Origin of the sequence: Rhizobium sp. 862_C5_N1_2, assembly GCF_051811205.1 — a bacterium.
Taxonomy (GTDB): domain Bacteria; phylum Pseudomonadota; class Alphaproteobacteria; order Rhizobiales; family Rhizobiaceae; genus Rhizobium; species Rhizobium leguminosarum.
The window spans coordinates 1-115,343 of sequence record NZ_JBPWPT010000003.1; the positions used below are offsets into that span (position 1 = coordinate 1).

Annotated in this window: 96 protein-coding genes and 3 pseudogenes (1 of these 99 running past the window's edge); 50 read left to right on the forward strand and 49 right to left on the reverse strand. The window is 61.0% G+C overall.

What is annotated here, in order from left to right; all coding sequences use genetic code 11:
- From repA to ACD590_RS30010, 4 genes are all read left to right on the forward strand, one after another.
- Window positions 1-1,167: plasmid partitioning protein RepA (repA, locus tag ACD590_RS29995; RefSeq protein WP_439004072.1), on the forward strand; the 1,167-nt coding region annotated here is incomplete at its 5' end.
- Window positions 1,164-2,159, forward strand: a complete 996-nt coding sequence (gene repB / locus ACD590_RS30000) for a plasmid partitioning protein RepB (RefSeq protein WP_439004073.1) — start codon at window positions 1,164-1,166, stop codon at window positions 2,157-2,159. The genes repA and repB, both read left to right, overlap by 4 nt.
- Before the next feature lie 154 nt (window positions 2,160-2,313).
- A complete protein-coding gene (gene repC, locus ACD590_RS30005; RefSeq protein WP_439004074.1) occupies window positions 2,314-3,528 on the forward strand; it encodes a plasmid replication protein RepC in 1,215 nt (404 codons plus the stop codon).
- A gap of 180 nt (window positions 3,529-3,708) precedes the next feature.
- Complete coding sequence (locus ACD590_RS30010) at window positions 3,709-4,842, forward strand: RHE_PE00001 family protein (protein WP_439004075.1); 1,134 nt, start codon at window positions 3,709-3,711, stop codon at window positions 4,840-4,842.
- Window positions 4,843-5,064: 222 nt separating this feature from the next.
- On the opposite strand, the gene ACD590_RS30015 is transcribed toward ACD590_RS30010, so the two are convergent.
- The 3 genes from ACD590_RS30015 to ACD590_RS30025 are packed head-to-tail and all read right to left on the reverse strand — an operon-like array spanning window position 5,065 to window position 7,089.
- Window positions 5,065-5,775 carry a Bax inhibitor-1/YccA family protein gene (locus ACD590_RS30015; protein WP_018246224.1) on the reverse strand — a complete coding sequence of 237 codons (711 nt, stop codon included), beginning with the start codon at window positions 5,773-5,775 and terminating at the stop codon, window positions 5,065-5,067.
- A 20-nt stretch (window positions 5,776-5,795) separates the two neighbouring features.
- Window positions 5,796-6,563 carry an anti-sigma factor family protein gene (locus ACD590_RS30020; RefSeq protein ID WP_018246225.1) on the reverse strand — a complete coding sequence of 256 codons (768 nt, stop codon included), beginning with the start codon at window positions 6,561-6,563 and terminating at the stop codon, window positions 5,796-5,798.
- Window positions 6,550-7,089 (reverse strand): sigma-70 family RNA polymerase sigma factor, encoded by a 540-nt coding sequence (locus ACD590_RS30025; protein WP_018246226.1) that lies wholly within the window; start codon window positions 7,087-7,089, stop codon window positions 6,550-6,552. Before ACD590_RS30025 ends, ACD590_RS30020 begins: the two co-directional genes overlap by 14 nt.
- A 182-nt stretch (window positions 7,090-7,271) precedes the next feature.
- On the opposite strand from ACD590_RS30025, the gene ACD590_RS30030 reads away from it, so the two are divergent.
- Entirely contained in the window at window positions 7,272-7,580 is a 309-nt protein-coding gene (locus tag ACD590_RS30030; protein ID WP_065276211.1) for a hypothetical protein, read from the forward strand.
- Between the two features lie 19 nt (window positions 7,581-7,599).
- Here ACD590_RS30030 and cueR read toward each other — a convergent pair whose 3' ends face one another.
- The 5 genes from cueR to ACD590_RS30055 form a co-directional block, all read right to left on the reverse strand.
- Entirely contained in the window at window positions 7,600-7,989 is a 390-nt protein-coding gene (cueR, locus tag ACD590_RS30035) for a Cu(I)-responsive transcriptional regulator (protein ID WP_065276210.1), read from the reverse strand.
- A gap of 9 nt (window positions 7,990-7,998) precedes the next feature.
- On the reverse strand, window positions 7,999-10,524 hold the full coding sequence (locus ACD590_RS30040) for a heavy metal translocating P-type ATPase (RefSeq protein WP_113541701.1): 2,526 nt from the start codon (window positions 10,522-10,524) through the stop codon (window positions 7,999-8,001).
- A gap of 107 nt (window positions 10,525-10,631) precedes the next feature.
- Window positions 10,632-13,241: a malto-oligosyltrehalose synthase gene (treY, locus tag ACD590_RS30045; RefSeq protein WP_018246230.1), complete on the reverse strand. Its 2,610-nt coding sequence runs from the start codon at window positions 13,239-13,241 to the stop codon at window positions 10,632-10,634.
- Window positions 13,242-13,377: 136 nt separating this feature from the next.
- Complete coding sequence (gene pbpC / locus ACD590_RS30050; protein WP_018246231.1) at window positions 13,378-15,456, reverse strand: penicillin-binding protein 1C; 2,079 nt, start codon at window positions 15,454-15,456, stop codon at window positions 13,378-13,380.
- A complete protein-coding gene (locus ACD590_RS30055) occupies window positions 15,456-20,921 on the reverse strand; it encodes an MG2 domain-containing protein (RefSeq protein WP_439004076.1) in 5,466 nt (1,821 codons plus the stop codon). Before ACD590_RS30055 ends, pbpC begins: the two co-directional genes overlap by 1 nt.
- A gap of 199 nt (window positions 20,922-21,120) precedes the next feature.
- Here ACD590_RS30055 and msrA point away from each other — a divergent pair, with 199 nt between their 5' ends.
- From msrA to ACD590_RS30075, 4 genes are all read left to right on the forward strand, one after another.
- Window positions 21,121-21,822 carry a peptide-methionine (S)-S-oxide reductase MsrA gene (msrA, locus tag ACD590_RS30060; RefSeq protein WP_439004077.1) on the forward strand — a complete coding sequence of 234 codons (702 nt, stop codon included), beginning with the start codon at window positions 21,121-21,123 and terminating at the stop codon, window positions 21,820-21,822.
- Window positions 21,823-22,465: 643 nt separating this feature from the next.
- Window positions 22,466-22,912, forward strand: coding sequence for a hypothetical protein (locus ACD590_RS30065; protein WP_065276205.1), 447 nt, complete (start codon window positions 22,466-22,468; stop codon window positions 22,910-22,912).
- Window positions 22,913-24,139: an HlyD family secretion protein gene (locus ACD590_RS30070; RefSeq protein ID WP_018246236.1), complete on the forward strand. Its 1,227-nt coding sequence runs from the start codon at window positions 22,913-22,915 to the stop codon at window positions 24,137-24,139.
- Between the two features lie 706 nt (window positions 24,140-24,845).
- Entirely contained in the window at window positions 24,846-25,286 is a 441-nt protein-coding gene (locus ACD590_RS30075) for a response regulator (RefSeq protein WP_026188739.1), read from the forward strand.
- A 27-nt stretch (window positions 25,287-25,313) separates the two neighbouring features.
- Here ACD590_RS30075 and ACD590_RS30080 read toward each other — a convergent pair whose 3' ends face one another.
- The gene (locus tag ACD590_RS30080; protein WP_439004078.1) at window positions 25,314-26,054 is read right to left on the reverse strand and encodes a TetR/AcrR family transcriptional regulator; all 741 of its coding nucleotides are present in this window, start codon (window positions 26,052-26,054) and stop codon (window positions 25,314-25,316) included.
- Between the two features lie 271 nt (window positions 26,055-26,325).
- Between ACD590_RS30080 and ACD590_RS30085 the strand changes: the two genes are divergently transcribed.
- Window positions 26,326-27,525, forward strand: a complete 1,200-nt coding sequence (locus ACD590_RS30085) for a multidrug effflux MFS transporter (RefSeq protein WP_065276203.1) — start codon at window positions 26,326-26,328, stop codon at window positions 27,523-27,525.
- Between the two features lie 141 nt (window positions 27,526-27,666).
- Window positions 27,667-28,956, forward strand: a complete 1,290-nt coding sequence (locus ACD590_RS30090; RefSeq protein WP_065276202.1) for an MFS transporter — start codon at window positions 27,667-27,669, stop codon at window positions 28,954-28,956.
- A gap of 33 nt (window positions 28,957-28,989) precedes the next feature.
- On the opposite strand, the gene ACD590_RS30095 is transcribed toward ACD590_RS30090, so the two are convergent.
- From ACD590_RS30095 to ACD590_RS30115, 5 genes are all read right to left on the reverse strand, one after another.
- Complete coding sequence (locus ACD590_RS30095) at window positions 28,990-30,027, reverse strand: LacI family DNA-binding transcriptional regulator (protein WP_065276201.1); 1,038 nt, start codon at window positions 30,025-30,027, stop codon at window positions 28,990-28,992.
- A 135-nt stretch (window positions 30,028-30,162) separates the two neighbouring features.
- Window positions 30,163-31,203 (reverse strand): LacI family DNA-binding transcriptional regulator, encoded by a 1,041-nt coding sequence (locus ACD590_RS30100; protein ID WP_065276200.1) that lies wholly within the window; start codon window positions 31,201-31,203, stop codon window positions 30,163-30,165.
- 212 nt (window positions 31,204-31,415) lie between these two features.
- Window positions 31,416-31,736 carry a hypothetical protein gene (locus ACD590_RS30105; protein WP_018246243.1) on the reverse strand — a complete coding sequence of 107 codons (321 nt, stop codon included), beginning with the start codon at window positions 31,734-31,736 and terminating at the stop codon, window positions 31,416-31,418.
- Between the two features lie 207 nt (window positions 31,737-31,943).
- Window positions 31,944-33,842, reverse strand: coding sequence for an ABC transporter ATP-binding protein (locus tag ACD590_RS30110; protein WP_026188740.1), 1,899 nt, complete (start codon window positions 33,840-33,842; stop codon window positions 31,944-31,946).
- Window positions 33,843-33,933: 91 nt separating this feature from the next.
- On the reverse strand, window positions 33,934-35,895 hold the full coding sequence (locus ACD590_RS30115; protein WP_439004079.1) for an ABC transporter ATP-binding protein: 1,962 nt from the start codon (window positions 35,893-35,895) through the stop codon (window positions 33,934-33,936).
- Window positions 35,896-36,016: 121 nt separating this feature from the next.
- Between ACD590_RS30115 and ACD590_RS30120 the strand changes: the two genes are divergently transcribed.
- The 3 genes from ACD590_RS30120 to ACD590_RS30130 all read left to right on the forward strand — a co-directional run bounded on the left by ACD590_RS30120 (window position 36,017) and on the right by ACD590_RS30130 (window position 40,400).
- On the forward strand, window positions 36,017-36,634 hold the full coding sequence (locus tag ACD590_RS30120) for a flavodoxin family protein (protein WP_018246246.1): 618 nt from the start codon (window positions 36,017-36,019) through the stop codon (window positions 36,632-36,634).
- 362 nt (window positions 36,635-36,996) lie between these two features.
- Window positions 36,997-38,403 carry an FAD/NAD(P)-binding protein gene (locus tag ACD590_RS30125; protein WP_210068318.1) on the forward strand — a complete coding sequence of 469 codons (1,407 nt, stop codon included), beginning with the start codon at window positions 36,997-36,999 and terminating at the stop codon, window positions 38,401-38,403.
- A gap of 68 nt (window positions 38,404-38,471) precedes the next feature.
- Entirely contained in the window at window positions 38,472-40,400 is a 1,929-nt protein-coding gene (locus tag ACD590_RS30130; RefSeq protein ID WP_439004080.1) for a PAS domain S-box protein, read from the forward strand.
- A gap of 17 nt (window positions 40,401-40,417) precedes the next feature.
- On the opposite strand, the gene ACD590_RS30135 is transcribed toward ACD590_RS30130, so the two are convergent.
- The 5 genes from ACD590_RS30135 to cyoA are packed head-to-tail and all read right to left on the reverse strand — an operon-like array spanning window position 40,418 to window position 45,448.
- Window positions 40,418-41,197, reverse strand: coding sequence for an SURF1 family protein (locus ACD590_RS30135; RefSeq protein WP_439004081.1), 780 nt, complete (start codon window positions 41,195-41,197; stop codon window positions 40,418-40,420).
- On the reverse strand, window positions 41,194-41,595 hold the full coding sequence (gene cyoD, locus ACD590_RS30140; protein ID WP_210068126.1) for a cytochrome o ubiquinol oxidase subunit IV: 402 nt from the start codon (window positions 41,593-41,595) through the stop codon (window positions 41,194-41,196). The genes ACD590_RS30135 and cyoD overlap by 4 nt, the downstream gene beginning before the upstream one ends.
- Window positions 41,592-42,212: a cytochrome o ubiquinol oxidase subunit III gene (gene cyoC / locus ACD590_RS30145; protein ID WP_222313713.1), complete on the reverse strand. Its 621-nt coding sequence runs from the start codon at window positions 42,210-42,212 to the stop codon at window positions 41,592-41,594. Before cyoC ends, cyoD begins: the two co-directional genes overlap by 4 nt.
- A 5-nt stretch (window positions 42,213-42,217) precedes the next feature.
- Complete coding sequence (cyoB, locus tag ACD590_RS30150; protein WP_018448777.1) at window positions 42,218-44,221, reverse strand: cytochrome o ubiquinol oxidase subunit I; 2,004 nt, start codon at window positions 44,219-44,221, stop codon at window positions 42,218-42,220.
- Between the two features lie 42 nt (window positions 44,222-44,263).
- Window positions 44,264-45,448, reverse strand: a complete 1,185-nt coding sequence (gene cyoA, locus ACD590_RS30155) for a ubiquinol oxidase subunit II (RefSeq protein WP_026231044.1) — start codon at window positions 45,446-45,448, stop codon at window positions 44,264-44,266.
- 378 nt (window positions 45,449-45,826) lie between these two features.
- Here cyoA and ACD590_RS30160 point away from each other — a divergent pair, with 378 nt between their 5' ends.
- Entirely contained in the window at window positions 45,827-47,158 is a 1,332-nt protein-coding gene (locus tag ACD590_RS30160) for an MFS transporter (RefSeq protein WP_210068128.1), read from the forward strand.
- 127 nt (window positions 47,159-47,285) lie between these two features.
- Window positions 47,286-47,489, forward strand: coding sequence for a type II toxin-antitoxin system RelE/ParE family toxin (locus tag ACD590_RS30165; protein ID WP_439004237.1), 204 nt, complete (start codon window positions 47,286-47,288; stop codon window positions 47,487-47,489).
- A 9-nt stretch (window positions 47,490-47,498) separates the two neighbouring features.
- On the opposite strand, the gene ACD590_RS30170 is transcribed toward ACD590_RS30165, so the two are convergent.
- The 10 genes from ACD590_RS30170 to ACD590_RS30215 all read right to left on the reverse strand — a co-directional run bounded on the left by ACD590_RS30170 (window position 47,499) and on the right by ACD590_RS30215 (window position 62,139).
- Window positions 47,499-47,966: a cyclic nucleotide-binding domain-containing protein gene (locus ACD590_RS30170; RefSeq protein WP_018246255.1), complete on the reverse strand. Its 468-nt coding sequence runs from the start codon at window positions 47,964-47,966 to the stop codon at window positions 47,499-47,501.
- A 102-nt stretch (window positions 47,967-48,068) separates the two neighbouring features.
- The gene (locus ACD590_RS30175) at window positions 48,069-50,783 is read right to left on the reverse strand and encodes an ABC transporter ATP-binding protein (protein ID WP_113541688.1); all 2,715 of its coding nucleotides are present in this window, start codon (window positions 50,781-50,783) and stop codon (window positions 48,069-48,071) included.
- A gap of 182 nt (window positions 50,784-50,965) precedes the next feature.
- Entirely contained in the window at window positions 50,966-52,126 is a 1,161-nt protein-coding gene (locus ACD590_RS30180; RefSeq protein ID WP_182565729.1) for a glycosyltransferase family protein, read from the reverse strand.
- Complete coding sequence (locus ACD590_RS30185) at window positions 52,108-53,355, reverse strand: glycosyltransferase (protein WP_439004082.1); 1,248 nt, start codon at window positions 53,353-53,355, stop codon at window positions 52,108-52,110. Before ACD590_RS30185 ends, ACD590_RS30180 begins: the two co-directional genes overlap by 19 nt.
- Window positions 53,356-53,364: 9 nt before the next feature.
- Entirely contained in the window at window positions 53,365-54,573 is a 1,209-nt protein-coding gene (locus tag ACD590_RS30190) for a glycosyltransferase family protein (RefSeq protein WP_018246259.1), read from the reverse strand.
- Between the two features lie 96 nt (window positions 54,574-54,669).
- A complete protein-coding gene (locus tag ACD590_RS30195; RefSeq protein WP_018246260.1) occupies window positions 54,670-55,842 on the reverse strand; it encodes an ABC transporter permease in 1,173 nt (390 codons plus the stop codon).
- Complete coding sequence (locus ACD590_RS30200; RefSeq protein ID WP_018246261.1) at window positions 55,842-56,840, reverse strand: ABC transporter permease; 999 nt, start codon at window positions 56,838-56,840, stop codon at window positions 55,842-55,844. The genes ACD590_RS30195 and ACD590_RS30200 overlap by 1 nt, the downstream gene beginning before the upstream one ends.
- 4 nt (window positions 56,841-56,844) lie before the next feature.
- Window positions 56,845-58,752, reverse strand: coding sequence for an ABC transporter substrate-binding protein (locus tag ACD590_RS30205; RefSeq protein ID WP_018246262.1), 1,908 nt, complete (start codon window positions 58,750-58,752; stop codon window positions 56,845-56,847).
- Complete coding sequence (locus ACD590_RS30210; RefSeq protein WP_439004083.1) at window positions 58,746-60,641, reverse strand: ABC transporter ATP-binding protein; 1,896 nt, start codon at window positions 60,639-60,641, stop codon at window positions 58,746-58,748. The genes ACD590_RS30205 and ACD590_RS30210 overlap by 7 nt, the downstream gene beginning before the upstream one ends.
- 154 nt (window positions 60,642-60,795) lie before the next feature.
- Entirely contained in the window at window positions 60,796-62,139 is a 1,344-nt protein-coding gene (locus ACD590_RS30215) for an adenylate/guanylate cyclase domain-containing protein (protein ID WP_439004084.1), read from the reverse strand.
- A 450-nt stretch (window positions 62,140-62,589) separates the two neighbouring features.
- Here ACD590_RS30215 and ACD590_RS30220 point away from each other — a divergent pair, with 450 nt between their 5' ends.
- A complete protein-coding gene (locus tag ACD590_RS30220) occupies window positions 62,590-63,927 on the forward strand; it encodes a nucleotide sugar dehydrogenase (protein ID WP_439004085.1) in 1,338 nt (445 codons plus the stop codon).
- On the opposite strand, the gene ACD590_RS30225 is transcribed toward ACD590_RS30220, so the two are convergent.
- Window positions 63,917-65,143: a DUF3095 domain-containing protein gene (locus ACD590_RS30225; RefSeq protein ID WP_439004086.1), complete on the reverse strand. Its 1,227-nt coding sequence runs from the start codon at window positions 65,141-65,143 to the stop codon at window positions 63,917-63,919. The two genes, ACD590_RS30220 and ACD590_RS30225, sit on opposite strands and share 11 nt — an antisense overlap.
- Window positions 65,144-65,320: 177 nt before the next feature.
- Here ACD590_RS30225 and ACD590_RS30230 point away from each other — a divergent pair, with 177 nt between their 5' ends.
- Window positions 65,321-65,800: a class I SAM-dependent methyltransferase gene (locus ACD590_RS30230; protein ID WP_065276185.1), complete on the forward strand. Its 480-nt coding sequence runs from the start codon at window positions 65,321-65,323 to the stop codon at window positions 65,798-65,800.
- A 127-nt stretch (window positions 65,801-65,927) separates the two neighbouring features.
- On the opposite strand, the gene ACD590_RS30235 is transcribed toward ACD590_RS30230, so the two are convergent.
- Window positions 65,928-67,718: an ABC transporter ATP-binding protein gene (locus ACD590_RS30235; RefSeq protein ID WP_439004087.1), complete on the reverse strand. Its 1,791-nt coding sequence runs from the start codon at window positions 67,716-67,718 to the stop codon at window positions 65,928-65,930.
- A 442-nt stretch (window positions 67,719-68,160) separates the two neighbouring features.
- Complete coding sequence (locus ACD590_RS30240; protein WP_439004088.1) at window positions 68,161-68,616, reverse strand: Rrf2 family transcriptional regulator; 456 nt, start codon at window positions 68,614-68,616, stop codon at window positions 68,161-68,163.
- 131 nt (window positions 68,617-68,747) lie between these two features.
- Here ACD590_RS30240 and ACD590_RS30245 point away from each other — a divergent pair, with 131 nt between their 5' ends.
- From ACD590_RS30245 to ACD590_RS30280, 8 genes are all read left to right on the forward strand, one after another.
- Window positions 68,748-69,653, forward strand: a complete 906-nt coding sequence (locus ACD590_RS30245) for an NAD(P)/FAD-dependent oxidoreductase (protein ID WP_439004089.1) — start codon at window positions 68,748-68,750, stop codon at window positions 69,651-69,653.
- 251 nt (window positions 69,654-69,904) lie between these two features.
- The gene (locus ACD590_RS30250; RefSeq protein WP_439004090.1) at window positions 69,905-70,351 is read left to right on the forward strand and encodes a DUF805 domain-containing protein; all 447 of its coding nucleotides are present in this window, start codon (window positions 69,905-69,907) and stop codon (window positions 70,349-70,351) included.
- A 3-nt stretch (window positions 70,352-70,354) separates the two neighbouring features.
- Window positions 70,355-71,110, forward strand: coding sequence for a hypothetical protein (locus ACD590_RS30255; protein WP_439004091.1), 756 nt, complete (start codon window positions 70,355-70,357; stop codon window positions 71,108-71,110).
- Complete coding sequence (locus ACD590_RS30260; protein ID WP_439004092.1) at window positions 71,103-72,377, forward strand: hypothetical protein; 1,275 nt, start codon at window positions 71,103-71,105, stop codon at window positions 72,375-72,377. Before ACD590_RS30255 ends, ACD590_RS30260 begins: the two co-directional genes overlap by 8 nt.
- On the forward strand, window positions 72,364-73,320 hold the full coding sequence (locus ACD590_RS30265) for an AAA family ATPase (RefSeq protein ID WP_439004093.1): 957 nt from the start codon (window positions 72,364-72,366) through the stop codon (window positions 73,318-73,320). Before ACD590_RS30260 ends, ACD590_RS30265 begins: the two co-directional genes overlap by 14 nt.
- A complete protein-coding gene (locus ACD590_RS30270) occupies window positions 73,321-74,640 on the forward strand; it encodes a DUF58 domain-containing protein (RefSeq protein WP_439004094.1) in 1,320 nt (439 codons plus the stop codon).
- Window positions 74,640-75,716 (forward strand): stage II sporulation protein M, encoded by a 1,077-nt coding sequence (locus tag ACD590_RS30275; RefSeq protein WP_439004095.1) that lies wholly within the window; start codon window positions 74,640-74,642, stop codon window positions 75,714-75,716. Before ACD590_RS30270 ends, ACD590_RS30275 begins: the two co-directional genes overlap by 1 nt.
- Window positions 75,713-76,612, forward strand: coding sequence for an RDD family protein (locus ACD590_RS30280; RefSeq protein WP_439004096.1), 900 nt, complete (start codon window positions 75,713-75,715; stop codon window positions 76,610-76,612). Before ACD590_RS30275 ends, ACD590_RS30280 begins: the two co-directional genes overlap by 4 nt.
- A 30-nt stretch (window positions 76,613-76,642) precedes the next feature.
- On the opposite strand, the gene ACD590_RS30285 is transcribed toward ACD590_RS30280, so the two are convergent.
- Both ACD590_RS30285 and ACD590_RS30290 read right to left on the reverse strand, forming a co-directional pair.
- Window positions 76,643-77,521 carry an FkbM family methyltransferase gene (locus tag ACD590_RS30285; protein ID WP_439004097.1) on the reverse strand — a complete coding sequence of 293 codons (879 nt, stop codon included), beginning with the start codon at window positions 77,519-77,521 and terminating at the stop codon, window positions 76,643-76,645.
- Window positions 77,521-79,239 carry an adenylate/guanylate cyclase domain-containing protein gene (locus ACD590_RS30290; protein ID WP_439004098.1) on the reverse strand — a complete coding sequence of 573 codons (1,719 nt, stop codon included), beginning with the start codon at window positions 79,237-79,239 and terminating at the stop codon, window positions 77,521-77,523. The genes ACD590_RS30285 and ACD590_RS30290 overlap by 1 nt, the downstream gene beginning before the upstream one ends.
- A 179-nt stretch (window positions 79,240-79,418) precedes the next feature.
- On the opposite strand from ACD590_RS30290, the gene ACD590_RS30295 reads away from it, so the two are divergent.
- On the forward strand, window positions 79,419-80,507 hold the full coding sequence (locus ACD590_RS30295) for a glycosyltransferase family 4 protein (RefSeq protein WP_439004099.1): 1,089 nt from the start codon (window positions 79,419-79,421) through the stop codon (window positions 80,505-80,507).
- Entirely contained in the window at window positions 80,507-81,259 is a 753-nt protein-coding gene (locus ACD590_RS30300) for a polysaccharide deacetylase family protein (RefSeq protein WP_439004100.1), read from the forward strand. The genes ACD590_RS30295 and ACD590_RS30300 overlap by 1 nt, the downstream gene beginning before the upstream one ends.
- Before the next feature lie 21 nt (window positions 81,260-81,280).
- Here ACD590_RS30300 and ACD590_RS30305 read toward each other — a convergent pair whose 3' ends face one another.
- The 3 genes from ACD590_RS30305 to ACD590_RS30315 all read right to left on the reverse strand — a co-directional run bounded on the left by ACD590_RS30305 (window position 81,281) and on the right by ACD590_RS30315 (window position 83,540).
- Window positions 81,281-82,147 carry an alpha/beta fold hydrolase gene (locus ACD590_RS30305; protein ID WP_168300132.1) on the reverse strand — a complete coding sequence of 289 codons (867 nt, stop codon included), beginning with the start codon at window positions 82,145-82,147 and terminating at the stop codon, window positions 81,281-81,283.
- 35 nt (window positions 82,148-82,182) lie between these two features.
- Complete coding sequence (locus ACD590_RS30310; RefSeq protein WP_131605630.1) at window positions 82,183-82,557, reverse strand: GFA family protein; 375 nt, start codon at window positions 82,555-82,557, stop codon at window positions 82,183-82,185.
- A gap of 152 nt (window positions 82,558-82,709) precedes the next feature.
- Window positions 82,710-83,540, reverse strand: coding sequence for an MBL fold metallo-hydrolase (locus tag ACD590_RS30315; protein WP_131605631.1), 831 nt, complete (start codon window positions 83,538-83,540; stop codon window positions 82,710-82,712).
- Between the two features lie 510 nt (window positions 83,541-84,050).
- On the opposite strand from ACD590_RS30315, the gene ACD590_RS30320 reads away from it, so the two are divergent.
- Together ACD590_RS30320 and ACD590_RS30325 are read left to right on the forward strand one after the other, a co-directional pair.
- On the forward strand, window positions 84,051-84,719 hold the full coding sequence (locus tag ACD590_RS30320) for a GntR family transcriptional regulator (protein WP_065276485.1): 669 nt from the start codon (window positions 84,051-84,053) through the stop codon (window positions 84,717-84,719).
- A gap of 72 nt (window positions 84,720-84,791) precedes the next feature.
- Complete coding sequence (locus ACD590_RS30325; RefSeq protein WP_028732680.1) at window positions 84,792-85,466, forward strand: GntR family transcriptional regulator; 675 nt, start codon at window positions 84,792-84,794, stop codon at window positions 85,464-85,466.
- A gap of 8 nt (window positions 85,467-85,474) precedes the next feature.
- On the opposite strand, the gene ACD590_RS30330 is transcribed toward ACD590_RS30325, so the two are convergent.
- Window positions 85,475-87,370, reverse strand: a complete 1,896-nt coding sequence (locus ACD590_RS30330; RefSeq protein WP_439004101.1) for a bifunctional sugar phosphate isomerase/epimerase/4-hydroxyphenylpyruvate dioxygenase family protein — start codon at window positions 87,368-87,370, stop codon at window positions 85,475-85,477.
- A gap of 247 nt (window positions 87,371-87,617) precedes the next feature.
- Between ACD590_RS30330 and ACD590_RS30335 the strand changes: the two genes are divergently transcribed.
- The 7 genes from ACD590_RS30335 to ACD590_RS30365 all read left to right on the forward strand — a co-directional run bounded on the left by ACD590_RS30335 (window position 87,618) and on the right by ACD590_RS30365 (window position 93,139).
- Window positions 87,618-88,448, forward strand: coding sequence for a transporter substrate-binding domain-containing protein (locus tag ACD590_RS30335; protein ID WP_113541669.1), 831 nt, complete (start codon window positions 87,618-87,620; stop codon window positions 88,446-88,448).
- A 111-nt stretch (window positions 88,449-88,559) separates the two neighbouring features.
- Window positions 88,560-89,003 (forward strand): type II 3-dehydroquinate dehydratase, encoded by a 444-nt coding sequence (locus ACD590_RS30340; protein ID WP_065276489.1) that lies wholly within the window; start codon window positions 88,560-88,562, stop codon window positions 89,001-89,003.
- Window positions 89,004-89,033: 30 nt separating this feature from the next.
- On the forward strand, window positions 89,034-89,702 hold the full coding sequence (locus tag ACD590_RS30345) for an amino acid ABC transporter permease (RefSeq protein WP_018246292.1): 669 nt from the start codon (window positions 89,034-89,036) through the stop codon (window positions 89,700-89,702).
- 10 nt (window positions 89,703-89,712) lie between these two features.
- Window positions 89,713-90,354, forward strand: a complete 642-nt coding sequence (locus tag ACD590_RS30350) for an amino acid ABC transporter permease (RefSeq protein WP_065276490.1) — start codon at window positions 89,713-89,715, stop codon at window positions 90,352-90,354.
- Window positions 90,355-90,406: 52 nt separating this feature from the next.
- Complete coding sequence (locus tag ACD590_RS30355) at window positions 90,407-91,171, forward strand: amino acid ABC transporter ATP-binding protein (protein ID WP_025397739.1); 765 nt, start codon at window positions 90,407-90,409, stop codon at window positions 91,169-91,171.
- A gap of 59 nt (window positions 91,172-91,230) precedes the next feature.
- Window positions 91,231-92,304 (forward strand): Gfo/Idh/MocA family protein, encoded by a 1,074-nt coding sequence (locus ACD590_RS30360; protein WP_439004102.1) that lies wholly within the window; start codon window positions 91,231-91,233, stop codon window positions 92,302-92,304.
- Window positions 92,305-92,308: 4 nt separating this feature from the next.
- Window positions 92,309-93,139 (forward strand): shikimate dehydrogenase family protein, encoded by an 831-nt coding sequence (locus ACD590_RS30365; RefSeq protein ID WP_113541667.1) that lies wholly within the window; start codon window positions 92,309-92,311, stop codon window positions 93,137-93,139.
- Window positions 93,140-93,146: 7 nt separating this feature from the next.
- Here the strand turns inward: ACD590_RS30365 and ACD590_RS30370 are convergent, their stop codons facing one another.
- On the reverse strand, window positions 93,147-93,914 hold the full coding sequence (locus ACD590_RS30370; protein ID WP_439004103.1) for an SDR family oxidoreductase: 768 nt from the start codon (window positions 93,912-93,914) through the stop codon (window positions 93,147-93,149).
- Window positions 93,915-93,976: 62 nt separating this feature from the next.
- Here ACD590_RS30370 and ACD590_RS30375 point away from each other — a divergent pair, with 62 nt between their 5' ends.
- A complete protein-coding gene (locus ACD590_RS30375; protein WP_439004104.1) occupies window positions 93,977-94,441 on the forward strand; it encodes a type II toxin-antitoxin system RelE/ParE family toxin in 465 nt (154 codons plus the stop codon).
- On the opposite strand, the gene ACD590_RS30380 is transcribed toward ACD590_RS30375, so the two are convergent.
- The 5 genes from ACD590_RS30380 to pcaD form a co-directional block, all read right to left on the reverse strand.
- A complete protein-coding gene (locus ACD590_RS30380) occupies window positions 94,438-95,484 on the reverse strand; it encodes a 3-carboxy-cis,cis-muconate cycloisomerase (RefSeq protein ID WP_439004105.1) in 1,047 nt (348 codons plus the stop codon). The two genes, ACD590_RS30375 and ACD590_RS30380, sit on opposite strands and share 4 nt — an antisense overlap.
- A gap of 129 nt (window positions 95,485-95,613) precedes the next feature.
- Window positions 95,614-96,225, reverse strand: coding sequence for a protocatechuate 3,4-dioxygenase subunit alpha (gene pcaG / locus ACD590_RS30385; RefSeq protein ID WP_439004106.1), 612 nt, complete (start codon window positions 96,223-96,225; stop codon window positions 95,614-95,616).
- A 2-nt stretch (window positions 96,226-96,227) separates the two neighbouring features.
- The gene (gene pcaH / locus ACD590_RS30390; RefSeq protein ID WP_439004107.1) at window positions 96,228-96,977 is read right to left on the reverse strand and encodes a protocatechuate 3,4-dioxygenase subunit beta; all 750 of its coding nucleotides are present in this window, start codon (window positions 96,975-96,977) and stop codon (window positions 96,228-96,230) included.
- 9 nt (window positions 96,978-96,986) lie between these two features.
- On the reverse strand, window positions 96,987-97,391 hold the full coding sequence (pcaC, locus tag ACD590_RS30395) for a 4-carboxymuconolactone decarboxylase (RefSeq protein ID WP_113541661.1): 405 nt from the start codon (window positions 97,389-97,391) through the stop codon (window positions 96,987-96,989).
- Window positions 97,388-98,197 (reverse strand): 3-oxoadipate enol-lactonase, encoded by an 810-nt coding sequence (gene pcaD, locus ACD590_RS30400; RefSeq protein WP_131605640.1) that lies wholly within the window; start codon window positions 98,195-98,197, stop codon window positions 97,388-97,390. The genes pcaC and pcaD overlap by 4 nt, the downstream gene beginning before the upstream one ends.
- Before the next feature lie 95 nt (window positions 98,198-98,292).
- Between pcaD and pcaQ the strand changes: the two genes are divergently transcribed.
- The 4 genes from pcaQ to ACD590_RS30420 all read left to right on the forward strand — a co-directional run bounded on the left by pcaQ (window position 98,293) and on the right by ACD590_RS30420 (window position 100,694).
- Window positions 98,293-99,210, forward strand: a complete 918-nt coding sequence (gene pcaQ / locus ACD590_RS30405; RefSeq protein ID WP_439004108.1) for a pca operon transcription factor PcaQ — start codon at window positions 98,293-98,295, stop codon at window positions 99,208-99,210.
- A 65-nt stretch (window positions 99,211-99,275) separates the two neighbouring features.
- Complete coding sequence (locus ACD590_RS30410; protein WP_315859426.1) at window positions 99,276-99,410, forward strand: hypothetical protein; 135 nt, start codon at window positions 99,276-99,278, stop codon at window positions 99,408-99,410.
- Window positions 99,411-99,504: 94 nt separating this feature from the next.
- Window positions 99,505-100,026, forward strand: coding sequence for an MbcA/ParS/Xre antitoxin family protein (locus tag ACD590_RS30415; protein ID WP_113541658.1), 522 nt, complete (start codon window positions 99,505-99,507; stop codon window positions 100,024-100,026).
- Window positions 100,023-100,694: an RES family NAD+ phosphorylase gene (locus ACD590_RS30420; RefSeq protein ID WP_131605642.1), complete on the forward strand. Its 672-nt coding sequence runs from the start codon at window positions 100,023-100,025 to the stop codon at window positions 100,692-100,694. Before ACD590_RS30415 ends, ACD590_RS30420 begins: the two co-directional genes overlap by 4 nt.
- A gap of 42 nt (window positions 100,695-100,736) precedes the next feature.
- Here the strand turns inward: ACD590_RS30420 and ACD590_RS30425 are convergent, their stop codons facing one another.
- Window positions 100,737-101,378, reverse strand: a complete 642-nt coding sequence (locus ACD590_RS30425) for an alpha/beta hydrolase family protein (RefSeq protein WP_113541656.1) — start codon at window positions 101,376-101,378, stop codon at window positions 100,737-100,739.
- Window positions 101,379-101,448: 70 nt separating this feature from the next.
- On the opposite strand from ACD590_RS30425, the gene ACD590_RS30430 reads away from it, so the two are divergent.
- Window positions 101,449-101,631 (forward strand): hypothetical protein, encoded by a 183-nt coding sequence (locus ACD590_RS30430; RefSeq protein ID WP_131605643.1) that lies wholly within the window; start codon window positions 101,449-101,451, stop codon window positions 101,629-101,631.
- Between the two features lie 567 nt (window positions 101,632-102,198).
- On the opposite strand, the gene ACD590_RS30435 is transcribed toward ACD590_RS30430, so the two are convergent.
- Window positions 102,199-102,801, reverse strand: a complete 603-nt coding sequence (locus tag ACD590_RS30435; protein ID WP_018246309.1) for a hypothetical protein — start codon at window positions 102,799-102,801, stop codon at window positions 102,199-102,201.
- Between the two features lie 386 nt (window positions 102,802-103,187).
- Here ACD590_RS30435 and ACD590_RS30440 point away from each other — a divergent pair, with 386 nt between their 5' ends.
- The 3 genes from ACD590_RS30440 (at window position 103,188) to ACD590_RS30450 (ending at window position 108,298) form a co-directional block, all read left to right on the forward strand.
- The gene (locus ACD590_RS30440; RefSeq protein ID WP_439004109.1) at window positions 103,188-103,565 is read left to right on the forward strand and encodes a sunset domain-containing protein; all 378 of its coding nucleotides are present in this window, start codon (window positions 103,188-103,190) and stop codon (window positions 103,563-103,565) included.
- Window positions 103,566-104,468: 903 nt separating this feature from the next.
- Window positions 104,469-107,996, forward strand: a complete 3,528-nt coding sequence (locus ACD590_RS30445; protein WP_439004110.1) for an ATP-binding protein — start codon at window positions 104,469-104,471, stop codon at window positions 107,994-107,996.
- A gap of 41 nt (window positions 107,997-108,037) precedes the next feature.
- Complete coding sequence (locus ACD590_RS30450; protein ID WP_018246314.1) at window positions 108,038-108,298, forward strand: DUF4242 domain-containing protein; 261 nt, start codon at window positions 108,038-108,040, stop codon at window positions 108,296-108,298.
- 212 nt (window positions 108,299-108,510) lie between these two features.
- Here the strand turns inward: ACD590_RS30450 and ACD590_RS30455 are convergent, their stop codons facing one another.
- The gene (locus ACD590_RS30455) at window positions 108,511-108,816 is read right to left on the reverse strand and encodes a DUF982 domain-containing protein (RefSeq protein ID WP_439004111.1); all 306 of its coding nucleotides are present in this window, start codon (window positions 108,814-108,816) and stop codon (window positions 108,511-108,513) included.
- A 1,848-nt stretch (window positions 108,817-110,664) separates the two neighbouring features.
- Between ACD590_RS30455 and ACD590_RS30460 the strand changes: the two are divergent.
- Window positions 110,665-110,967 (forward strand): annotated as a pseudogene (locus ACD590_RS30460) (glycosyltransferase family 2 protein); the annotation flags it as partial.
- Between the two features lie 40 nt (window positions 110,968-111,007).
- Here the strand turns inward: ACD590_RS30460 and ACD590_RS30465 are convergent.
- A pseudogene (locus ACD590_RS30465) lies at window positions 111,008-112,076 on the reverse strand (cyclic nucleotide-gated ion channel).
- A gap of 113 nt (window positions 112,077-112,189) precedes the next feature.
- Here ACD590_RS30465 and ACD590_RS30470 point away from each other — a divergent pair.
- Window positions 112,190-112,418, forward strand: a pseudogene (locus tag ACD590_RS30470) (ATP-binding cassette domain-containing protein); the annotation flags it as partial.
- Window positions 112,419-112,438: 20 nt separating this feature from the next.
- On the opposite strand, the gene ACD590_RS30475 reads toward ACD590_RS30470, so the two are convergent.
- Window positions 112,439-112,939, reverse strand: a complete 501-nt coding sequence (locus ACD590_RS30475; protein ID WP_439004112.1) for a hypothetical protein — start codon at window positions 112,937-112,939, stop codon at window positions 112,439-112,441.
- 296 nt (window positions 112,940-113,235) lie between these two features.
- Between ACD590_RS30475 and ACD590_RS30480 the strand changes: the two genes are divergently transcribed.
- Complete coding sequence (locus ACD590_RS30480; protein ID WP_439004113.1) at window positions 113,236-113,895, forward strand: ABC transporter ATP-binding protein; 660 nt, start codon at window positions 113,236-113,238, stop codon at window positions 113,893-113,895.
- A protein-coding gene (locus ACD590_RS30485) for an ABC transporter permease (protein ID WP_439004114.1) crosses the window boundary here: on the forward strand, window positions 113,892-115,343 show its 5' portion. It continues 957 nt past the right edge of the window; 1,452 of the gene's 2,409 nt are visible here — the first part of the coding sequence; it begins with the start codon at window positions 113,892-113,894; its stop codon lies off the right edge, out of view. Before ACD590_RS30480 ends, ACD590_RS30485 begins: the two co-directional genes overlap by 4 nt.

Here is a 115,343-nt window from a genome sequence, read left to right on the forward strand (position 1 = left end):
GTACGGATCGAGCGGCATGCGAACCAGCTTTCGCGGCAACTGAAGCTCCTCCGCGACAAGCTGTTTCCGCCGCTCTCGCAAAAGACGCTACGAACATTCTCCTCCGGCGAGGCTGCCCAGATGATCGGCGTCTCCGACGGCTATCTTCGCCAGCTTTCACTGGATGGCAAGGGACCGCAGCCGGATCTTGCCCAGAATGGCCGGCGTTCCTACACGCTCGGCCAGATCAACGAATTGCGCCAGTATATGGCGAAGCTCAAGCCGAAAGACGCGCTTTCCTATCAGCCGTGGCGCCGTCCTGGCGAAAAGCTGCAGACGGTTGCCGTGACCAATTTCAAGGGCGGCTCGGCCAAAACAACAACGACGCTCTATCTGGCGCAGTATCTGGCGCTGGCGGGTTACCGGGTGCTTGCGATCGATCTCGATCCGCAGGCTTCGCTTTCCTCAATGCTCGGAGTTCAGCCCGAATTCGATCTTTCCGAGGGCGATACGCTCTATGGCGCAATTCGTTACGATGAGGGCCGCAAGCCGCTGAAGGAGATCGTCCGCAAGACCTATTTCGACGGACTGGATCTGGTGCCGGGCAATCTCGAGCTGATGGAGTTCGAGCACGAGACGCCACGGGCACTGAACGATCGGCAGCGGCCGGGCGAGCTGTTCTTCCGTCGCGTTGGCGTTGCCATTGCCGAGGTAGAGGCCGATTACGATATCGTGGTGATCGACTGCCCGCCGCAGCTCGGCTACCTCACGCTTGGCGCCGTTTGCGCAGCAACATCGCTGCTCATCACCATCCATCCGCAGATGGTCGACGTCGCTTCCATGTCGCAGTTCCTGCTGATGACTTCGGATCTGCTTTCCGTCGTACGCAAGGCCGGCGGCGACCTGCAGCATGATTTCATCAAATATGTCGTCACTCGTCACGAACCCTTCGATGCGCCGCAGTCGCAGATCGTTGCGCTGCTGCGCAGTCTCTTCAGCGATGACGTGTTGACGGCGACCATTCTCAAATCGACGGCAATCGCCGATGTCGGTCTGACCAAGCAGACGCTCTACGAGATCGAGAAAGGGCAGGTGCGCCGCTCGACCTATGACCGGGCGTTGGAATCGGTCAATGCCGCCAACAGCGAGGTTCTCGCCGGTATTCACAAAGCCTGGGGCCGTACATGAGCAGACGCGATCGCCTGAAAGGTCTTTTTGACGATACGGCGCAGGAGTTGGCCGCGGCCAACTACGAGGAGCCATCTTCGCGCGGATCGGCCGGGCCGGTTCGGACAATGGCGCTGACCCTTGGCCGCATGGAGGAAGAGAGCAGGGCGATGCAGGAGGCCTTGCTCTCCGGTGAACGCATCGTCGAACTCGATCCTGATCTGATCGATTCCTCCTTCGTCCGCGACCGCCTTGCCGACCAGCCGCTCGATTTAGAGGACGAGCTTGTGCGCTCGATTGCTGAGAGCGGCCAGGAAGTGCCGATCCTCGTTCGCCGCAATCCCCATGATGAGGACCGCTTCCAGATCGCCTACGGCCATCGCCGCCTGCAGGCGGTCAAGCTGCTCGGGCTCAAGGTGCAAGCGATCGTCCGCAAGCTTGACGATACCGATGTCGTCATCGCGCAGGGCATTGAGAATTCGGCGCGTCGGAACCTTTCTTATATCGAGCGCGCGGTCTTTGCTCTCAATCTCGAGCTCAAGGGTTTTGAGCGTCCCGTCATCATGAAAGCGCTGTCGACGGATAAGACGGAGCTTTCGAAGCTGATATCCGTCGCAAAGGCTATTCCTGCCGAAATCGTCAGGTCTGTCGGGGCCGCGCCTGGCATTGGGCGACGCAGATGGATGGCGCTTGCCCAGGACTGGAACGGGATGACGGCCGCGCGGCTTGCCAAGCTCATTGCTTCGGAAGGGTTCTCGGCGGAAGAGAGCGACCGCCGTTTCGAGCTTTTGGTTGCCGAGCTTGCCAAGAAAGAAGCGAAGCCCGAAACCACGGAATTTGACTGGAAGCCGAAGAGCGGCGGCAAGATTGCCGGCCGAATCAAGAGCGCCGGCAATTCCTTCACGATCGCGTTGAAGACCGGCGATGCGCCGGATTTCGGCGCTTACATTTCACGCCGTCTCGATGAGCTTTACGAAGCCTATCGGGCCGGCAGGTTGCAAGCAGGAGAATAGGCCGCAAAAGAAAAAAGCCTCCGAACGTTGCCGTCGCGGAAGCCTTTCTCATATCTGGACAATCTGAGAATCGCACTTCCTCGAATCACTGTCAAGCATCTTCGGCATCCTTTTGGGTGGTAGCTTTCTTTTGCCTTGAGAAAAGGTGAGGGACATGGAGCCTCAATATGTGTCGACGCCCTTTGGGCGGCGATCGATGACGCTTGGCATGCTGGCAAGCCAGGAAAGCGCCAGCAAGGTCGATCCGGACGCATCGGTCGACAAGTGGAAGATCTTTCGTGCGCTCTGCGAAGCAAAGGACATGGTCGGCGTATCGGACCGTGCCCTGGCTGTACTCAACGCGTTGTTGACCTTTTATCCGAAGAACGAGATTGCCGAGGCCAACGGCTTCGTCGTCTTTCCGTCGAACGAGCAGCTGTCGCTGCGCACGCACGGCATGGCTGGCACGACGTTGCGACGGAATCTGGCGATGCTGGTCGAAGCGGGCCTGATCATCCGGCGGGATAGTCCGAACGGGAAACGTTTTGCCCGCCGCAACGGCGAAGGCGGGCTTGGTGAGGCCTTTGGCTTCAGCCTGGCGCCACTCCTGGTGCGCGCTCGCGAGATCGAGGCGCAGGCGGCTCAGGTGATGGCCGCCAAACTCGAATGGAAGCGTCTGAGGGAGCGCCTGACACTTTGCCGGCGTGACATCACCAAGCTCATCGAAATCGCGCTGGAAGAGGAAATTGCCGGCGAATGGATCGAAATGCAGAAGCATTTCAATCTGCTTTCCGCAAGCCTGCCGCGCCGCCCTTCGGCTGCCGAGATGGAAAGCCTGCTGGCGGATCTCGAAGCTTTCCGGGAATTGATCGTCAAGACGCTGGAATCGAAGTCGAAAACAGAAAAAACAGACGCCAATGATAACCAAAACGGTCGGCACATACATAATTCAAACCCACACGCTATATCTGAATTTGAACCAAGCTTCGAACCGAAGCAGGGCGCAAAGTCGGAGGAAGAACCGCAGGCGTGGCGGGAGCCGCCGAAATCCTTCCCCCTTGCCATGGTGCTGCAGGCTTGCCCGGAGATCATCGCTTACGGACCGGGCGGCGGCATTGGCAGCTGGCGCGATCTGATGGCCGCGGCCGTCATCGTCCGTTCCACTCTTGGCGTCAGCCCCAGCGCCTATCAGCTGGCCTGCGATGTCATGGGGCCGGAAAACGCCGCCACGGTGATCGCCTGCATTCTGGAAAGGGGCGGACATATCAACTCGGCCGGCGGCTACCTGCGTGACCTGACGCGGCGGGCGGAGCGTGGCGAATTTTCGCTCGGACCTATGCTGATGGCGCTGATGCGGGCAAATGGTCCGACGGCGAGGAAAACCGGATGAACGGCTATAAAAAAGCTTCGCGCCAGCTGCGACGGCTAGAAGGATGTGCCGCCGGTCGATCTGCCATCTCAACGGCCTCCTTCCCCCGACTTTTGTTGAAATACACCATTAACCATGTCATACATGGCGGAAGGAAACACCCATTTGGCTTCCATTTGTGAAAAACCGTAAAGCTTAACAATGCGCTACGATCTCAACGGTGCAATGCTTCAAACCCTGCTTCCCTCCATTGCCGCGGCGGAGGATGCGGTGGCGCGGCTGGACGAGCGGGTGTTGCGCTCGGTGGTCGGCGAGGGATTTGCCGAACGCAGCCATTTCTTCGACGCCGCCGGCGCGCTCTGGGTGGCCGGCGAACTCGTGCATGTCGAGGATCTCGTTTTACATGATGCCCATATGGATAGCCGCGCTCCCACCCACGAACTGACGATCGCTCATTCCGTGCTGCGGGCACGTCGGCGCATCTGGACCGGCGACCCCTCCTGGGCACTCGGCGTCTCGGGCCTTGCGACGCTGACTGCGACTGGCGGGGAAGGGGAGGGGAAAGCACAGGAAGCAAAAAGCCTGGGAGTTCCACTCGAGACCGACGGAGAGGGCGAGGATGAGGACGGGCCGCTCGCTGCCGAGATGGCGGAGATCGATGCGCTTCTTGCCCGCTCGCAGAAGCTGCTCGATGTCCATGCTGGGAAAACGCCGGCAAGCGAGACGGTGGCCCTTGCTCCAGCAAAACGCAACGAAGATCCTCTCGGCTTGCTCGGTGACGACGAGTGGGACGAGGAACAGCGGCTTACCGAATGGCGAATCGTCCAGCCATTGGCCGATAGCTTGCCGCCGGTTCTCGGCGCCATCATCCTCTTCGAAGCCTGGGAAAGGATCGAGCCGCTGCGGCGTCAGCACTGGCTCGGCGGGCTTCTGGTCGCAAGCCATCTACGCGCCCGCGGCAAGGTCGCCTCGCATCTGTTTTCTTTTTACGGCGGCCTGAAGCTGGTGCGCCATGAGCGTCGTCGGGCGCGCGATCGGGCCACGCGGTTGCAAGCCTTTCTGGAGGCGGTGCATCTGGGTGCCGTGGCCGGCCTCAAGGAAATCGATCGCCTGTCGCTGGCGCGCACGCAGATGGAGCTGCGCTTTCGCGGCCGCCGTTCAAACAGCAGCCTGCCGGAACTTGCCGATTTCATCCTGTCGCGGCCAATGGTCTCGGCGGCGATGATCGCCCGTCATCTGCGCATCACGCCGCGCGGGGCGCTGAACCTAGTCAACGAGATCGGCATTCGTGAAATTACAGGCCGAGGCCGCTATCGCGCCTGGGGTATCATCTAATGCATGTCGCCCCAAAGTGTGCATGCGGCTTTGGGACAGCGACATGCATAAAGCAAAGACCTAAAGCGCGTCCCATGATTCCGATTTGACGCGATGCGCTTTAAACGAAAACGGCCGGGGGTTGGCCCGGCCGTTTCGTTTAGGCGAGCACCCAGTCCGCCATCCTGTCACAGACTGCAGACCAGGCGCTCTTGCGCTTCCTTTGCCCCCAGAAGCGCAGTCCTATTCCCGCTCGCCGGTGAAGTTGAGCAGAAGCTGGAAGATGTTGACGAAGTTCAGGTAGAGCGAGAGCGCACCGAAGACGGCGAGCTTCTGGTTCGATTCCTGATCAAAGTTTTCCGAATACTGTTCCTTGATGTTCTGCGTGTCGTAAGCGGTGAGACCGACGAAGACGACGATGCCGATCACCGAGATCGCAAACTGCAGCGCGCTCGAACCCAGGAAGATGTTGACGACCGAGGCGATGATGACGCCGAAGAGGCCCATCATCAGGAACGAGCCCATGCGCGAGAGATCGCGCTTCGTCGCATAGCCGTAGAGGCTGGTGGCGCCGAACATCGTGGCGGTGATGAAGAAGGTCCGCGCGATGCTCATCCCGGTGAAGACTAGGAAGACGGAAGCGAGCGACAGGCCCATCACGGCGCAGAACGCCCAGAAGGTGATCTGAGCGGTGCTGGCCGACATCGTCTGGATCTTGAACGAGAAGAAGAAGACGAAGGCGAGCGGGGCAAGCATCACCACCCACTTCAGCGGCGAGCCGAAGATCGGGACGTAGAGTGCCGGCGTCGAGCCGACGACAAAGGCGACGAGGCCTGTTATGACGAGGCCGAGAGCCATATAGTTGTAGACGCGCAGCATATGCTGGCGCAGGCCTTCGTCGAAGAGGGCCTGGGAGCCGGCGACGGCGCCGTAGCGGGGATTGATCGGGTTCATGCTGATCTCCTCGGTTTGAATTAATAGAGCGAGCGGGCGAGCCGTTCGGCCGCCTGGTCGAGATTGAGACCGCTATCGTCGGCGATCAGCGCATAAGCGACCTCGCCGATCTGCCAATAGGCGGCTTCCGCTTTTTCCAGCGTGAGATGACTGACCGGCTTGACCTCGAAGGCGCCCGGACGGACGGCAAAAAGCGACAGTCGCTTTCCATCTGCTTGTTCGATCGCCATCTCGACGCTGGGGCCGAATTCGGACGGGAAGATCTGCACGTCGGCGACCTTCCAATCCCTAGGCAGTTCGGGCATCACGATCGCGGTGGCGGCGCGAATATCGTCAGCGCTATAGCTGGCCGGCGTCTGCGGAGGCATCGATTGGCGCAGAGCCGCGGTCTGATAGGCGCGGACGGCATCCTCGACATAGGCGGGTGCCGGAACCGATGCCACCACCTCAGTCGCCGAGAAGGCGCCGAAGGAATTGTGCGCCACCCAGCCGGCGGCGATCAGAATGCCGACGGCGGCAACGCGCTGCATGGAATGGAAGATGCGGCCATAGGAAAGGCCACGTTCCAGCCGCCGGGCGGCATCGCGGGTCTCGGGGCGGCCAAAGGCACTTTCGCCGGCCAGCGCCAGACGCAGTTCGCCCCTCACGCTGAGGTCGGCCATGACCTTGGCGGCAATCGCCGGATTCTCGGAAAGATAGGATTCCACCTGGATGCGACGGGCGACATCGAGCTCGCCATCCACATAGGCGTTAAGATCGGCATCGAGGATCGGATCAATTGCTTTCATTGCCGTTCCCTCCGATTATTCTCAGATGCGAAACCCGCGGCGTCTTCTCCTCGAATTCGCGAAGCTGAGCGCGCGCGCGGGAGATGCGCGACATCAGCGTCCCCACGGGAATGCCGAGCGCCTGGGCGGCTTCCTGGTAGGAAAGGTCTTCGATCGCGACGAGATGCAGCGCCTCGCGCTGTTCCTCCGGGAGGTCGAAGAAGGCGTCGCGCACCTGCTGCAGGCGCACGGCGTGTTCCTGGCCGGCCGGAAGCGACTGCTCGGCTTCGACAGCCGCCTCATCGTGGCGGCGCGTCAGCGATCGGTTCCGGCGAAGACGATCGATATGGGCATTGTGCAGGATGGAGAGCAGCCAGGTGCGCAGGTTGCCGCCGCTGCGGAAGCTCTTTCGCTTCTCGAAGGCGCGCACCAGCGCATCATGCACCAGATCCTCCGCCTCGTCCGAATTGCGCACCAGCGAGCGAGCGTAGCGCCTCAGCGCTGCAAGCTGTCCGATGACGTCGAAGGGGCGTTCTTTGCGTTCCATGATTGAGTATACGCAAGTGCGGCGGGTTTTATTCCCGCGGCCGTAAAAAAATCAAGCGGACCGAGACCGTCGCTGGATTCATCAAATATCCTTCCCCAGCGGAGGGCGCCTCAAATCCGCGATTGTTTATGACAATTACATGACAGATCATGACGCCGCCGATTTGCGGGGGAAAATAAAGAATGAAGGAAAAGAAGCGGGTCTACGAAGCTCTCGTGGACGGCGCCATGGAAGGGCTGACGGATGAGGCGCTCTATGATTTCGTCAAGGCGCGTTGTCCGAAGGCCACCAGCAAGAAGATCGTCCGGGCCTCGCTTCTCGCCCTGATGGATCCTCATCTCAGAGACCGCAATATTCTCGACGTGATTTATGCACTGGCGATCAAGCATCGGCTGGATGACGGCGTGCTGGACGACGGCGAAGACGAGGAGCCCGACGAGCGGGCTCAACCCTCGCCGGCAGCCAACCAGAACATGCCGCAGCTTTCCTGATGCAGGTCGCCTGAAATGGTCAGCCGCCGTCCGAAAGCTCTTCGAGGATCGGACAGTCCGGCCTGTCGTTGCCGTGGCAGGCATGCACGAGGTGCTCAAGCGTCCGGCGCAGCTCCGTCAGCTCGCGGATCTTGCGATCGATCTCGGCAAGCTTTGTCTGAGCGATATCCTTGACGTCGGCACTCGCCCGGTCCTTGTCCTCATAGAGTGCCAGCAATTGCCGGCATTCTTCGACGGAAAAGCCGAGGCCGCGCGAGCGCTGCAGGAAGCGCAGCTTGTGAACGTCGGTTGCGGCATAGTCGCGATAGCCGTTTCCGCCCCTTTCGGGGCGGATGAGGCCAATATCCTCGTAGTAGCGGATCGTCTTCGAAGGCAGGCCGGACCGTTCCGATGCTTCGCCGATATTCATCGCCATCTCCTATAATTTTGCAAAGCGCAGTCTCAGCGCATTTGATATGACCGAAACGGACGAGAGGCTCATTGCTGCTGCGGCGATCATCGGCGAAAGCAGCAGCCCGAAGATCGGATAGAGCAGGCCGGCCGCGATCGGCACGCCGAGCGCATTATAGCCGAAGGCGAAGCCGAGATTCTGGCGGATGTTTTGCATCGTCGCCTCCGCCAGCCGCCGTGCCCTGACGATGCCGTTCAGGTCGCCCTTCACCAATGTGATGCCGGCGCTTTCCATCGCGACGTCGGCGCCGGTCCCCATGGCGATGCCAACATCGGCGGCGGCGAGCGCCGGGGCGTCGTTGACGCCGTCGCCGGCCATGGCGATGATGGCGCCCTTGCTACGCAATTCGTCGATCAGCGCCTTCTTGCCTTCCGGAAGCACATCGGCGCGAACCTCGTCGATGCCGAGGCTTTTTGCCACCGCACGCGCCGTGCGCTCGTTGTCGCCGGTCGCCATGATGATCTTCAACCCGCTGTCGTGCAGTGCCTTGATGGCGGCTGTTGTCGTCGGCTTGATGCGGTCGGCAACGGCGACGAGACCGGCAAGCGCGCCATCGAACACCACGAACATCACCGTCTTGCCGTCGCCGCGCAGGGCCTCGGTCTTCTCGGCAAGTACCGCCGGATCAATGCCGAGATCGGTAAGCATCGCGGCATTGCCGAGCGCCACCGTCGTGCCGCCGGCACGGCCCTGAACGCCCTTGCCGGTCTTTGCCTCGAAACCGGTGACCTCCACGAAGGGGACGCCGCGCTCCTCGGCGCCGGAAACGATCGCTTCGGCCAGCGGATGTTCGGAGCCGCGCTCCAGGCTTGCCGCCAGCGACAGCAGCCGGTCTTCGCCGACCCCACCGAAGGCGATGACATCGGTAAGCTTCGGCTTGCCTTCAGTCAGCGTGCCGGTCTTGTCGACGATCAGCGTGTCGACCTTGGAAAAGCGCTCAAGCGCTTCGGCATCCTTGATCAGCACGCCTTCCTGCGCGCCGCGCCCGGTGGCGATCATGATCGACATTGGCGTTGCCAGGCCGAGCGCACAAGGGCAGGCGATGATCAGAACGGCGACGGCGGCTAGCAGTGCATTCGCCATGCGCGGCTCGGGCCCGATCGCGGCCCAGACAAGGAAGGCTAGGATGGCAGCAGCGACCACCGCCGGCACGAAGACGGCCGACACCCGGTCGACGGCGCCCTGGATCGGCGCCCGCGAGCGTTGCGCCTTGGCGACCATGTCGACGATGCGCGACAGCACCATATCTGCGCCGACCTTTTCGGCGGCCATGACGAAGGTGCCGTTCTTGTTGATCGTGCCACCGGTCAGCGGGTCGCCTTTCGACTTCTCCAGAGGCAGGGGCTCGCCTGATATCATCGATTCGTCGACGGTCGACTGGCCTTCGAGGACGGAGCCATCCACCGGCACCCGCTCGCCAGGGCGAACGCGCAGCTGGTCACCGGTCTGGATATCGCCAACAGGCACGTCGCGCTCGCTGCCGTCGGCATCGATGCGCCGCGCCGTCTTCGGCGCAAGGTCGAGCAAAGCGCGGATTGCCGAGCCGGTACGTTCGCGCGCTTTCAATTCCAGCACCTGGCCGACGAAGACGAGCGCGACGATGACGGCTGCTGCCTCGAAATAGACGGGCACGGCCGCGCCGTGGCCATGGAAGCTCATCGGGAAGATGCCGGGTACAAGCGTGGCGACGACGCTGTAGACATAGGCGGTGCCGACGCCGAGACCGATTAGCGTCCACATATTCGGGCTGCGGTTGACGAGAGACGCCCATGCGCGGCGGAAGAAGGGCAGGGCTGCCCAGAGCACCACCGGCGTTGCTAGCAGCAGTTCGATGTAGGTGGCCTGCGGCTCGCCGATCGTTTCGCGAAGCGGCAGGCCGAACATCGGCCCCATGCTCAGCGCCAGCAGCGGCACGGCAAGGATGGCGCTGACCCAGAGCCGCCTGACGAAATCGACGAGTTCCGGGTTCGGACCTTCGTCAGCAGGCGGAATGCCCATCGGCTCCAGCGCCATGCCGCATTTCGGGCAGTCGCCGGGACGGTCGCTGATGACTTCGGGATGCATCGGGCAAGTGTAGAGCGTGCCCGTCGGCGCCGGCTTTGCCGGCGGGTGCTTGCCGTCGCGATAGGCTGAGGGGTCGGCTTCGAATTTCGCATGGCAGGCGGCCGAGCAGAAATAGAACTTTTCACCGTCGACTTTCAGAAAGTGTTTCGCCGTCGAGCGATCGACGGTCATGCCGCAGACGGCGTCCTTCGCGGCCAGATAATCCGCAGGTGCCGCCGCAAACTTCGTCCGGCAGCCCTCGGAGCAGAAATGATAGGTGCGGCCGTCATGCTCAAGCGATGGCTTGCCGGCTTGCGGATCGACGGTCATGCCGCAGACAGGATCACGGATCACGGCATCGGCAGCCTTCTCCTGATCATGGCCGCAATGGCAATGATCATCGCCATCGTCGTGGCTGTGGTGGTGGTCGTGCTGGTGCTTGATATCCATGACTATCTCCTGTGCCCCGGAGGGCCGTTGGATAGGCTTATCCACCTTCCAGCGACTGGAAGGTCAAGCACTATTTTCATGGACTCGATTTTAGCGACGGCTGGTCCTCAGATCGGGGTGATCAGCCCGACCGGCTGGCTCCCGAGCAGGGCGGCGACCGAGATGCTGCCCCCGGGCTCGATCGTCTTTCCGGTCAGCAGGTCCGCCTTTAGACCGTGAAGCGGGGAGGGGACGGCGATCGCCGTATCCTCCCAGAATTCCGGGCCGGCAAAGAGCACGCCGGGGTCGAGCCAGCCGAACATCAGCCGTGGCGCTGCGATGATGGCGAAATCATCCTTGTGCACCCGGGCATAAGCGAGGATGTGGTCTCGCCGGGCGCCCGTCACCTTCAGCGGCAGATAGTCGCCTCTGGAAAAGAGGTCCGCGTGCCGCTGGCGCAGCTGCAGGCCGATCCCGACAATGCGCTGCTTCAACGCCGCCGCCTGCAGCTTGGCGATCGGCCCGGCTTCATCAAGCCATGCTTTCAGCCGCTCATGATCGACTGGTCGGCGGTTGTCTGGATCGACGAGGCTGAAGTCGAAGCTTTCGGCACCCTGGTAGATATCGGGAATGCCGGGGGCCGTCAGCTTGAGCAGTGTCTGCGACAGGCTGTTGAGGTAACCCGCCGCGATGAAGGGCTGCAGCACCCTTTCGAAATCCTCGAGAAAGACGCCATTATCAGGCGAAACCAGGGCCGCGGCATAGGTCGTGGCCGTTTCCTCGTAAGCGGCATCCTGTTCCGTCCAGTCGCTGCGCAGTTTCGCCTCGCGCACGGCCTTGACGGCGTAATCGGTGAAGCGTTCGCGGAGTTCTTCCGTCTGTCCTCTATCGAAATCTTCCGGCCAGATGCCGGCCAGAGCCTGATAGAGCATCCATTCGACATTTGGCTCCGGCGCTGCGCCATCCGGCAGATCCTTCAGCCACGGCCGGTTCATGTCTCGCCACCGCTCGACCGCCTGTGCAAAAACATCCGCGCCCTCGCTCAGCGCATAAAGCCTTGCACGCGCATCCTCGCCGCGTTTGGTGTCGTGGGTCGCGCTTGTCGAAAGCCCATGCGGCTGCAGCCGCGCCCGCTCTGCCATGCGGCGGTGGAATTCCTCCGGGCCGCCAGGCGCTTTGCCCGGTTCACCGCCCACTTCGTTTGCGGCAAGCAGCCTGTTATAGCGGTAAAAAAGCGTATCCTCGGTCGCCTTCGCCATCACCGGCCCGCTCAATTGCTGGAAGCGGATGCGGAACTCGTGGGCCGCGTCACCCTCGACCTTGCCTTCGAGAAGCTTCAGAACCTGGTCGAGGGCACGTTGATCGTCGAGCAGCGCCATCGCTTGCGAAGCGGTCGCCGCCAGCACCGCTGAATCCTGCCAGGAAAGCGGGCCACCGTCGCCATAGGTGCGGTAGACGGGAAAGGTGATCAGCAGTTCGCTAAGCGCGGTGGCGATCTCGTCTCTTTTTGCCTCGGGAAAGATGCCTGCCGCGATCGACACCAGCCTATTGGTCTCGCCGGCGAAATTACGTTCGACCATCAGTCGCTTGGCAATTCGCCGGCCCGCCTCGAGATCACCCGTGTCGGCGGCGATCCTGCGATAGGCATCATCCAATATGCGCAGACCTCCGGCGTCGATGAACAGCTCGCTCAGCGCGGCGATGAATTCATATCCCGTGGTTCCGGCAACCCGCCAGCTCTCCGGCAGGACCTCGCTAGCCCCGAGGATCTTTTCGACGACGATATAGGTGTCCGGTCCCACCGCCTCCCGCAACCTGTCGAGATAGGCCTTGGGCTCGGCGAGCCCGTCGACATGGTCGATGCGCAGGCCCTGCACTTTGCCATGGCGCACCAGCTCGATCACCAGCCGGTGCATGTCCTCGAACACCGGGGGATCTTCGACGCGGGTGCCGACCAGTCCGGTCACCTCGAAAAAACGGCGATAACTCAGATGTCGCGCCGCCGTCTTCCAGTGCGTCAGCCGCCAATGCTGTCCCTCATGCAGGCTTCTCATGAAATCGCGATCGGCCGAGACGTCATTGAGCTTCTGCTGGAGGGCGGCTCGATCGCCGCCTTCGAAGAGGATATCGCGCATCGCGCGGTTGAAGTTCTCGCCGGAGGTGACGGCCGCAGCCTCCGCCATTCTGGTGGCAATCGGATCGTCGAGCCGATCTGCGATCGCTCCGTAACTCGCCGGGTTCAGCGGCAACAGCGTCTCAAAATAACCGAACGCGAAGTTACCGTGCGTTTCGTCGAGCGCGATGCGAAGCTCGCCACCGGCGAGTGCTCCCTCGAAGTCCTGACCGAGCTGCGGCAGGGTCAGCGGCTCGCTCCAGTCGATGTCGAAGTGGCTGAAATAGGCGCTCTGTCGCCCAAATATCAGCACGTCGCGCCACCAGCCGTTTTCCGGCGAGGCCGCCATGTGGTTCGGCACGATGTCGAGGATCAGTCCCATGCCTGCGGATGCAAGGCTTTCCGCCAGCCGCTCGAATGCGGCCCGGCCGCCGAGCACCGGGTCGATTTCGTTGGCGTCTGTCACGTCATAGCCGTGGGTCGAACCGCTGACGGCGGTGAAGATCGGCGAGGCGTAGAGGTGGCTGATGCCGAGCGTCTTGAGATAGGGGACGAGGTCGCAGGCGCGATCGAAGGTCATGCCGTTGCGGAATTGTATCCGGTAGGTCGCTCTCGGGAGTGTCATGAGGCCGCTGATGTTGGAAAGAGACCCTCCGGAACGGTTGCAGCCGGGTTTTTGTTCCTTGCAGCACCGCGCGTCTTTTGACACGCCTAAGGGACGCTGCAACTTTTTTAATCGGTGGATCGTGCGTTCGGATGTTCTAGTCGATGAAAACGCCGACGCTTGCGGCGCGTCCGGCCGAGTCGATGACGGTTAGTTTCGAGTAGCCGCCGCCATCAGGCAGCCATTGCTGGATACGCCGGCGGGACAGATCAGGCAGCGGCTTGCCATTGGCAAGCCAGCGGAAGGGGGCTCGGCCACCCTGGAGCTTCAGCATCAGCGGTGACAAGTTCCCTTGACCAGCGCCGAGATCGACATGCGCGCCCTCGGGCGGATAGATGATCTCAGGCGGGGCCTCGCGGCCGGAGGCGAGCAGGCCGCTGGCATTGAGGGCGAAGCGCCGCTGGCTGATGGGCAGCTCCGACTGGGCGATGCGCACGGCGCCCGCAGGCGGGCGGGGAAGCGGCGTCGTCGCGATGCCTGACTTGGCGAACCCTTCGAAGAGGACGGGCGCGGCGGTGCCATAACCGGTCAATCCCGGCACGGCGCTGTTGTCAGGCCGTCCGACCCAGACGCCTAGCACATAACGCCCATCATAGCCGACCGACCAGGCATCACGGTAGCCGTAGCTCGTGCCGGTCTTGTAGGCGATGCCGCGCTGCGGTGCGCCTGAGGGAGGAATGACGCCGGAGAGAATATCGGCGACGTTCCAGACCGCGACCGGTTCCAGCAACGGTTCGCCGTCGAGCTTGCCCGGTGCGCCGCTGACGCCGTCGCCGAGCCTTGCCGGCTGGCCGCGATTGGCGAGGGCCGTATAGAGTTGCACCAGATCCTTCAAAGTGATGCCGACGCCGCCGAGACCGATCGCCAGTCCCGGCGTCTCATTCGGCGGCAGGACCGGGCGTACCTCGGCGCGGCGGAAGCGCACCATCAGCCGCGACGGCCCGACGGCATCGAGCAGCTTGACGGCCGGCACGTTCAGCGAAAGCTGCAGCGCCTCGCGCACGGTGACGTCGCCCTGGTAGCTCATGTCGAAATTGCGCGGCCGGTAGCCGAAGAAGTCAGCGGGCCGGTCCTCGATGATCGTTTCCTGGGACACCAGGCCCTGTTCGAAAGCCAGCCCATAAATGAAGGGCTTCAGCGTTGAGCCCGGCGAGCGGTTGACGCGCGTCATGTCGATCCAGCCAGAGCGGCTGGCATCGAAATAATCGGCTGAGCCAACCTCGCCGACAATCGCACCGGTTTGCGCATCCGCCATCACCATGGCAAGCGAAAGCTTCGGCCCGAGCTTGAACGCCGCTGCCCGCGCAACCGCTTCCAGCCCCTGCTGCACCTGTTTCTTCAAAGTCGTCTGATGCTTGAGGACATCAGGCTCCTTGCGCAGTGCGGCTTCGGCGACATGGGCGGCAAGTGCCGGCAATTGCATGCGCCGCGACGGGACCGCGACGCCTTCAGCCCGCTCCGCTTCGCCGTCACCAACGGCTCTAGCGACCGCTACGCGGTCAAGCACACGCTTGCGCGCGGCCTCGGCTGCCTTGAGATTGCGGTCAGGCCGGCGCCGTTCCGGCAATTGCGGCAGGGCGACGAGCAAAGCCGCCTCGGCGACCGTCAGGCGTCGCGGTTCCTTGCCGAAATAGGCAAGGCTTGCGGCGCGCACGCCTTCCAGATTGCCGCCATAGGGCGCGTGCGTCAGATAGAGGTCGAGAATCTCTTCCTTCGACAGCCGCCGCTCGATCTGCACGGCGCGCACCAACTGCAGCAGTTTTGCCGAAAGCGAGCGTCCTTCGCGCGGCTCGATCAGCCTGGCCACCTGCATCGAAAGCGTCGAGGCGCCGGAGACGATGCGGCCATTGCTGACCAGTTGCACGGCAGCGCGCCCGAGCGCCCAGGGATCGACGCCGCCGTGGTCGTAGAAACGCTGGTCCTCATAGGCGATCAGCATGCGCAAGAATTGCGGATCGACGTCGGAGACCGCCGTCTTCAGCCGCCAGCGGCCTTGCGACGTCGCAAACGCACGCAACAATTGCCCATCGGCATCCAGCACCTCGGCAGACACGGCATTTGCCCTGTCCAGCGGCGGCGGAAAGGCCTTGTCGGCGGCATCGAGCGCAAAGAGAGCCGCGCCGGCAAGAATGATGCCGGCTGCGGACCCGATCGCAAACTTGTGCCACCGCCTCATTATTGCGCCGTCACGACCTCCATCTTGCCGGTTGCCGTGCGGGCCGAAAGCTCCGGCCGGTACATGTCCTCGACGTTTGCGGCCGGATGGTCGTAGGTGCCGGGGGTGACGGCACGAACGACATAGGCGACGTTGAATTCGCGCTCATCGCCTGCTGCGCGGTTGAAGGCGGCGACGAAGCGGTCGTAGCGGAATTCGGTATGGGCAGCGGAGATCTCGCCGATCCAGTCGAAATTCGCCATCTGGGCGCTGTCGACGAGATTCGGATTGTCGATCTCGAAGCCGGCCGGCAGAAGGTCGGTGATGACGATGCGCGACGGCCAGTCGTTGGTTTCGCGCACATGGATGACGACGACGTAGCGTTCGTTCTGCTTCGCCTCGCTGACATTCGCTTCTTCGCCGTCGAGCGTGTAATAGGTCCGCTCGATGACGAAGCCGTCGCCGCCGGCCGGCAGCGGCACTGTGGGAGCGGCAACGGTGGTGACCACAGCCGAAACCGTGTCGTTTGTCTGGTTGGTCAGCGTCAGCGGATGGTCAGCCAGGGCATCGCCGGTCATGCGTGCCATGTAGGCACCGGTGTGCGCGGCCCCATTGACATCGACCTTCAGGCCGTCGTCACCGCCTTGGATGGCGCGCGCGGCAAGCAGCATCCAGGTTTCTTCCTGCGTGCTCTTATATTTGCTGCGCTCCCATTCCTTGCCGACCGCCTTGGCGAGTTCCGGGATGACCGGCGGTACCGGCCGGCTTTCGGCGGCGAGCGCCAGGATCGCCGCGCCGTCGCGCAGGATCGTGCCATAGTCGGTACGCGACAGGTTCACGCGTGACACCATCGACTGCTCCGACATCTGCAGCGCGTCGAGGAAGATATTCTTCGAGCGCTGCGCATCACCGTAGAGCGCCAATGCGGCGGCGATATGCGCCTTGGCGAGCGGCGTCGGGAAGTCATTGATCATCGTATCGGCATAATAGCGCAGATCGCTGATCGCAGCCTTCTTGTTGCGAGCAAGGACGTAGATGGCATAGGCGATCTGATCGCCCTGGCCCTTGATGTCGGTGGTGTAGGACAAGGTGTTCTGCAGGTTTTCGAGCGCCTGCACGAAAGCCCTTTCCGGCACGTCGTATTTCATTTCGCGGGCCCGCGTCAGGAAATCGGTGACATAAGAATCGAGCCAGACATCGCCCGAATCCGGTCCCCAGAGGCCGAAACTGCCGGCAGAGGCCTGATAGGAAAGCACGCGGTAGATCGCGTCCTGTACGCGCTTATGCACGTCGTCGTCGTTTTCCATACCCGCCTGCTTTGCGACTTCGGCGAGATAGAGCAGCGGCAGCGCTCGGCTGGTGGTCTGCTCGGCGCAGCCAAAGGGATAGCGGTCGAGCGTCATCAGCAGGGCGGGAATATCGAAGGCGGCCGAACGGGTGACATTGACGCTGATCGAGGCACCCGGCAGCACGCTGTCGGCCAGCAGGTTCTTGTCGACGGTGAGCTTTGCCCCCGGCTTCAGCGCCAGCACCCTGCGTTCGGTGATCGGCAAGGAAGCCGGGCGCACCGGCACATCGACCGTCTGGTCGAGTGAAAGGCCGGAAGCGTCGGAGAGGTTGATCGAGACGCTGCCGGCGCCCGGCTGTTTGCCGATGAGCGAAAGCGTCAGTTCGGATTTCGCGCCGGCCTCGAGGCGGATCGTCTGCGAGGCAGAAGCTTCCTCGATGCCGACCGCATCATTACCGGTCAGTTGCAGCTTGTAGTCGCCGGCCGGCGCATCGGTATTGGCAATGTCGAGGCGCAGATTGGCCTTGTCGCCGGGGGAGAGGAACTTCGGCAGACTTGCGGTCACCACGACGGGATCGCGGATGATGACATCCTTGACGCCGTGGCCGACGCCCGATTTCGACCAGGCGACGGCCATGACACGCGCCGTGCCGTTGAATTGCGGAATGTCGAAGGAGACATTGGCCTTGCCTTCGGCGTCGAGCTTCACCGGCCCGGAGAAGAAGGCGACGAGCTTCTGCGTCGGCGGGCTTGCCTGCAGCGCAATGGCGCCGCCATCACCGCCGGTCCTGAGCTTGCCGGTCGCACCCAGCGAGCCGTCGATCAGGCGGCCATAGAGGTCGCGGATTTCAAGACCGAGCTGGCGCTGGCCGAAATACCAGTCCTCCGGGTTCGGCGGTTCGTAGCGCGTCAGGTTGAGAATGCCGACATCGACGGCAGCAACCGTCACGTAGGCGTCCTCGTTGGCGCCGGCGCCAGCCACCTGCAGGCCGATATTCAACGGTCCGCGCGGCAGCATCTTCTCGGGCGTGTCGAGCGTCACCTGCAGCGCGCGCTGTTCAGGATCGACTTTCAGCCATTTGATGCCGATCGAGCGCATCGGCATATGGCTGTCCTGCGCGTCGCCGGGGCGGAAGAGCGTTGCGGTCACATAAGCACCGGCACCCCAGTCTGATGTAACCGGGATATCGACCTCGCCGCCGGTCTCGCCGATCGTGGCGTTCTGTACGGCAACCAGCTTTTCGGTTCCGGCCGTCACCATCAGCTCGCCGCCATAGCGCGAGGTGACTTTCAGCTTGGCGGTGTCGCCGATCTTGTAGCTGTCCTTGTCGAGGGCGATCTCAAGCCCGTCGGGCGTTTCCGTCGAGGTCGATGTCACGAACCAGCCGGCGTCGAATTCGACGCTGGAGGTCGGGCCGTCGGCATCGGGGCTTTCCACTTCGAGGCGATAGCGGCCCCAGGTCACCGGAACGGAGATCTTGCCGCCGTCCATCGTCGCGTCGACGCTGCCGTTGGAGACCTGCTCGGCGGTGTAGACCGGCTCGTATTTCCAGGCGGTTCCCTCGCGATACCACTGATATTCGCGGTTGAGGCTATAGAATTTCCAGCGCAGGCCCTTCGTCTCCTGCTTTTGTCCATCGGCCTTGACGCTGATCACCGTAAAGTTGGCGATCGAATTCTCCGGCAGATCGTCGGAAAATTCCGGCTTAACGCCGATCGAAGCGCCCTGGTTCTTCACCGGAATGGTCAAGGAGCGCTCGATGGCGCGGCCGCCCGCCTCCTGCATGCGCATATAGACAGTCGCGTTGAGCAACTGCGTCGTGGCCGGCAGGTCGCTGATGGTCAGGTCGGTCGAGGCTTCGCCGTTCTCGTCGAGTTCCGGCAGGCCGTCGATCGGCAGGCGCGAATCCTCGCTCGCCTCTTCGTCGGCGAGGCCGAAGAGGAAGCCCTTGTAGGCCGCGCTCTCGCGCGTCGGCTTGACGACGACGTCGCCTTCGAGCGTCAGGCCGGCGGCTGGGGCGCCGTAGAGATATTTGCCCGAAACGGTGATCGTCGCCGGCGTGTCCGGACCGACTTCCTTGGCCTCGGTCTTGATCTCCATGTCGGTGCGATCGGGGACGAAATCGTCGACGAGGAAACTCTTGGTGGCGATCGCGCTGCCCTTGGGATCGGTATAGATGTTCATCGTCCAGGTGCCGCGCATGGCGTTTTCCTGGGTCGGGAAATCGATGGAGTAGCCGCCGAGATTGCTGGTCTGGCTGACGATCCGCCGGTCTTCGACACCGTCGGGGCGGCTGAAGATGAAAGTGAGCGGAAGGTTCTCGATGGCGTTGCCATCGGTGTCGCGGGCGAGCGCCTGCGCATGCACCGTCTCGCCGGCGCGGTAGATGCCGCGTTCGGTGAAGGTCAGCACGTCGATCGCGCCGGGTGCTGCGCGGCCCGTCACGCCACGGTCGGAGAGGTCGAAGCCGGCGCGCGTCATGTCGAGGAAGACGTAGTCCGACGTGCCGTTTTTGGCGGTAATGACGGCTGGCGTCAGCGCCGCCGTGCCGCGGATCAGGCCGGCAGTGAAGGTGGCGCGGCCGTTTTCGTCGGTCGTGGCAGTGCCGAGCACTTCATTGTTCTTGGCGAGCAGCTGCAGCTCTACGCCTGCGATCGGCTTGGCCGAGGCGAGCGAGCGGGCGAAGACGTTGAGCCCGTCCGTACCGGCATAGGTGGTGACGCCGATATCGGAGACCAGGAACCATTGCGTCGCCTGCGAATCCCACTCCTGCGCGGGGCCGTTTGCCGCCGTTGCGGTCATCACATATATGCCGGGCTTGCGCTCGGGCAGCGCCTCGTCGACCGGGAAGCTGGTGACGATGTCCTTGTTGAGTTCGTTGGCGATGTCGATCGAGCCCTGCCAGACGAGTTCGCCGCTCTGGTCCTGGATGTTCTGGGCGCTGTAGCCGTCGAGTTGGGACAGGAACTGCGAATTGGTCAGCAGCGGCGCGATGGCGCGATCGCCGATGCGGTAGAGTTTCAAGTTGGCCGAGGTCATATTGACCGAGACGATCGGGATGCCGCGGCGCGCCGTCGAGGGCAGCACGAAGCTGTCGCCGGTGAAACGCACGATCTGGCTACGGTCCTTGATGTAGACGTCGACGCTGACAGGTGCTTCCAGCACCTCGTCGACGGCCGACGGCAGGCCGGTGCGGAAGGCGATCTTGTAGGTCTGACCATGCGTCAGCCCCTCGACGCAGATCTGCTTGTCCTTGGTTTCCAAGGCCTTCGGCGCTTTGCCGTTCAGCGTCACGAAGGGGGTGTAGTCGGTGGTCTTGACGAGTGCCTCGGAGAAGGTGACGCAGGCCCGCGGCGTGGCGCTGTCGGCATCGACCGTGTGTTCCGTGACGCGGAAGCCCTGCGTTGATTTCAGCTGCAGGTAGGCCGCCTGCACATCTTTGGCGCCGACAAGCGCCAGGCTCGCCTTGTAGGCGTCGAGCGCCGGGCGGTAGTTGGCATTCCGCTCCAGTGCAGTGGCAAGCACGGCCAGCGCCTCGGCGCGTTTGGCGGTGGTGCGCGTCAGCTCGTAGCCGTTCAGCGCGTCGAGCACGGCTTGGCCGGTCGTGTTGCTCTCGGCGCCGCCGAGCGAGGCTGCGGCGCGGGCGGTTTCGAGCCAGAGATCGGCGTCGTCAGGTGTGATCGACAGCGCGCCATGGAAGGACTTCAGCGCGTCGGCCAGATTGTTGGCAGTGAGGTCAATGCGGGCATTGGCCGTCAGGCTGTCGGCGCCCTGGCCCTGCTGGTCGTCGGCCAGGGTCAGATTATCCTTGAAGTCGTGGGCCTGCTGGATGAGATCGTTGGTCAGGAAGGTCAGCCGCGGCGCGGCGCCAATATCCCGCTCCTGCTGGCCGGCCGTTTCGACGATCTTGCCGGCGATGGCGCCGGGGAAGGCGTTCATCGTTTTGAAATCGGATTTCAGGAAGCACCATTTCACCTTGGGATTGTAGGTGAAGGCCTCGCAGCTCTTGTCGCCGATGCAGGATGTCTTGCACTGATCGAGCGAGACGTTCTGCTCGGTGCGAAGATCGAAGCCGAAGAAATCGGCGTCCTTAATCGTCTGGATGTCGCGCTTGGTGTCCGCAGCGGCGGCGGAAAAGCTGATAGCGATCGTGGAAAATGCGATTGTCGCGAAAGCGAAGAACGAGCGCACGGACATAGGTTCCCCCCGGAAATGCTGGCTCCGACCGGCGGGCACTCTCCTCACTCCTCGCGAGATTGTCAACTGAAGTTGAGCGCTGTTTCATCTTCGCACAGGCGCTTTCGTCCAGCTGTCACATCGGCGTGAGTGACCGCCTTGTGATTTGCGGCTTTTGCTAGGATGAGCAAGGATTTGGGCGATCGCAGGAGGTAGCGCCATGTCCACGTCTTCCCACCGCAGGAGCATTACCGCGCTCCTTGCTGCCACTCTATTCTCGTTCGGCGTGTGTGCTGCGGGTGCGGCCGAGGATGCCGCCGTCATCCCGCCGCCGGCCATTGACGAGGTGGCCGGGTCAGGCACCGAGACCGCCATTTTCGCCGGAGGTTGTTTCTGGGGCGTCCAGGGCGTCTTCCAGCACGTGAAGGGCGTTGAGAGCGCCGTCTCCGGTTATGCCGGAGGCAACGCCAAAACGGCGCAGTATGAAACCGTCAGCACCGGCTCGACGGGTCACGCCGAATCCGTCCAGGTGAAGTTCGATCCGAAACAGGTGAGCTACGGCAAGTTGCTACAGATCTTCTTCTCTGTGGCGCACAACCCGACGCAGCTGAATTTCCAGGGTCCGGACCAGGGAACGCAATATCGTTCGGCGCTGTTCGTTTCCGATCCGCAACAGCGCAAGGTCGCCCTGAGCTATATCAGCCAGCTCGACAAGGCGCATGTCTTTCCGCAGCCGATCGTCACCAAGGTGTCCGACGCCGCCGGCTTCTATCCCGCCGAGGCCTATCATCAGGATTTCCTGACGCTCAATCCGACCTATCCTTATATCGTCTACAACGACCTGCCGAAAATCGAGAACTTGAAGTCGCTGTTTCCGGCCGACTACCGCAGCCAACCGGTACTGGTGAAGGCCAAGGGCTGATTGACACGACCGCTTATAGCGGCCGCATATCTCCGACTGCTCATTGGCAGCCCGGCGACTCAGAGTGAGTCCCGCGCAGCAATGGATGCGAATTTTGCGGTTGATCAAAGGGAAACTGCAGGGTTAAGCGCCGTTATGGCCGCTCTGGCGCCGACGGCATAAGGAACCATCGTCTCCGCCGTGCGACCAATAACGTGCTCAAGATCGCCGGGCTGCCAAGTCGGCATCTGCAATTCCGTGAGGCATTGAGCAGGAAATCAGGTCGCATTCCAACGAACTCCCGGCCGTCGCGGTGCCTCGTCGGGGCTCGCAATCCCCCTGGAGACTGGTCATCGAACCCGTATGATACAGTAACATACTCCACAACCACGCCATCGTCTCCCTACATCAGAGAAGCAAACGTGTCCGTGTCGTCGCCTTGGGAGTGAAATATGGACGAAGGCGTGGCCGCTGCTACGCGCCAGTTTTCGGCTCATGGACTTTGCAGAAGCAAAACCCGAGCTCGCCAGGTGGGAGGCCTCGATAGATCCGACGCGTGGCGAGCGCCGTAGCATGTACGAGAAGTTGGTCGCGGCACTGGCAAAAGAAATCGAAGACGCTCTCGACGACGGCGCATTTCACTCTTTTTCTCTAGGTGGTAGCAATGGAGCAATCAGTTCATCCAGCGGCAATCGAGCACCTGCCGATTTTCATCACTTCGCCCGGACAGACGGACTACCTTTTCGTTGTCGTCGTTGTCTTTCTGCTGGTGGCCGTGCTCGCGGTTGGAAATCTGTACTTCCAATTGCACGCCCTTCCCGAACGCAGAGCCCACCGTACGAACAAGGTGCAGATGGAGATCGTGGCCGTCCTGGCGCTCATCTCACTGTTCACCCACAACCATCTTTTCTGGATTGCCGGGCTGCTTCTGGCCTTTATTCAGATTCCCGACTTCTCCACGCCGCTCTACTCAATCGCCCAGTCTCTCGGCAAACTCTCCGGCCGCCAGGCTGAAACGACAGGCGATCCTGCTCTGATAGCGGAAGATACTGCGGAAGCAGAGCCAATACCGTCACCGTCCAAGACCAGCGTACATGGAGAGGATATCTGAATGTTTGAGTTGCTTCTCTGCTCAATGCTGACGATCCTCCCCGATTATCTGTTCCGGCGCTATGGTCAGGGAAAGCGGATCGGCCGCGACATCACGCTTTATACGGTGTGGTACGAACTCCGATGGGGGATCACCGCCTGCCTTCTTCTGACCGTTTCGCTGATTACGATGATTTTCTACTTCCATCCATCAGCCCAGACTGCCACCGCGATATTTCGAACCGTCACGATCATGCCGGAGGCAACCGGACGTGTAGAGGAAGTTTTCATCGGGCTGAACCAGAAGGTCGAGGCCGGATCGCCACTGTTCAGGCTCGATAATTCCGAACAGCAGGCGGCGCTGGAGACGGCCCGTCGGCGCGTCGCAGAAGTCGAGGCCGGAATAAAGGTGACCCAGACCGAGCTTATCGGGGTCGATGGCCAGATCAAAGAGGCGCAGGGTGCCTACCAGACGGCGGTCGACGAATACGAGATGAAGGCGCAGCTCCTGACGAACAACGCTGTCGCCAGGCGCGAGGTCGAACGCCTGGCAACGACGATCGACGGCCGCAAGGGAGCGCTGGATGCAACGGTGGCGAAAAAGCTGACCCTGGAGACACAGATCGCCGTGCAGTTGCCAGCTCAAAGAGCAAGCGCCGAAGCGGCCCTGGCGCAGGCGCAGGTCGAACTCGACAAGACCATCGTAAGGGCCGGCGTCGCGGGTACCGTGCAACAGTTTACGCTGCGTCGCGGGGACGTCGTCAATGCAATGTTGCGTCCTGCCGGGATCCTTGTGCCAGAAGGCGCTGGACAAAGCACACTGATCGCCGGCTTCGGCCAGATCGAAGCGCAGGTCATGAAAAAGGGGATGATCGCCGAAGCAACCTGCATCGGAAAGCCGTTTACAATCATTCCGATGGTCGTGACCGACGTGCAGGAGGTTATCGCGGCCGGACAATTGCGCGCGACGGATCAACTCATCGACGTTCAGCAGACGGCGCAGCCTGGCACCCTGACCGTCTTTCTGCAGCCACTTTATCCGGGAGGGCTCAATGGCGTGCCGCCTGGAAGCAGTTGCATCGCCAACGCATATACCAACAATCACGACGCGCTCGCCGATCCAAACATTGGCAAGGTCAGGTGGTTTGCCCTTCATATGGTCGACGCCGTTGGACTTGTACATGCGATGATTCTGCGAATTCAAGCGCTGCTCCTGCCGGTTCAGACGCTCGTTCTGTCGGGTCATTGAACGCAGAACAATACGGGGATCGTTTCATCGACGACGACGAGAAGAGACTTGGTGTGGGTGACTCGTCGGGCGGATGGATCACCGTCGTCCGTTCGGTTGTCGATCCAAATTCTTCGTCGGCGTCCTTCGAACCGGCGCTGAGGGAGGCGGACCGACACGCGCCGAAAGACCATACAATTACATGCATTAGAACACCACTAGCGCGCACATTCGTCCCGCAGGAGACGGGAGGTTGGAATACGCCCGACGGGCTTGGCCCGACCCTAGCAGGTAGGGTTTTTGGAAGAGCTCCGATTTTGCCGCGCACTTACAAAGACTTCAGTAAATGACGATCGCGCTAGAGCCGGCATGCAAACGATATTTCTCTATCTTCCAGTGAAGTATTCCCAATATGAGTTCGAAAATACTACCAAAGAATTAGTATCTACTGGCAATGCGCTTCAGATTCTGGCCCCAAAAGGGAGAAATAATTATATCGTCTTGCAACTCTCCCATCGAGTCGGCTCACGTGAGATTGAGCACGATTCAGTTTTTCCTCAGCCACGTTAAGAATTTATCAACGTTAACAATATCTTAAATCCAAAGAATCACGTTCCACCGCGGAACATATTGTGGAATTGGCCGTTACCACCACGAGTTTCGCGTGGGATAGGCTGTCGGAGCGGATCCCTCCTTAGAAGTATCGGCGTAACCGAGGGGACGTATCATGGCCACCAATGTCGTGCGGCGCTGGCAACGAGATGATCTCATGAAACAGAGAGTATTGATCGTCGAAGATGAATTCCTGATCGCCCTGGATCTCGAGGCGACGGTGGAAGCCATGGGCATGCAGGTCGCCGGCCTTGCGAATGATTGCGAACAGGCATTGCGGCTGGCGCCGCTTGCCGATATCGCCTTCGTCGACGTCAATCTCGCCGACGGCCCGACCGGGCCCGAGATCGGCCGACGGCTGGCGCAGGAGCATGGCATTGCCGTTGTCTTCATGACGGGCAATCCCGAAGTGGTCGCCGATGGCGTCAAGGGCGCGGTTGGCGTGGTCCAGAAGCCGGTCATGCCTTCGGTTGTCGAGCAGCTGGTGAAATATCTTGCCGCGCGGCGCGTCGGCATGTTCGCGGTCGTACCCTCACAGATGACGGTCTTTGCCTGATCAGTCGGCTTGATCGGAAAGGCCTGATCAGCCTGACATGGCTGCGAGCTGCGGCAGATGGCCGGTCGTATCTACCTCCGGCCTGCCATAGGCCTTGAGAAAGGTGCGAACCGCGTTGCGCGCCGCCTTTTCGAGTTCTTCATCGGTGGGCGTGCCCCCGAGAAGGATCATCATCTGCAGGTCGGCATTGCCGAGTGCCACGAACTGCCGGGCGGCGACGTCGTAGTCGTCAATGGCGAGCGCCCCCTTATGGGCAAGCCGTGCTAAAAGTGCTGACAGTGCGGTGATCAGCTTGCCCGGCCCCTGCTGGCGCCAGCTTTCGAAGAGGTGCGGATATCGCTCGCCTTCCGTCTGCACCAACTTGCGCAGAAATTTTCCGTCGTGGTTGCAGATGCAATTCTTATTGAGGCGCACGGCGAAGGCCGTCAGATCATCCTCCAGATGGTCGGCGCGATCGGGAAAGGTCGAAAGCACGGAGAACAGCATGGCGTTGGCGCGGTTCATGACGTCTTCGACGACGGCGACGAACAGCGTTTCTTTCTCGCGATAGTGATTGTAGATTGTCTGGCGGGATACGCAGGCAACGGCGGCGATCTCGTCGATGCTGGCGCCGGCAAAACCCTGGCGGCAGAATACGTCGGCCGCGGCATCGAGGATCGACAGGCGCTTGGCGCATTGTCCGCGCTGCGTATGCCCTGTCATTCGGGCTGCCGGTGTCATGCGATCTTTCATGATAGCGAAGATAAGACGTCTTGACGTTTTAGACAATGGCGTCTAGTTTTACATCCGTGTCCAAATTTGTTGACAGTCCTGGTTGCGCTGAAGATATGAGCTCCCAACTTCGTCTTCGCGCGAACGATCATCATTGAACCCTAGCGCATCGGCTCGAAAATCGGCTCCGATTTCCGGCAAGCACGATGCGTAAATTCAAAGAGTTGGAGTGTCCTTGTGCATCCGAGAGGACGCACGGCGCTCTAAGAGCAATGTAGCGGAGCGACGATCCGGTACCTCCGCCGCGCTTTTATGAAAGATCACCATTATGACGGCTCCCTTCTTTCGCATTGCCCTCATTCTCGGCCTTCTGTCGGCCATCGGGCCCTTTGCCATCGACATGTATCTGCCTGCACTGCCGTCCATCGGCCAGGACCTGCATGCCGATAATAACGTCACACAGCTAACCCTTCTTGCCTTCTTCATCTCCTTTGCGCTCGCCCAGCTTGTCTATGGGCCGCTGTCGGATATGTGGGGCCGCAAGCTGCCGCTCTATCTCGGCATCGGCCTCTTCGCCGTCGCCTCGATCGGCTGCGCGTTGGCCACCGATATCGAAACGCTGATCGCCTTCCGTTTCGTTCAGGGTATTGGCGGCGCCGCCGGCATGGTCATTCCGCGCGCCATCGTCCGCGACATGCACACCGGCGTGCAGGCCGCGCGCCTGATGTCGCTGCTGATGCTGGTCTTCTCGATCTCGCCGATCCTGGCGCCGCTGACGGGCAGCGCCGTCATCGAGTTCTACGGCTGGCGCGGTGTATTCTGGGCCGTGACGATTGCCGCCTTCATCGGCCTCGTCCTGCTTGCGACCCAGCTGGAGGAAACCCGTTCGGCGAACGAACGCAGCGGCAGCGGTCTGAGAAGCGCCATGGCGGCCTATCGCCTGCTGCTCACCGACCGCAATTTCCTGACGCTGACCTTTATCGGCGGCCTCGGCATTTCGAGCTTCCTCGTCTATCTCGCCAACTCGCCCTTCGTGTTGATCCAGCATTACGGGCTGACGCCGACGCAATACAGCTTCGCCTTCTCGATCAACGCCGTGTCCTTCTTCGCGGTATCGCAGGCCACGGGCTGGCTCGGCGAGCGTTTCGGCCTGGTGCGCGTCATGCGGATTGCGGTCAGCGCTTATGCGCTTGCGATGGTGGTGATGGCGGTGGTGATGGCCTCTGGCTTCAATCAGCTGCCTGTCCTGGCGACCTTCCTGTTCATCGGCTACGGCTTCCTCGGCCTCGTCATCCCGACGAGCGCGGTGCTCGCTCTTGAGGATCACGGCGAGATCGCCGGCACGGCCTCGTCGCTGATGGGCACGCTGCACTTCGTAATCTCCGCGGTCGCCATGGTCATCTCAAGCGTCTTCTTCGACGGTACTGCCGTTCCGATGGCCGCCGGCATTGCGCTCTGCGCCTTCTCAGCCTTCGCGCTGACCCAGGCAACGATCGGCCGCCGCGCGGCTGTTGCCGCCGCTGAATGATCTAAAGACTGGCCGCACCCGGTGTCCGGGTGCGGCCATTTGATCCCCTCGCGGCGCCCGAGAAAATGCAACGCGCAATTGATTATCGGCTGGCCGCTCTATCTACGCCGTGACGAAGCATGGTCATATCGGAGGATACTTATGGTCGACGAGAAGCGGCTGATCTCTAAAATCACCTGGAAGCTGATGCCCTTTCTCGGCATCCTTTATCTCATCGCCTATATCGACCGGCAGAACGTCAGTTTCGCCAAGCTGCAGATGGTCGATGCCCTCGGAATGAGCGAATATGCCTATGGCCTCGGCGCTTCGCTCTTCTTCATCGGCTATTTTCTTTTCGAGGTGCCGAGCAACCTCTTCCTCGACAGGCTCGGCGCCCGTGTCTGGTTCGCGCGCATTCTGGTCTCGTGGGGCATCGTCACCATCGCGCTCGCCTTCACGCAGAACGCGACGATGTTCTATATCCTGCGTTTCCTGCTCGGCGTCTGCGAAGCCGGCTTCTTTCCCGGCGTCCTCTATCTGCTGACGCTGTGGTTCCCTTCGGTCTATCGCGGCAGGATGGTCGGGCTGTTCATGATTTTCAGTGCGATCGCCAATGCCGTCGGTGCGCCGCTCGGCGGCGTGCTGCTCGATCTCGACGGTCTCTACGGCTTTGCCGGCTGGGAGTGGGTATTCCTGGCGACGGGTGTTCCCGCAGTCATCGCCGGCATCGTCACCTTCTTCTATCTTCCCGGCCGGCCTGAAAACGCAAGCTTCCTGAGCGGCGAGGAGAAGCAGTGGCTGGAACGAAGGCTCGCCTCGGAAAATTCCGGCATGGGCGAGAATGCCGGAAACGGCTTCAAGGCGCTCATCGACCCACGCGTGCTGCTAATGGCGCTCTGCTATATCGCCTTTCCGCTTTCCGCCTATGGGCTGAGCTACTGGCTGCCGACCATCGTCAAGGCCTTCGGCGTCAGCAACACGGTGAACGGTTTTCTCAACATCATTCCCTGGGTGCTGGTCGCGATCGCGCTCTATGTCGTTCCCGCCATGGCCGACAAGGCGCAATCGAAGACGCCCTATATCGTCGTTCCTGCCTTCATCGGCGCTGCCTGCCTGCTTCTCTCGGCGCTCATTCCGAACCACAGTTTGCAATTCGCCTTCCTCTGCGTCGCCGCTGCCGGGATCTTCGCTCCACAGCCGGTGTTCTGGAGCCTGCCCTCACGTTTCCTCAAGGGTGCGGGTGCCGCAGCCGGCCTTGCGGCCATCAATTCTGTCGGAAATCTCGGCGGTTTCGTCGCCCAAAACGTTGTGCCCTGGATCAAGGAAGCGAGCGGCAGCACGATTGCGCCGATGTTCTTCCTGTCCGCCTGCCTGGCGGCCGGAGCCCTTCTGGTCTTTTTCGTTACGCATCAGCTGTCGAGCAGGGAGCAGGCTGCTCCAAGCCGGGTCTGATGCAAGCCGCTAAACAAATCGACGCAAAGGGCATCAGGTCGTCAGAGTGAAAGCGTCGCTTTCGCCCGGAATGAGTTCCAGCGGCCAAATCCTGTTGCGGGCACCCTGCGGATAGTGATCGGCATAGGCCGGCATGGTGGCGAGCAGGGTTTCGCCGAGCTGCGCGCCGAGATCGCGCAGCGACATGCGAAAGGACGTCAGCGTCGGCTGCAGGAAATGCGTGCGCGGCTCCTCGCGGAAACCGACGACGGCGAGGTCGCGGCCGGGCACGACGCCGGCCTCGGAAAGCCGTCGGTAAAGCCCGATCGCCATCAGTTCATGGATCAGGATGATCGCCGTCGGGCGCTGCTCGATCATCAGCAATTCGTGGCCGGCCTGATAGCCGCCCTGTTCGCTCGACTTGACCCGGATGACGAGGGTCGGGTCGAAGGGGATATCATGCCGTTGCAGCGTCTGGCGGTAAGCGTCGAGGAAGAGGTAGCCGAGATTGATGTCGGAGGAGGGTACAGCCACAGCGATCCGCCGATGGCCTTTGGCGACCAGCCGGTCGACGCCGCGCGACGCCACGCCCTCGAAATCGAGGTCCATCCAGGTGTAGCTGCCGCCCGACGCGCTGCGCCCGAGCGTCACGAAGGGGATGCGGGCCTTTTCCAGCAGCTCGATGCGCCGGTCGGTGCGTCGCGTCGCCGAGATGATCAGCGCGTCAACAAGCCGGCGCGCCACCATGCGCTTCAGATATTCGTGCGGGTCCTCGTCATCGGGGCAGGGCAGCATGACAAGATCGAGCTTGTGACGGGAAAAGACGCTCTGCAGCCCGTCGGTGACGCCAAGGAAGAAGTCGTCGCTGTTTTCGACCGTCTCGCGGCTCACTTCGAGCATCAGCCCGATCACATTTGTCATGCCCTGGCGGAGGCTGCGGCCCGACTGGTTGGCGACGTAACCGAGCTCTTCGGCGGCGGCGAGCACGCGCCGGCGCGTTTCATCGTTGACGTCGGGCTTGCCGTTCAGCGCACGGGACACCGTTCCGATCGAAATATCGAGATGCTCGGCGAGCTGGCGGATTCCTTTCATCTCAGGCGATCTTCCTCCCCCAATGCATGTCGCCCAAAACCGTGCAGCGGTTTTGGGACAACGACATGCGGCAAATAAAGCGTCATGCCCCTTCTTGCCACAGGATGGCGCCTGCGAAAAGCCGTGGGGCAAGTGTCAGGGTCTGAAGCTCTGGCGGATGACGAGTTCCGGAATGACGCGTTCGTAACCAGGAGGCGCATCGGGATTTTCAAGCCGCCGCTCCATCAGCTCGACGGCGCGCTGCGCCATGGTCAGCGGATCCTGGCGGAAGGTGGTGAGCCTGTAGTTCAGCCAGGCGGATTCCGGCACGTCGTCGAAGCCGATGACGGCGACGTCCGCGGGGATACGCAGCCGCGCTTCCAGGCGCACGACATCCATCAGTCCGAAGGCGATCTGGTCGTTGGCGCAGAAAACGGCGTCGGGCGTTATTGTCTCCGAGAAGAGTGCGCGTGCGGCCGCAACACCGCCGTCATAGTCGGAGTCGCCGCCGCGTCCGACGACGACGGATGCACCAAGCGACTCGGCCGTCGACAGGAAGGCGCTTTCGCGCTCGATGATAGCAGGCGTTCCCGTGTTGGAGCCGATGACCGCCAGCCGCCGTCTGCCGCTTTCGTAAAAGGCCGTCGCCGCCTTGCGGGAGGCTTCGGAGTTGCCGGCACGCACATGGTCGGCGTCGGGTTCCGAACGGCCGATTACGACGAGCGGCTGGCCGTTTCGCTGTGCAAGTTCGAAGAAACTCGCCGGCGGCGAGCCGGACAGGATGATGATCGCCTCGGCGCGGTGGCCGATCAGCATCTTCTGGGCGGCGAGCAGCTCTTCTTCCGTCTGGCCGGTGTTGATCAGGATCGGGATGCTGCCGCGTTTGATTAGGGCTTTGGCCAGTGCTGCCGCCAGATGCGCGCGAAAACCCACTTCCGGCCGTGTTGCGACGATGCCGACAAGGCGGCTCTGGTTGGCAAGCACGCCGCGCGCCAGGTCGTTGACGTGGTAGCCGAGCTCCTGCGCCGCTCGCAGCACTTTTTCGCGCGTCGTCGGAGCGACGCTGGCACCCGGCGTGAATGTGCGCGAGACCGCGGAGCGCGAAACGCCCGCCAATTGCGCGACCTGCTCGGCGCTGACGAAGCGCATGCGTTCTTTCTTCGGCGCCTTGGCGCCGTTCACTGAACCATCATTCATTGGCTTTCAGCTATTGATCGTCTCTGACAGCCGGATGACAAGCGATCGCATGGCAACGAGATTTTTTCGATAAGGGGATAACCGCGGGCAATAGTGATTGCCGAGGCCGCTGGACGCAACCTCGGCTGAGGGGGAACGAATATGAGCGGCGACGAATGATCGGTCACGCCGCTCGGGAAGTTCGGCCTCCCGGTGACGGGTTTAGGAGCCCGTTATTCGCAGACGCGTACAGTTTCGGCGTGATAGCCGCCGTCATAGCGGTTGCGGACATCGCGGTCCTCATACCAGCATCTCGGCTGGGGCTCGACATAGCGGGGGCTCTCTACGTAACGAGGGCCTTCGTCGACATAGCGAGGGCCGCCGCCATTGGCGATTGCGCCGCCGATCAGCCCGCCGACAACCCCTGCGGCAACGCCGCCGGCGATGATGCGGCCGGTGTTATCGTGATGACGGTGGTCACGCGCGGCAGCAGGCTGAATGGCCGATCCAACAAGGGCCGTGGCGATCAACAGGCTGCTAATAACTCTCTTCATAATATTCTCCTCAGTGGCACTTGCCCCGGATAAGAGGCAAATGCGGCAGCAAGTCGTTTGTTCGTTCAAACTTTGCGACAGGCGTTAATGCATGTCATCGGGGATTAGAGCGCCGTGCGTCCTCACGGACGCACAAAAGATGTTCTAACACTTTGAATCTACTCATCGTGCTTTTCGAAAATCGATTCCGATTTTCGGGCCGATGCGCTAGGTCGCAGATTGCGTCGCCGTCGTGTCTTCCAGCACCTCTTCGGGAATATCGTCGAAGGAGGCGTAATTGAGGTTATAGAGCTTGGAGTAGAGCTTGCCGTTCTTCATCAGCTGACGGTGGTCGCCGCTTTCGATGATTTCGCCGTTCTGCAGCACGATGATGCGGTCTGCCTCGCGGATCGTCGCAAGCCGGTGGGCGATGACGAGGCCGGTGCGGTTTTCGAGCAGCTTTACCAGTGCCTTCTGGATCAGCATCTCGGTATAGCTGTCGATATTGGCGGTCGCTTCGTCGAGCACGAGGATCTTCGCGTCCGCCACCAGCGCACGAGCAAAGCTCAAAAGCTGGCGCTGGCCGAGCGAAAGATTGCCGCCGCGCTCGCCGAGAACGCTATCGTAACCCTCCGGCAGACGCATGATGAAGTCGTGCGCGCCGACGGCTTTGGCCGCCTCGATCACCTGTTCGCGCGTCGCCTCCAGCTTGTGGTAGCGGATGTTCTCGAAAACGGTCCCGGTAAAGAGGAAGGGTTCCTGCAGCACCATGGCGATCTGTGCACCGAGCGAATCCTGCGTCAGTGCGCGCACATCGTGGCCGCCAACCAGCACCTGGCCTTGCTGTACATCGTAAAAGCGATGGATCAGCGACATGCAGCTCGATTTGCCGGACCCCGTCGGCCCGACCAGCGCCACCGTCTCGCCGGGATTGACCTTGAAGCTGACATGCTTCAGCACCGGATGCTTCGGATTGTAGCCAAAGACGACGTCCTTGAATTCCACCGAGCCGTCCATGTCGCGCGATAGCGCCGTGGCACCAGGCGCATCCTTGATGTCGACAGGCACGTCGAGCACTTCGGTCAGCCGCTGGCCGGAAGCCATGGCACGCTGCATCACCGAATATTGCAGTGTCAGCGAACGGATTGGGTCGAAGAAGCGCTGAATGTAGAACAGGAAGGCGACGAGCACGCCGACATCGAGCGCCTGGTTGAGAACGCGGGCGCCGCCGACGACGACGACGAGCGCCATCGCCACGCCGGTCAGACTGTCGACGATCGGCACCATAACCTGCGCATAGCGCGCCGCCGTCAAATGCGTCTTGAGGTTGGCACGCGCCTTGTCGTCGTAGAGCGTGAAGTTGACGCCCTGCCTGTCCATGCTCTGGACGGCACGCACGCCGTGGATCGCTTCGGCGAGCGCGCCGGCGGCAATCGAATTGGTCTCGTGCGCCGCCATGAAGGATTTGCGGGCGAGCGGCAGCCAGAACAGCCGGACGATGAAGAGCACCGGCAGCACCGAGAGCGTCAGCAGCCCCAGCTTGAAATCGAGATAGAGCATCACGAAAATGATGCCGAAGAGCAGCACGATGTCGCCGACTGACAGTACCGAGGTTTCGAGAAATTCCTGCATCGAGTTGACGTCGCCCTGCAGGCGCGACATCAGCCGGCCGACCTCCGTCTTATCCATGAAGGAGAGCGAAACGCGCTGGAGATGCGAAAACATCGCCTTGCGGATATCGAAGAGCACATCTTCCGCCACGCCGCCGACCAGCGTTTCCTGCGCGTAGCTTGCCGCATAGTTGATGAGGATGGCAACAGTGAACGCGGCGATCGACCAGGCCAGTGCCGAATGGTTGCCGCCCGGCGACATGCCGTGGTCGATGGCATAGCGGATGATCAGCGGGATGGTGAGCTGCATCATCGTGAAGGTCAGAACGGCGACGACGGACCAGAGGACCTGACGGCGATAGGGGTGGACGAAAATCCAGATGCGCTTGACGATGTTGCCGTCGAAGGCCTTGCCGAACATCTCCTCCTCGACGCGATGCGAACCGACCACCGCCCGTGGCGGGCGGCGTCCATCCTCGCGAACGTCGGGGCGCTCGGTTTCCAGTTCCTCGGCCATGTCATTCCTCCCGCGGCCATCACTTCCGGTGGCCTGCATAGTCAATACTCGTTCCTCTCCACTTGGGAGCAGAGGGGAACATACCCGTTTGCTAGGCGCTCAGCGCCTCGTCGCCGGGCCGCACCTGAAGGTCGTAGAGCGCCTTGTAGCGCCCGCCGAGCGAAAGCAGCGCCGCATGCGTGCCGCGCTCGACGATCCGGCCGTCTTCGACGAACAGGATCTGGTCGGCATGCATCAGCGAGCTCAGGCGGTGGGCAACGATGATCGTTACGCGGTCAGCGGCATAGCGGCGCATGGCGCTGCGGATGCGCTGCTCGGTGGCCGCATCGATCGCTGCCGTCGAATCGTCGAATACCATCACTGCCGGTTTCAGCATCAGCGCGCGGGCGATCGAAAGACGCTGCCGCTGGCCGCCGGAAAGCGAAACGCCGCGCTCGCCGACGACAGTGCCATAACCGGTGGGAAGGCCGAGCACGTAATTGTGCAACTGGGCGCTTTCGCTGGCGCGCTCGATGCGGCCTTCCTTCGCCCACGGGTCGCCATAGGCGATGTTGTTTTCGATCGTCGTGGTGAACAGGAAGGAATCCTGCTGGACGACGGCCACGGCCCGGCGCAGCGATTGCAGCGTCGCCTTGCGGATGTCCTGGCCGTCGATCGTGATCTTACCGCCGCTGACATCGTAGAAGCGTGGGATCAGATGCGCGATCGTCGACTTGCCGCTGCCCGGAGGCCCGACGATGCCGATCGTCTGGCCGCGCCGGGCTTCGAAGGAGACATCCTGGAGCACGGTGCGCTTTTCGGAACCCGGATAGGCGAAGCTGACGTTTTCGAAGCGCAGCACGCCGTCGGTGAGGTTCAGCTCCTTCGCATCCGGCGCATCCTTGATCGCGATGTCGAGGTCGAGAAGGGCAAAGAGGCGTGAGCCGCATGTGGAGGCGCGGGCAAAGGCGTTGACCATCAGACCGAGCTGGCGCACCGGCATCTGCAGGATGGTCATGAAGGTCAGAAACGAGGCCAACGTACCGACGGTGATCTCGCCCGACATCACCTTGCCGCCGCCGACCCAGAGCACCAGGCCCATCGCAGCGAAGAAGGAGAAGGTCATGGCGCTGGTATTGGTGACGCGGATGCCGACGCGCTGATGCGCGAGCGCCAGTGCGCTTTTCGACGCTGCCTCAAATTTCGAAATCTCGTGTTCGTGGGCGGCAAAGGCGCGCACGACGCGGATACCGCCGAGATTTTCCTCCATGATGCGGGTCAGCACCGAAAGCCGCTCCTGCAGGTCGAGCCAGGTGGCGCGTAGCCTGAGCTGCGTCACCGAGGAGCGCCAGCCGACGAAGGGAACGAAACTCAGCGCCAGGAGGCCGAGCACGATATCGGTCGACAGCAGCATATAGGCGCCGATACCGATCAGGATCGACAGCAGGATCATCCGGACGAGCGCGGTGGAAAAATACATGCGCACGCCTTCGAGATCGAGGAGTCCGACGGTGATCAGGTCGCCGGAATGAACGGTGTCATGAAAGCTGAAGGAGAGCCGCTGGATCTTCTCGTAGCAGGCCAGCCGCAACTCGTAGCCGATGTGATGGCCGACGGCTTCGCTGTAATAGTTCTGGACCATGGTGAAGAGGCCGCGCAGCACGCTGGCGCCAAGCAGCAGCAATGCCGTGGTCAAAAGCGCGTCCTGTGCCGCCTGACCCGCCGCACCGCCGCTCATCGCCCTCTGCGTGTGGTCGACGGCCTGGCCGAGAAGGCGCGGGATCATCAGCTGGAAGGTGGAGGCGACAAGCGTGGCGCCGATCGCGAAGCCCGATTGCCAGGGGTGGCGGAAGGCCATCATGGTGATGCGCACCAATGTGTAGAGGCCTCGGCCCCAGCCTGCCGCAGTTGCAAGCGCCATCGAAGCCGAAGGCTTCGTCGCGCGTGTTAACGCATCGCTGCTCACGGTATTTTTTCCAATAGATATGTGGTCGGACGCTGGCCCGAAAAGACGGCAAATCCATGAAGGGATTGATAGCACCTTCACTTTTGCCGATTCCATTTGGGGGTTCAAGTAAAGAATTCACCAGTTGGTTATTTTTACGTGAGGTCTCCTCGCATCCGGGCGGGAACAATCTGTGGGCGAACGGGTTGCAGCAGGCGAATGCTCACAGCCAACCGCTACGGAGAGATCCATGCCGCTGAAAGCTCTCGCCCTCAACGCCACTCTGAAGACCAGCGAATCCAAGGACGCCTCCTCGACCGACCGGATGATCGACCTTATCGACAAGGCGATGTCGGCACATGGCGTTGAGACCGGCGTGCTTCGCCTTGCCGATTTCAACGTCAAGCCGGGCGTCACCTCCGACGAAGGCGCCGGCGATGACTGGCCGGATATCCGCGCCAAGGTGCTGGGCGCCGATATCCTGGTGATGGCAACGCCGATCTGGCTCGGCCAGCCATCCAGTGTCTGCAAGCGGGCGCTCGAGCGCATGGACGCCTTTCTCGAGGAGACTGACGATCAGGGCCGCATGGTTTCCTATGGCAGGGTCGCGGCCGTTGCTGTCGTCGGCAACGAGGACGGGGCCCATCATGTGTCGGCCGAGCTCTTCCAGGCGCTGAACGACGTCGGCTTCACCATTCCGGCGAATGCGGTCGCCTATTGGGTCGGCGAGGCAATGGGTTCCACCAATTTCGTCGATCTCGACAAGGTGCCGAAGGTGGTGACGAAAGCCGTCGACATGCTGGCGCGTAACACCGCGCATCTGGCTGGCCTGCTGAAGGCGAAGCAATATCCGGGCGAGGGTAGCTGAGGTCGAGGCAGCACCGCCGAACTGATGTTTCCAACATCAATCCCGTAGTCTTGGGTGCAAATTTCGTCTGGGATTTCTGCGGGAAATCTCAAAAGCCTGTTTTGTTTCAACGGCTTGAAGAGATATGGCAACAAAGCTCTTGCCACCTGCGCCATTTAGCGCTTTCATACACTACTAGTTTGATAGACTATGGGCGGGCGTGATTGCTCCCCTAGTTCCCTTGCGGGGCCGCTGGTTCGGACCCCGATGCCGCGGCAGATGTTGTGAATGGCCGCATGAACCTCGTCAACGCGTGAACCGGTGTTTTATGCGTTGAAACCTCGATCGACCCACGGTGCGGATGAAGCCGCAAAGGAGTTGCGATGACGGTTCAGGGACTTTTTTCGGCGAGAGCCAATGCGGCGGCGCAGATATCAGCCGTACCGCGCATTGCGATCGTCGGGCGCGGCTTTTCCGGCATGATGACAGCCATCGCGCTGATGAAGACGGTGCGCGCGCCCTTCCACCTGCAGCTGTTCGATCCGAATTCGTCGGTCAGCGGTGGGCAGGCGCTGGCGTCAGCCCGCTCCTCGACGATCCTCAACACCCGTGTGCGCGATCTCTCGGTTTCGGTCGGCGACAATGACGATTTCAACGACTGGCTCTGCAGCAACGCTGCCTTCCGCGCCGCTGTGCCGGCCGCCATCCCCGGATTCCGGCAGATCTTCGTGCCGAAGGAAATCTTCAGCGATTATGTTTACCAGCGCTTTTCGGAAGCGCTGGCCGCGCGCAGGGACATCACCGTCCAGGTCTGCAACGATCCGGTCGTGGCGATCCGCAGGAGCCACGGCAACCGCTTCCTGCTCGAAAGCGCCAATCCCGCCAATCCGCTGTTCGATACCGTGATCCTCGCCACCGGTTACGGCCTGTCTGCGCCGGATGCCGGCGAGCAGGACGCTTCGCCGGTCAGGGCCCAGCGCCTCGTCGCGCGGCCGCATGCGGTCTTGCTCGGCAGCGGCATCCGTGTCGTTGACCAGCTGCTGCAGCTGCGCGATTCGGGTTATGCCGGTCAGGTGACGATCATTTCCCGGCGCGGCTTTCTGCCGCAGAGCCATACGCCGAATTCCGCCGACCCGGTCTTCCCGGCCGAAGCGCTACCGCAGAGCCTGCCGGAGATCGTGCACTTCATCCGTCAAGCTTGTCGCGAGGCGGAGGAAGCGGGGCGAAGCTGGCAATCGGTGATGAACGGCCTGAGGAAACATGCCCGCTCGCTTTGGCGTTCGCTGCCGGCTCGCGACAAGCATCAGTTCAACCGCCACCTCAGGGCAATCTACGACAGCCATCGCAACCGCCTGCCGGAAGCCATGCACCTGCGGTTGAAACGCGAGCTTGCCGAAGGACGCACGGTGCTGCGCCGTGGTCGCGCCGGGCGCCGGGGTCTGAGCGGCCTGTTCTTCACGCCGGCCGGTTCCGCTGCCGAGGAAGTCATCCATGCCGAGCGCATCATTGATTGCCGTTGTCAGGCGCCGGATCTTTCAGCGCCCTTGATGCAGAGCCTGCTTTCCGCTGGCCTGGCCCAGCCGGACGAGCTCTCGCTGGGGCTCGCGGTCAATGCGCGCGGCGAGCCCTTCCTCGAGGATGGTTCGACGGTCGCCGGGCTCTTTGCCGTCGGCCCGCTCGGCCTTGGCAGTCTGCCGGATATCGATCTCGTGCCGGAGATCGTCTCACAGGCCTATGCCGCTGCCGAGCGTGTCGGCGAGAGGTTCTACCCGCAGGTCAAGGCCGTCTGAAATTCGGGCTGCCTCGGAACCATCCGCCCCCTGCTGCGTTATAAAGCGCTGGTGACTCCGAGGGGCCGATGGAAGTGCTGAATCGACATGATACGTCTCTTGACGAAGAGGGACGATTTCGGCTTCTGGTCGATGCCATCACCGACTACGCCATCTATATGCTCAGCCCCGAAGGCATTATCACCAGCTGGAATACCGGCGCTCAGCGCTTCAAAGGTTACAAGCCTTCCGAAATTCTCGGTGAGCATTTTTCCCGTTTTTATCTGGAAGAGGACCGCGCCGCAGGAATTCCGGCGCGCGCGCTCGCCACGGCGGCGGAGCACGGCCGGTTCGAGGGGGAAGGCTGGCGACAGCGCAAGGATGGAACCCGCTTTTGGGCGCATGTGATCATCGATCCGATCCGTCGTCCCTCCGGCGAGCTCATCGGCTATGCCAAGATCACTCGTGACCTGACCGAACGCAGAGCAGCTGAACAGACGATCCGCCAGAGCGAGGAACAGTTCCGCCGGCTGGTCCAGGGCGTTTCGGACTATGCCATCTACATGCTCGATCCCAACGGCAATGTCAGCAGCTGGAATTTCGGTGCCGAGCGTATCAAGGGCTATCGACCGCAAGAAATCATCGGCCGGCATTTCTCGACCTTCTATACCCCCGAGGACCGCGCTGCCGGCTTGCCGGAAACCGCGCTCAGCCTCGCCCGCGCCGAGGGCCGGTTCGAGCGGGAAGGCTGGCGCGTGCGCAAGGACGGCAGCCGCTTTTGGGCCAGCGTCGTCATCGACGTCATCCGCGACGATGACGGCGATGTGCTCGGTTTCGCGAAGATCACTCGCGATATTACCGAGAAGATGGAGACCCAGCGCGCACTGGAGCAGGCGCGCGAAGAGCTCTTCCAGTCGCAGAAGATGGAGGCAATCGGTCAATTGACCGGCGGTATCGCCCATGATTTCAACAATCTGCTGATGGCTGTGCTCGGCAGTCTTGAAATCCTGAAGAAACGCATGCCGCAGGATCTCTCACTGACATCGCTGGTTGATAATGCCATGCAGGGTGCCCAGCGCGGCGCCGCATTGACGCAGCGCATGCTGGCCTTTTCCCGCCGGCAGGAACTGCACGTGGAACCGATCGACGTCTCCGGACTGGTCCGTGGCATGATGGATATGCTGAGCCGTTCGCTCGGCCCTCTCACTGTGATCGAGACCTCTTTCCCTGTCAGGCTGCCAACGATCCTCACCGATCCGAACCAGTTGGAGATGGCGATCCTAAATCTCGTCGTCAATGCCCGCGATGCCATGCCGTCCGGCGGACGGATCGTGCTTCGCGCCTCCGAGGAATCGCTGCTGTCAGGTAAGGGCCCGCTGTCGGCCGGCCGCTATGTCCGTATCGCGGTGATCGACGAAGGCGAGGGCATGGATGCAAAGACGCTGCAGCAGGCCATCACGCCGTTCTTCACCACCAAGGGTGTCGGCAAAGGCACCGGTCTCGGCCTTTCCATGGTGCAGGGCCTTGCGTCCCAGTCCGGTGGGCGCCTCGTGATGAAAAGCAGCCTCGGCGAAGGCACGACGGCCGAATTGTGGTTCCCGGTCGCCGTTGTCGAGCAGGTGACCGAGGCTGCTGCCGAGCGGCCGCTGCAGGAAAAAAATGCTGCGCGCCGGCTGCGCATCGTCGCGGTCGATGACGATGGTCTGGTCCTGATGAATACGACGCTGATGCTGGAGGATCTCGGCCATACCGTGTTCGAGGCGATGGCGGGTCCCGAGGCGCTCGACATCCTGCGCAAGCAGCAGGTCGACCTGGTGATTTGCGACCATGCCATGCCGCGCATGACGGGGGCACAGCTCGCCGAGGCGATCCGCAACGAATGGCCTGATATGCCGATCATCCTCGCAACCGGTTACGCCGAGATTCCCGAAGGGGCCGGCATCGTCGACCTGCCTCGTCTCGGCAAACCCTTCTCGCAAGCGCAACTCGCCGAGGCGATCAGCCGGATTGCTTCATAAGGGTGATCACTGCTGCATTATGCGGTGGCCCTCTCGCCGCGAAGAATGAACACCAGCAATGCCAGCACCATCGCCGCCAGCCCGTACCAGGTGATCGCGTAGACGAGATGGTTGTTGGGGAAATCGATCACCGTCAGGCCGCCGACGGGCAGGCCGCCCGGATTGGCAGTGGCATCGGCGTCGATGAAGTAGGGCGCGATCGTACCAATGCCGCGCTTTTCAGCGATCGCTGCGACATCGCGCGAATACCAGCGGTCGGCCGCGACGGCGTTCGATTGCAGCAGCGATCCCTTCGGCTCGGTCATCCGCATCAACCCGGTGATCTCGACCGGGCCCGACACTTCGCCCTCGCGGCGCGAGGCCGGGTCGCGCCTGTCGGTCGGCACGAATCCGCGATTGACGAGGATCGATGAACCGTCGGCAAACGTCAGCGGCGTCATCACCCAATAACCCGGACCGAGCGCGGTCGAGGCATAGACCAGCGTTTCCTTGTCGTTCGCCAGCGTCCCGGACACGGTCACCCGCCGATATTCGTCATCAGCGGCATTGACCTTGTCCCAGTCGGGACGTGCCGGGGCTGGCACGGGTGCCGCATGCACACGCTGGTCGACGCGGACGATCAGATCGCGTTTCCAGGCCAGGCGCTCAACCTGCCAGGTGCCGAGTGCCGCGAGTGCCGCGGCAAGCAGCATCAGGCAAACGGCGAAGATCGCGCGTTTTGCCCGATAACGCCGTCTATCCGATTTTTCCGACGGAGCCTGCGGGTGCCGCTGCCGCCGCCCCTTCGTCACCGTCACGGCATGTTCTTCATCATCTCGGGGCTCATGGGCATCATATTGGTATTGAGATGATGCATGACCCAGAGGGATCCGGAGAGCGCGATGGCGACGATGATGAGGGTGAAGATCAGCGCCATGATCGTCCAGCCACCCTCGCTCCTGGTATTCATGTGCAGGAAGAAGACCATATGGACGACGATCTGGATCGCGCCGAGACCCATCACCAGCACCGCCGTCACCGCCGGGCTGGCGAACACGCCTGACATGACCAGCCAGAAGGGAATGGCGGTCAGGATGACGGAAAGCACGAAGCCCGTCATATAGCTGCGGAACGTGCCGTGGCCGGCCTGATGGCCGTGGCTGTGGCCGTGATGAGCCTCGTGGGCGTCCTCATGTGCAGGTGCTTGCGAACTCATCCGAGAACTCCCAACAGGTAGACGAAGGAAAATACGCCGATCCAGACGACGTCGAGGAAGTGCCAGAACATCGAAAGGCACATCAGGCGGCGGCGGTTGGCCTCGATCAGCCCGTGCATCGACACCTGTACCATCAGCGTGATCAGCCAGATGATGCCGAAGGTGACGTGCAGCCCGTGCGTGCCGACCAGGGTGAAGAAGGAGGAGAGGAAGGCGCTGCGCGTCGGCCCGGCGCCTTCATGGATCAGGTGGATGAACTCGTAGAGCTCAAGCCCGATGAAAGTTGCGCCGAACAGGCCGGTCACAGCAAGCCAGAACAGCGTTTCCGCCTTCGCGTTCCGCTCCATCTGCAGCATCGCGAAGCCGTAGGTGATCGACGAGAACAGCAGCATCGAGGTGTTGAGGGCAACGATCGGAAGATCGAAGAGATCGGCCGGCGACGGGCCGGCGGCATAGTTGCGGCCGAGCACGCCGTGGGTCGCAAACAGCACGGCGAAGATCAGGCAGTCGCTCATCAGGTAGAGCCAGAAGCCGAGATTGGTGCTGTTTTCCGGATGGTGGTCTTCCGTCAGGTAGAATTCAGGCTTTTCGGCCGTGTCGATGGTCTGATCGCTCATGGTCATCACACCTGCTCGGCAAGCAGCGCGGTGCGCTTGCCTTCCGTTTCGGTTACCTCTTCGGCGAGGATGTAGAAGTCGCGTCGGTAATTGAAGGTATGGCCGATGGCGACGACAAGCATGGCGACGAAGGAGACGACCACCAGCCACCACATGTACCAGATCAGGCCGAAGGCGAGTGCGACACTGATGCCCGACAAGATCGCGCCGGTGCCGGTATTCTTCGGCATGTGGATCGGCCGGAAGCCTTCCAGCGGACGCGCATAACCGCGGTTCTTCATGTCGTACCAGCCGTCATGATCGTGCACGACAGGCGTCAAGGCGAAGTTGTATTCCGGCGGTGGCGAGGAGGTCGACCATTCCAGCGTGCGGCCATCCCAGGGATCGCCGCTGTCATCGCGCAATTCCTCGCGTTTCATGAAGCTGACGACGATCTGGATCAGGAAGGCGGCAATGCCAAGCGCAATCAGGCCGACGCCGAAAGCGGCGATGATGAACCAGATCTGTATCGACGGATCCTCGAACTGGCTCATGCGGCGGGTGACGCCCATCAGGCCCAGCACGTAGAGCGGCATGAAGGCGAACCAGAAGCCGATCTGCCAGAACCAGAAGCTCATCTTGCCCCAGAAGGGATCGAGCTTGAATCCGAAGGCCTTCGGGAACCAGTAGTTCACGCCGGCGAACATGCCGAAGAGAACGCCGCCGATGATGACGTTGTGGAAGTGGGCGATGAGGAACAGCGAATTGTGCAGCACGAAGTCGGCCGGCGGCACGGCAAGCATGACACCGGTCATGCCGCCGATGACGAAGGTCACCATGAAGCCGACCGTCCACAGCATCGGCACCTCATAGCGGATGCGGCCGCGATACATGGTGAAGAGCCAGTTGAACATCTTCGCCCCCGTCGGGATCGAGATGATCATCGTGGTGATGCCGAAGAAGGAGTTGACGCTGGCGCCCGAGCCCATCGTGAAGAAGTGGTGCAGCCAGACGATGTAGGACAGGATCATGATCACGCAGGTCGCGTAGACCATCGAGGCGTAGCCGAACAGGCGCTTGCCGGAGAAGGTGGCGACGACTTCCGAGAAGATGCCGAAGGCCGGCAGCACGAGGATGTAGACCTCCGGATGACCCCAGATCCAGATGAGGTTGATGTACATCATCGGATTGCCGCCGAGGTCGTTGGTAAAGAAGTTCGTTCCCGCATAGCGGTCGAGCGACAGAAGGGCGAGCGTTGCCGTCAGGATCGGGAAGGAGGCGACGATCAGCACGTTGGTGCAAAGTGCCGTCCAGGTGAAGACCGGCATCTTCATGAAGGTCATGCCCGGCGCACGCATCTTGACGATGGTGGCGATCAGGTTGATGCCCGAAAGCGTCGTTCCGACGCCGGCCACCTGCAGGCCCCAGATATAATAGTCGACGCCGACCCCCGGACTATAGGCAGCGCCCGACAGCGGCGGGTAGGCGAGCCAGCCGGTCTGGGCGAATTCACCGATGAACAGCGACAGCATGATGATGATCGCGCCGGCGGTGGTCATCCAGAAAGAGAAGTTGTTGAGGAAGGGGAAGGAGACGTCGCGCGCGCCGATCTGCAGCGGCACCACGAAGTTCATCAGACCGGTGACGAAGGGCATCGCCACGAAGAAGATCATGATGACGCCGTGGGCGGTGAAGACCTGGTCGTAATGGTGCGGCGGCAGATAGCCCTCCGAACCGTTGAAGGCGATCGCCTGCTGGATGCGCATCAGGATCGCGTCGGAGAAGCCGCGCAGCAGCATGATGACGGCGAGGATCACATACATGATGCCGATCTTCTTGTGATCGACGCTGCAGATCCAGTCGCGCCAGAGCGGACCCCAGAACTTGAAATAGGTGATGATGCCGAGCACCGCGAGGGCGCCAATGACGACGCCGATGAAGGTCACGACCAGGATCGGCTCGTGATAGGGGATGGCATCGAGGGTCAACCGGCCGAAGACGAACTTCAGGAGGTCAGGATTGGAAAACATGGAACAACCCGTTCATTATGTCTTGCGACGCAAAGCGCCAGGTTAATTGTTGTTGTTGAGCTGCGCCGGCGCCGGATCGGCGCCATTGCTCATGCCGGGCATGGAATGACCCTCATGCTGCATGTCCATTCCGGGCGTGCTAGGCATGCCGGGCATGTCGTGCTGCATGCTGTTGCCGTCGGTGCGCTCGGCGGGCTCGCTTCGGGCCGGAGCCCCTGTCGCCGGCACGGTGGCGGCGGGCGCCACGATGCCTTCGTCGGCATGACGGTTGTCATATTGCAGCTTCTCGCGGTTCTCGGCACTTTCCTTGCCGCCGCCGCCCATCATGTCGATGTGCATCATCTCGTTCATGCACATCTTGCCCGGTGTGGCGCACATGTTCAGGATCGCGTTGTAGAGGTCGGCATCGGCTCCGGCATAATAACGCACCGGTTCCTTCTCGCTCGGCTTCTCGAGCTTCAGATAGGCGTCGCGGTTGAGCATCGTGCCCTGCTGCTTGACCTGCGCCACCCAGGCGTCAAACCCCTCTTGGGTCAGGCCGTGGAATTTGAAGCGCATGTGAGAGAAGCCTGCACCGCTATAATTGGCGGAGAAGCCCTCATACTCGCCTTCTTTGTTGATGACGGCATGCAGCTTCGTCTCCATGCCGGGCATGGCATAGATCTGGCCGGCAAGGGCAGGGATGTAGAAGGAGTTCATCACAGAGGAGGCGGTGATCTTGAAATTGATCGGCATGTCCACCGGGGCAGCGAGTTCGTTGACTGTGGCAATGCCGAGTTCGGGATAGAAGAACAGCCACTTCCAATCGAGCGCCACGACCTCGACGTTCAACGGCTTGGTATCGGCCGGAATGGCGCGCTCCGCATCGAGGCGGTCGAGCGGGCGGTAGGGATCGAGCTTATGCGTGGAAATCCAGGTGACGGCGCCGAGCGCGATGATGATCGCCAGCGGTGCTGCCCAGATCACGATTTCGAGGCGGGTCGAATGGTGCCATTCCGGCGCGTAGGTGGCGGCCGTATTGGAGCGGCGGTAGCGCCAGGCGAAGTACAGCGTCAGGAAGATCACCGGTATGATGATCAACAACATCAGCACCGTCGAGATGACGATGAGATCACGCTGTTGCACGGCGATGTCGCCGGAGGGCGCCATGACCACCATGTTGCATCCTGCCAGGAAAAGCAGCGGCAAGACGGATAGAAGGCGGGAAAACTTCACGAGTTTTGGCACGTCTCTAAGCTCTTGTTGTTTCGTTTGTTCCGCGACTAACGCACTGGACCTGATAGCGACATGAGGTGTTTGGTCGCAGTGCAGCAATCATGCCGCACTGCGGCACAAATCATGTTGCACTACAGCTTTGAAATCCTGATGAAATCAAGAAAGATTTTTCGCGAGCGCATGTTCCAACCAATATATCCGTAAGAACCGGCCATGCCAGCGTTCCCATCCGAAAATCGCCGCCCGGATCACGCTATTTTTTCCGTCCACGCCTCATTTTGAGCCGCCATGATGAACTATTTACGCCTTACGGACTTGATAAGCCTGCAGGTTTGATCAAGATCAGGCTGAGGCGCCTTGCCGAAAGCGCTTCAACGAGGGAGGCGTTTTATGGCTACAACATCGCATTACGGACCGTCATCGTCGTCGCTGGAACGCGACGCGCGGCGCATTCACGACGACAAGCCGGTTTCGCCGGGCAGCATCGCCATCGGCGTGGTGATCGGCCGCATGTCGGAATTCTTCGATTTCTTCGTTTACGGCCTCGCCTCGGTCCTGGTCTTTCCACAGCTGATTTTCCCCTTCGCGCCGGATAGGCTGACGGGAACGCTCTATTCCTTCGCCATCTTCTCGCTGGCCTTCCTGGCCCGCCCCGTCGGCTCCGTCGTCTTCATGACGATCGACCGGCTGTACGGCCGTGGCACCAAGCTGACGATCGCGCTTTTCCTGCTCGGCGGCTCCACGGCCTCGATCGCCTTCCTGCCGGGTTACAACGAGATTGGCGTCTGGTCGATCGCCTTGCTGGCGCTCTTCCGTCTCGGCCAGGGCTTCGCGCTCGGCGGCGCCTGGGATGGCCTTGCCTCGCTGCTCGCGCTCAATGCGCCGGCCAAGCACCGCGGCTGGTATGCGATGATCCCGCAGCTCGGCGCGCCGATCGGTTTTGCGCTGGCCAGCACCCTCTTCGGTTATTTCGTCGCCAATCTTTCCAGTGAGGATTTCCTCTCCTGGGGCTGGCGTTATCCCTTCTTCGTCGCCTTCGCCATCAATGTGGTGGCGCTGTTTGCGCGCCTGCGCCTGGTCATGACCAAGGAATTCGGGACGCTGCTGGAACAGCACGAGCTCGAGGCGGCACCGATCCTCGACGTGCTGCGCGTCCACGGCCGCGACATCCTGATCGGCGCCTTCGTGCCGCTGGCGAGCTTTGCCATGTTCCACCTCGTCACCATCTTCCCGCTCGGCTGGATGAGCCTTTATGGCAACCAGCCGATCGGCGCGTTCATGGTGGTGCAGGTGATCGGCGCTGCGGTCGGCATCCTCACGATCATCGCGTCTGGCCTGATCGCCGACCGTATCGGCCGGCGCGCCCAGCTTGCCATCTGCGCCGTCATCATCGCCGTCTTCAGCTTTATCGGGCCGAGCCTGATCGCATCCGGCAACAGCGGCCATGACGCTTTCGTCATCATCGGCTTCGGCGTGCTCGGTCTTTCCTTCGGCCAGGCGACCGGCTCGATCTCGTCCCGCTTCGGCCGCGGCTACCGCTATACGGGTGCAGCCTTCACCTCGGATTTGGCCTGGCTGATCGGCGCGGGTTTTGCGCCACTGGTGGCGCTCAGCCTTTCCAGCCGCTTCGGCCTGACATTCGTTGGCTATTACCTGCTTTCCGGCGCCATCTGCACGCTTGCAGCACTTGCCTTCAGCAGGGCGCTGGAGCAGCGCGAATAGACGGACTTGAACATACGGGCCTGCATGGGAAACCATGCAGGCTTTTGTTTTTCGGACCGCCGACATTCTGGTCGGCGATAAACTGAATTGCTTTCTTGCGATCTGAACAAGCTTTCGCACGGCTGCGATAAGCCAGCTTGATGAGATCGAGCGTCAGACCGATTTGCGAATCTATCAGCCGGAGATCGGCCGGCCAGGACGAATTGGTGGAACGCGCCAACTGGTCATTTCACGATCTTTTATCGTGATCTATCGTGTTAGCCAGAAAATCGAACAGGTGGAAATTTCGCGCCTCGTCCACGGCACGCAGAAATGGCCACCGAAATCTTGATTTGAAACCCTACTGCGCCATCTGCGGCTGTTTCGCCGCCCGGGCCGCGGTCAGCTCCGCCGTGGTGTGGTTCAGGCGGTCGGCCAGCACTCGCATGATTTCCACGGCCATTTCCGGGAAGTCGCTGAGCAGCTTCAGGAAGTGCTCCTTGCTGATGCGCAGCACTTCGAGCGGCGAGGTGGCGCGCACCGTTGCCGTGCGCGAGACATCGCAGAGAATGGCGATTTCGCCGACGATCGAATTGGGTTCGACATCGGCGACCTTGATCTCGCCGGCCGGCGAGGAGACAACGATATCGGCGGTACCCGAGAGGATGACATAGGCGGCATCACCGACATCGCCCTGATGGAAGAGATCCTGTCCGGCCTTGTAGGTCATGCGATCGGAGGTAAAGGCCAAAAGCTTGAGCTTTGCTGGCGCGATCCTTGAAAAGATCGGCACCCGTCGCAGCATTTCGACTTCGTCTCTCAACAGCATGAGCGTTTCAATCCCCTGACGCAGGGTCCACAGGACCAGGCATCTTCAAACTCCGAGGCGTTCCCCCTCGGGAACACCCACCATCGCCGCCCCTATAGAATATTACGATAACAGTTCCTTGAACATCCCGTTTTTCTCGGAAAGTTCCGGATAGTTTCCAGCCTCCGCCAATCCGCCGCGATCGAAGAGCAGGATCCGGTCGAACTTCTCCGCCAGCCGGGCATTAGAAAGCACCCAGATGATCGCCGGCCGATGGCCTTCTTCGTGCAGGCCTTCGATGATGTTGCGGGTGATCTGATCCTGAACCCGCTGGTCGAGCGCCGACAGCGGCCGGTTGAAGATGAAATAGTCCGAGCGCTTCAACAGCGCGCGGGCCAGGTTCAGCTTCTGCCGCTGCACCATGGTCAGTCGCTTGCCACCGGAGCCGACGTCGAATTCGAGACCGATCGACAGCACGTCGTCATAAAGGTCAAGCGCATCGAAGAGTTCGCCCATGATGCCGCGGATGCGGTCGGAGGCGTCGGCTTGCTGATAGGCGATACGACCGAAGAGCACATTGTCCATCAGGCTTGCCGACGGGGTGAAACGCTCGGCATCGTAGCGCTCGATCAGCTCGGCGAGATCGGCCGGAATATGCTCGTGGAACTGCTTGCGGGCGTTGACGATCTTGTCCATGAGCTCGTTCGTCAGCAAGCCGAAGCGATGGCGCGGCTCGATATAGGCAAAACTCAGCCGGATGATGGCCGAACGTTCCTCAGGCGTGGCGTCCTCGAAGCGGCGGCTTTGCAGCTTCTGCAGCAGCGCCTGGTAGGTCGGAATGTCGTCCGCCGTCATGAAGGTCAGCTGCTGGAAGAAAGGATGGTCCGGCGGCAGGTCGTGGAAGAGTTCCACCGCGTTCTCGGCGATCTCGAGGCCCATGGCGTAGAGATCCGTGCTGAGGCCGGTTTCACGGAAGAGCTCCTGGAAATAGGGATGCGCGGCAAGCCTCCGATTGGTCATCAAAGGCCGCTTCATCGTGCCGAAGAGCAAATTCTCGCCAACCGTCGCCTGGGCGTTGTAGGCGTCGAAATCGAAAGGCACGACGATCGTGTCGAGCCCCTCGTCGCGCAGCCGGTCGCGCAGCGAGGCGCGGAGCGCCACGACGTGGTTGCTGACTGCCACATGCACATCGGTATTGACGGTCGAGCGCAGCGCCAGATCGAGGATGTCCTGTGAGATGAGGACGGCGTCGAGCACCGGGCGGATCGCTTTCAGCAGGTCCTCGGGCCCGCTGGCGCCGGCGGCCTTGTAGTCCACCCAGTCGCTGTTGAGGTCGAGCGTCGGATTGCCGGCCTTCTCTGCCTCGGCGGAATGCCATTTGTACTCCAGCGCTTCCCGCTCGTCGTAAACGGGATCGGTCATCGGCGCATGTTTGAGGCCGTAGAGCAGATTGCTGGCCAGCGTGCCGTGGAAGAAGAAGGTGTCGGCCGAGGCATAGGAGATCCGCCGGCCGGTAATCGATTCCGGCAGGTCCAGGAGATCGCGCCCGTCGATGGTGATGCGGCCGGAGTCCGGCCAGACCATGCGGCCGAGCGCTTCGGCGAAGGCTTCCGCGCCGCTGCCGTTCGGCCCGACGATCGCCACCGTCTCGTTCGGCTTGATCTCGACGGAGACGTGATCGACGAGGCGGGCGCCGCTGTCGTCGGAGAGCGACAGATTGGTGACGACGAGCGCGCTCGTCAGCGCCCCGACCGGGGCAATCGCGAGTTCCTGGATACGGCTGTCGATTAGCGGCTCGACATTGAACTGCTCGTAGACCTGCTGGTACTTCACCTGCACGTCCTGGCGCATCTGGTCCCAGTCGATCAGTTCCTTCAGCGGCCCGGGCAGGTCCTTGTAGGCTGATATGACGGCGACGAGCTGGCCGATGTCGAGCCGGCCCTGCAGCGCCAGGTAGCCGCCGATCGCGTAAAACAGGAACGGCGTGACCTGGGCGAGGAAGTTGTTGATGAATTTCACCAGGAACTTCCACTGGTAAAGATCGTAGCGGATCGAGAAGATCCGGCCGAGCCGCGAGGCGATGTCGGCGCGTTCGAGGTTCGATGTGTCGTTGCCGTGGATCGTGCCGATGCCGTCGACGATTTCGCCAACGCGGCCGGAGAGCTCGCGCGCCGTCAGCTGCCGCTGGCGGCCGAGGTCCAGCAGGCGCTTGCGCATGCGGGGAATGACGACCGCCTGTACGCCGACGATGCCGGCGGCGATCATTCCGAGCCAGAAATTCTGCACGATGATGAAGGCGAGCGCCGTGATCGCCTGGCCGCCAAGAAGGGCAGGGGAGACGAAGGCATCGCCGGTGAAGCCGCCCATCGGCTCCACCTCGTCCTTGATCATGGTGGCGATTTCGGCCGATTTTACCCGCTTGAAGTGGATGGGCGGAAAACGCAGCACCCGGTCGATCAGCTCGAAGCGGATACGGCGCAGCATGCGCTCGCCGAGCCGGCCTTTATAGGTGTTGATGTAGAACTTGAAGAGGCCGTTCAGCACCACCAGCGCCAGAAACACCAGGCTGAGGGCCATCAACATCTGGAAACGATTGAGCTGCAACCCTTGGAAGAATTCGACATGGCCGATCAGCGGGATGTCATAGGCAATATGCATGAAGGTCTGCCTTGCGCCCGGACCTTCGAAGCCGTCACCCTGAATCGGTCCGTTGACGATCTGCTTCGGCAGGTCGAAGGACAGGAAGTAGGGCACCATCGAGGCGGCGACGACAGCCAGAATCCACAGCTGCTGCAGCCGCGTGTTCTTCCAGATGTAGCGGGCGAGGCTTTTTTCCATGGCTAACCGTCAGCTTGCTGGGAAATTCCGGGGGCGCGATCCGGGCGCCGGGACGGGGAGGAATTTTGAGAACAGGACCATGCAGCCGGACCGCCGATATCGCAATGAAAACAAGGCGAAGCGACCGGCTGCAGAAATGCCGATTCTCGCCGGAACTCTGCTTATATCACAGGAATTTTGGATTAGGCGAGGGATTCGGCAATCATGGAGCGAATGATGGCGGCGGTTTTCTCCGCTCCGGCGAGATCGAGCAAGACCGGCCCCCTTAGCTGTGCCGCGAGCGCCTTTTCGACGGCCTCCCTAACATGGCCCGACGTCAGTCCCTTTTCCGGCAGGATGTCGGCAAGGCCGAGCGCCTGCAGCCGTTCGGCGCGCACCGTCTGCTCGGTTTCGCCGTCGGCGACGAAGGGGATGAGGATCGCCCGGCACTCGGTGCGCAAGAGATCGCCGACCGTATTGTAGCCTGCCTGCGAAATCGACACTTTCGCGCCGCGCAGCAGAGAGGGAAAATCCTTGCGGAAGCGCACCAGCGTCACATTCGGGGCGGCATCCTCAGACAGCGCGGCGAAATCGGCCTCCGGCAGGTTCGGGCCTGATATCAGCAGCCAGCGAAGATCGGCGGGTAGCAGCGCTGCTGCCTCTTTGGCCGCGCCGATCAGTGCAGCACCGACCGCGCCGCCGCCCGCCGATGCGATGATGTCGAATGTCTCGGTCGGTTCCGGCGCCGGCGGTGGTGCGACGAGGCCGGTATAACGCAGCCTGTCGGCGATCTCGGATGTCAGCGGGAAGGTGTCCTCGAGCCTGATGAAATCGGGATCGCCGTGGACGAGCACGGCATCGAAATGATCCTTGACCAGCTTGGCGGTCTCCGCGTCGCGGCCTGCCTTGCGGTTTTCCTGCAGGATGTCGCGCACCGAGCTTAGGAGTTTCGGCCGAGGTTCGGCCTTTTCGATCGCCTCGAGCAAGGGCAAGAGTTCGAAGCGCATCTGTCGCCGGCCGAAGGGGAAGGCTTCGATGATGACGACATCGGGCCTGGCGGCATGGAAGGCATCGAGAAGCAGCGCGCGGCGGGCATTGAGGAAATCCTCGCCCGCTGGCCGGCCATTTGCATCGGCGAGGCCGGAAAAACCGGCATTGCTGGCAACGACCGCCGGCAAGGCCACGGTCTTTATACCCTCGCCCGGAAAGCCCGGCACAGGCAGGCCGCCGGTCACGACAGTCACGTCAAAACCGTCTTCGACAAGCGCATTGGCGATGCGGCTGGCGCGGGCTATGTGGCCGATGCCAAGCAGATGCTGGACATAGAAGAAAATACGCGCTGCCGTCATGACGCCTTCTGCCATTCGGCCTCGAACAGGCCGGTGAGCTGTCTGATGCTGGAGTGATAGTCGAAATGTTCGCGCACCTGGTTTTCGGCTGCGTCGCCGAGACGCTTGCGCAGTGCTGGGTCGCGGATTGCCGCCTCCAGCGCTCTGGCCAGCAGCGCCGGGTCCTCCGGCGGCACGACGAGGCCGTTTTCACCGTTCTTCAGGAGCTCAGGCACCCCGGATACTTCGGTCGAGAGGCAGACGAGCCGCTGGCTCGATGCCTCGACCAGGACGTTCGGCAGGCCGTCGCGGTCGCCGTTGGCGGCGATGCGGCAGGCAAGTGCGAAGAGGTCGGCGCGGCGGTAATGATCGAGCACTTCTTCCTGTGCCATGGCGCCCTTCCAGACGATGCGAGGGGAAATGCCGAGTTCCGTAGCCAGCGCCTTCAGTTTCCCAAGCTCCTCGCCGCCGCCGATATGGTCCATGCGCCAGTTAAGATCGGCAGGCAGCAGTGCCAGCGCCCGCAGCAGCACGTCGTAACCCTTTTTCTCGACGGCGCGGCCGACGCTGAGGATGAAGGCCGGATCGTCGGGATCGCTCCCGGTCCGGTCCGAGCGCTCGCCGGCAAAATGGCCGAAACGGGCAAGATCGAGACCGTGGTAACTCAAGTGCACGGTCTCTTTGCGTGATGTCAGCGTCCGCATGTGTTCATAGCCCGTCCTGGTGCAGGTGACGGTCCAGCGGGCGCTGCCGAGTTTCTCGTTCAGCTCCCAATCGGGCGACGTCCAAATGTCCTTGGCGTGCGCCGAGCAGGTCCAGGGGGTGTCCGTGAGGATGCTCGCATATTCCGTCACCGAGGCCGGCGTGTGGATGAAATGGGCATGCAGCCATTCGCCCTCGTCCGGCCATTCACGCCCCAGCACCAGTGCCTGGCCGAGACGGCGGAAACGGTTGCGGGAGAGGTCGCGCTTGAGGTCGGCGAGGAAGCGTTTCATCAGCGTCTTGAAGCCGGGTTTGGAGAAACCGGCGGCCAGGCCTTTCAGCACGCGGATTGGCTCTTCGTGTAGATATTCCGGCAGATAGACGACACGCGCCCGGATCTCGTCATGCACGGGATGGCGCTTCTTGTCGGTCGGCCGGCGCATCGAAATCAGCGTGAGGTCGAAGCCGGCCTTTTCGAGGCCGAGCAGCTCCTGGGCGATGAAGGTTTCCGAAAGGCGGGGATAGCCTTTCAGCACGACGAGGATCTTGCGGCGTTGCGGCAAGGCTGTGCCCTATTCCGCGCCGACGAGGGAAAGGTGGCTGCCGCGGCCGTCGATCCACCGGCCGACGGTCTGCGAGATATGGTCCAGCCCTTCGAGACGCATATTGCCGCCGCTTTTCGACGGCGGCTGGCGGAAGGGCAGGCGCTTCAACGCTTCGGCCATGATAGTCGGATCGACCGACTGATCCGGCAGCAGCATGTCGACGAGGCCGAGCTCGCTTGCCCGCTGGGCGCGCAGCAGCTGTTCCTCGCGTGGCTTGACGCGCGGCACGATGAGGGCCGGCTTGTCGAAGGAGAGGATCTCGCAATAGGTATTGTAGCCGCCCATGGCGACGACGCCGGTGGCGCTGTCGATCAGCTCTTCCATGTGGTTGTCGAACTCGATGACCTCGATATAGGGGATCGCTTCTCCCTTCTGCACCAGCTTGGCCCGCTCGGCGGCCGGCATATAGGGGCCGAGCACGACGAGCGCCTTCTGCGTCAGCGTCGGGTCGGCCTCGTAGGCATTCATGACGTCGTGGACAAGATCGGAGCCGTCGCCGCCACCACCAGTCGTGACGAGGATGTAATTATCCTTGCGGGCGTTGATTGAGGTCTTTCCCCTGGAGACGCTGCGCTGCAGGAAGCCGACGAAATCCATCTTCCGGCGCAGGCTGGCCGGCACGTCGAGGCCGATCAGCGGATCGTAGAAATCCGGCGGACCATAGACCCAGACGCTGTCGTAATATTGGTCGATCTTCTGCATGATGCTGTTCTTCTTCCACTCGGCCTCGAGCAGATGCGGCGCGTCCATGATCTCGCGCAGGCCGAGCACCAGGACGGTACCGCGAGCCTTGAGATAAGCCAACGTATCCTCGACCTCGCCCTTCAGCCCCATCGGTTCCTTGTCGACGATGAAGATATCTGGCTGGAAGGTCTCGGCCGTGTGGCGAATGCTCGACTCGCGCATCTTCAGCGTCTCGTGCAGGTCGATATGGCTGGCAAGCGACGTATATTCGCCGTTGCGCAGCTTGATGACGCTCGGGATCTTCACGAAGTCGACGCGGGCGCGGTAGTCGAAGGCGCCGGCGATCGTGGCACCCGAAATGATCAGAATGTTGAGGCCGCGATAATCCTCCACCAGCGCATGGGCGATGGCGCGACAGCGGCGCAGATGGCCGAGACCGAAGGTGTCGTGGCTGTACATGAGGATGCGCGCATCTTCGAGACGTCTGGACATGGGCATCCCTTCTGGGGTGAGCGACATACTTAGTGCCCCCACCGTCGGGAGGCCAAGAGGAGGGGGCGGTGCCGTGACGTACCGCCGCATTTCCTGCTATTTGTAGGGATCTGCCGCATCACGCAAGCCGTCTCCCAGAAAGTTGAACGCCAAAATGACAAGAACAACAGGAATGATCGGATAGAGCAGCCATGGATAGAAGGCGATGACGCTGACGCTTTTTGCCTCGGTCAGCAGAATGCCCCAGCTGGTGATCGGCGGACGAAGGCCGAGGCCTAGGAAGGAGAGCGCGGTCTCTCCAAGGATCATGCCGGGGATGGAAATCGTCGCCGAAGCGATGAGATGCGACATGAAGCCCGGCACCAGATGTCGGCCGATGATGCGCGGCGTGCTGGCGCCCATCAGCTGTGCGGCCTGGACATAATCCTCCTCACGCAGCGCCAGGAGTTTGGAGCGCACGGCACGCGCCAGCCCCGTCCAGTCGATGATGCCGAGGATGACGGTGATGCCGAAATAGATGACGATCGGGCTCCACGTCACCGGCATGATGGCTGCCAGCGCCATCCAGAGCGGCAGGCTCGGCAGCGATTGCAGCACTTCGATCAGGCGCTGGACGATGAGATCGAAAATGCCGCCGCGATAACCGGCAAGGCCGCCGATGATGATGCCGAGCACGAAGCTGATCGAAATGCCGATCAGACCGATCGTCAGCGATATCCGCGCGCCGTAAAGGATGCGCGACAGCACGTCGCGGCCGAGCCGGTCGGTGCCGAGCAGGAACATCTGCCCGCCGATCGCCGGGCAGACAAGATGATAGTTCGAGGCGACAAAGCCCCAGAATTTATAGCCATCGCCGCGGCAGAAGAAACGAATCGGCTGCACGTCATTCTTCTTGTCGGTATAGACCCGGTGCAGCGTGTCGATATCGAGCGTCATGCTCCGGCCGTAGACGAAGGGACCGACGAAGCTGCCCTTGTCGAAGAAGTGGACGCGCTGCGGCGGTGCATGAATGAAATCGACATTGCGCGTGTGCAGGCCGTAGGGCGCCAGGAACTCGACGATCAGGATCATCAGGTAGACGGCGGCGAGAAAGATGCCGGAGATCAAGGCCAGCCTGTGCTGCTTGAACTTCCACCACATCAGCTGCTTTTGCGAGGCGAGATGGATGCGCGATTGCGCTGCCGTCATGCTTTCGGTCGCGTGCGGATCGAAAGGAGCGGTCGAGACGTAATGCGCAAGCGGCGCGCCGGGTGCGGGAAGGGGCGACATTATTTGGTGCTCCTGCCTTGCAGACGGATGCGGGGATCAAGGAAGCCGAGTGCGATGTCTGAGATCAGCACGCCGATGACATTGAGGAAGGCCAGGAACATCAGGAAGGAGCCGGCGAGATACATGTCCTGGCTCTGAAGTGCCTTGATGAGCATCGGCCCCGTCGTCTCCAGCGACAGCACGATCGCGACGATCTCGGCGCCCGAGATGATCGACGGAAGGATCGAGCCGATATCGGCGACGAAGAAGTTGAGCGCCATGCGCAGCGGGTATTTTAGCAGCGCCTTGAGGGGCGGCAGGCCCTTGGCGCGCGCGGTGACGACATATTGCTTCTGCATCTCGTCAAGCAGGTTGGCGCGCAGCCGCCGGATCATGCCGGCCGTGCCTGCCGTGCCGACGATGATGACCGGGATCCAGAGGTGAGAGAGGATCGATCGTGCCTTCTCCCAGCTCATCGGCGCCGAGATATATTGCTGGTCCATCAGGTGCCCGATCGAGATGCCGAACCAGATATTGGCGAAATACATCAGGATCAGAGCCAGCATGAAATTCGGAATGGCGATGCCCATCAGGCCGAGGAACGTCAGCCCGTAGTCACCCCAGCTGTATTGGTGCGTGGCCGAATAGATGCCGATCGGAAATGCGATCAGCCAGGTGAGCAGGATCGTCGTGAAGGAGACGAGCATCGTCAGCCAGAGGCGGTCGCCGACCACGTCGGAGACCGGCAGCTGATATTCGAAGGAGTACCCGAAGTCACCGTGCAGCATGCCGCCGACCCAGTAAAAATAGCGCACGATCTCCGGCTTGTCGAAGCCGTATTGCTGGCGCATCTCCTCGATTTCCTGAAGGTTGGCGGTCTCACCGGAGGCACGCAGCTCGGCGATCTGGCTCTCGAAGAAGTCGCCCGGCGGGAGCTCGATGATGGTGAAGACCAGCGCCGAAATGACGAAGAGCGTCGGCACCATGGCGGCGATGCGCCAGAGAATATATCTGAGCACGGCCTCAGGCCTCCTTATACCAGAATGCATCCGGCATATAGACGCCGAGATAGGAGGTGGGATCGAAGCCGTAGAGCGCTTTCTCCGGCAGGTTCTGCAGTTTGGCGGCGCGAAGAACCGGCTGCAGCGTGCTGTTGATCAGGCCGATCGAAAATACCTGCTGCGTATAGAGCGACAGCATCTTATGCCAGATCACCTGGCGCTCCTCGAATTTCGCCGTCGAGCCCCATTGGCTAAGCAGGTCGACCAGTTCCGCAGCCTCAGGCAGATCCGGTGCGACGCCCTCCTGGCCCGCGGAGAGGTAATGCATGCCCCAGAGCGGCCATTGCAGCTGATCGTCGAGTGTTGGCGCAAGGCCTGCGGGCGACATGTCGGCCGTCGGCACGCCATTGTCGAGGCCGTACCAGATCGACATCATGATCGAACCGCTCATCGCGCGGTTGCGGAAGACGTCGCGCTGCGAGGTGCGGGTATAAAGCGCAAGGCCGATATTGGCCCAGTGGTCGTGCACCAGCTCCAGCACATCGGTGTCGAGATTGCTCTCGCCGGCGGTCTCGACGGTGATCTCGGCGCGCCGCCCGTCGGGCAGCAGCCGGATGCCGTCGTCGTCGCGCTTGGTCAAACCGAGCTCGTCAAGCAGGCGGTTGGCCTCGTCGGGATCGAACTTCACGAAGGCGTCGGCATATTCCTGCTTGAAGAGCGGGCTGTCGGGCAGGACGGTATCGGCGCTTGGCGTGCCGAGGCCGTAGAAGGCCACCATATTGACCTCGTGCCGGTCGATCGCCAGCGACAAAGCGCGGCGCAGGCGCACATCGCGGAAGAGGCCGCGCCACACCTCGTCGGCACAGTTGAGGTTCGGCAGCAGCGTGATGCGCGAGCCGCGCGCGAGCTTCCAGAGATTGACCTTCACCGGGAAGCGCTTCTCGGCCTCCTTCAGGAAGGTGTAGTCGTTGAAATCGATGCCGGTTACCTGCAGGTCGGCTTCGCCTGCACCCGCCTTAGCGGCGATGATCGACGACGAGGAGACGTTGAGGATGAAACGGTCGAGATAGGGAAGCTGCCGGCCGGTCTCGTCGATGCGGTGGAAGAACGGGTTGCGCTCGAAGACGAACTGCTCGGACGGCAGCGGCGTCGTATTGCGCCAGGGATCGAGCGTCGGCAGGTTCGGATTTTCCGGACGATAGGAACGCGCCATCTTGATGTGCAGATCCTGCCATTTCTTGACGCGATAGGTCTTCATCAGCTCGTCCATCTTCGCCTGGTCCGGCTGGAATTTCTTGTGGAACTGCTTGAGATAATGACCAGGGCCGAAGATGACGAGCGGCTGGGGGCCTGCCAATGTCGGCAGGAACATCGGGTTGGGTTTTTCCCAGGTGTAGCGCACGGTCAGCGGATCGAGCATCTCGAAGCGCGGCAGGCTGCCGTGCGGGCGAAGCTCCAGCGCGCCGCCGCCGGGCGTCAGCTTGTCGTTCAGGATGACGTCTTCCCACCAGTAGCGGAAATCGTCGGCCGTGAACGGCTGGCCGTCGGACCATTTATGGCCCTCGCGCAGCGTGAAGGTGAAGACCGTGTCGTCTTCGGACTGGAAACCGGCCAGAATATCCGGCTGAAATTGCAGGTGCTTGTTGTAGCCGACCAGGCGGGCATAGCCGTAGATCGTCATGAAGCGGATGTCGCGCTGGCTGCCGATGATGGTGCGCACCGTGCCGCCGTAGGCACCGGGTTCGAGCCCCATCTCCTTCAGATTGACGATGCGTGGGCGCAGCGGAATGCGCTCGGCCATCGGCGGCAGGCTGCCTGATGTCAGCCGCTCCTTCAGGAATTCGGGTTCGGCGGCTTGTTGTGCCCTCAACACCGCGGGCGCGATCGCCGCACCGACGAGGCCGCCCAGGAATGTGCGACGCGTCACCATCCACGCAACTCCTTGGCATCGGCGCCCTTGCGGGCGCGCACCAGATGGCCGTCGCCGAGGTCGGCATAGGCAAGTTCGGAAGCGTCGTCATGCTCGGCGGTGAAGGTCACGCCCCAGTTCTGCTTGTCGGCGGCGCCGTTTTCCCTGAGCGCCTTGAAATCGAGCGGTCGGTCTAGATCGGGGAAGGGGACGGCGGCAAGCAGCGATTTCGTATAGGGGTGCACCGGATCACGCAGGATGATCTCGCGCGGCGCGATTTCGACGATGCGGCCCTTACACATCACCGCAATGCGGTCGGCCATGTAATCGACGACGGCGAGATTATGCGAAATGAAGAGATAGGTCAGCCCCAGCTCCTTCTGCAGGTCCTTCAACAGGTTGAGGATCTGCGCCTGCACGGAGACGTCGAGGGCCGAGACCGGCTCGTCGAGGATGACGAGCTTTGGACCGAGCGCGAGTGCCCGCGCGATTCCGATGCGCTGGCGCTGGCCGCCCGAAAAACTGTGCGGATAACGGCTGAGATAACGCTTGTCGAGACCGATTGCCGCCATCAGCCCCTCGACCTTACGCTTGCGCTCGTCACTGTCGCCGCGGTCATGGATCTCGAGCGGTTCGCTCAGGATGTTGCGCACCGTCATGCGCGGCGAGAGCGAGGAGACCGGATCCTGGAACACCATCTGGATCTTGGTCCGCATGTCCTGCAGTTCGGAGCCTTTGACCGAGAGGACGTCGACGACCTCCTTGCCGTCGTTGAACACCACGGCGCCGCTGTCCGGCGTGATGGCGCGCATCAGGATCTTGCTGAGCGTCGTCTTGCCGCAGCCGGATTCCCCGACCAGGCCAAGACATTCGCCGCGGCGGATGTCGAAGCTGACGTCGTCGACGGCGCGCAGGACGGTGGCTTCGTGCTTGCCGAAGAAACTGCGCTTGCGCGTCTTGTAGGTCTTCGAGAGATTGGCGACGGAAAGCAGGATACCCGGCGCCTCTGCCTGGCGCGGCTTCTTCATGCCGACAAGGGCTTCGAGATTGACCTTCACATCGCGCAGCGCTTTCAGCCGCTCGCCGGGTTTCATGTCGAAATGCGGAACAGCGGCCATCAGCCCCTTGAGATAGGGATGCTGCGGATTGCGGAAGATATCCTCGACCGGCCCGGCCTCCATGATCTCGCCGTGATAGATGACGACCACCTCGTCGGCCATGTTGGCGACGATGCCGAGATCGTGGGTGATGAGCAGCATCGCCATGCCCAGCTTGGCCTGCAACTCGCGGAGCAATTCGAGGATCTGCGCCTGGATCGTCACGTCGAGCGCCGTCGTCGGCTCGTCGGCGATCAGAAGGGCCGGCTTGCAGATCAGCGCCATGGCGATCATCGCGCGCTGGCGCATGCCGCCGGACAGTTCGAACGGATACATGTCGTAGGTTCGATGCGGGTTCGAAAACCCGACCAGGCCGAGCATCTCCTCGGTCCTTTCGCGCGCTTCCTGCTTGTCGGTTTCGGTGTGGATCAGGAGCACTTCGCTGATCTGATTGCCGATCGTATGCAGCGGCGAGAGCGAGGTCATCGGCTCCTGGAAGATCGTCGCCATGCGCCGGCCGCGCAGGTCGCGCATTTCCTCGCTGTCGCGCGGAAAGGACAGGATGTCGGTCGCGCTGCCGTCGAGCGGATCGGTGAAGAGGATGCGGCCGGTAGCCTTGGCCGGATTGGGCAGGATGCCCATGACCGACTGGCTGATCACCGATTTTCCGGAGCCGGATTCACCGACGAGAGCGGTAACCTTGCCCGGAAGGATGCGAAGATTGGCTTCTTTTACGACGCGTAACCGGTCACCGAAAACCGAGAAGGAGACGTCGAGATTTTCAATACGCAACAGATCGGCTGCAGACGCCATACCAATGAAATTCCCCAGTCTTCTATGTTCCCGTTAAGGCACACTATCGTACCGCAAACGGGGTGTCTAGCTGATGACAATCATAGAAAAACCAGCATGTCCCGCCGAAGTTCCCCAGGCGAGACGCGCAGATTATGAGAGGGGTTCTAAGCTGTTACTGGATGAATTTCTCCATGCTGGTGTGCTTGACCTGTTTCTTGGCGTCGCGATGCAGGAGAATGACCTGCTCGGCTTCGGAAAGTCCGTTCTGCACGGCCTCGCGGAAGCTCTCGTCGACATTGATTGCAGGCGCCGGCGCGCGCGGTTGCAGCACCGTCACCTTCTGGCGGATGCCGCGCAGCTTCTCCTCGCCGAGCGTCGTCCATTCGCCGCCGCAATAACCGGCGAAGGCCTGGCTGGCGACGACCTCGCGGCCGTATTTCTTGGTCAGGATCTGCAGACGCTGGACCTCGTTGACCGCCGAGCCGAAGGCGGAGAAGGTCAGGCGGTCCTTGAGGCCGACATTGCCAAACATGACATTGCCGACATGCAGGCCGATGCCGTAGCCGACCCTGGATAGGCCTTTCTGCTCGCGGTCCCTGTTGAGCTCGGCGACCCGCGCCTGCGCCTGGTGGACAGCCGAAAGCGCTGCCTCGCAGGCAATCTTCGATGGGTCCTTGTGGCGCCCGCAAGGATAGACGGCGAGGAAGCCGTCGCCGAGGAAACTCAGGATCTCGCCGCCATTGCGGTTGAATGGGGCGGCGATCGCATCGAAGAACTGGTTCAGCGTGTCGATATAGGCCTGCCGGCCTTCCTTTTCGGCATACATGGTGGATTCGCGCATATCGCCCATGACGAGGGCTGCGCGGATCGTCTCACCGTCGCCGCGGCGGATCTGGCCGTTCAGCACCCGCTTGCCGGCGTCGCCACCGAGATAGGTGGTCAGCATGTTGTTGGCGAGCTTGCCGAGCACCGCCATCTTGGCGGCGACCGCCAGATGGTTCTGCATCCTGAGCAGCGCATCGATCATATCGTCGGAAAAGCCGGTATTATGGTCCGTCGACCAGGAACCCATCATTCCCTGCACCGAGCCGTCGCCGAAGGGCTGCACGAAGGCCAGGTAATCGGTGATGCTGTCCTTGCGCAGGTCCTCGAAAATGGGAAATTCATTCGGCCCATCCTGCATCAGCCGGCGGCGGATGTGCTGCAGATTGTTGTCGAGCAGGTAATAATAAGGGCTCTGGAGGAAGCGATCCGGCTTCTGTCCGGCGGGCATGCGGAAGCCCTCGATGGTGACGCCGCTGGCGCGCCGCCAGGTGAAGCTGAGCGCGTCGTAGAGCGGATGCAGCATCGAGAAAGAAAGATGCACGCGCGCAAGTGGCAGGCCTGCAGCCGTGAGCCTTTCGCAGAAACCACGGACGATATTTTCAAGCTCGTCTCCGGCCAGCGAAGAGTTCGTCAGCCATTCAGCGACCCGGTCCAACAGGATGGAGGACACGCTGGATTCGATCGTGCTCATTCTCGGTATGATCCTCATAAGGCACGCCATCCCCAAGAGCCAAAAGTCCCTCGGCCGGCACATTTTTCATGCGCAGGTCACAAGGAAATCAGGATGTACGAGCGGTATTATTGTGTCAACGATCTGCCCAAAACCCGGCAGCGGCGCCCTCAGTTCCCAATAGCGGGATAGGACGGGTAGTCCTTTCCAGGTGGTTCATTATCAAAAGTCAAAATAGGGATGCTGCAAATGCGAAACAATGGGATGCGCATTTTTTTGTGCGCTCAAGTTGCACAAGGGCCGTCACCGAGTCATTTCGGCCACACCGGGTCAGCCACATCCGATAAGCATCGCAAGGGGTCGCGGCCGTGTTTTCTGCTCCCCTCGTCAGGTCAGAGACGGAGCCCGGGTTTAATTTGCCAGGATCATGCATTAGATCAGCCTTCTCTTCCCCGTTTGAAAGATCCCGCCTTGGTTATCTCCCCCTTCGATACGCTTTTGCAGAAGATCGAAACCCGCGCGGCGCGTGCCGGCATCATCGGCCTCGGCTATGTCGGCCTGCCTCTGGCGATGGCGGTGGCGCGCAGCGGCTTTGCGGTCACGGGCTTCGACATCGACCCGGGGAAAATGGTGGCCCTCGATGCCCGCCGCTCCTATATCGACGCGGTGAGCGACGAAGCACTTTCCACCGAGATCGATGCGGGACGTTTCAAGGCGACGACCGATTTCGCCGGCCTCGACGAGTGTGACGTCATCATCATCTGCGTGCCGACGCCGCTCACCAAGCATCGCGATCCCGATCTTTCCTTCGTCGAGGCGACGTCGCGCTCGATCGCCGCGCACCTGCGCCCCGGTCAGCTCGTCGTGCTGGAATCGACCACCTATCCCGGCACGACCGATGACGTGGTGAAGGTCATTCTCGAAGGCACCGGGCTGAAATCCGGCTCGGACTTCTTCGTCGGCTTCTCCCCGGAGCGCGAGGATCCCGGCAACCAGCATTATCATACCGCGACGATCCCGAAGGTCGTCGCCGGCGACGGCGCCGAGGCGCTGGCGCTGATGAAGGCCTTTTATGGCGCGGCGGTATCGTCCGTCGTTCCGGTCTCCTCGAATGCGACGGCAGAGGCCGTGAAGCTCACCGAAAACATCTTCCGCTCGGTCAACATCGCCCTCGTCAACGAGCTGAAGACCGTCTATGCGGCGATGGGCATCGACGTCTGGGAGGTCATCGATGCGGCCAAGACCAAGCCCTTCGGCTACATGCCCTTCTATCCGGGCCCGGGTCTCGGCGGCCATTGCATACCGATCGATCCCTTCTACCTCACCTGGAAATCGCGCGAATACGAGCTGCCGACCCGCTTCATCGAACTTGCCGGCGAGATCAATTCGGCAATGCCGCGTCATGTCGTCGGCAAGCTTGCCGAGGCGCTCGACATCCGCGCCGGCAAGGCGCTGAGCCGCAGCAGGGTGCTAGTGCTCGGGCTCGCCTACAAGAAGAACGTCGCTGATATAAGAGAGAGCCCGTCGCTGCGCCTGATCGAGATCATCGAGGAGCGTGGCGGACGGGCGGATTATCACGATCCCTTCGTCGCCGAGATTCCGCCGACGCGCGAATATCAGGCGCTGAAGGGCCGCAAATCGGTGGCTCTGACGCCGGAGACCGTCGCCGGCTACGATGCAGTGCTGGTCGCGACTGACCACGACAAGGTGGATTATGCGGCGCTCGCAAAAAACGCCTCGTTGATCGTCGACACGCGCAATGTCTTCAACCGGCTCGGCCTTTCGGCCGATCACGTCATCAAGGCGTGACGGAAACGGCCGAAAGCGACTTGCCGGTGATCTGGCTGGCGGCTACCGCATACCCGCCGGCGGCGCCATCGATGAAATGGATGTGATCGCGCGCGATCGGCGTCGGCACGAAGCAGGTCATCAGCGCCGAGGATTGTCGATGCAGCCCGTAGCGGGCCACACCCTTGGCTTGGGCCTGTTGCAGCAAAGTCTCGATGCGCTTCAGGTGTTCGGCGTCGACGTCTATCGTCATCTTCAGCCCGTCGTCGAACTTGCGGAAATCGGAATTGTCGGCGACGTCGCGCTTGTAGCGGCGGGCATCGAAGCGGCCGAGCGGAATGCCGAGCCTGTAGCACGCGACCGTGATGGCGAGCTGCAGGAAGATGAAGAGCTTCTGCCACAACCGCCGGCTGGGTGGCGCGGTGGCTTTGGCCTCGCGATTGATGCCATGCAGCGAGAAGGCAAGGTTAGGACCATCGGCCGGTACCGGATGGCTTGCCCGGTTCTGCTCGGTGGTAATGGCGACGATGCCGCTGACGAGTTCTTGAAATTCCCGGCCTGGCCGGCCTTCGCCGGGCACGGCGATAATCGAGACGATCTCGCCGTTTCTAGCATCGATCGGGCTCCAGCGGCAGGATAGACCGGTGAGATCCGGGCGCGTTCGCGGGGCCGCGCGGGCAATGCCGTAACGGCCGAGTTTCATCTGTCTTTCGGCCCAGCTGGTGCCGCCGCCCCAGAACATCGCATAGGTGACAAAAGGGCTTGCGGAATAACGTGCGACGCGGACGTCGAGGCCCTCGGCGCGGGTGTCGGCGACCGGTACGATGGCGATGCGCAGCACCAGGTTCAGATCTTCCTCGACCCAGACCTGTGCGGCGGCAAGAGCGTCGCGTGCCGCCGCCTCCAGCGAACCCGGAAGCGCGATCAGCGCGCCGTCGCCGCCGAAGGCGAAGGGATAGTCGCCCTTGCCAACGGCATTCAACACCGCCGAAATGACGCTGGCGCCCGCCATGTTGACGTCCTTGTAACGGCCAGCGCCGATCGCCTGCGTCGAGCCGACGATATCGGCGAGCGCCAGCACCCATCCGTCCGGCAGCGGCCGGTAGTTGGCGGCATCGGTCACGCCCTCGAATTCGCTGAAGAGCGGCACTTCGGCAAAGAAATCTTCGTCGGTCACGGTTTTCATGTCATCGAGCTTAGCACAGACCCATGTTGCCACTGCAACGCCAATTCCCATTTACGGCAATCGACTTGGCGAGGTTTCATGTGTTAGAGCCTTTCCTGGTTTCCAGGATGCACGGAAACGCTCTAACTTTTTGTTTTTATGCAATTCCGAACGCAAAACCGCTCCCGCACTTTTTGCTGGAATTGCTCAGGACAGACCGCTAACGATTTCATGACGGATACGGATTAGATGAGCCGCCTCGACAGCTTCATTCGCCGGTTGACGGCTCAACGCGACATTCTGAACTCGATCATCGATCTGGTAGGGGAAACTGAAGGCCCGGTTTTGGAGTTCGGCCTCGGCAACGGCCGCACCTATGATCACCTGCGCGAGAATTTTCCCGGCCGGCGCATTGTCGCTTTCGACTGGGAAGTCCGTTCCTATTCTGCCTCGACACCAGAGGCGCAAGACATGGTCACCGGCAATATCCGCGAGTCCGGCCAGGCCTTCGTCGGCATCGGTGCGGCCCTTGCTCATGCCGACATCGGCACCGGCCATGACGAGATCGACGCGGTGACGCTGACCTGGTTGCCGCAACTGATGGCCGGCGTGCTTGCCCATAACGGCGTCGCCGTCAGCGGCCTGCCGCTGGAGCATCCCGAGCTGGTCGCGCTGCCGCTGCCAGATGGCATCAAGGAAGGGCGTTATTTCCTCTATCGAAGGACGTAAAGGGTAGCATCGGCGTTGCTGCATTATTCCTGAAATCGGAATCGATTTAAGGATAAAATTATGCAGCAATGCAAAGTGCTACAACGCCGAGCGTCTAAAAAGGCGCGCGGCGCTGTAGTGTTTCGGTTCACGCCACCAGCCCCTTGGTCAGCTCCAGCGCCTGCCGTTCGAACAGCCGGCGATAGATACCGTTGTTAAGCCGGATCAGCGCCTGGTGGTCGCCTTCTTCAACGATATTTCCCTTGTCGAAGACCAGCAGCCGGTCCAGCGCTCGCACCGTGGATAGCCGGTGTGCGATGACAAGCGTCGTGCGGCCGCTCATCAGGCGTTCCATGGCCTGCTGGATCTGCACTTCGCTCTCACTGTCGAGGCTCGATGTCGCTTCGTCCAGGATCAGCACCGGCGCATCAGCCAGGAAGGCACGGGCAATGGCGACACGCTGCCGCTCGCCGCCCGACAGCTTGACGCCGCGTTCCCCCACCAGAGTCTCATAGCCCTTGGGAAGGTCCATGATGAAGTCGTGGGCGCTCGCCTGTTTGGCTGCGTGCTCGATCTCGCGGCGCGAGGCGTTCGGCCTGCTATAGGCGATGTTTTCCGCCAGCGTGCGGTGGAACAGAATGGGCTCCTGCTGCACGATGGCGATTTGGCCGCGCAAGCTGGATTGCCGAACCCCTGCGATATCCTGCCCGTCAATGCGGATCGCGCCCGAGCTCACATCATAGAGGCGCTGGATGAGCTTGACGAAGGTCGTCTTGCCAGAGCCCGAATGCCCCACCAGGCCCACGCGCTCACCCGGCTTGATGGTGACCGAAAAGTCCTCATAAAGCGGGGTGGGATGAGCGCCATATTGGAAGGTCACGCGATCGAAGACGATCTCGCCCTCGCCAATCTTGATAGGCTTGGCGTTCGGCTTGTCCTCGATGCCTAGTGGCATCTTGTCGAGCAGCACCAGTTCTTCCATGTCGTTGACGGCACGCTGCAGATTGCGGATGTCCTGGCCGACATTGCGCAGATAGCCTTGCAGAACGAAGAACATGGCCAGCACGAAGGTGATGTCGCCGGGCGTCGCCAGCCCCCGCTGCCACATGACCAGGCCCGTTCCCAAAATACCGGCCTGCATGGAAACCATCATGAAGCCCTGGATCGTGCCGCTCAATGTGCCGCGCTTCCATGTCCGTCGCGTGCGGCTGTCCCATCTGGCGAGCACCTGGCCCAGTCGGGTCTCTTCGCGGCTCTCGGCCCCGAAGGCCTTGACCACCGAATTGCAGCTGATGGCATCCGCCAGTGCGCCACCAAGCTTGGTGTCCCAGGCGTTTGCAAGCCTTGCCGCCGGCGACACGAAGCCCATGGATAGCGCCACGGTCACGCCGATATAGATCAGCGATCCCGCAGCCACGATCAGGCCCATGATCGGCCAGTAGCTGCCGAGCACGATGCTGGCGCCGACCAGCATGACGATGGATGGCAGCAGCGCTACCAGCAGCAGGTCGTTGAGCGAGTCGAGTGCCCACATGCCGCGGGTGATCTTGCGCACCGTCGAACCGGCAAAGCTGTTGGCGTGCCAGTCGGTCGAGAACCGCTGCACCTTGTGGAAACCGTTATTGACCACATCCGCCATGGTGCGCAGCGTCAGCCGGATGATGCCGTTGAAGATGAACCAGCGCAGTGCCACGCTCGTCAGGCCCAGAGCCACGACGATGACGAAGGCGTGCAGCGCCTGGTCAGCCGCATTGCTGCCGGCAATGGCATCGACGATCTGGCCGGAAAAAACCGGCACCATGACTTCTGCCAGGGTGCTTGATATTACCAGCACGATGATACCGCCCACCAAGACAGGCCGATGGCGCCAATGATGGAAAACAAAGCCGAGCACATGGCGATAGGCATCGGCGCGGAAATCGAGCTTCTTGCGAGTCATTTTAATCGCCCGGCCCCGTGTCGGAAACCGGTCCTCAAAATCGAGAGTTGGATGGCACAGCCCGAGCGGGAGACAAAATGATCCCGTCAGATCAATCGGGCTGTTGAAGGATGAAAAAACCGCATGTCGCGCGCGCTTGAGGCGGGCCGCGAATGGAAATGACCTAGTGTCGGGACATTCCGCACGGGAAGGTTTCGATGATTGCTGGCATGCAACGCCTCCCTATGTTCGAACTAAAGCGGTGAGCGTTTTGTACCGGAGCAATGCGCCATTGCCAAGCGGATATTTGCAACCTTACGGAAAGTGATGCGGAAACGACACACCTTGTGCGCTTGCCAGGTGACGGTTGGGCCGGCTTGCTCGCCCGCAGTGGCATCGTGGTCAGTGATCTGCCGCTGGACCATCCCGCGCTTGCACCTCCACCGCAGGCAATCATCTACGCTCACGAAGCGCAGGAATAGGATGTGGCGGGGAGCGCGGTCAGTTTTGCCTCGAAGTCGGCTGCGATTTTGTCCAGTGTCACGCTGTCCAACCGTCGCAGCAGCAGGGCCTGGGCTTCCTTCATCGCGTCGCTAAGGACGACATTCACCGCCTGCTCCACAAGACACTCCGGCTGATCGTCGGCTGGGCCAATGGCGAAGACATGTGGCTCGCCGATGGCGCGGTAGACGTCGAGCAGGGTGATCTCAGACAGCGGACGCACCAGCGTCCAGCCGCCGCCATGGCCTTTTTCGGAGCGGACGTAGCCCTGTTCGCGAAGGCCGGCCATGGTGCGGCGGACGACGACGGGATTGGTGTTCAGCATCTTTGCAATCATGTCGGAGGTCGCCGAGTGCTGGTGCTTATCCATGTGGATCAGCACGTGCAGCATGCGTGAAAGGCGGCTGTCATTGCGCATCGTTGTCTTCCCGTCGATCGGACGGGTCATTATCGCAAGCGGATCGTAACAAGACAAGTAACATGATGCTTGACGTTACCGCATCATGTAACTTATGTTGAGTCATGAGTTCGATATCCAAGGAGAGTTTCATGTCGTTTGAAGCGATCGTCATCGGCGGAAACTTTGCCGGCCTGTCGGCAGCCATGCAGCTGGCCCGGGCGCGGCGGCGGGTTATGCTGGTTGACGCCGGCGCGCCGCGCAATCACTTTTCTGAAGCGTCGCATGGGTTCTTGGGCCAGGACGGCCAGACGCCCGCGGCAATCATGCGGGAGGGTAAACGCCAACTCTCGCTTTATCCGACCATCACAATCCGCCAGGGAAAAGTCGTTCGGGCACGGAGGGATGGTGACGCGTTCATTGTCGGCACCGAAGACGGCGGCGAAGAACGAGCCGCGCGCATCGTGCTCGCAACCGGTGTCAGCGACACGCTGCCCGAAATCCCCGGCCTCAAGGAGCGATGGGGCCGTTCCGCGCTGCACTGCCCCTATTGCCACGGTTTCGAGGTGAGCGGCGGCAAGCTCGGTGTCCTTGCAAACCATCCGCATTCGGCCCAGTCGGCCATGATGATCCCGGACTGGGGAGTAACGACCTTTTTCACCCAGGCGCTATTCGAGCCCGATGAAGAGCAATTGCTGAAGCTGAGCGCCCGGGGTGTCCGGATCGAGCGCAGCCCCGTCGTGGAATTGTTGGGCGACAATCCGAAGCTTGAGGCCGTTCGCCTCGCCGATGGCCGCGTCGTGCCGCTCGATGCCGTGTTCGTCGCGCCGAAAACGGCGATGGCGAGCCCGGTTGCCGAACAGCTCGGCTGCGCCTTCGACGACGGCCCGTTCGGGCCGATCATCTGCATCGGTGATAACAAGGAAACCACCATCAGGGGTGTCTTTGCCGCCGGCGATGCGGCAAGCGCCATGCACAATGCCACGCTCGCCTCCGCCTCAGGCGTGCTCGCCGGCGTGCACTGCCATCAATCGCTTGTCATGCAGTCGGCAGCATAAGGCGGAAACATCCCGATAAACGGGTGAAATTCTCCCCAACAGGTCAGGGACCTTCACGTCCACCTTGCGGTCATCGAGGTGAAAATCTCAACGCGTTAAGCATTGCTTTTAAAATAATGACCCGATGCAACCAACTTATTGCAATTTCTACGTTTGAATTGTAGCTGTTTTTCATCTGAAATGACTGCGAGCAAGAGGATAGTGAGACCGGGGATCACCGCGCTTGCGTCAGCATAAATGGGGGCATTGAAATGGGGTTTACTGAAGCCGTTCGGACTGTTCTAACGCAGAAATATGCAACCTTTTCCGGCAGGGCCTCCCGCTCGGAGTTCTGGTGGTTTCAACTGTTCTATGTGCTTGTAGGGATCGCACTTCTAATCGTGGCCAGTTTGGCCGGTGCCTTTTCCGATATTCAGGATGGACCTTCGTCAGTGTTATTCGCTTTCGGGGCCGTCGGTGGATTGTTCGCGCTTTCAATGTTTTTGCCGCAGATATCTCTTCAGGTTCGCCGCTTCCATGATCGCAACATTTCCGCTTGGTGGTATCTCGCACTGTTCATCCTGAACATGATTCCCGCCGTCGGTTTCATTGCAGGCCTTGCGATGTTGGTGATTTGCGTGCTCAGGGGCACGGAGGGTCCGAACAAGTTCGGGCCCGATCCTCTGCGCCCCGAAGTGAGAGCAGAAGTCTTCGCCTAGAGCATGGCCATCCGCAACCTCGGCCTGCTGGCGGCTTTGTTGCTCGCCGCCTCGGCTCAGTTTTCACTTGCGCAGGCGCAGGGAAGTGACAGTCAGCAGATTGGGGGCGGTGATCATCAAAGGAGCGCCGTCGGAGCCGAATATGCCGCGCAGTGCCAGCAGAACGGATATCGCTGCACGCTCGTCTATGGCGACGTCTCGGCAAAAGCCGAGCCGGCATCGAATACGACAACATCGTCGCCGCAACGCAAGCCGATGATGATCCCGCGAGAGCCGGTCGTCAGCGGTCCTCTGGCGGTTGCTGTCGTGCTTGTCGGTCTCATCGTGGTCATCGGCTTGTGGATACGCTTCGGCAATGGCGGTGTTTTGCTCTCCTCTGCTCCACGCGACATGAAGCGGCAGGGGGAGGCGCCGGAAAGCTGGGGCACGTCAGCAGCCGAGGCCGAGGAAAAGCCGAGCGACTTCCTCCAACGCATTGCCGCCATGGCGGATCGCAGGCAGGCGCTTGTCCTGCTGCTCAGACATTGCCTGCTTCACGCGGCTGATGTGACGGGAACGCGGCTTTTCCGCTCGGATACTGAACGGGCGGTTTTCGCCCGTCTACCGAGCAACATGCCCGACCGCGATCGGCTTGAAAATTTTCTGACCGCAGTGGAGCTCGTCCATTACGGCGGCCGAACGCTCGCGGAAAGCCATTTCGGCGTCCTTCTGACGACCGCGCGCGGCTTGCTGTCCTCAGGCAGAGTAGCCAATGCGTAACTCGGGCCCTCTTCTGTTTCTGGGGCTGTTGCTTGCGCTAGCGGCTCTGGCAGTCTTTGCGCTGTCGCGCGGCAGCGATTTCGACCGCTCTGCCCTCGGCAACAAGGGGTTGGAATCGTGGCTGCAAGCCAAGGGTATCCCTGTCGTCCGATCCGACCCTCATGTCGCCCGAGCGCGTTCGGAAATCTCGCTGCGCATTATTCCCTTGTCGATACGCCAAGGCGAGGCTGTCGCACCTCAGGCAAACGACGAAGCGGATGATGCAGGTCCGGACAGTCCGATCCGGGAGTCAAACCGCTATGCCCTGCCGACGCTGATCATTTTGCCGAAGTGGCAGGGAAGCGTGTCGACGGATGGCGTTGCCAGCAAATCGAGACTGGTCGATCTCGCCGATATCGGCAGCGAACTCGACAAGATCGGTTATTCAGATTTTGGCTTCGCCCGTAGCAGTACCAAGTTTGAAGAGGCGCAGCCGCAGCTGAACCCGGGGCAGCCCATCAGTATCGCCCTCTATCAGGCACAAACCTTCGAACGGTCGAGCCTCCCGGGTGGTTGGGAGGAGCTCGCGGGCACACCGTCGGGCGCACTGCTCCTGCGTGGCGAGGACGACCCCAACATCTATCTGCTGTCGGATCCGGACCTGTTGAACAATCACGGACTGGCTCTGGCCGATAACGCCTCCTTTGCCGTGTCGCTCGTGACGCTGTTGCGCGGCGCGGGCGAGAAGCGGCCGGTCTATCTGGATACATCAGGCCTTCCTCTGGATAGCAAGAAACCGGCGGATGAGGGCCGAACCTACGAGCGCTCTACCTCCGATTTCAAGCGGTTTTTCGCCTATCCGCTGTCCGTCATCTGGGGAGTGCTGTTTGTTGTTGCCGCTATTTGTTTCTGGCGCGGCGCCTATCGCTTCGGGCCTGCCTTGAACGAGACATCCGGAAACATCGAGCTGTCGAAGACTGCCGCGATCGACGCGACGGCGCGTCTGCTGCGCCTATCGGGTAATGATGGCCGGATGACCGGACAGTTCGTGCTCCATCTGCTTGCGGACAAGGCGCAACTGGTCTTCGGCCCTGGAGCGGGAAACGAGGCGGGCATAGAGCGGCTGTTTCAGCGTTTGGCGCGCCGCGATCAGGCGGCGGCGAAAGCATTGCACTCGTCAGCACAGGCGCTGATCGATCGTGGACATCTGATGACGCGGGCTAATCTGCATCGCAATCTCGAAATTTTTAGAAAATCGCTGGGGAGCATCGACCTTGGATCTAGGTGAATTTCGCAATCTTATCGCTGCGGTTCGTGGCGAAATCGGCAAAGCCGTGCAGGGGCAGAATGCGATCATCGATCTCGTGCTGATCTCGATCTTTGCCGGCGGGCACTGCCTCGTCGAAGGTCCGCCCGGCACGGCCAAAACCTTGCTTGCCCGGTCAGTCTCTGCCGCCATGGCGCTGCAATATCGACGCATCCAGTTCACGCCAGACCTGATGCCCGGCGATGTTCTGGGCGTCAATCTCTTCAATTTCCAGACTAATCAGTTCCACCTGACCAAGGGCCCGGTCTTTACCGACATTCTTCTCGCCGACGAGATCAATCGCGCGCCGCCGAAGACGCAATCCGCGCTGCTGCAGGCGATGAACGAGCGGATGGTCACGCTTGACGGGACCGATTATTCCCTGGGGCCGGATTTCTTCGTGCTTGCCACGCAAAACCCGATCGAGCAGCAGGGCACCTATCCCTTGCCCGAAGCACAGCTCGATCGCTTCCTGTTCAAGCTTGTCGTCGATTTTCCCAGCCGCGATACGGAAATTGCTATCCTCTCCAAACACGCGACGCAGGCGCTGAAATCAGACCTGCGCAACGCAGGCATCCGTCCGCTTGTCACGAGTGCCGCACTCGCGGAAGGGCGGGCGCTGATCGATGCGATCCATCTGGACAACACGATCCTGACCTACATCGTCGATCTGGTGCGCGCAACGCGCTCGGATCCCGACATTCTCTACGGCGCATCCACCCGCGCAGCCGACGCCGTAGCATCGGCAGTGCGCGTGCGCGCGGCTTTCGAGGGAAGGGATTACGGCTTGCCGGACGATGTCCAGGCGTTGCTGGTGCCCGCCTTGCGTCACCGCATCGTGCTTTCGCCCTCGGCGGAAATTGACGGGCGCACGCCGGACGAGGTGCTGCGCAATATCATGAACCGCGTGGATGCGCCCCGTTAAATGCGGCCATCCTCCACTCTGATCGCGCTCGTTCTGATATCCGCCGCGGTGACGGTCTTCACTAGCGTGTGGTGGCGCGACATGAGCTACCTCTTGCTGCTTATCTGGCTTGCACTTGCAGCCCTGACGGTCGCCGATCTGGTCATCTCCAACCTAGCGGGCAGGATGACGATCGATTTCGATCTGCCGCCGCAAGGCTTTGTCGGCCACGCCACCGCGTTCACGGTCGGCATACGGCCGCAGAAGGGCGCGCTGCCTCAGAAAATCGAAATCCGGCTCGATCTCGCTCCCGAGCTCGTCATCCGCGAAATCAGATGGCTCAACCCTGCATCGGGTGCCGGAGAAGGGGAGGCCAAGGCCTCTCTGGACCTGCATCTGACCCGGCGGGGACGATACGCGGTCAACGAGCTGTGGCTGAAGTGGCCATCGCGGTGGAAGCTGCTCGAGATGATCGCGAAGATGCCCGTTGGCAAAGAGATTGCCGTGCAGCCCGACATATCGCCGGTGCTGTCGGGAGCGATCAAGACCCAGATCCTGCCGCTGGAGGCCGGCCAGAAGGATTTGCGGTTGCGAGGCGAGGGATCGGAGTTCCACCAGCTGCGTGAATTTGCCAGCGGCATGGATCCGCGCAGCATCGATTGGAAGCGGTCGGCGCGCATGCGCAGTCTCGTCGTGCGCGAGATGCGGGCCGAGCGCAACCACCAGATCATCCTCTGCGTCGATTCGGGTCGGCTGATGGCCGAGCGGCTTGCCGGTTTCACGAAACTCGATCGCGCCATCAATGCGGCGCTCGCCATGTGCTGGGGCGCGGGCCTTGCCGGCGATCTCGTCGGCTTCTACAGCTTCGACAGCCGTCCGCGTCTCTTCGTGCCGGCCTTGCCCGGACGCGCGGCCTTTCCGCGGCTGCAGACGGTGTGCGCCGGGCTACGCTACGAAACCCAAGAGACCAACCATACGCTCGGACTGACCCACCTGTCGGGACGCCTGAAGCGGCGTTCGCTGGTTGTGATATTCTCCGATTTCGTCGACACCATCACGGCGGAGCTGATGATCGAGAACATACAGGTGCTCGCCCGGCATCACTTCGTCGTCTATGTCGCCTTGCGCGATCCGATGCTCGCGAAGCTCATCGAGCCCGAGGAAACGACGCTCGATGCCGTCGCTCGCTCGGTCGCGGCGCGCCAGATCCTTCAGGAGAGGCGCGCCGTCATGGAAAAACTGGCGCGTCTCGGCGTGCTTTGCCTCGACAGCACGCCGGAGGCACTGACTTCGGATCTCATTGCGCGCTACATCGAAATCAAATCCCGTGAGATGATATGATGGATATCGGTATCGACGGCAGGATGGATAAGGGCGCGACAGTCAATGTCGGCGCCGTCCAGAACGATACGCTTCGTTCGGCCCGCTTCCGGCTGGAGCGCGAGGCACACTGGCGTCAACTGGACGAACTCGTGACGCGTGCCGAGAAAGGGGGCGCAGCCGCGCTCGGCTATGATGAGGTCCGCAATCTCGCCAGCGGCTACAGGCAGGCGATGAACTCGCTGAGCGTGGCGCGCGATATTTCTCTCGATCGCGCCCTGATTGCCTATCTGGAAAGCCTTTGCGCCCGGGCGTATCTCGTCGTCTACGCCCCGCAGGAAAGCCTGGGCGGCCTGATGAGGCGCCTGCTGTCGCACGGCATTCCCCAGGCCGTGCGTCGCTCGGCCCTGCCTTTGTTCATCGGCTTCCTGGCGCTCATTTTAGGCGCGCTGGCCGGATACAGGCTCTGCGCCAACGATCCGAGCTGGTTCTATACCTTGGTGCCGCCGGAGATGGCCGACCAGCGTACGCCTGATGCCTCGACCGACTACCTCCGTTCGACCATCTATGGCGATGAAGGGCATGACAGCGACCGGCTGGCCGCATTTTCCGCCTTTCTCTTTTCCCACAACACCACCATCGTCATCCTGATCTTCACCCTTGGTGTGTTCGTGTCGGTGCCGAGCTTCATCCTGACCTTTTACAATGGTCTGATCCTCGGCGCGTTCTTCGCGATGTTTTATCGCCGAGGGCTGGGCTACGACGTCTTCGCCTGGCTCTCGATCCACGGCGTGACCGAGCTTGCGGCCATCGCCATTGCCTGCGCGGGTGGGGCAAGGCTCGGACTTGCCGTTCTCCTTCCAGGTGCCAGAACACGAAAGGAAGCCTTGCGCCGCCAGGCGCATGATGCCGTCAAGCTCGCCATCCTCGCAGGGCTGATGCTTGTCGCGGCAGCCTTCATCGAAGGCTTCCTGCGCCAGCTGATCCAGGATCCGACCTGGCGTCTCGTCATCGGCTGGGGGATGGGCGTCTGCTGGGTGGGCTGGCTGGTGCTTGGAGGTCGCGAAAGCAAAGCGTCGCGTGAGGCGGTGCGATGAACCGGACAGACAAGGACGGCAAGCGCGTCGAGCAGTTCATCCCGCCGGAGGGCGTCCCGATCACCTTCGCCATTGCCTCGCTCGGAACCCGTTTCGGCGCGCAATTCCTCGACATCGTCTTCACCACAATCATCATATTCATCTGTGCCACCGCCATCATCTTCACAGGCGTACTGCCTATGACGGCGGAGGCGATGCTCATGGTGCTGCTCGGTTTTTTGGTGCAGATCCCCTATTACATACTCTCGGAACTCATCTGGAACGGACGCACGCTCGGAAAAAGAATAACGGGCATCCGCGTCATCAATGTGGACGGACGGCGGCTTACGCCGCACCAGGTGACCGCACGCAACCTGATGAAACAGGTGGAGATTTTCGCCCCCATGGGCCTTTTGGCTTCGGTCGGCACGCAGTCGGCCTGGGAAAACGGTCTGACGAGCCTCTGGCTTCTGGCGGTGGTCGTCGTTCCCTTTACCAACCGGCGCCGGCAGAGGCTCGGCGACATCATTGCCGGCACCCTGGTGGTCGACACTCCGCGCTCCGTGCTGCTGTCCGACCTCGCGCTGTCCGCCCCCGCCGCCGCGTCGACGCAGGCGGAGTACGAATTCTTGGCCGAGCATCTCGATGTCTACGGCAAATATGAGCTGCAGACGCTGGAGGACGTGCTTCGCGACTCGACAAAGACGTCCAACCATAAAGAGATCGAACAGATCGTGCGCACCATTACCCGGAGGATCCGGTATGAAGACACCGTGAAGCCCGGCCGGGAGCTGGTTTTCCTGAATGAGTTCTACCGCGCTCAGCGCGAGCATCTGGAGAGCTTGAAGCTTTTCGGCACGCTTCGCGAAAACAAATATCATGAGCATTCGCGAACAGAGGCGAAGAAACTTGTTTGATGCGACGTAGTTTCCGAAACAACGCGCCTTCTACGGCAAAAACAGTACGTCGTACTGATCGACATCGCCCGGCAGATCCCGCACCTTCATCTCCACCTCTCGATCCTCGAAGAGGACGAGGCAATCCTCGTAGAAGCCTGATAGCATGGATATGAAAGCTTTCGTTCCCTCTGCTCCGTAGAAGAGCGGCGTGAACTCCATATAGAGCGGCACGCGGCGGGCAAGCAGCGGCTGCATCGAGCGGCAGGCGACCGGCTCGTAGCCTTCGATATCCATCCAGACGAGGCCGATCGCGGCCGGGTCGATTGAAAGTCCGGCAAGGATCTTCGAGACCGGCTTCACCGGCACGCTGATCTTCCTGTCCGTCGGGCTTTGGCGGATGGCGCTGCTCTTGCCGTGATTGTTGAGGTTGAGGAAAAAGTCGATCTCGCCTTCGCTCTCGCCGGCGGCGCAATTGATGAGCCGGACTTTTTCCTCCAGCCGGTTCTGGCGAATGTTGAGCTGAAGCAGCGGGAAATTGCGCGGGTCGGGCTCAACACTGACGATATTGATGTAAGTGTCGCTGAGCGCGAAATAGACGGTCTGGGTGCCGATATTGCCGCCGATCTCGAGCAGCGTCGCATCCTTTCTGAGCAGACCCCGCTCTCGCAGGATAACGATCAGCCGGTCAACGGCCTCGCGCTCGAAATGGCCCTTCCGGAAGACCTTGCGGCCGATATAGTCCGAGGGCGAGAAGGTCATCAGATGGTCGCCGGCGTCGACCGTCATCGAGACGACGCGCGGGCCGATATTCTCGATCAGCAGGCGTCGGCCGAAGCGGGTGTCGAAGAAGCGCGAAGCGGCGGCATTGCGCGCCTTGCGTACCCGGCGGCTCCAGTATTTGGCGGTCAGCCAGGGTTTGCCGGGCATCAGGCTTTTCCTTCGAGCGGTTCTGCCGCTTTCTCTCTCGGAATGACGTAGACTTTCAAGGGCAGGGCCCGGCCGCGCACACTGATTTCACGGCTTTCGATGCCGGCGAGGTTAGCACCCGAAAGGTTCGCTACCGGCTCGGAGATGACGATTGCCGCCTCGAACTCCTTGGCGGCGGTCTCGAGCCGGCTCGCAACATTGACGGTATCGCCGATCGCCGTCATGCTGCGGACCCGACCGTATCCCATCGTGCCGACGACGGCCGGGCCGGTGTGAATGCCGATGGCGATGCGCAGCGGCAGTGCCAGTTCATCGGCCAGCTCGGCGGCGAGTTTATCGATCTCGGCGACGATCGCTGCTGCCGCGTTGAGCGCCTGGCGGCAGGCTTCCTCCGGCGCGGTATTGAGGCCGAAGAGCGCCATGGCGCCGTCGCCGATGAACTTGTCGAGCCGCCCGCCCGCCTGCTCCACCGCCTTGCCGATGATGGCGAAATAGCGGTTCAGCAGGAAGACGACGTCGAAGGGCAGGCGGGTTTCCGTCAGCGTGGTGAAATGGCGGATATCGACGAAGAGCACGGCGATCTCGCGTTCGCGGCCGGGGCTTGTCTCCTGGCTGTTGGCGGGAAGCGCAGCCTCGATCGCCGGCACGAGAAGCGGCGCGACGGCAACGTCGCGGTTCGGACGAAGCTGGCAGGCGAGCCGGACATCCGGGCCGGCATTGATGCGCTTCAGGGTCGTCTGTTCCATCTTGTCCGGGGCAGGCAGGCTTTCGTAATCGCCGAGGATCTGCACGCGGCAGGTGGAGCACTGGCCCTTGCCGCCGCAGACGGCATAATGCGGCAAGCCGCCGAGCCGGCTCGCTTCCAGCACCGAGAAGCCGCGTGGCACACGGATCACCTCGCCGCCCGGATAATTCACGGCAACCTGGTCGAGCCGCTCCTTCAGCCTGCGCCGGGCGCGGGCGACGACGACGATGAGCAGCGAGGCCGAGAAGGCGCCGTAGAGCCCGGCACGGATCATGGCGACCTGACGGTGAACGTCCGGGTTCGAGGCGTAGCGGGTGTTGACGCCCTCCTTGTAAGCGCTGACCGTCATTGACTGCTGGTAGGAAGGGTCGGCGAGTGTCCGGCCCATTTCGACAAAGCCGAGCAGCGCGAGCACCGGCACGAGGATGGCGAGCGCCAGCATGAGCGGTGCGAAGTCCGGGTACCAGGAGCGGTAGCGCAGCCAGAAATGGATGCCGATGCAGCCGTGGATCCAGACGGCGACGACGGCGAGCCCCTGCCGCGCGCCGTTTGCCGGATTCCGGATCCACAGCGAACCGACGACCGTCTCGTAATCATCGATGTAGCCGTAGAACTCGTGGGCGATGCGCGTGCCGATAACATGATCCATAAGCAGCAGCGGGATCATCAAGCCGAGCACGATCTGCGCCATTTCCCCCTTCGGCATGACCAGGCTGCGACGCATATAGATGGCGCGCAGTACCAGCGCGATATGGATGAGGACCGACGAATAGAAGACGGCGGTCCCCAGGGGATTGCGCCAGATCGCCAGGAAGATATGGGCGGCTTTATCGGCGGCGGCGACGGAAATCAGGCCAATCGCGTGGTTCGACAAATGCAGCACGACGAAGATGAAAATGACGAGGCCGGAACCGAGCCTCGCCCTTCTGATCGTCCGTTCCGAAAAAATCCCTGTGGCCGAGACCGTCGTCATTCATTCCCGTTCTTGTCGATGTAACCGCACGCCCATAGAGATTGGGAAAGAGGCGGAATTGCTTCGATCGCGATCACATTCCATATGCTTATGCGCAAGTTTTCGGCAAAGGGACAATAGCGGAATTTTCCCGACAGGCGCGAAACTTGTAAACAGTGTGTCTTACCTGAGGTGTCCCAATGCGGGTGGCTTTCTACGCGCCGATGAAATCGCCGAACCATCCGGTGCCATCGGGCGACCGGCTGATGGCGCGGCTGCTGATCCGGGCGCTGGAGCTTGGCGGACATCAGGTCGACATCGCCTCCGAATTCCGCACCTATGCCTCGACACCGGAGGCGGCAGCCGCGCTCGAACCCGCCATCTCCGCCGAGCTGGAGCGGCTGCGGCTGACATGGAAATCTGGGCCGCGACCGGAACTCTGGTGCTGTTATCACCCCTATTACAAATCGCCCGATACCTTCGGGCCGGCGATATCAGCCGAATTCGCGATTCCCTATGTCACCGCCGAAGCCTCCTACGCGGCAAAACGCGACCGAACCGGCTGGGCAGCATCACAGAAACGCGTGGGCGAGGCGATCATGCAGGCGGCGGTCAATATCAGCTTCACCGAGCGCGACCAGGCCGGGCTCACAGCCGCCTTTCCGCAGGCGCGGCTTGCCGGGCTGAAACCCTTCATCGACACGGCGCTGTTCGAGAGGGCGTCGCCGGCGCCCGATCCGCACCGGCTGATGACGGTTGCGATGATGCGGGCCGGCGACAAGATGGACAGTTATGCGATGCTCGCGAGAGCATTGCGGCTGATCGAAGAACGCCCGTGGACGCTTGCCGTCATCGGCGATGGTCCGATGCGCCAGGAGGTACAGGCGCTGTTTGCCGATTTTCGCGGCCGCATCGAATGGCTGGGCGAGCGGAATCCCGTCGAGATCGCCGAACTGCTTGGGCATGGCGGCCTCTATGTCTGGCCCGGCTGCGGCGAGGCCTATGGTCTTGCCTATCTGGAAGCCCAGGCCGCCGGCCTGCCTGTCGTTGCGCAGGAAACGGCAGGGGTGCCAGCGGTGGTCGAGGCTGGGGTGACCGGCCTGCTGACGCCGGATGGCGATGTCGCCGCCTATGCCGAGGCTGTGACCGCCTTGCTTGACGACAGGCAAAGGCGCGACGCCATAGGGCAGACGGCGCGGCGCTTCGTGCTTGGGCAACGCTCGCTTGCGATGGCGGCGCAGGTTTTGAACGGAATTTTGCGGGACAATGCAGGAATAGGAGTGACGTGATGACCGACGGGATAGCCTGGGACCCTCTGTGCCGCGAGCTTGACCGCTGGCAGGCTGCCGGCCGCGTGGCGCGGTTCTGGCTGCGCGATGACGACGCCGTCGAGCCGACGCCGGCGCTGGAGACGCTGATGGTACTGGCGGGCGAAAACGATATTCCGCTGACGCTCGCGGTTATTCCCGGCCTGACCGGTGAGGCCTTGGCCGCGCGCCTGGTGGAGGAAACAGCCATCACTGTTGTGGTGCATGGTTGGTCTCATACGAACCATGCAGGGCCTGAGGCGAAGAAGCAGGAACTCGGCGGCGAGCGGCCGGCGGATGCCGTGCTCGGCGAGTTGCGTGAAGGGTTCCGGCTGCTGCAGCGACTGCATCCGGCTCGCTTCCTGCCGATGCTGGTGCCGCCGTGGAACCGGATCGATGCGGCCCTCATCCCGGCGTTGCCGGAGCTCGGATTTGCAGCCCTTTCGGTCTATGGGCGGGCAAGGCAGGGCGGTCCGGTGCCGCTGCTCAACACCCATGTCGACATCATCGACTGGCACGGCACGCGGGGCGGACGGGGCGAGGCGGAATTGGTGGCCGAACTGGTCACCGAGCTTCGCGACCGGTTTGCCGGCAGCGAGGAGCCTGTTGGCGTGCTCACCCACCATCTGGTGCATGATGCGGCGGCGTGGGATTTCCTGTCGGCCTTGTTTGCGATCACTGCCCGGCATCCCGCCGTCCGCTGGTCGGCGGCGTCAGCACTTCTCGAGACTTAGAACACTCGCGGAAAGCAGCGATCACGCGTGAACTCGCCCGAGAAACTCTCGCATGAGCGCTACGACGTCATCGAGATGCGTCTCGAGCAGCCAGTGGCCGCCGGCCAGGATATGGAGTTCGGCATCCGGCAGATCGCGGAGATAGGCTCGCGCTGATTTTTCCGGCATGTAGTGGTCGTTCGGACCCCAGACAATCAAGGTCGGCGGCCGGTATTCGCTGAGGTATTTGCGGTGTTCCGGGAACCAGGCCCGGTTCTCCTCCAGTCCGGCGATCAGGTCTATGGCGATTTCCTTGCGCCGCGGCGTGATCAGCGACCAATGTAGTTTCCAGAGATCTGGCGGGATCGTATCGGCCAGATGGGGCGACAGATCGTTGAGGAATTCGTGCCTGAAGGCGGCCTCGCTGACCGCCTCCGCCAGCACCTTTCTCATCTCCGATCTTGGAAGCGTCCACGTCGCCTCGATATCCGCATACTTCGGTCCGAGGGCATCTTCATAGGGGATATCGCCATTCTGGATGATCAGCGCCACGATGCGCTGGGGGATTCTGATCGCCAACCGCGCACCGATAGGCGAGCCGAAGTCGTGGAGGTAGAGGACAAACCGGTCGACTTTCATCGCACCGATGAAGGCCTCCAGCCAGGCAGCGTATCCATCGAAGCTGTAGTCGAAATCATCAGGCGTGCCGCTGTAGCCCGCCCCCGGGAAATCCGGCGCAATCAGACGCCAACGGTCGGCAAGGCGCGGCATGAGATTGCGAAATTCATAGGATGAACAGGGATATCCGTGCGGCAGCAACAAGACCGGAGCATCTTTGCGGCCGGCCTCGCGATAAAAAGTCTCGACGCCTGCAACAGTCATCCAGCGATGTCGGACGAGAGTGGCCATAGGGAAGCCTCCTCAGAACCGTTCTTCGTTTCTTTTCACCTTCGGTCTTCGTCATACTGCTCGGCGCCTTCCACCGGTCGCAGCCACGGCTCGCGGCGTTTGACCCAGAGTTCGTAGCTCGGCACCAGAGGCGTCGGCGCCTCGGAGAGGATGCCAAGCTTGATTTCCGCCTCCTGGTCATCGGCGGAAAACAGGCGCGAACCGCAACCGGTGCAGAAATGCCGACCTTGGAACGCGGCGCTTTGCCCTGAATGTTCGAATTGGACGGCGGGCCAGATCCCGTAGAAGGTAAAGGCCGAACCGCTTTCTTGCCTGCAGTCCGTGCAATGACAGATTCCAACGCGTAAGGGTTCGCCCCGGACAGAAATGTGCACCTGCCCGCAGAGACACTTTCCGGAAAGCACGGTCATAACGGATCCCTGTTTCGTTGATTTGCGCTGCCGGGAAAACGGTCTGGCCCAGCATCTGTTCCGTTGTGACGTCGCAGGCATGCTCGGTTCGACGTAGTCGAAGAGCATCGGACTTGACAGGATAACGGAGGCCCTTAGCGGAGCTGGAGCTGCTAGATCACCACGATCTGATTGTCGCGCGCGGCAAAGGATTCGGGGAAGGCTGCCTGCGCTTGCATTTCCATCTGCGCCAGCTGTTCGTCGGTTCGGGAGGGGGCGTGGTGGAAGAGCGCGAAGCGCTTGGTGCCTGCCATTTTCGCAAGCTCAGTGCCGTGCTGCCAGGTCGAATGGCCGAAGCCCTTGAAACGCTGCATCTCGTCTTCATTGTAGGTACAGTCGTAGACGACGAGATCGGCGTCCCGCATCATCTCCAGCGAGATCGGATCATAGCTGCCTGGAATATGCTCGATATCATAGACGAGAGCGACCGAGCGGCCCTGCCATTCGATGCGGTAGCCGATGGCGCCGCCCGGATGGTTCAGCATGAAGGTCTTGATCTCGATGCCCTTGTGAGGGGTCAGCACCTGGCCGGCATGGAAATCGCGGAAGTTCATCGTCGCCTGGCAGATGTCGGTCTTGACGGGAAACCAGGGCGGGCTGATGAACTGCTCGACCATTTCGCGCGTGCTCATCTTGCCGTCGAGATGGCCGGACCAGATGTTGACGTTGATCGAGGGGTAATAGATCGCCTTGAAGAAGGGCAGGCCGATGATGTGGTCGTAGTGGCAGTGGCTGAAGAACAGATCGACGTCGCTGACGCTGTCGGCGATCATCGATAGCCCAGCCTCGCGCAAGCCGGAGCCTGCGTCGAAGATCATCCGATGTTTTCCGCAGCGAATTTCGATGCAGGAAGTGTTACCGCCGTAGCGATCGAACTCGGGGCCTGACACGGGAATACTGCCGCGGACGCCCCAAAATTTTACCTGAAACAAATCTGTCGTCATCGTTCTTCAAACCGGCCTTCCCACGTCGCCATCGTAGTCATTGTTCATCCCGATGCGAAGCAGTAGAATTCCACGGGTTTGCCTGCGGCCCCTTTCATTCTCCTAACCGCTAGCGGAAGAAGAAGTAGATTTTCCTAAGCAATCGGCTTTCGCTTCGGAAAGCAACCCAGTATGGTTGGTTTTCGGTAAACGGGCTGCTGAGGGCGGGGACATTTTCCCGTACGTCATGCTTATTAGATGGTTGCGCGCGATTGAAAAAACAATTGCCGCCCTGTTGAGCCGAAAAATCTAGTTTTAGGAGCAGCGCGAAAGCCGCGCCAAAGGGCTTGGCCCAACAGGCATGGGGCGCTGTATTGTGGTCAGGCCCTGCTCGACCCAGTCGCATCCGCGTTCTCCGGCCAAACCAGCATCATATGAGAAAATTCTAATTCCTATTCTGCGAATGCTTCCTTGATTGAGGATGCCAGAAAGAGATATATCCGACGATATAGAAAATATAAGAGACTCGCGATGCTGCAGCCGGTTATAAACGAGACCATTGCCGAGAGCAGCTACAGGCGCATTCGGGCCGACATCATTTTTGGTCGGCTGACCCCCGGGCAAAAGTTGAAGCTGGAAAGCTTGAAGGAGTCCTACGAGACCAGCATCAGTACACTTCGAGAAGTGCTCAATCGGCTGTCGTCCGAGGGGCTTGTCGTTGCCGAGGGACAAAAAGGTTTCGAAGTGTCTCCAGTGTCCGTTTCGGACCTCAAGGAGACAGCGGCGCTGAGGCTTCTCCTGGAAACACATGCGCTGGAGCAGTCGTTCGTGCATGGCGACGTGGAGTGGGAAGCTCCCCTGGTATCGGCGCACTACAAATTGGCGCGGATGGAACAGGTGATGGCATCTGGCGACACCAGCAGGGCAGAGGACTGGAAGCGTTACGACTGGGAGTTTCACCAGGCGCTGATATCCGCCTGTGGATCGAAACTGCTAATGGAGACGCACTCGGTGATCTTCGACAGATATCTGCGATATCAGATGGTCGCCTTGTCCTATCGAGGCGATGTCGCGGCCAATGAACATCAGCAGCTTTTGGATGCGGCATTGCGACGGGATGCAGAGACGGCCAAGCGGGTGCTTGTGCTGCATATCCAGGGCGGGGTCGAACATGCGCTGGCAAGAGGGACGCTGAAATAGAAATGATCCGGACGTGTCTCTTCGAGCTTCAGGTCTACCAACTCGGACATTTCGGCAAAACCAGGAAAAGCCATGCTCAAGCAAGTCCATGACCCGGCTGAAACAGTAAGCGATGTCGTCTTCCGGCAAATCCGCGAGGATATCATATCAGGGACATTGCCGCCGGGGGCCAAGATCAAGCTGGAGCAGGCAAAGGAGCGCTACTCCATCGGCATTTCATCGCTGCGCGAAATTCTAAGCCGCCTGACGACGGAAAATCTCGTTGTTGCCGAGGGCCAGCGTGGCTTCGAAGTCAGCCCTGCTTCGCGCCGAGAACTCCTCGAGCTAGCCGACCTCAGGATCGTTCTTGAAACGCATGCGATCGGCCTTGCCTTCGCTGCGGGAAATCTCGAATGGGAGGGGCGCATCGTCGCCGCACACCACAGGCTGGCCGCTGCGGAACGCAAGCTCCTTGCCGGCGACGTCTCGCGGACCGTCGACTGGGTCCGATACGACTGGGAGTTCCATCAGGCGATCGTCTCGGCCTGCAATTCAGCGACACTGATGGCGACATTGTCATCCGTCTTCGACCGCTTTCTCCGCTACCATATGCTGGCCGAGAGTTTTCGCGGAAAGCCTGTTGTCGATGACCATAGGCTTCTGTTCGAGCTCTCCATTCAGCGTGACGTTGCTGGTGCAACCGAGGTCGTCAGACGGCACGTTCAAAGCGGCGTGGAGCATGTGCTCAAGAGCGGCCGGATTGCCTAAAACATGGCTCAAGAGGCGTCTTTCGGAATTCCTTCTGGACGCATCTGTTTCTTCAACGCGGCGATCCGGAAAATAGCGTTCGGCGCGCCGTATCCGCGGTATCCGCGGCGCTCGACGATCTCGAAAAAGAAACCTTCTCCATATGTTCCGCTATAGAGCTGGAAATATTCGCCATGCTCGTCTCGGTCATAGAGGATGTTTTCCGCCTTCAGCCGCTCGGTCAGGGCCGGATCGAGGCCGAACCGTGCTTCGACGTCGTCGTAATAGTTCGGCGAAATGTGCAGTGATCTGAAACCGCAAACACGAAGGCTTTCGGCGGTTGCAAAGATATCGTCGGTCAAAAACGCCAGGTGCTGTATGCCGGCCCCGAATTTCTCGGCAATGAAATGCCCCGCCAGGGTGCGGCGATTCTCGGCTCCGTTCATGGTAATGCGCAGCGCGCCGGACTCGTTTTCGACGACTTGGCTGCGGACCACCCCGGCTGGATCGATGATGTCGACCATCGGGGTCTTCCGCGTCTCGAAAATGGACGTGTAGAACAAAAGCCAGGTGAGCATTTCATCGTAACCGACCGTCTGGGCGACGTGATCAATGCGCAAAAGGCCTGCCGACGGCGCGTCGCTGTCGTCCGTAACCGGCTGAAAGTCGATTTCGGAGAAGCGACCCAATGCGCTCTTGTCGTCGATGAGATAGACGATCCCACCTCCCACGCCCCGAATGGCAGGCAGCACAAGCTCACCCTCCGCGACGGGCTGGGTGAATGGCTCGGCATCCAAGGCGAGTGCGCGCTCATATGCCTTGACGGCATCGTCGACGACCAGGGCCATGGCATATGCAAAAGTACCGTGAACGGCGTAGGCAGCGTTGGCGAATCCCGCCTGATCGACATTGACGAGGATCCGTATCTCGCCCTGCTCGAAAAGAGAGACTTTCTTCGTGCGGTGGACCGCAGTCCTCTTGAATCCGAGAGTGCGCAGCAATGCAACCAGCTCGATTTCATCGTCCTCATCGGTGGCAAACTCGACGAAGCCGACCCCCTTTACGGAGGGCCTCTCCGGCATCGCCGCTCCGGTCATGCTTCCGATGCCGAGATGGCGTCGTACCTGATCGCCAAGGTAGATCAAGGAGCGATGGCCATCGGCCGCAATCGCACGCGACAAACCACCTCGAAACTGATCGTTGAAAATCTCCAGGGAGAAATATCCATCATAACCTGTCGCCGCGACGGCTTCGGTGAACGCCGTGACGGGAAGGTCGCCTTCACCCGGCATATTTCGGAAGTGGCGGCTCCAATAGAGCAGGTCCATGTCGATCAACGGAGCATCGGCAAGCTGGACGATGAAGATTTTCTCTTTGGGAATCGAGCGGATGGAATTGACGTCGATCTTACGCGACAAGGTGTGGAAGCTGTCGAGGATAAGACCGACATTCGGATGATCGGCGCGACGCACGATCTCCCAGGCGTCGCGGTGGTCGCTGATGTGGCGACCCCAGGCAAGCGCCTCGTAGCCCACCCTCAGTCCACGCCTGGCGGCACGTTCGCCGAGTTCGCGGAAGTCGTCTGCTGCCCGGTCGATGCCGCCGATGGCTGCCGGCGAGACGTTTGAGCAGACGAGCACCAGGTCCGTTCCCAGCTGCTGCATGACGTCGAACTTTCGTTCCGCACGGTCAAATGTGCGGCTTCGCAGCGGCTCCGGCATGCCCTCGAAATCACGAAATGGCTGAAACAGGGTGATCTCCAGGCCATGGTCGCGGACGAGTTTCCCGACATCAGCCGGGCTTCCGTCGAAGGCGAGGAAGTCATTCTCGAAGATCTCGACGCCATCGAAGCCCGCCTGGGCGATCGCCTCGAGCTTCTCCGGGAGTTCGCCGCTGATCGTTACAGTCGCAATCGAGGTCCTCATGTCAAAGCCCTTCCGATATCCGTGCGAGATTAAACGAGCGCCGAAGACGACGATGCGTTCCAGAAAACCGCTCGCTACTATTATGGCAAATGTCGTGAGGAATTCAAATAGCGTGTCTTATTATAAATTCTCATATGATTTCGAAAAACTCTGTTGATTTGCGCGCTCGTCTCTGGCAATCATTGCTCTCACAGTCAAAAGGTGAGGTGGCTGTCCGGTCGAATGACCGCAAAGGAGGAGGAATTACATGTTCAAGTCTTTGCTAACGCGCCGAAATGCGATGCTCGGAGCCGCGGCCCTGGTGGCTGCCGTCACCCTGGCGCAACCGGCAGCCGCCGTCACGCCTGACGAAATCAAGGCTCGCGGCAAGATCATCGTCGGGATTCAGGGTGACAACCCGCCCTGGGGCTTCGTGACCAGCGGAGGCAAGCAGGACGGCCTCGATGCCGACATAGCGACGCTGTTTGCCAAGGAACTGGGCGTTACCGTCGAGTTCGTGCCGCTTGAAGTCAACAACCGCATTCCCGCACTGACGGCCGGCCGCGTCGACGTTTTGTTCGCGACGATGGCAATGCTGCCGGATCGCGCAAAGGCCGTGCAGTTCAGCAAGCCCTATGTTGCCAACGCCATCGTTCTGATTGGTCCGAAATCCGCAGAGATCAAGACGAATGCCGACATGGCCAAGTACACGGTCGGCGTGGCCAAGGGTGCAGCTCAGGACACGCAGGTCACCAAGAACGCACCCCCAGGCACGACCATCCGACGCTATGACGGAGACGCCGCAAGCGTCCAGGCGCTCGTGTCCGGCCAGGTCGAGACACTTGGTGGCAACATCTTCTATATGGATCGGGTGGAGAAGGCCCGTCCGGGCGAATTCGAAAACAAGCTTGAGTTCCAGAAGCTCTATAACGGTGCTTGCACGCGTCTCGGCGAAAAGGAAATCAATGCGGCGATCAACACCTTCATCGACAAGATCAAGGCCAACGGCGAACTCAAGGCAGTCTACGACAAGTGGATGAAGGTTCCGGTCCCGGAATTCCCAGCTAGCCTCGAGGGCATTCCGTTCGCCGCAAACTGAAAGCTCCATAAACCGAGCATTTAGCCGTGGACGCGGGCGTCCCTAGTGATGCCCGCCAACGCTACCATCATGTTTCGAGACCGGCTTCGGCCCGCGTCCGGGAGCGCGATCATGAACAAGCCAATCTTTGTGCTCAATGGACCGAACCTCAATCTTCTCGGTCAGCGCGAGCCGGCGATCTATGGAACCACGACGCTTGCCGACATCAGGCAACGCTGCGTGACCAAGGCAAAGGCGCTCGGATTCGACGTCGAGTTTCGGCAGACCAATTTCGAGGGCGAACTCGTCGAAAGCGTGCACCAAGCCCGGACTGACGCCTGTGGCATCATCATCAATCCTGCCGCTTATACGTTCACATCGATCGCCCTTCTCGATGCGTTGAAAATGTTCGACCCGCCGAAGATCGAACTGCATATTTCGAATGTTCATGCGCGCGAGAGCATCTACCACAATTCGCTGATCTCGCGCGTTGTCACGGCCATCATGATCGGCTTTGGAGCCGACGGCTATGAACTCGCTGTCCAGGCGATGGCAGGCATGGTCAAGCGGGACTGAACTTTCAGGAAGACGGACCGAAGGATCGCCATGAACTATAAGTTGGATTTCACCCCGGTCATAGATGGCCTGCCGAGCCTTCTGCTTGGCTGCCTCGGGACATTCTTGCTTGCCATTTGTGGGATGCTGCTGGCGATCATCATCGGAATTGGCGGCGTTGCGCTGCGCGACTCTGCTCTCAAGCCGGCGCGATGGCTGGTCATCGCCTTCGTCGAATTGATCCGCAACACGCCTTTTCTGGTCCAGATCTTCTTCATCTATTTTGCGCTTCCGCTCACCGGCATCAGGCTGGATCCGACGCCGACGGCGATTATCGCGCTCGGCATCAACGGGGGTGCCTATGCCATCGAGATCATTCGCGGTGGCGTTCAGTCGATCCCGAAGGGACAGATGGAAGCGGGTCTGGCGCTTGGTCTGCACAAGGCTCAGGTTTTCCGGCTGATCATTCTCAAGCCGGCATTGCGGGCGATCTATCCGTCCCTGACCAGCCAGTTCGTCCTCCTGACGCTGACCACCAGCATTGCATCGGCGATTTCGGCCTACGAACTGACTTCCGTTTCGCAGCGCATCGAGTCGGAGAGCTTCCGCAGCTTCGAGGTCTACTTCACGGTCACGATTTTCTATTTCGTGATCTCCTGGCTGATGATGCGCATCTTCGCGTTGTTTTCGGCGCGCTACTTCAAATATCCGGTCAAGTAGGAGGAATTCCATGGGTCAAGAAGAATTCGTCTTCCTCCTGATCGGCTTGAAATGGACCGTGGTCCTGTCCGCTGTCGGCTTTGTCTGCGGCTGTATTTCAGGGCTCGGCATCGCTCTTGCCCGTGCCTCGGGCATACCGCTGCTGGAACGCCTGACGGCTGGCTATATCGCCGTCTTCCAGGGAACACCGCTGCTGATGCAGCTTTTCGTCGTCTATTACGGCCTGGCGCTGGTGGGGCTGATGCTCGATGCCTGGGTGGCCGTTGCCATCGGCCTGACCCTGCATGCCAGCGCATATCTGGGCGAGATCTGGCGCGGATCGATCGAAGCGGTTCCGCGCGGCCAGACGGAAGCGGCAAAGGCTCTCAGCCTCAGATATGTGTCGCGCATGAAGGATGTCATCCTGCCGCAGGCGCTGCGCATCTCGCTGCCTGCCACGGTCGGTTTCCTCGTGCAGCTGATCAAAGGCACCTCGCTTGCATCGATCGTCGGCTTCACCGAGCTGACGCGCGCCGGCAACATCATCTCCAACCAGATCTTCCAACCGCTGACGGTCTTCGGCATCGTCGGCATTCTCTATTTCCTGATGTGCTGCCCACTGACGATTCTTGGCGCGCGCCTCGAACGAAAGTTTGCCGTTTCTGCGCGCTGATCCCCATCCCTGTTCTTCGATGCGATCCAGCCGCCAACGTGGAGTTCATATGATGACCAGTCCCAGTCCTGCTCAAGGCGCAGAGACCATGATCACCATGGAGCGGGTGGAGAAGTGGTATGGCGCTTTTCAAGCCCTGCACGACATCAACATATCGGTTCGTAGCGGCGAGAGGATCGTCTTGTGTGGGCCTTCCGGCAGTGGGAAGTCGACGCTCATCCGCTGCATCAACCATCTTGAGACCTACGAGAAAGGTGAAATCCGCGTCGGCGGAATTCTTCTCGGTAATCAGGCCAAGACCATCGATGCGATCCGCCGTGAGGTCGGCATGGTCTTCCAGCAGTTCAATCTGTTTCCGCATCTGACCGTGCTGCAGAACTGCATGCTGGCGCCGATGAAAGCTGTCGGCGTCGGTAAGGCGGAGGCCGAGGAACGGGCACGCGGCCTGCTCGAGCGGGTCAAGATCCTGGAGCAGGCCGACAAATACCCGGTGCAGCTTTCTGGTGGCCAGCAGCAGCGCGTGGCCATCGCCCGCGCGCTTTGCATGCGGCCGAAAGTGATGCTGTTCGATGAGCCGACGTCGGCGCTTGATCCGGAGATGGTCAAAGAGGTGCTGGATACCATGATAGCGCTGGCCGATGAGGGCATGACGATGATCTGCGTCACGCACGAGATGGGCTTTGCCCGCCAGGTCGCCGATCGCGTGATCTTCATGGCCAGCGGCGCGATCGTCGAGGAAGCCCCGCCCGCCGAGTTCTTCACAAACCCACAGCATGAGCGAACCAGGAAATTCCTCGGAGAAATCCTGCGGAAGTAAGGGGTCTCAAGGTCGATGCGTCTGACAAATACACCTCTGGCAGATTCTGGGAGCCGGCAATGAAGCCGCTGGAGATTGCAGTCATGGGAGCCGGCCTCATCGGCATGCGCCACGTCGAGCGAATTATCTCCGAGCCCGGAACAGTTCTCTCGGCGGTGATCGATCCATCTGACGCCGGGCGTGACTTTGCCGAGACTGTCGGCGCCCGATGGTACCGGAACTTCTTAGACATCCGCCTTGAGGACAGGCCTGACGGCGTCATCGTGGCAACGCCGAACCAGCTCCACGTCGAGAACGGAATGGAGATCGTCGCTGCCGGCATCCCTGTTCTGATCGAGAAACCGATCGCCGACGATGTCGATGTCGATGCCGCGGCCGCACTGGTTGCAGCCGGCGAGAAGGCAGGCATACCGCTGCTGGTCGGCCATCACAGGCGCCACAATCCGATGATCCAGGCGGCCAAACAGATCGTCGATGGCGGAAGGCTCGGTCGGATCATCACGGTGCACGCCACCTTCTGGGTCGCCAAGCCCGACGAGTATTTCGACATCCCCTGGCGGCGCGAAGCGGGCGCCGGCCCGGTCTTCGTCAACCTGATCCACGATATCGATCTCTTCCGATATCTCTTCGGCGAGGTTGAAGCCGTCCAAACGATGGAATCACACGCCGTGCGGAACTACGCCGTCGAGGACACGGCTGTCGTCACGCTGCGTTTCGAAAATGGGGTGCTTGCCACCCTCAACGGCAGCGATGCTGTGGCCGCGCCCTGGAGCTGGGAAGCGACCGCCGGCGAAAACTCTGCCTTTCCCCACTATGACCAATCCTGCTACCAGATCGGCGGCACAAAGGGTTCGCTCGGAATTCCTGATCTAACACTATGGACGAGCCCTTCGAAGCCCGATTGGCTGGAGGAGCTTGCCCAGGAGCGCGTGCCTTACGCAGCAGCCGATCCCCTTTGCGTTCAGCTCAGACATTTTTGCGACGTCATTCGTGGCGACGCCACGCCTCTCGTGAGTGGCCGGGAGGGCCTTGCTACTCTCAGGGTCATCGAAGCGATCAAGAGATCGGCGCGCTGGGGGCAGATGATCCACCTCTCCAAGGCCAGCGCCTCTTCCGACCCCCAGAAAGTCTGACCACATGATCACCGGGACGACCAAACTCATCGCTCACCTCGGCTATCCCACGGAGTCCTTCAAGGCCCCGCTGATCTACAATCCGTACTTCGAGAAGAATGGAATTGATGCCGTCGTCGTGCCGATGGGCTGCAGGCCGGAGGACTATCCGGCATTTCTGAAGCTTCTGTTCCGGCTATCCAATATCCACGGTGCTCTCATCACGATGCCGCACAAGATTTCGACGATGGCGCTTCTCGACGAAACGTCGACCAACGCGAAAGTCGCCGGCTCGTGCAATGCAGTGCGTCTCGCTTCGGACGGCAGGCTGATCGGTGACATGTTCGATGGCGAGGGCTTCGTTCGAGGAGTGTTGCGCAAGGGCAAAAAGATCGAAGGAGCCCGTGCGCTCATCGCCGGTGCCGGTGGCGTCGGTTCGGCGATCGCGGCATCGTTGGCACAGGCGGGCGTCGCCCATCTTGCGATCTTCGACGCCAACGAGACGACCGCGGCCGCGCTGCTCGACAGGCTGAAGAAATACTATCCGCATCTTGAAGTGACGGTCGGCTCCGTCGATCCTGAAGGTTTCGACATTGTCGTCAACGCGACGCCTCTCGGAATGCGACGGGGTGATCCGCTGCCCATCGATATCGACCGCATCTCGCCTTCGACCTTCGTCGGCGAAGTCGTGATGACGAAGGAGATAACCCCTTTTCTCGAGGCCGTGCGAGCGCGCGGCTGTGCGTTTCAGGTTGGGACCGACATGTTATTCGAACAGATCCCAGCCTATCTCGAATTCTTCGACTTCCCGACGACGACGGCCGACAATCTGCGTGCCATCGCCAAGCTCGGATGATGTGCACTCAAAGCGAGGCGGTGATGCCGCCATCGACGGTCAGCATGTGGCCGTTGACGAAGGAGGAGGCATCCGAGGCCAGGAAAACGGCGGCGCCGACAAGCTCCTTGACCTCGCCCCAGCGGCCGGCAGGCGTGCGGTTTTCCAGCCAGGCGGAAAACTTCGGATCATCGACGAGCGCCTGGTTGAGCGGCGTGCGGAAATAGCCGGGCGCGATCGCATTGATCTGCAGGCCGTATTTCGCCCAGTCGGTCGCCATACCGCGCGTGAGGTTCTTCACCGCGCCCTTAGTGGCGGTATAGGGCGCGATGCCGGGACGGGCGAGTTCGGCCTGGACGGAGGCGATGTTGATGATCTTGCCGCGGCCCCGTGAGATCATTGCCTGGGCGACCGGCTGGCTGACATAGAATAGGCTGGAGACGTTGGTCTTGAAGATCTCGTCCCACTTGTCGACGGGGAAGTTCTCCAGCGGTGTGCGAAACTGCATGCCGGCATTATTGACGAGGATGTCGATCGGGCCGATCTCCGCCTCGATATAGGTGATGGCGGTGCGGCTGGCCTCTGCATCGGTGACGTCGAAGGCGGCGCTGACGGCATGGCGATGGCTGCGACGGATATCCTCGGCGGCGGCCTCCGCCTTCTGCGCGTTGCGGCCGTTGATGATGATCGAAGCGCCATGCTCGGCAAGCCCGACCGCCAATGCGCGGCCGATGCCCTGACTGGAGCCGGTGACGAGGGCGCGGCGGCCGGAGAGATCGAAAAGGGGAAAGGTCACGAGGCTGCTCTCATCTTGGGAGGTCAACTTGAAAAACGTAGCACCGGGTGCTACTCAGAGTCATGGCGAAACGGATTTTCAAAACCGGCTGGTTTACCAAAGCAGCTCGCAAAGCGCGGATATCGGATTCCGTATTATTGAAAGCTATCAGGCAGGTCGCGGAAGGCAAGGCAGTTGATCTGGGCGGCGTCTGGAGATCGAACGTGGCAAAAAGAATTAAGTACAAGAGTGATGCGTTCGAGGCTATTCACACGTCCGCGAAGGCTATGCATAAAATAGGAACAATCGACAAGGAAACGATGCGCTCCTTCGACGAAAGTTGCCTCGTTTCGCCGGGCGTTCTCGATCCTGAAGAGATCAAGGCACTGCGGGAAAGCAATCACGTCAGCCAGCCGGTTTTCGCACGATATCTCAATACCAGCGAATCCACCGTGCAGAAGTGGGAAAGCGGTGCCAAACGCCCGAGCGGGACAGCGTTGAAGCTGCTCTCGATCGTGCAGAAGCACGGACTTCAGGTTCTGAGCTAGGCCATTCCAAGCCTCTTGATATTCCCCGTAAGCTCCCCGGCGAGCCGCAGGCTGGCGGCGGTTGCCATCGTCATTTGCGGCAGCAGCAGCCATTCGAGCGTCCAGGCAGCACCCGAGCGTTCTTGTTCGTGGACAAGGGACTGGTGGATGCCCGATAAAACAGTGGCGTTGAAGCGGGCGAGCGAGACGAGGACCTCGGCGGAAACGGGGTTCTGCTTGTGTGCCATCGCCGACGAGGTGCCGCCCCCCGAGATTTCAATCTCGTCGCCGGCCTGGGCAAGCAGCGCGATATCCTGCCCCATCTTGCCGAGACTGCCCGATATCGACGAAAACAGGCCGGCGATATCGGCGATCGGCAGGCGCCCGCTCTGCCATTGGGGTGCGTCGGTGAGGCCGAGTTCCTGGGCGAGAGAGGCACGGATGGCTGCGGCCTGCGACCCGAGCTTGTCGAGCGTGCCGGCCGCACCACCGAACTGGACGGGAAAACTCTGCTCGGTCAGGCGGTCGCGATAGGTCGTCAACGGTGCGCGCCAGGCATTGAGGCGGTCGGGGACGGTGATCGGGATAGCCGCCTGCATGCGGGTATGACCCATCAGCTGGTTCCGGCCGAACTGGCCGTCCAGCGCATCGAGCCCTGCGGCAATGGTGGAAAGCCGGCCGGCAAAGAGGAAGACGACGGCCTTCAGGCGGATCATCAGGCTGGTATCAATGACATCCTGGCTGGTGGCGCCGAGATGCAGGCTTTTTGCCGCTTCCTCGCCGACATCAGCGCGCAGCTGCTTGACGAGGTCGGGAACGACGACACCGTCCCTTGCCGTTGCCGATCGAAGACTGGACATATCGGGTGAGAAGGCAGCGCAGGTGTCAGTGATACGCCTTGCCGCTTCGGCGGGAATGAGGCCGTGAGCGGCTTCGGCCTTGGCGAGCGCGGCCTCGAAGGAAAGCATGGCCCGGATATCCGCCTCGGCGGAGAAATAGGGCGCGATTTCATCGTCGCCGAGCAGGCCGGAGAGGAAGGGGTGGTCGAAGGGCGATGCGGTCATGAGCGTCTCGGTTTGTGGTGGCGGCCCCCTCATCCGGCTGCCGCCACCTCTCCCCTCGGGGAGAGGGTAGGGTGAGGGGGACGCTACCTGCGCAGAGCCCTGTGAACAAGCGACTTGCGCGGCTGGCCCTCAGATATCCAGAAACACCGTTTCCTTCGGACCCTGCAGATAGATGTCGAAATGACAGGTCGCGCCGTCGCGCGTGGCGACCATCGTTGCGACGCGCTCGCGATGTTCGATGCGCGAAAGCAGCGGATCGGCGGCGTTGGCCTCCGTCTCCTCCGGGAAATACATGCGTGTGTGCAGGCCGATATTGATGCCGCGGGCGACGATCCAGAAGGTGACGTGCGGGGCCATTTTGCGACCGTCCTTGAAGGGAACGCGGCCGGGCTTGACGGTCTCGAAGCTATAGACGCCGTCCTCAGCACGGGTCGGGCAGCGGCCCCAGCCGGTGAAATTGGGATCGGCTGCGCCGCGCATTTCCGACGGGCTGTTGTAGAGGCCGGCGCTGTCGGCCTGCCAGATCTCGATGACTGCATCGCGCACCAGCGCCCCGGCGCCATCGAAGATCCGGCCGGTGACGGTGATACGCTCACCGAGCGTCTTGTCGTTGACCATCTCGATGCCGAGATCGGAGTCGTAGACGCCCGAGATGTCGCAGAAATTCGGCGTCAGGCCGATATGGACATAGGGGCCTGCCGTCTGCGACGGTGTTTCCTTGAGATAGCCGAGCTGCTGCATGGTCAGTTGCCCTCCAGTCTGTTTTCGAACATCGTCGAGCGACGGCCGCGCAGCACGATATCGAATTTATAGGCGCGTGAATCCATCGGGATGGTATTGCCCCAGTCGAGCGGCGCGATCAGCTGCTCGATCGCCGCCTTGTCGGGGATCGTGCCGACGATCGGACATTTCCAGATCATCGGATCGCCTTCGAAATACATCTGGGTGATCAAGCGCTGGGCAAAGCCATGCCCGAAGATCGAAAAATGGATATGGGCGGGACGCCAATCGTTGATGCCGTTCGGCCAGGGATAGGCGCCGGGACGGACAGTGCGGAAATAGTAGCAGCCGTCCTCGTCGGTGATGGCGCGGCCGCAGCCGCCGAAATTCGGGTCGATCGCCGCCAGATAGGTTTCCTTCTTGTGGCGATAGCGGCCGCCGGCATTGGCCTGCCAGAACTCGACCAAGGCGCCTGCAACCGGCCTGGCGCGCTCGTCGAGCACGCGGCCATGGACGATGATGCGTTCGCCGATGGCGCTCTCGCCGGGCTGCGCGTAGTTCAGGATCAGGTCGTTGTCGAGTTCGCCGATCATCGCATGGCCGAAGACCGGACCGGTGGTCTCGGAAATCGTGCCGTCGAGCGACAGCAGCGCGCGCTGCGGCGCACGCAGCAAGGAGGTCTTGTAGCCGGGGGTCAGCGCTGGCGCATGCCAGGCGCGGTCGCGGGCGAAGAAGCCGCCGGTCTCCGGCTTGCGGTTCGGTCGTTCGGACATTTTTCTCCCTCAGCCCGCCTTTTCGGCGTCCATCTGTTCAAAAGCCTGCTTTGCGATCTTGATCGCGTGGTTGGCGGCGGGAACGCCGGCATAGATTGCAACATGCAGCAGCGCCTCGCAAATATCCTCGCGGGTTGCTCCCGTATTGGCGGTGGCGCGCACATGCATGGCGACCTCGTCGTCCTGGCCAAGCGCCGCGAGCAGAGCGATGGTGATGATCGAGCGCTCGCGCTTCGTCAGCGCCGGGCGCGACCAGACATGGCCCCAGGCGGCTTCAGTGATCAGTTCCTGGAAGGGGCGGTCGAACTCCGTCGATGCAGCGGCGGCGCGCTCCACATGGGCGTCGCCAAGCACGGCGCGGCGGGTCGCCATGCCCTGGCGATAGCGCTCGGAGGTGGACGCGGTCTCATTCATGGGCTGACTTCTCCAGGCGGAATGGATGTGAGGAAGGCGCGGATGATCGCCGTCAGCGCCTCCGGCTGCTCGACGCAGGGAATGTGCGCACAATCGCGGATCACTTCGTAGCGAGCGCCGGATATCAGCTTCGCGGTCGAAAGCACGAGATCGGGTGGCGTCGAGCCATCCTGGTCGCCGACGATACAGATCGTCGGGACAGTAATCGTCTTTGCGATTTCGGTGAAATCGGCATCGCGGATCGCGGCGCAGGCGGCAACATAACCCTCGACGGGCTGGCGCGTCAGCATGTTGCAATAGCCGGCATAGGCAGTGTTCTCGGGCCGGCGGAAGGCGGGCGTGAACCAGCGCTCCATGATGGCATCGACGATGCTGCCGATGCCGTTTTTCTCGACGGCGGCGATGCGGGCGTTCCAGCTCTCCGTCGTGCCGATCTTGTGGGCCGTGTCGCAGAGGACGAGGGCGCTGACCAGGTCCGGCCGCCGGTGATAGAGTGACTGGGCGATGAGGCCGCCGACGGAGAGGCCGCAGATGACGGCATGCTTGACCGACAGCAGATCGAGAAGGCCGGCGAGATCCGTCGCATGATCCTCGATCGATGAGGGGAGCTGGCCGACATCGGAAAGGCCGTGGCCGCGCATGTCGTAAAGCACGATGGCAAATTCACCGGCAAGCCGCACCACGACATCGCGCCAGATGCGGAAATCCGTCCCGAGCGAATTGGTAAAGACGATCACTGGCCTGTCGGCGGGGGCGCCGATGATCTGATAGTGGATCGTCACGTCGTTTATGCGGGCGAATTGCACGTCACTCTCCTCTTGAATGGCGAATTTGACTGGTTGATCCGGTTAAGTAAAATGATATTTATTGGCGTTTCGATAACCTTGGAGTTATGCGAACGATGATCGACAGCCGGGTCAAGTTCCGCCATCTGCAAACCTTTGTCGAGGTGGCGCGGCAGAAGAGCGTGATGAAGGCCGCCGAATTGCTGCATGTCAGCCAGCCGGCAGTCACCAAGACGATCCGCGAACTGGAACAGGTGCTGGGTGTCGATGTTTTCGAGCGCGACGGTCGCGGCATCAAGATCACCCGCTACGGCGAGGTCTTCCTGCGGCACGCAGGCGCTGCGCTGACGGCATTGCGCCAGGGTCTCGATTCCGTCTCGCAGGAGCAGTTCGCCGAGGCGCCGCCGATCCGCATCGGCGCGCTGCCGACGGTGTCATCGCGCATCATGCCGCGGGCGATGGAACTCTTCCTCAAGGAGAAGACCTGGAGCCGGGTCAAGATCGTCACCGGCGAGAACGCGGTGCTCTTGGAACAGCTTCGTGTCGGGGATCTCGATATCGTCCTCGGACGTCTGGCAGGTGCCGAGAAGATGGCGGGCTTTTCCTTTGAACATCTCTATTCCGAGCAGGTGGTGTTTGTCGTGCGCGCCGGACATCCGCTGCTCGACGGCGGGCAATCGCTGTTTTCAGGCTTCGGCAACTATACGGTGCTGATGCCGACGCGGGGTTCGATCATCCGGCCGGTGGTCGAAAATTTCCTCATCGTCAACGGCGTCTCCAGCCTGCCGAACCAGATCGAGACGGTGTCGGATTCCTTCGGCCGCGCTTTCCTCAGGGCAAGCGATGCGATCTGGATCATTTCCAACGGCGTGGTGGCCAACGATGTCGCCGACGGGCGGCTGGCGCTTCTGCCGATCGATACTGGCGAGACCAAGGGGCCGGTCGGGTTGACGATGCGCGCCGATGCCGTGCCGTCGCTGCCGCAATCGATCCTGATGCAGACGATCCGCGAGGCGGCAGGCGAGGTTTCCTGAGGTAACGGAGTTTGGCCGATGGAGAATCAGAAGAAGGATCTCGCAGCCGGGCGACGGAAGCGACGGTGAACTTCGTCCCTGCCTTTGCCGGAATTGCTGCGCGGCTGCTGGACGAGGAAAAGCATCTGACAAGAGACCTGCCGGGTTACGCCGAATACCGCCGCAAGGTCCGCTACCGGCTGCTGCCTGGACTATGGTGACGCCCAAACCGGCGGTCGGCTGAACCCACCTCTTTAAATTCGCTTGATGTATGCCTAGATTTGGACTATGTCTAATTCAAGACAGGAGGCCTTCATGCAGCATGCGCGACGGGAGCAACGAGAAGGCCAGCGGCCACAGCGGCTGGAAACCGAGCGGTTTGCTCCGGCAAACCGCAAGAGGCTGAGCGCCCCGGCCTTGCGAACTTTTCTGGCGATCGCCGATCTCTGGGGGCTGACGGAAGAGCAGCGTCTGCTCGTGCTCGGTTATCCCTCTAGGTCGACCTACCACAATTGGGCCAAACAGGCGCGCGAGCACGGCGCTTTCACGCTCGATGTCGATACGCTGACCCGCATCTCGGCCGTGCTCGGTATCCATCAGGCACTCGGCGTGCTTTTTTCGGATGAACGCGCCGGCGTCGCCTGGCTGCGCACACCTCATCAGGCGCTCGTTTTCAGCGGGCATCCGCCGCTTGATGTCGCGACCAACGGGACCCAGGACGGGTTGATGACCGTCCGCCGGTTTCTCGATGGCGCGCGCGGTGGTCTCTACATGCAGCCAAATATGCTCGACGAAGCCTTCACGCCTTACGAAGATACGGACATCGTCTTCCGGTGAGGGATCGTTTTGCCCAGGCGCCGCGTCCATCGTACCGGCTGATCCCCTCGCAATTTCCGCCTATCGGACTTTTTGAGACGGTGACGAGGGTGGCCGATCTCGAAGCCGTGATGGAGCTCGTCGGCTGGACCAACGACCGGCTCGTCGCCGACCGCATCCAACGGCTTCCCGAGGACCAATGGGTTTATGGCGTTGCCAATGCCAGTATTGTCATGGCGGCATTCCTGCATGTTGCGCCGGGAGGAATGCGCTTCAACGGCCCTGATCTCGGTGCCTGGTATGCAGCCGACGATCTCCGCACAGCCGCCGCCGAAGTTGGCCATCATCTGAGGCGCGAAGCGCTCGCGCGCGGCGTCGCGACGATGGCGCGCACCTATCGAAGCTATTCGGCCAACCTGATTGGTGATTACCTCGACATTCGCGGCGAAGAGAGGCTGCGGCCCCATGTCTATGACGGCACCAGCTATGCGGCGTCGCAAGTACTGGGGGAAGAGGTGCGCTCGAGCGGCGGCGCCGGCATCCTCTATGACAGTGTCCGGCTGAAAGGCGGAGTGGCCATCGTCGCCCACCGCCCGCGCAATATTCGCGACGTGGTGCAGGCCGACCACCTCGAAATCACCGTTTCCGCCACCGAGAGGCGCATCTATGTCAGGAAGCTTGCTGCCTGACGACGGCAGCAGCGGGCCCCGCCGGCGCCGGGAATGTGATGCTCAAACCGGCAATCGTTCGGCCCACGCCTTTGCCGCCTTCGCCATCGTGGCGAGGTGATCGGCACTGGAGAAACCGGAGATCGTCTTGCGCGGCTTGAGGTCGTGGTCGCCATCCTGGAGCCAGAGGATCTCCATGCTGTCGGACAGATCGTAACCCGGCACCTCGTCCCGCGTGCCGAATTCGTCGCGTGTTCCCTGGCAGATCAGCGCGGGCGTCGTCAGCCCGGTGAGATGGCCGGTGCGCAGTTTCTCCGGCTGGCCGGGCGGATGGAAGGGATAGCCGAGGCAGAGCAGGCCGGCAATCTTTCCCCGACGATGAAGATCGTCGGCGATCATGCTGGCAACCCGGCCGCCCATCGACTTGCCGCCAATGATAAGCGGGCCGCTGGCGCCGAGCTCGGCAATGGCCGCCTCGTATTCGGGATTGAGCGTTTCGGCCCGCGGCGGCGGCTTGCGGCCTTCCGAGGTGCGGCGGGCGGCCATATAGGCGAATTCGAAACGGGCCACACGGAAGCCGGCGTCGGCGAGCGCATTTGCCGCTGCTGTCATCGATGCCGAATCCATCGGCGCGCCGGCACCATGCGCCAGAAGGATCGTGAAGCGCGCATCCTGAGGCCCCTGCGATAGAAACCTGTCAAGCATCGGTAATCCTCCATACCATCGTCGGAACCATGTCGATGGCCGTGACTTCTTGCTGGAAAGGAGACTGACAATGTCGACGAATGATCAAAACGTAAAGCCCGCGCAACGGCGCCCCAAAGATGTCGGCGCCGTTCCCGACAAGCCGGAGCCCGCAGACGCAGAATCGATGGCGCCGCCGGCGGTGCAGCCGGCTGGCGTCAGGGACAAAAGCGAACGACCTGTGGTCAATCCGCTCACCGGGGTCGCCTCTTGATCGACTAGAGCATGATGCCGAAAAGTGTGAGCGGTTTTCGGACGACTTCATGCTCTAACTCTTTAATTTAGAACAGGATTCAGATTTTGGACGGACCCGGCCTAAAATCATCCTGTTTTGGGGTCAATTGTCGTGCAGAACCGCCTCTTGAAACCCCGGCGGAAAGGGTCCATATACCTGCCCTGCCTGAAAAATGGATGCGCGCGGTATCGACGTCGTCGAATTGTTCGTTGTCCGACAGGATAAGGGCGCTCCCCGCAAGGGTCGAGCGCCCTTTTTGCTTTACAGCCCTTGCGCCCATTCTGGCGCGTTCTGAACGTTCCGGCCGGAAGTGGCGGGCGCCTCATAACCAGGCCGCAGGTTCAATTCCTCCCCCGCAACCAAACTCAGGTACTTGGCCTAGATGAGCTGCCCTCGCGGGCAAAGGGAATCCCACGTATTTCCGGAACTCGGTCAATAGCAGCTTTGGCCTTGAAATATGCGGCAAGACCGAGGTTCAAAGCATTGGATGAAAATCACCGACGCCCGATAAGCGTCGGCCGCCAGTAACACGTACCTCACGATCAATCAGTTGCCCCAGCCAATTTGGAACCGATCAAATCGAACCTCGCTCAACGGCTTGTTGGAGGGGCTCAGCCTTACCGAACGAAGAACGAGACGAAGCTCGGGGGAATAGTATTGTTCAAAAATAATCGGAGGCAATTCCGTCAGTTCGAGACGGCTGTTGATGGCCCAAACTTTGTAAGAACAAGATGCAATAGTTTCCTCTCCCCAGCCGTCGAACCTAATAACAGTAGCGCCCGAAACGGATTTTTGGCCATTAATGAACAGTGTCGTCTCGGATTGCCAGTTCTTCTTCTTTGGTAGATCCTCTAACGCAATCGCATTCGCGTATTTCAGCTCATGCGTCCCGCTGGCACTAACTCTCTTTTCGACGAGCAAGGGGTGCAAATATACAGCCGACACCGGCTGCAGTGAATGGTTACGCTCCATCAGCCGTTGTTCGGTGAGACCCGGACCGTCCGGCTTGTAGAACACGGAATAGAAAGGTACTTCTCTGGTAAGCAGCACGCCCTGTTTGGTTTCTTTAGCGCTCAAACAACTGCTAGAGGCAGGCGCCGCCAATGTTATTCCAGCCAACAGCGACAAACTTCTCAGCAAGATCGACATTCCAGAGATCCCCCATCCAAATCCGCTACCGTGGCGCTTGGGCGAAATTCCATTCTCTTGCGCATGCCGTCCCTTACATCGCCATCTTCCTCGAGATCATGTAGCCTCATGCCTAAAGCTTGAGGTGACACATGACGAAAATCGGTTATGCCCGGGTCAGCACCATTGATCAGGATTTCGAAATACAGCAGCAACGGCTCTACGCCCAGGGGTGCGTGATCGTTCGGTAAAGTCTTTGGCGCGAGCCGTGAGGGCCGAACGGAGCTCGCAACCATCATTGAGTTTCTGGCAATTCCTTTTCGTTCCAAGCGGTTAAGACGCAGCAGAATCTAAATTTCAAGGCTAGGCCCGCAGGTCGGAATGGGCGAGATACCCCTTTTTGATAAATGTTCGCCATACGCGAACGCGGCTACGATATTTCGCGCGAAATGGCGGAGATTGGGGGCATGCGTCCGGCTTATCGCAATCAGCAGAAGAAATCGGTGCTGTTCAAGGCGCCGGGCTTATTCATCGGCGCCCTCGCGTTTGGTGCAGCCGGCGGCTGGACCGCGAGCGACTTGCTGGCCTCATGGAGCGTCTCAGGCGGCTCGGAACAATCGTGCAAAATCAAGGGCAATGTCAGCATCGCCACCGGCGAGCGCATCTTCCATGTGCCGGGGCAGCGACGCTACGCAGAGACGAAGATCAGCCCCAAGTATGGAGAGCGGTGGTTCTGCTCGGAATTTGAAGCGTGGGCGTCGGGCTGGCGGAAATCGAAATCGTGATGCTTTGGCGTGGGACGACCTAAGGTCAATAGGCAATGGCTACCCCTCGCTTCCTACGCCCGGCAAGACGGGTGCGATTTTGAGCGTCCAATTGAATGAGCATGTTCATCGACGCTCGCCAAGGAGCATCTCGGAAGGTCGAAAACATTGCACCGATACAACATACTACCTCGGAGCAGTTGGACGCCGTCGATGCGGCACTCTCCTGGCACGACGGCGATTCGCGCGCCACGATCGAACCGCTTTTGCAGGAGAGAAGCCAACTAGCGGTCGCGCACTCATTCCTTAGCAGAGGGGGCTACCCGTGGTTGGATCCCGAAACCAGAACGAGACGCCCGTCGTGGTAATCTCAACGAGCGCTCATGAACAGACGCTCGTCGTTCGCCTAGGTCATTCCATTGAAATTTGATCCAAGTTATGGTTCGATCAGTCCATAAAGTGGTGCATCGAGTCTAACGTCGGACCCCAAGGACTTGCGCGGCTCTGGTCGGTCGGAAAGTTCCCCTATTGTATAACCCGGATTATCTAGTCATATTACTTAAGAGCTAATTGATTTATTGTTGCATGGATTTTAGTATCGCCAATCCGGGAAAATAGCCAAGGCAGCCCATACAAAGCTAACCATTTCTACGTCTTAGTGTCGCGGCAGCGGACTGAGCGACACTGCAAGCTTACTACATCACGTTGCGCCTCGGCCCCAGTTCGGCTAGGGCTGCGAACGATTTCATCGATGGCGACGCGGTCGGCGACCCGACGAAACCGCCCCTACAGGCGTTCTATGGTGGGCTTGGCATCGACACGGCAGTGTCCCACGGCCTCCGCGCGCAATATAAGATTGAGCCGCCGATGTCGCTGATGAATTCAGGCTGATGAATTCCGGAGGCGCAAGCGGAATGGACGTCGATGCAGACGATTGAGGATTGGCTCCGTCAACTCGGTCTCGGCCAGTACGCTGAAGCCTTCGTCAAGAATGACGTTGATCTTCGGGCGCTTCCTCATCTCGCGGAATCCGACCTCCAGGAGCTCGGTGTCTCGCTTGGTCACCGGAAGATTATTCTAGCTGCTATCAATGGACTTGCGCAGCCACGCCTAGCCGAACAGCCCCCTGCTTCAGCCGCTTCCGAAACCGCGTCCGAAGCTGCGGCTGACCGGCGACTGCTCAGCGTGCTCTTCTGCGATTTGGTCGGATCGACAGCGCTGTCTGCGCAGCTCGATCCTGAAGACATGCACGAGTTGATACGTCGTTACCAGGATAGCGTTGCCAGCGCAGTTACGCGGTTCGGAGGCTACGTCGCCAAATATCTCGGAGATGGCGTGCTTGCCTATTTCGGATGGCCTATGGCTTACGAGGATCATGCTGAGCGTTCAATCCGGGCCGGCCTCGAAGCAATGGCCGCCGTCGACGCCCTGCAGTCTCCGAACGCGCAGCAATTGAAGGCTCGCATCGGCATCGCATCCGGGCACGTGGTCGTTGGCGACACCGACGGCAGCGCGAAGGAGCGTGCATCGATCGCGGGAGACACTCCAAACCTGGCAGCACGCCTGCAGGGCGCAGCCGCCCCTGGCCAGATCGTGGTCTCAGACACCACCCGCCGCCTCGCCGGGCAGTCGTTCGATATCCGGAGCCTCGGCGGGCAGGACCTCAAAGGCTTCGTCTCACCCATTGCGATGTTCGAAGTCCGAGGTCAGCGAGCGGTGGATAGCCGTTTCGAAGCCGCGCATGCCAGCGGACTTTCGAAATTTGTCGGCCGCGTTAGTGAGATCGGCCTTCTGCTCGAACGGTGGGAGTTGGCGAAGTCGGGGCAGGGCCAAGCGGTCTTTCTGTCGGGAGAGGCTGGCATCGGGAAATCGCGCCTTGTCGAAGCTTTTGAAGAGCGCCTGCAAGGGACGCAACATGAACTCATTCGATTGCAGTGTTCACCCTATCACGCGACCTCGGCCTTCTACCCGATTGTCGAGCGACTGAGCCGGGTCGCTTCGTTCGACCCGGCAGATGACCGGTGCATTCGTCTCGAAAAGTTTCGCGCCCTAGTTCGCCGCTATGGCGAAAGTCCCTCCGAAGTTGGCGCGATCTATGCTGAGCTGCTGTCGCTCGACTTGGGCGACGAGTTCAGACCGCCGGATCTCTCCGCGCACCAACGCAAGGAACTTCTCGTCCGGACATTGGCTAATCGTTTGCTGCTTGCGGCCAAGATCGCACCGGTGCTCCTGGTCTTCGAAGATGCGCATTGGATCGACCCATCCACCAGCGAAGTGCTGCGGGAATTCGTCAGCCGGCTTCATGGCATCGCAGCCCTAGTCGTCGTGACCCATCGCCCGGAATGGAGAGCGGATTGGGCGAGCGGACTGGCGCAGGCGACGACGCTCTCCATCGGGCGCCTGACCAGGCAGCAAATGCACGAACTCATCGAATCAATGGTATCCGACATTCCCGAACAGCTTGCCGAAAGGATCGCGGAGCGAACCGACGGCGTGCCGCTGTTCATCGAGGAGCTCACACGCTCTGTCGTGGAGAGCGGAAAGGCGTCGTCGCTCAACGCTGAGATCCCGGACAGTCTGCAGGGCTCGCTGATGACACGTCTCGACCGTTTAGCGAAGACGACCAAGGAGATTGCGCAAATTGCCGCCGTGATAGGCAGGGAATTTGATCGGGGCCTTCTCTCAAAGGTCGCAGGCGTCGACGATCGAACGCTCGAGAAGGCGCTGAATCAGCTTGAGTCCAGCCAGATCGTCGTTGAAGACGGCGTCTTGCAGGATGCTCTGGTTTTTCGCCACGCGCTCATTCAGGATGCAGCCTATCAATCACTTCTAAACCGCCGCCGTCGACATTTCCACGAGGAGATCGCACGGGTTCTCGTCGACCAGTATGACGACGTCACTGCCACCCAACCCGAGCTCATCGCCCAGCACTACGAGAAAGCGCAGCGGACTGAGCTCGCGTTTCCCTTCTGGATGAGGGCTGGAGAACGTGCCCTTGCAAGGTCAGCCAACTATGAGGCGGTCGACCATTTCCAGAATGCCCTGGCGATCGCAGAGCGAATACCCAAGGGACCTGTCCGGCGAACGAATCTCCTCGCCGCGATCCTCAGGCTCGGGGACGCCCTTTTTGCTGCTGGCCGGATGACGGATTCGCTGGCGCAATACAGGCTGGCTGCGCAATTGGCACGCGAAGGGGCCGACACGCAGGCCTTTGTTCGCGCAGTCATCGGTCTCGACGGCTCCAAATTCCTCTCCTCGAACTCGCTTGCCGAAACCGTGCCGCTTCTCAAGGAAGCCCTGACGATGGTTCAACCAGCAGATGAGAGTTCCCGGTGCCAGCTTCTCAGCCGCCTTGCGCGGGGATACACCTACCTGAGCGACAGCAATAACGCCGCAAAATACGTTGTAGAGGGAATCGAACTAGCCCGACGGGTCGGAGATAAAACTGCGTTAGTGGAGCTCTCCGCTCTGCCATTCCTAACACCGGCACCGGTTAAGTCCGTCAGGGAGAGAAACGACCGGCTCGCTCGCGTAGATGAAATAAGACGCCTCGCGGATGAGATAGACGACGACGATGTGAAAAGCCGTGCGCTTTCAGTTGAGGCGTACGTCTCCACCGAGCTCGGCGATCGCGCCCGAGCCGATCGGGCGGTTGACGCACTAGACGAACTTGGGACCAAGCGGCAGCATCTCAACATCCAGTTCTACGCTCGTATCGCAAGAGCGATGATGGCTATCCTCGATGGACGATTCACCGCCGCAGAGGCGCTTGCTGACGAAGCTCTGATGCTGGGCATGCGTACTCTTGGCGAGGCGGCCGAGGGCGTCTATGGAATGCAGATGTTCGCGATCCGGCGGGAGCAGAGCCGCCTGTCGGAGGTCGCACCGATCATGAAATTGTTGATCGAGGAGAGCCCGGAGGAAGTCACGTGGTTACCAGGCTTTGCGTTGGTCGCCTTTGATCTGGGCTATCGGGAAGCGGCCCAGCGGAGGCTGAGCGAGCTCGCCCGCACCCGCTTCGCTCTTCCGATTGACGGTAAACGAAGCGCGTCTCTCTCGTTCCTGACGGAAGTCGCCGCCGGTCTCGGCGATGCGGATGCGGCTCAGACCCTCTATGAGCTTATGCTCGACTACAAGGAGATGACCGTCACAATAGGTATGGCGACCGTCTGCTTCGGCGCGGCAAGCCGCTATTTGGGAGTGTTGGCCGCCGCGCTGGGTGAATTCGACAGAGCGCCGAAGCACTTTGAGCACGCGCTCGAGATGAACTCGGCCATCGGCTCGCGGCCGTGGCTCGCGCACACACAGGCAGATTATGCAGACTTCCTAATGAAAATTGGTAGCCGGGCCGCAATAAAGAGAGCAATGTCTCTATTCGAGCATGCCCGGTCAACCGCGGCCGAACTGGGAATGGTCCGGCTGCAACAGCGACTGAAGCCAACGATTCATTAGGACCAGCAGTTCGCTGCTTTTAGTGGGAAGAAGGTCTCGTCATGCCACGCTACATCATTGAAAGAAACTTCGCAGAGCAACTCGATTTATCGAAAGAAGGGGTCGAGCAAATCAACCTGATCAACGACCAGGAAGGAGTGAAGTGGATTTTTTCCTTCCTCAGCGCGGACCGGAAAAAGACTTACTGCCTTTACGAGGCGCCCAACACTGAAGCCATTCTCGCCGCCGCCGGGAGGAACCATGTTCCCGCAGATGTGATCATCGAGGTTAGCGGGGAGATCGGTCCCAACATGTTTGCATAGCTCTCCTCGGCCAAGCACAGCTCGGGGTGAGGCGGCTGGGATCGTCCGGGCTGCCTTCGGCCGGAGTGTGACTTTTTTATTCGCGAGGACTTTGAAGGGCCCTGCAAAGCTATGATTGCCAAAGCTCTTTTGTCTGGGGCAGGCCCGCGGCACGATTTCGCAAGGGCAACGATACGCTGACAGACGAGTATTAGTTTGAAATGAGGACCTGCCTAGGATCGCGCCGACGCGACCGGTCTCCGCACGGGCACTGGCTGCTGGACGACGGTTAGAGCTGTGATACCCGCCTCATCGGCCGCACGCAGGAATGCGACCCGAAATTGCTCTGGAGCGATCTTACCGCTGATCGCGTCGACGCAAGCCTTCACCGCAGTGACGTATTCTTCGCCGTCATCGGTGGGCCAGTCCTTGAGCAGCATATATGCCGCGTCGCCGAGGGTGCGGACTATCCTGTGAACTGGCTGGCCGCGCAGAGCCAGCCCGACGGGTGTGAATGCAGAGGTTGCGTCCCAGTCCATGTTCTCGACCGCTCAAGGCAGGGATCGCAATCCCCAAAGAGCACCATACGCGTATATTCGGAATCCGTAATTGACGATTGGTTACCTGACGTGACCAGGCGTGAAGGTATACCCTAGGAAAGGAGCGGGCGCTCTACGATTTGACATCGGAGCGCCCTAAGCTGCATCGGCCTTTGTTGCGATGATGGCCGATGGCTGGATGCCCTAATGATGAGATTCTGATGAGATTTCAACCTCCAGTGCGGCAGTTTCTGGTTGGATCGGAACAGAGGACTCGGCGAAACATTCACTTTCACCGCCCATTTACCAGCTTTCGTGCTGAACGCAGGTTCGTCTTGGAGGCGTTGGTTGTTTTGTTTAGAGTGAAGTGTGCCCGGTGCTATTCATTTCGATTGGACTTCTCATAGCCCACGTTGCCATTGTCGCAGCGATTCTCGCTCTTGTCGGCCAGCATCGATGGATGATTGCGCTTTTGCTCAGCTGGTATGGCATCGTCATGATAGGGGTCATCGCGGCCATTTGGGTTCACTATAAGAGATCGACCCGACGCGCGGAGCCGTCTCACTAAAATGCGGGGCACCTCAAACTCGAAGCCGGGTGGCGCGGTACTCGTTCTGTTCGAGACGGAACATCTCAAAGGCAGCATTCGAACTGCGCTCGCCCAGGCGACACTCACTCCGTGGCAACGGAACTTCCTGTCGGACGTGCTCGCCAGGTTGGAGAGGTGTGGCAGCAAGACGCGCTTGAGCGACAGGCAGTTGTCCAAGTTACACCAAATTCTCGGCGGTGAAGGTGCGGGTATTCGAGGAGCGCCGCAGAAGCAGCGAACGACCCTGGACAGGAGGCGCTTCCAACGTCACGCACGGTCGTTCCTGTCACGAGAGGCCGCATGGTGGCGCAGGAGAATTCTCCGCGACACGATGATCGTGGCTGTCGTTGCGTCAGCTGGGCTCTTCTATTCATTATTCGAGATGGGCGAATCCGCATTCGAAGGCGCGTCCCGGTCGTCACCCATTGCGTCGGTCTTGGCCAAGCAGGCATTCACGATCACTGATGGCGATACAGTCCACGTTTCGGGAGAGCGGGCAGGGACGCGCCTGGTTGGCTTCAACACACCGGAGAAGTTCTCGCCCCAATGCGAATACGAGCGCCAACTGGGGGAGCGGGCATCGGCACGGCTTCGGGAGCTTGTCGCTCATGGCAGCGCTCGGCTTACCAAAGTCGCATGCGCCTGTGCGCCGGGCACCGAGGGTACGAAGAAGTGCAACCATGGGCGCTACTGCGGGACCTTGCTAGTTGATGGAAGGGACGTCGGGAGCATTCTGATCAGCGAGGGCCTTGCCGTGCCGTTCATTTGCGGAGAGACCAGCTGCCCGCCAACGCCTCGGCCGTGGTGCAAGGCGTAGCCAAGTTCGAAAACCGGGATTTAGAATGCCTTTATTCCATGGACATCGGGGTATGCGATACAGCGGCGTCCCCTGGAAGTGTAGCGGTACCTGCGATCGTCCGGTGGCGAGATTACCATCATCTGCCAACCTTGTTGCGGGCGTTCAGCCTCGGCTACCGAAGGCCGTGAAAGGGCATCGTCTCTACCATTTGTCGGCCCGTATGATCTCGGGAGCCTTTCCAAATTGGGCAACTGAGGCATCCCGAAATTCGATAAGGTCCTTCGCGGCGAGCGGCTTGGAAAAAAGCCAGCCTTGTCCGAACGAAACGCCGTGTTCGCGAAGATCGGCGGCTGGCATTTTCCCGCCCCGAATAGAATGTCCGAAAACGGCAGAAATCGAAAAAGCAGTCCCTTCATCCCTACAAAAGTATCCTTATGGTTGACGTGGCCAGAGATCTGCAATGCTGTCGTATACAGATGAGGATCGAGGGGACACACTCTATTCTGACCAGCCTCTGGTCGCAGTAGTCATCCCGGCCTTCAATGCTTCCACCTATATCGAGCGCACGCTTCGGTCGGCTATGCGCCAGACCTACGCCGCCCTGGAGATTATCGTTGTCAACGACGGTTCCACGGGCGACACCGTAAAACTCGTCGAGCAGATAGCGGTGTCGGACTCTCCGGACCGCCTCCTGTCCACACCCAACCGCGGTGTCGCCGCCGCAAGGAATACTGGGATCGAGGCATCATCAGGTCGATTCGTGCATTCCTTGATGCGGCAATGCCGCCGCCATCAGGTTTGGATTATTCCTTCGGCGGCCCGCCCCGCCGCTCCAGCGCCGTCTTGCGGATGGTCTCCGCGATCTCCGGACTACTGCTCGACAACATCTGGAAATCCACGGCGTAGAGCGACAGCAGCGATACCTCGGTTGCTGCGCTGATCGTCGCTGAGCGAGGTTCGCCACTGATTAGCGCCATCTCGCCAAAGAAGTTTCCGGCACCGAGTTCCACTGGATGGTCGGGTGTCGCCACGGTGACCCGCCCCTCGACAATGAAGAACATCTGATCGCCAACATCGCCCTTGCGGCAGATCACGGCACCCGCGGGGACAATGCGCGTTCGCAGCGCCCGAACGATCTCGATCAGTGCAGCGGAACCAAGCTTCTGGAACAGGGGTACGGCAGCGACCAATTGCCAGTTGCGAACGAAGTCTTGGCGGCGAACCTCTTCGTAGAAGCCGGTGGCGAGGATGCCGGCCCAAAGTGCAAAAATACCGATACCGCTCATCATCACCAATCCGGCCAGAACTCGACCTGCAAGGCTCTGCGGGATCTCGTCGCCGTAGCCGGTCGTCGACAGCGTCACGACCGCCCACCACATCGCCTGCGGAATGCTGCCGAACCTATCGGGTTGGACATCTCGCTCGATGATATAACCGGCCAATGCAGCGCCAAAAAGAACGATGCCGAACACCGATGTCACGCCAAGCAGATTGCGCGATTCATTCGCGACCACCTTTGCCAGCAGCCTGAAGAAGGTCGAGTCGCGCAACGGCTTGAGAAGCCAAATGGCGCAATAGAGGTTTCGATCACGGGACCCGACGAACAAGAATGCAGCAGCCGGAACTAGAACCGCGAGAAAATCGATCACGAGGGCCGGCACCCCGCCCGACAAGCGGTGTCGTCGTGAAAGCAATGTGCCGCTCAATTGGAGGACATAGGCCAGCCAAAATTGCCGCAAGTAGCAGCTCAAAGACAAGCCTCTCCTGTCCAGTAAGGCCCTGCGTCGTCAGCGTGGCAACGACCAAGAGACCGGTTGTAGCGAACAGCGCATTGAGCGGCGTCGAAATCTTTGAGAACGGCACTGCCGACATTGCATACTCCCAACCACCCGGCATTCGTCGACAATAGATACCTTTGGGCCACACGCAAGGGAACGGGGACTGATCAGGTGCCGCCCGAGGTTCCCGTAACTCACGAGACCACCGGACCAAGCGGGACGGGCAAAACGACGCTCCTGACGCGCAATCTGGTGAAGCCAACATCCGGCACGATTGCTTTCGACGATATCAGGATGGATTTCGCGCGCCCGGACAAGATTGCCGTCCAGGCGATCCGTCTGCGCACAGCGATGGTGTTCCAACAGTTCAACGTCTTCAAACATGACGGTCATCCAGAACGTCATGGATGCGCTGGTCGTCGTCCAGGGCAAGTCTGTGTTCTTCAGCGGCTCAATCTAGGGAGTCCCCGGCTTCAGGATCGTGCGCAGCGGTACTGTCATTATGCTGCATTCGTCGGTTTCTTCGCCTTCGCGTGTGATGATGGGCTGTCCATCCTCAAGGTCAAGGACTGGAACGTACCTGCCAGCCCATCCGCAGTCGGCGCAGCGCGGTCGTTCCCAGAGTATCCCGGGTGCGTCAGTATTTTCGCCATGTTCGGGTTGGAGATGCGGCGATCCACAGTTCGGACATGCCTCAGGCATACCGCGCAACTCGCGAAGGATCAATGATGTCGCCATGCCGATGGCGTGTTGAATCAACGAGTGCGCCATCTCGGCATCAATCCAGGTGGCCGATTTTGCAGGCGTAAGCCAGTTGGAAAACGTCCATGCGGACTCAAGTGCACTCTTGAGGGCTCCGCGACGCTCTTTGCTTGTGTCGCCCGACAGAAGATCATTGCAGATGATCTCCGTCCACGCGCGGAAGTTCGCACGCTGTGGAGGTGTCTTTGTCCACATTGCCGCGTCCTGCGCGACGCCGATCAGATCGAGTAGCGCCTCGCGGCAATGACGGCTATGACTGATAAGCTGCCTGGGATTTAGTGCGGCGATTAGGTATCGACTCCTTGGTTCGTCGTGGGGCCACGCTGACTACGAGCTGAAGCGATCCCAGTTAGCGGTAGGTCGCGGCGAACGTGGTAGGCTTGGCCCTTCAAAGGTGAACGTTTCGGACCAAGGTCTTGTGATCCTCCGAATAAATTCTTAGGTCACCCATAGGTCGTTGCATTCTGCGAATCCCTGACTAAGAGACCGACATGATCCTTACCCTCTCAGGCGTCAGAAAATCCTACACCACGGCCGAGGGGCTAATCGAAATACTAAAGGGGGTCGACCTTCAGGTGGCCTCTGGCGAAAGCGTGGCCCTGACGGGAGAGTCCGGCAGTGGCAAGAGTACGCTGCTGCACCTGGCTGGGTGCCTGGATCGCGCGGATAGTGGATCCATCGTCATGAACGGACGGGACATCCGGCAGCTTAATGAGAATGAATGCGCTCATTACCGTAGAACCCAGGTGGGCTTGGTTTTTCAACAGTTTAATCTCATCCCTTCGCTGACGGTCGCCGCCAATATCTCATTCCACGCAAAGCTCGCCGATCGATTTGATCCTGCTTGGGAGATGGAGCTGATTGGCAAATTGGGGCTGCGTGATTACATCAGCCGCTACCCCGAGCAACTATCTGGAGGTCAGCAACAGCGCGTTGCGATTGGGCGAACCTTGGCCGCGCGGCCGCCACTCATTCTCGCGGATGAGCCAACGGGCAACCTGGATGAGCAGACCGGAGACAGGGTCCTAGATCTTATGGTCAGTCTGTCACAGACCGCGAGGTCCGCTCTTCTGCTTGTGACTCACTCCGCAAGGCTTGCAGGCGGTCTGGATCGAATAGTGGTTCTTCGCGGCGGGAAGATTGTCGAATGAACCTCGTCGCCTTCGCAGCGCTGCTGTCGCACTGGCGCCGAAAGCCGCTTCAGCTGCTCACCTTGGTCATGGGAATAATGCTCGCAACGGCGCTTTGGTCCGGCGTCCAAGCGATCAATGCAGAGGCTAGGGCAAGTTACGCACGGGCATCATCGGTTCTCGAGCAAGGAAGCCTTCGGCAGATCGTTGCCAAGGAGGATGATGGTATTGCGACCGCGGTATATGGACGCCTTCGCCGAGCAGGCCTGAACATTTCGCCTGTCATCGAGGGCAACTATCGCTTTGGGCCGGTGCGGATAAGAATGGTCGGCATCGAGCCGCTGACCATGCCCAGGGGTAGTTCGGGCGTGACCATCGCAAACGGTGCGGAGCTCTCCGGCTTCTTTTCCACCACTGGGCTTCTTTTGGTATCCGCCGCGACTGCCGATCGGCTGCGTGGCAACACGGAAATGGCCGTCAAAGTCGATGGCAACGTCCCAGACGGCGCTGCCTTCGTGGACATCTCCGTAGCGGACAAATTGCTTGAAAAACATGGGAAGATCGACCGTCTGGTCATAGCTCCCGAGCAGCGGGTTACAGTTCAAGCTCTCGAACAAATAGCGCCGGGGCTGACCATTCGCGAACCGGCCGACCAGCCGGATGTCTCTCGCCTCACGGACAGCTTCCACCTTAACCTGACCGCTTTCGGGTTTCTGTCGTTCGTCGTCGGTCTGTTCATTGTTTACTCCACAACAGGCCTGACCTTCGAGCAGCGTCGCGGTACCTTTCGAACACTGCGATCTCTTGGTGTCTCCCTTCGGACTCTGGCCGTCATGCTCGTGGTTGAACTGTCGATACTGGCCCTGGTTTCCGGCGTTCTCGGGGTTATTCTCGGCTACATCATCGCCTGGCTCTTGATGCCGGGTGTCGCTGCCACCTTGCGGAACTTGTATGGGGCGAATGTGTCGGGCTCGCTGTCAATTCGGCCCGAATGGTGGCTAGCGGGACTGGCGATCGCTCTTGGAGGGACCGGCGTTTCCTCGGCACAGAGCCTTTGGCGCGTCTGGACACTGCCGATCCTCGCAGCGGCTCAACCAAGGGCGTGGGCGAGAGCATCAGCGCGCTCGCTGGTTTATCAGGCTGGAGCTGGCGGGTCGTTGCTAATATTGGCAGCCCTGCTTGCAATAGCCGGGTCCGGCCTTGTCGCGGGCTTTGCAGTACTCGCTTGCCTGCTTCTCGGAGCGGCACTGATACTGCCAGGGCTTATTGCCGTTACCCTAATCACGGCTCAACATTTCGCGAGAGGCGCTCTTATGGAATGGTTCTGGGCAGATACCCGTATACAGCTGCCGGGGCTGTCGCTGGCCCTGATGGCCCTTCTTCTAGCATTGTCGGCAAACATTGGTGTCGGCACGATGGTTTCCAGTTTCCGATTGACGTTTATCGGATGGCTGGATCAACGCTTGGCC

Coding starts and splice junctions, on each gene's coding strand:
- ACD590_RS30210 (WP_439004083.1), bottom strand. CDS start 60,641: ATGGCGTCTGCAGCCGATCTGTTGCGTATTGAAAATCTCGACGTCTCC.
- pcaG (WP_439004106.1), bottom strand. CDS start 96,225: ATGCAGCAGCTCGGCTATCTCAAGGAAACACCGTCGCAGACGGCAGGC.
- ACD590_RS30215 (WP_439004084.1), bottom strand. CDS start 62,139: ATGAGCACGATCGAATCCAGCGTGTCCTCCATCCTGTTGGACCGGGTC.
- ACD590_RS30335 (WP_113541669.1), top strand. CDS start 87,618: ATGTTCAAGTCTTTGCTAACGCGCCGAAATGCGATGCTCGGAGCCGCG.
- ACD590_RS30245 (WP_439004089.1), top strand. CDS start 68,748: ATGTCGTTTGAAGCGATCGTCATCGGCGGAAACTTTGCCGGCCTGTCG.
- ACD590_RS30355 (WP_025397739.1), top strand. CDS start 90,407: ATGACCAGTCCCAGTCCTGCTCAAGGCGCAGAGACCATGATCACCATG.
- ACD590_RS30170 (WP_018246255.1), bottom strand. CDS start 47,966: ATGCTGTTGAGAGACGAAGTCGAAATGCTGCGACGGGTGCCGATCTTT.
- ACD590_RS30130 (WP_439004080.1), top strand. CDS start 38,472: ATGGAAGTGCTGAATCGACATGATACGTCTCTTGACGAAGAGGGACGA.
- ACD590_RS30425 (WP_113541656.1), bottom strand. CDS start 101,378: ATGCTTGACAGGTTTCTATCGCAGGGGCCTCAGGATGCGCGCTTCACG.
- ACD590_RS30280 (WP_439004096.1), top strand. CDS start 75,713: ATGAACCGGACAGACAAGGACGGCAAGCGCGTCGAGCAGTTCATCCCG.
- ACD590_RS30110 (WP_026188740.1), bottom strand. CDS start 33,842: ATGGCCGAGGAACTGGAAACCGAGCGCCCCGACGTTCGCGAGGATGGA.
- ACD590_RS30180 (WP_182565729.1), bottom strand. CDS start 52,126: ATGGCAGAAGGCGTCATGACGGCAGCGCGTATTTTCTTCTATGTCCAG.
- msrA (WP_439004077.1), top strand. CDS start 21,121: ATGTCCACGTCTTCCCACCGCAGGAGCATTACCGCGCTCCTTGCTGCC.
- ACD590_RS30010 (WP_439004075.1), top strand. CDS start 3,709: ATGCGCTACGATCTCAACGGTGCAATGCTTCAAACCCTGCTTCCCTCC.
- ACD590_RS30065 (WP_065276205.1), top strand. CDS start 22,466: ATGGAGCAATCAGTTCATCCAGCGGCAATCGAGCACCTGCCGATTTTC.
- repB (WP_439004073.1), top strand. CDS start 1,164: ATGAGCAGACGCGATCGCCTGAAAGGTCTTTTTGACGATACGGCGCAG.
- ACD590_RS30365 (WP_113541667.1), top strand. CDS start 92,309: ATGATCACCGGGACGACCAAACTCATCGCTCACCTCGGCTATCCCACG.
- cueR (WP_065276210.1), bottom strand. CDS start 7,989: ATGAATATCGGCGAAGCATCGGAACGGTCCGGCCTGCCTTCGAAGACG.
- ACD590_RS30225 (WP_439004086.1), bottom strand. CDS start 65,143: ATGGGAATTGGCGTTGCAGTGGCAACATGGGTCTGTGCTAAGCTCGAT.
- ACD590_RS30480 (WP_439004113.1), top strand. CDS start 113,236: ATGATCCTTACCCTCTCAGGCGTCAGAAAATCCTACACCACGGCCGAG.
- ACD590_RS30300 (WP_439004100.1), top strand. CDS start 80,507: ATGACCGACGGGATAGCCTGGGACCCTCTGTGCCGCGAGCTTGACCGC.
- ACD590_RS30315 (WP_131605631.1), bottom strand. CDS start 83,540: ATGACGACAGATTTGTTTCAGGTAAAATTTTGGGGCGTCCGCGGCAGT.
- ACD590_RS30040 (WP_113541701.1), bottom strand. CDS start 10,524: ATGGATATCAAGCACCAGCACGACCACCACCACAGCCACGACGATGGC.
- ACD590_RS30450 (WP_018246314.1), top strand. CDS start 108,038: ATGCCACGCTACATCATTGAAAGAAACTTCGCAGAGCAACTCGATTTA.
- ACD590_RS30205 (WP_018246262.1), bottom strand. CDS start 58,752: ATGGTGACGCGTCGCACATTCCTGGGCGGCCTCGTCGGTGCGGCGATC.
- ACD590_RS30230 (WP_065276185.1), top strand. CDS start 65,321: ATGAGCCGCCTCGACAGCTTCATTCGCCGGTTGACGGCTCAACGCGAC.
- ACD590_RS30240 (WP_439004088.1), bottom strand. CDS start 68,616: ATGCGCAATGACAGCCGCCTTTCACGCATGCTGCACGTGCTGATCCAC.
- ACD590_RS30430 (WP_131605643.1), top strand. CDS start 101,449: ATGTCGACGAATGATCAAAACGTAAAGCCCGCGCAACGGCGCCCCAAA.
- cyoD (WP_210068126.1), bottom strand. CDS start 41,595: ATGAGTTCGCAAGCACCTGCACATGAGGACGCCCACGAGGCTCATCAC.
- pcaC (WP_113541661.1), bottom strand. CDS start 97,391: ATGAATGAGACCGCGTCCACCTCCGAGCGCTATCGCCAGGGCATGGCG.
- ACD590_RS30020 (WP_018246225.1), bottom strand. CDS start 6,563: ATGAAAGCAATTGATCCGATCCTCGATGCCGATCTTAACGCCTATGTG.
- ACD590_RS30275 (WP_439004095.1), top strand. CDS start 74,640: ATGGATATCGGTATCGACGGCAGGATGGATAAGGGCGCGACAGTCAAT.
- ACD590_RS30340 (WP_065276489.1), top strand. CDS start 88,560: ATGAACAAGCCAATCTTTGTGCTCAATGGACCGAACCTCAATCTTCTC.
- ACD590_RS30105 (WP_018246243.1), bottom strand. CDS start 31,736: ATGAAGAGAGTTATTAGCAGCCTGTTGATCGCCACGGCCCTTGTTGGA.
- ACD590_RS30375 (WP_439004104.1), top strand. CDS start 93,977: ATGGCGAAACGGATTTTCAAAACCGGCTGGTTTACCAAAGCAGCTCGC.
- cyoC (WP_222313713.1), bottom strand. CDS start 42,212: ATGAGCGATCAGACCATCGACACGGCCGAAAAGCCTGAATTCTACCTG.
- ACD590_RS30270 (WP_439004094.1), top strand. CDS start 73,321: ATGCGGCCATCCTCCACTCTGATCGCGCTCGTTCTGATATCCGCCGCG.
- ACD590_RS30360 (WP_439004102.1), top strand. CDS start 91,231: ATGAAGCCGCTGGAGATTGCAGTCATGGGAGCCGGCCTCATCGGCATG.
- treY (WP_018246230.1), bottom strand. CDS start 13,241: ATGACACTCCCGAGAGCGACCTACCGGATACAATTCCGCAACGGCATG.
- ACD590_RS30305 (WP_168300132.1), bottom strand. CDS start 82,147: ATGGCCACTCTCGTCCGACATCGCTGGATGACTGTTGCAGGCGTCGAG.
- ACD590_RS30310 (WP_131605630.1), bottom strand. CDS start 82,557: ATGACCGTGCTTTCCGGAAAGTGTCTCTGCGGGCAGGTGCACATTTCT.
- ACD590_RS30475 (WP_439004112.1), bottom strand. CDS start 112,939: ATGTGGACAAAGACACCTCCACAGCGTGCGAACTTCCGCGCGTGGACG.
- ACD590_RS30455 (WP_439004111.1), bottom strand. CDS start 108,816: ATGGACTGGGACGCAACCTCTGCATTCACACCCGTCGGGCTGGCTCTG.
- ACD590_RS30090 (WP_065276202.1), top strand. CDS start 27,667: ATGGTCGACGAGAAGCGGCTGATCTCTAAAATCACCTGGAAGCTGATG.
- ACD590_RS30195 (WP_018246260.1), bottom strand. CDS start 55,842: ATGTCGCCCCTTCCCGCACCCGGCGCGCCGCTTGCGCATTACGTCTCG.
- ACD590_RS30440 (WP_439004109.1), top strand. CDS start 103,188: ATGTTCGCCATACGCGAACGCGGCTACGATATTTCGCGCGAAATGGCG.
- ACD590_RS30160 (WP_210068128.1), top strand. CDS start 45,827: ATGGCTACAACATCGCATTACGGACCGTCATCGTCGTCGCTGGAACGC.
- ACD590_RS30290 (WP_439004098.1), bottom strand. CDS start 79,239: ATGACGACGGTCTCGGCCACAGGGATTTTTTCGGAACGGACGATCAGA.
- ACD590_RS30250 (WP_439004090.1), top strand. CDS start 69,905: ATGGGGTTTACTGAAGCCGTTCGGACTGTTCTAACGCAGAAATATGCA.
- pbpC (WP_018246231.1), bottom strand. CDS start 15,456: ATGAGGCGGTGGCACAAGTTTGCGATCGGGTCCGCAGCCGGCATCATT.
- ACD590_RS30260 (WP_439004092.1), top strand. CDS start 71,103: ATGCGTAACTCGGGCCCTCTTCTGTTTCTGGGGCTGTTGCTTGCGCTA.
- ACD590_RS30030 (WP_065276211.1), top strand. CDS start 7,272: ATGAAGGAAAAGAAGCGGGTCTACGAAGCTCTCGTGGACGGCGCCATG.
- ACD590_RS30190 (WP_018246259.1), bottom strand. CDS start 54,573: ATGTCCAGACGTCTCGAAGATGCGCGCATCCTCATGTACAGCCACGAC.
- ACD590_RS30015 (WP_018246224.1), bottom strand. CDS start 5,775: ATGAACCCGATCAATCCCCGCTACGGCGCCGTCGCCGGCTCCCAGGCC.
- ACD590_RS30320 (WP_065276485.1), top strand. CDS start 84,051: ATGCTGCAGCCGGTTATAAACGAGACCATTGCCGAGAGCAGCTACAGG.
- ACD590_RS30235 (WP_439004087.1), bottom strand. CDS start 67,718: ATGACTCGCAAGAAGCTCGATTTCCGCGCCGATGCCTATCGCCATGTG.
- ACD590_RS30125 (WP_210068318.1), top strand. CDS start 36,997: ATGACGGTTCAGGGACTTTTTTCGGCGAGAGCCAATGCGGCGGCGCAG.
- ACD590_RS30330 (WP_439004101.1), bottom strand. CDS start 87,370: ATGAGGACCTCGATTGCGACTGTAACGATCAGCGGCGAACTCCCGGAG.
- ACD590_RS30345 (WP_018246292.1), top strand. CDS start 89,034: ATGAACTATAAGTTGGATTTCACCCCGGTCATAGATGGCCTGCCGAGC.
- ACD590_RS30445 (WP_439004110.1), top strand. CDS start 104,469: ATGCAGACGATTGAGGATTGGCTCCGTCAACTCGGTCTCGGCCAGTAC.
- ACD590_RS30175 (WP_113541688.1), bottom strand. CDS start 50,783: ATGGAAAAAAGCCTCGCCCGCTACATCTGGAAGAACACGCGGCTGCAG.
- ACD590_RS30055 (WP_439004076.1), bottom strand. CDS start 20,921: ATGTCCGTGCGCTCGTTCTTCGCTTTCGCGACAATCGCATTTTCCACG.
- ACD590_RS30085 (WP_065276203.1), top strand. CDS start 26,326: ATGACGGCTCCCTTCTTTCGCATTGCCCTCATTCTCGGCCTTCTGTCG.
- ACD590_RS30350 (WP_065276490.1), top strand. CDS start 89,713: ATGGGTCAAGAAGAATTCGTCTTCCTCCTGATCGGCTTGAAATGGACC.
- ACD590_RS30325 (WP_028732680.1), top strand. CDS start 84,792: ATGCTCAAGCAAGTCCATGACCCGGCTGAAACAGTAAGCGATGTCGTC.
- ACD590_RS30255 (WP_439004091.1), top strand. CDS start 70,355: ATGGCCATCCGCAACCTCGGCCTGCTGGCGGCTTTGTTGCTCGCCGCC.
- repC (WP_439004074.1), top strand. CDS start 2,314: ATGGAGCCTCAATATGTGTCGACGCCCTTTGGGCGGCGATCGATGACG.
- ACD590_RS30295 (WP_439004099.1), top strand. CDS start 79,419: ATGCGGGTGGCTTTCTACGCGCCGATGAAATCGCCGAACCATCCGGTG.
- ACD590_RS30380 (WP_439004105.1), bottom strand. CDS start 95,484: ATGACCGCATCGCCCTTCGACCACCCCTTCCTCTCCGGCCTGCTCGGC.
- ACD590_RS30120 (WP_018246246.1), top strand. CDS start 36,017: ATGCCGCTGAAAGCTCTCGCCCTCAACGCCACTCTGAAGACCAGCGAA.
- pcaH (WP_439004107.1), bottom strand. CDS start 96,977: ATGTCCGAACGACCGAACCGCAAGCCGGAGACCGGCGGCTTCTTCGCC.
- cyoB (WP_018448777.1), bottom strand. CDS start 44,221: ATGTTTTCCAATCCTGACCTCCTGAAGTTCGTCTTCGGCCGGTTGACC.
- ACD590_RS30070 (WP_018246236.1), top strand. CDS start 22,913: ATGTTTGAGTTGCTTCTCTGCTCAATGCTGACGATCCTCCCCGATTAT.
- ACD590_RS30415 (WP_113541658.1), top strand. CDS start 99,505: ATGCAGCATGCGCGACGGGAGCAACGAGAAGGCCAGCGGCCACAGCGG.
- ACD590_RS30435 (WP_018246309.1), bottom strand. CDS start 102,801: ATGTCGATCTTGCTGAGAAGTTTGTCGCTGTTGGCTGGAATAACATTG.
- pcaQ (WP_439004108.1), top strand. CDS start 98,293: ATGATCGACAGCCGGGTCAAGTTCCGCCATCTGCAAACCTTTGTCGAG.
- ACD590_RS30095 (WP_065276201.1), bottom strand. CDS start 30,027: ATGAAAGGAATCCGCCAGCTCGCCGAGCATCTCGATATTTCGATCGGA.
- ACD590_RS30075 (WP_026188739.1), top strand. CDS start 24,846: ATGGCCACCAATGTCGTGCGGCGCTGGCAACGAGATGATCTCATGAAA.
- ACD590_RS30025 (WP_018246226.1), bottom strand. CDS start 7,089: ATGGAACGCAAAGAACGCCCCTTCGACGTCATCGGACAGCTTGCAGCG.
- ACD590_RS30285 (WP_439004097.1), bottom strand. CDS start 77,521: ATGCCCGGCAAACCCTGGCTGACCGCCAAATACTGGAGCCGCCGGGTA.
- ACD590_RS30100 (WP_065276200.1), bottom strand. CDS start 31,203: ATGAATGATGGTTCAGTGAACGGCGCCAAGGCGCCGAAGAAAGAACGC.